General features: G+C 69.9%; 109 protein-coding genes and 1 pseudogene (2 of these 110 running past the window's edge). 56 read left to right on the top strand and 54 right to left on the bottom strand.

Annotated features, from left to right (window positions below; genetic code table 11):
- A protein-coding gene (locus EV193_RS14685; protein WP_130344661.1) for an acetolactate synthase large subunit crosses the window boundary here: on the bottom strand, positions 1–615 show its 5' portion. 1260 nt of this gene lie to the left of the window's left edge; 615 of the gene's 1875 nt are visible here — the first part of the coding sequence; it begins with the start codon at positions 613–615; its stop codon lies beyond the left edge, outside the window.
- A gap of 283 nt (positions 616–898) precedes the next feature.
- Here EV193_RS14685 and EV193_RS14680 point away from each other — a divergent pair, with 283 nt between their 5' ends.
- Complete coding sequence (locus EV193_RS14680; protein WP_165401353.1) at positions 899–1339, top strand: PH domain-containing protein; 441 nt, start codon at positions 899–901, stop codon at positions 1337–1339.
- Positions 1340–1416: 77 nt separating this feature from the next.
- Positions 1417–3264, top strand: coding sequence for a dihydroxy-acid dehydratase (ilvD, locus tag EV193_RS14675; protein ID WP_130344659.1), 1848 nt, complete (start codon positions 1417–1419; stop codon positions 3262–3264).
- Positions 3265–3363: 99 nt separating this feature from the next.
- On the opposite strand, the gene EV193_RS14670 is transcribed toward ilvD, so the two are convergent.
- Both EV193_RS14670 and EV193_RS14665 read right to left on the bottom strand, forming a co-directional pair.
- Positions 3364–4104 (bottom strand): DoxX family protein, encoded by a 741-nt coding sequence (locus EV193_RS14670; protein ID WP_165401352.1) that lies wholly within the window; start codon positions 4102–4104, stop codon positions 3364–3366.
- A gap of 61 nt (positions 4105–4165) precedes the next feature.
- Positions 4166–5074 (bottom strand): 2-hydroxyacid dehydrogenase, encoded by a 909-nt coding sequence (locus tag EV193_RS14665; protein ID WP_130344657.1) that lies wholly within the window; start codon positions 5072–5074, stop codon positions 4166–4168.
- A gap of 24 nt (positions 5075–5098) precedes the next feature.
- Here EV193_RS14665 and EV193_RS14660 point away from each other — a divergent pair, with 24 nt between their 5' ends.
- The 3 genes from EV193_RS14660 (at position 5099) to EV193_RS14650 (ending at position 10638) form a co-directional block, all read left to right on the top strand.
- A complete protein-coding gene (locus EV193_RS14660; RefSeq protein ID WP_130344656.1) occupies positions 5099–6034 on the top strand; it encodes an alpha/beta fold hydrolase in 936 nt (311 codons plus the stop codon).
- Between the two features lie 10 nt (positions 6035–6044).
- Positions 6045–7223, top strand: coding sequence for a PQQ-dependent sugar dehydrogenase (locus EV193_RS14655; RefSeq protein ID WP_165401351.1), 1179 nt, complete (start codon positions 6045–6047; stop codon positions 7221–7223).
- Between the two features lie 304 nt (positions 7224–7527).
- Complete coding sequence (locus EV193_RS14650; RefSeq protein WP_130344655.1) at positions 7528–10638, top strand: S8 family serine peptidase; 3111 nt, start codon at positions 7528–7530, stop codon at positions 10636–10638.
- 60 nt (positions 10639–10698) lie between these two features.
- On the opposite strand, the gene gatB is transcribed toward EV193_RS14650, so the two are convergent.
- The 4 genes from gatB to gatC are packed head-to-tail and all read right to left on the bottom strand — an operon-like array spanning position 10699 to position 14228.
- The gene (gatB, locus tag EV193_RS14645; RefSeq protein ID WP_130344931.1) at positions 10699–12183 is read right to left on the bottom strand and encodes an Asp-tRNA(Asn)/Glu-tRNA(Gln) amidotransferase subunit GatB; all 1485 of its coding nucleotides are present in this window, start codon (positions 12181–12183) and stop codon (positions 10699–10701) included.
- A 32-nt stretch (positions 12184–12215) separates the two neighbouring features.
- A complete protein-coding gene (locus tag EV193_RS14640) occupies positions 12216–12428 on the bottom strand; it encodes a hypothetical protein (protein ID WP_242613392.1) in 213 nt (70 codons plus the stop codon).
- A gap of 1 nt (position 12429) precedes the next feature.
- Positions 12430–13932, bottom strand: a complete 1503-nt coding sequence (gatA, locus tag EV193_RS14635; RefSeq protein ID WP_130344654.1) for an Asp-tRNA(Asn)/Glu-tRNA(Gln) amidotransferase subunit GatA — start codon at positions 13930–13932, stop codon at positions 12430–12432.
- Complete coding sequence (gene gatC / locus EV193_RS14630; protein WP_130344653.1) at positions 13929–14228, bottom strand: Asp-tRNA(Asn)/Glu-tRNA(Gln) amidotransferase subunit GatC; 300 nt, start codon at positions 14226–14228, stop codon at positions 13929–13931. The genes gatA and gatC overlap by 4 nt, the downstream gene beginning before the upstream one ends.
- Positions 14229–14461: 233 nt before the next feature.
- Between gatC and EV193_RS14625 the strand changes: the two genes are divergently transcribed.
- The gene (locus EV193_RS14625) at positions 14462–15115 is read left to right on the top strand and encodes an ACT domain-containing protein (protein WP_130344652.1); all 654 of its coding nucleotides are present in this window, start codon (positions 14462–14464) and stop codon (positions 15113–15115) included.
- Between the two features lie 177 nt (positions 15116–15292).
- On the opposite strand, the gene EV193_RS14620 is transcribed toward EV193_RS14625, so the two are convergent.
- The 5 genes from EV193_RS14620 to EV193_RS14600 form a co-directional block, all read right to left on the bottom strand.
- Complete coding sequence (locus tag EV193_RS14620; protein ID WP_130344651.1) at positions 15293–16432, bottom strand: HNH endonuclease signature motif containing protein; 1140 nt, start codon at positions 16430–16432, stop codon at positions 15293–15295.
- A 268-nt stretch (positions 16433–16700) separates the two neighbouring features.
- Positions 16701–17204: a GNAT family N-acetyltransferase gene (locus EV193_RS14615; protein WP_130344650.1), complete on the bottom strand. Its 504-nt coding sequence runs from the start codon at positions 17202–17204 to the stop codon at positions 16701–16703.
- Positions 17197–19314 (bottom strand): NAD-dependent DNA ligase LigA, encoded by a 2118-nt coding sequence (ligA, locus tag EV193_RS14610; protein ID WP_130344649.1) that lies wholly within the window; start codon positions 19312–19314, stop codon positions 17197–17199. Before ligA ends, EV193_RS14615 begins: the two co-directional genes overlap by 8 nt.
- Before the next feature lie 32 nt (positions 19315–19346).
- A complete protein-coding gene (locus EV193_RS14605) occupies positions 19347–20033 on the bottom strand; it encodes a nitroreductase family protein (RefSeq protein WP_130344648.1) in 687 nt (228 codons plus the stop codon).
- Between the two features lie 50 nt (positions 20034–20083).
- Positions 20084–20731: a hypothetical protein gene (locus EV193_RS14600; RefSeq protein WP_242613390.1), complete on the bottom strand. Its 648-nt coding sequence runs from the start codon at positions 20729–20731 to the stop codon at positions 20084–20086.
- A gap of 42 nt (positions 20732–20773) precedes the next feature.
- On the opposite strand from EV193_RS14600, the gene EV193_RS14595 reads away from it, so the two are divergent.
- Entirely contained in the window at positions 20774–21787 is a 1014-nt protein-coding gene (locus EV193_RS14595; RefSeq protein WP_130344647.1) for a DUF6461 domain-containing protein, read from the top strand.
- On the opposite strand, the gene EV193_RS14590 is transcribed toward EV193_RS14595, so the two are convergent.
- The 3 genes from EV193_RS14590 to EV193_RS14580 form a co-directional block, all read right to left on the bottom strand.
- Positions 21738–22727 carry a uroporphyrinogen decarboxylase/cobalamine-independent methonine synthase family protein gene (locus EV193_RS14590; RefSeq protein ID WP_130344928.1) on the bottom strand — a complete coding sequence of 330 codons (990 nt, stop codon included), beginning with the start codon at positions 22725–22727 and terminating at the stop codon, positions 21738–21740. The two genes, EV193_RS14595 and EV193_RS14590, sit on opposite strands and share 50 nt — an antisense overlap.
- Positions 22728–22785: 58 nt before the next feature.
- Positions 22786–23178: a hypothetical protein gene (locus tag EV193_RS14585; RefSeq protein WP_130344646.1), complete on the bottom strand. Its 393-nt coding sequence runs from the start codon at positions 23176–23178 to the stop codon at positions 22786–22788.
- A gap of 104 nt (positions 23179–23282) precedes the next feature.
- A complete protein-coding gene (locus EV193_RS14580; RefSeq protein WP_242613387.1) occupies positions 23283–24587 on the bottom strand; it encodes a hypothetical protein in 1305 nt (434 codons plus the stop codon).
- Positions 24588–24629: 42 nt separating this feature from the next.
- On the opposite strand from EV193_RS14580, the gene EV193_RS14575 reads away from it, so the two are divergent.
- Positions 24630–25541: a serine/threonine dehydratase gene (locus EV193_RS14575; protein ID WP_130344644.1), complete on the top strand. Its 912-nt coding sequence runs from the start codon at positions 24630–24632 to the stop codon at positions 25539–25541.
- A gap of 171 nt (positions 25542–25712) precedes the next feature.
- The gene (locus tag EV193_RS14570) at positions 25713–28505 is read left to right on the top strand and encodes a S8 family serine peptidase (protein ID WP_130344643.1); all 2793 of its coding nucleotides are present in this window, start codon (positions 25713–25715) and stop codon (positions 28503–28505) included.
- 17 nt (positions 28506–28522) lie between these two features.
- Here the strand turns inward: EV193_RS14570 and EV193_RS14565 are convergent, their stop codons facing one another.
- Positions 28523–29452, bottom strand: coding sequence for a LysR family transcriptional regulator (locus EV193_RS14565; RefSeq protein ID WP_130344642.1), 930 nt, complete (start codon positions 29450–29452; stop codon positions 28523–28525).
- Between the two features lie 37 nt (positions 29453–29489).
- Between EV193_RS14565 and EV193_RS14560 the strand changes: the two genes are divergently transcribed.
- From EV193_RS14560 to EV193_RS14545, 4 genes are read left to right on the top strand one after another with little or no spacing between them, the layout of a single operon-like run.
- Positions 29490–30455, top strand: coding sequence for an EamA family transporter (locus tag EV193_RS14560; protein ID WP_207222642.1), 966 nt, complete (start codon positions 29490–29492; stop codon positions 30453–30455).
- Positions 30456–30489: 34 nt separating this feature from the next.
- On the top strand, positions 30490–31428 hold the full coding sequence (locus tag EV193_RS14555) for a hypothetical protein (RefSeq protein WP_130344641.1): 939 nt from the start codon (positions 30490–30492) through the stop codon (positions 31426–31428).
- A complete protein-coding gene (locus tag EV193_RS14550) occupies positions 31383–32336 on the top strand; it encodes a quinone oxidoreductase family protein (protein ID WP_130344640.1) in 954 nt (317 codons plus the stop codon). Before EV193_RS14555 ends, EV193_RS14550 begins: the two co-directional genes overlap by 46 nt.
- A 33-nt stretch (positions 32337–32369) precedes the next feature.
- On the top strand, positions 32370–32780 hold the full coding sequence (locus EV193_RS14545; RefSeq protein WP_130344639.1) for an MmcQ/YjbR family DNA-binding protein: 411 nt from the start codon (positions 32370–32372) through the stop codon (positions 32778–32780).
- Here EV193_RS14545 and EV193_RS14540 read toward each other — a convergent pair.
- Positions 32777–33604, bottom strand: coding sequence for a class I SAM-dependent methyltransferase (locus EV193_RS14540; RefSeq protein ID WP_165401350.1), 828 nt, complete (start codon positions 33602–33604; stop codon positions 32777–32779). The genes EV193_RS14545 and EV193_RS14540 overlap by 4 nt on opposite strands.
- A gap of 72 nt (positions 33605–33676) precedes the next feature.
- Between EV193_RS14540 and EV193_RS14535 the strand changes: the two genes are divergently transcribed.
- The gene (locus tag EV193_RS14535) at positions 33677–36667 is read left to right on the top strand and encodes an AfsR/SARP family transcriptional regulator (protein WP_130344637.1); all 2991 of its coding nucleotides are present in this window, start codon (positions 33677–33679) and stop codon (positions 36665–36667) included.
- A gap of 3 nt (positions 36668–36670) precedes the next feature.
- Here EV193_RS14535 and EV193_RS14530 read toward each other — a convergent pair whose 3' ends face one another.
- Positions 36671–37729 (bottom strand): LacI family DNA-binding transcriptional regulator, encoded by a 1059-nt coding sequence (locus EV193_RS14530; protein ID WP_130344636.1) that lies wholly within the window; start codon positions 37727–37729, stop codon positions 36671–36673.
- Between the two features lie 84 nt (positions 37730–37813).
- On the opposite strand from EV193_RS14530, the gene EV193_RS14525 reads away from it, so the two are divergent.
- The gene (locus EV193_RS14525) at positions 37814–39022 is read left to right on the top strand and encodes an MFS transporter (protein ID WP_207222641.1); all 1209 of its coding nucleotides are present in this window, start codon (positions 37814–37816) and stop codon (positions 39020–39022) included.
- Between the two features lie 61 nt (positions 39023–39083).
- Here the strand turns inward: EV193_RS14525 and EV193_RS14520 are convergent, their stop codons facing one another.
- Positions 39084–41423, bottom strand: a complete 2340-nt coding sequence (locus tag EV193_RS14520; protein WP_130344635.1) for a GH92 family glycosyl hydrolase — start codon at positions 41421–41423, stop codon at positions 39084–39086.
- 82 nt (positions 41424–41505) lie between these two features.
- Entirely contained in the window at positions 41506–42087 is a 582-nt protein-coding gene (locus tag EV193_RS14515; RefSeq protein WP_130344634.1) for a thymidine kinase, read from the bottom strand.
- A 56-nt stretch (positions 42088–42143) separates the two neighbouring features.
- On the opposite strand from EV193_RS14515, the gene EV193_RS14510 reads away from it, so the two are divergent.
- Entirely contained in the window at positions 42144–42908 is a 765-nt protein-coding gene (locus EV193_RS14510; RefSeq protein WP_130344633.1) for a DUF2510 domain-containing protein, read from the top strand.
- A 3-nt stretch (positions 42909–42911) separates the two neighbouring features.
- Here the strand turns inward: EV193_RS14510 and mnmA are convergent, their stop codons facing one another.
- Together mnmA and EV193_RS14500 are read right to left on the bottom strand one after the other, a co-directional pair.
- The gene (gene mnmA, locus EV193_RS14505) at positions 42912–44003 is read right to left on the bottom strand and encodes a tRNA 2-thiouridine(34) synthase MnmA (protein ID WP_130344632.1); all 1092 of its coding nucleotides are present in this window, start codon (positions 44001–44003) and stop codon (positions 42912–42914) included.
- Complete coding sequence (locus EV193_RS14500) at positions 44000–45229, bottom strand: cysteine desulfurase family protein (RefSeq protein WP_130344631.1); 1230 nt, start codon at positions 45227–45229, stop codon at positions 44000–44002. The genes mnmA and EV193_RS14500 overlap by 4 nt, the downstream gene beginning before the upstream one ends.
- Positions 45230–45321: 92 nt before the next feature.
- Between EV193_RS14500 and EV193_RS14495 the strand changes: the two genes are divergently transcribed.
- Positions 45322–45783, top strand: a complete 462-nt coding sequence (locus EV193_RS14495) for a hypothetical protein (RefSeq protein WP_130344630.1) — start codon at positions 45322–45324, stop codon at positions 45781–45783.
- A 34-nt stretch (positions 45784–45817) separates the two neighbouring features.
- Here EV193_RS14495 and EV193_RS14490 read toward each other — a convergent pair whose 3' ends face one another.
- Both EV193_RS14490 and EV193_RS14485 read right to left on the bottom strand, forming a co-directional pair.
- Positions 45818–46774, bottom strand: a complete 957-nt coding sequence (locus EV193_RS14490) for a lysophospholipid acyltransferase family protein (RefSeq protein ID WP_242613385.1) — start codon at positions 46772–46774, stop codon at positions 45818–45820.
- The gene (locus tag EV193_RS14485; RefSeq protein WP_130344629.1) at positions 46771–47550 is read right to left on the bottom strand and encodes a GNAT family N-acetyltransferase; all 780 of its coding nucleotides are present in this window, start codon (positions 47548–47550) and stop codon (positions 46771–46773) included. Before EV193_RS14485 ends, EV193_RS14490 begins: the two co-directional genes overlap by 4 nt.
- 223 nt (positions 47551–47773) lie before the next feature.
- On the opposite strand from EV193_RS14485, the gene EV193_RS14480 reads away from it, so the two are divergent.
- The 3 genes from EV193_RS14480 to EV193_RS14470 all read left to right on the top strand — a co-directional run bounded on the left by EV193_RS14480 (position 47774) and on the right by EV193_RS14470 (position 50835).
- Positions 47774–48178, top strand: a complete 405-nt coding sequence (locus tag EV193_RS14480) for a hypothetical protein (protein WP_130344628.1) — start codon at positions 47774–47776, stop codon at positions 48176–48178.
- Positions 48179–48214: 36 nt separating this feature from the next.
- The gene (locus tag EV193_RS14475) at positions 48215–50455 is read left to right on the top strand and encodes a (Fe-S)-binding protein (protein ID WP_130344627.1); all 2241 of its coding nucleotides are present in this window, start codon (positions 48215–48217) and stop codon (positions 50453–50455) included.
- Between the two features lie 179 nt (positions 50456–50634).
- Entirely contained in the window at positions 50635–50835 is a 201-nt protein-coding gene (locus EV193_RS14470; protein WP_130344626.1) for a hypothetical protein, read from the top strand.
- Between the two features lie 10 nt (positions 50836–50845).
- Here EV193_RS14470 and EV193_RS14465 read toward each other — a convergent pair whose 3' ends face one another.
- Positions 50846–51805 carry an electron transfer flavoprotein subunit alpha/FixB family protein gene (locus EV193_RS14465; protein ID WP_130344625.1) on the bottom strand — a complete coding sequence of 320 codons (960 nt, stop codon included), beginning with the start codon at positions 51803–51805 and terminating at the stop codon, positions 50846–50848.
- Positions 51806–51831: 26 nt separating this feature from the next.
- On the bottom strand, positions 51832–52617 hold the full coding sequence (locus tag EV193_RS14460; RefSeq protein WP_130344624.1) for an electron transfer flavoprotein subunit beta/FixA family protein: 786 nt from the start codon (positions 52615–52617) through the stop codon (positions 51832–51834).
- 229 nt (positions 52618–52846) lie between these two features.
- Between EV193_RS14460 and EV193_RS14455 the strand changes: the two genes are divergently transcribed.
- The 5 genes from EV193_RS14455 (at position 52847) to EV193_RS14435 (ending at position 57985) form a co-directional block, all read left to right on the top strand.
- Positions 52847–53689: a DegV family protein gene (locus EV193_RS14455; RefSeq protein ID WP_130344623.1), complete on the top strand. Its 843-nt coding sequence runs from the start codon at positions 52847–52849 to the stop codon at positions 53687–53689.
- A 189-nt stretch (positions 53690–53878) separates the two neighbouring features.
- Positions 53879–54631 (top strand): class I SAM-dependent methyltransferase, encoded by a 753-nt coding sequence (locus tag EV193_RS14450; protein WP_242613383.1) that lies wholly within the window; start codon positions 53879–53881, stop codon positions 54629–54631.
- Entirely contained in the window at positions 54628–56175 is a 1548-nt protein-coding gene (locus EV193_RS14445; protein WP_130344621.1) for a 1,4-alpha-glucan branching protein domain-containing protein, read from the top strand. The genes EV193_RS14450 and EV193_RS14445 overlap by 4 nt, the downstream gene beginning before the upstream one ends.
- The gene (locus tag EV193_RS14440) at positions 56175–57428 is read left to right on the top strand and encodes a glycosyltransferase family 4 protein (RefSeq protein WP_130344924.1); all 1254 of its coding nucleotides are present in this window, start codon (positions 56175–56177) and stop codon (positions 57426–57428) included. Before EV193_RS14445 ends, EV193_RS14440 begins: the two co-directional genes overlap by 1 nt.
- Before the next feature lie 56 nt (positions 57429–57484).
- The gene (locus EV193_RS14435; protein ID WP_130344620.1) at positions 57485–57985 is read left to right on the top strand and encodes an OsmC family protein; all 501 of its coding nucleotides are present in this window, start codon (positions 57485–57487) and stop codon (positions 57983–57985) included.
- On the opposite strand, the gene EV193_RS14430 is transcribed toward EV193_RS14435, so the two are convergent.
- Complete coding sequence (locus EV193_RS14430; RefSeq protein ID WP_130344619.1) at positions 57969–58814, bottom strand: helix-turn-helix transcriptional regulator; 846 nt, start codon at positions 58812–58814, stop codon at positions 57969–57971. The two genes, EV193_RS14435 and EV193_RS14430, sit on opposite strands and share 17 nt — an antisense overlap.
- 57 nt (positions 58815–58871) lie before the next feature.
- Here EV193_RS14430 and EV193_RS14425 point away from each other — a divergent pair, with 57 nt between their 5' ends.
- Complete coding sequence (locus EV193_RS14425) at positions 58872–59750, top strand: alpha/beta fold hydrolase (protein WP_130344618.1); 879 nt, start codon at positions 58872–58874, stop codon at positions 59748–59750.
- Between the two features lie 74 nt (positions 59751–59824).
- Positions 59825–60301 carry an SRPBCC family protein gene (locus tag EV193_RS14420; protein ID WP_130344617.1) on the top strand — a complete coding sequence of 159 codons (477 nt, stop codon included), beginning with the start codon at positions 59825–59827 and terminating at the stop codon, positions 60299–60301.
- Between the two features lie 3 nt (positions 60302–60304).
- Here EV193_RS14420 and EV193_RS14415 read toward each other — a convergent pair whose 3' ends face one another.
- Entirely contained in the window at positions 60305–61078 is a 774-nt protein-coding gene (locus EV193_RS14415) for an acyltransferase (protein WP_130344616.1), read from the bottom strand.
- Here EV193_RS14415 and EV193_RS14410 point away from each other — a divergent pair.
- Together EV193_RS14410 and EV193_RS14405 are read left to right on the top strand one after the other, a co-directional pair.
- Positions 61077–62078: a nucleoside hydrolase gene (locus EV193_RS14410; RefSeq protein WP_242613382.1), complete on the top strand. Its 1002-nt coding sequence runs from the start codon at positions 61077–61079 to the stop codon at positions 62076–62078. The genes EV193_RS14415 and EV193_RS14410 overlap by 2 nt on opposite strands.
- Before the next feature lie 284 nt (positions 62079–62362).
- A pseudogene (locus EV193_RS14405) lies at positions 62363–62662 on the top strand (SAM-dependent methyltransferase); the annotation flags it as partial.
- 25 nt (positions 62663–62687) lie between these two features.
- Here EV193_RS14405 and EV193_RS14400 read toward each other — a convergent pair.
- The 4 genes from EV193_RS14400 to EV193_RS14385 are packed head-to-tail and all read right to left on the bottom strand — an operon-like array spanning position 62688 to position 65681.
- Entirely contained in the window at positions 62688–63110 is a 423-nt protein-coding gene (locus EV193_RS14400) for a hypothetical protein (protein ID WP_130344615.1), read from the bottom strand.
- Positions 63107–64084 (bottom strand): class I SAM-dependent methyltransferase, encoded by a 978-nt coding sequence (locus tag EV193_RS14395; protein WP_130344614.1) that lies wholly within the window; start codon positions 64082–64084, stop codon positions 63107–63109. The genes EV193_RS14400 and EV193_RS14395 overlap by 4 nt, the downstream gene beginning before the upstream one ends.
- Positions 64074–64853: an enoyl-CoA hydratase/isomerase family protein gene (locus EV193_RS14390; protein ID WP_130344613.1), complete on the bottom strand. Its 780-nt coding sequence runs from the start codon at positions 64851–64853 to the stop codon at positions 64074–64076. The genes EV193_RS14395 and EV193_RS14390 overlap by 11 nt, the downstream gene beginning before the upstream one ends.
- Before the next feature lie 60 nt (positions 64854–64913).
- Positions 64914–65681: an ABC transporter ATP-binding protein gene (locus tag EV193_RS14385; protein WP_130344922.1), complete on the bottom strand. Its 768-nt coding sequence runs from the start codon at positions 65679–65681 to the stop codon at positions 64914–64916.
- 141 nt (positions 65682–65822) lie between these two features.
- Between EV193_RS14385 and EV193_RS14380 the strand changes: the two genes are divergently transcribed.
- From EV193_RS14380 to EV193_RS14355, 6 genes are all read left to right on the top strand, one after another.
- Positions 65823–66269, top strand: a complete 447-nt coding sequence (locus EV193_RS14380; protein ID WP_130344612.1) for a WXG100 family type VII secretion target — start codon at positions 65823–65825, stop codon at positions 66267–66269.
- 5 nt (positions 66270–66274) lie between these two features.
- Complete coding sequence (locus EV193_RS14375; protein WP_130344611.1) at positions 66275–67582, top strand: hypothetical protein; 1308 nt, start codon at positions 66275–66277, stop codon at positions 67580–67582.
- Positions 67583–67584: 2 nt separating this feature from the next.
- A complete protein-coding gene (locus tag EV193_RS14370; protein ID WP_130344610.1) occupies positions 67585–68211 on the top strand; it encodes a hypothetical protein in 627 nt (208 codons plus the stop codon).
- Between the two features lie 157 nt (positions 68212–68368).
- Positions 68369–70474: a glycogen debranching protein GlgX gene (glgX, locus tag EV193_RS14365; protein WP_130344609.1), complete on the top strand. Its 2106-nt coding sequence runs from the start codon at positions 68369–68371 to the stop codon at positions 70472–70474.
- A 240-nt stretch (positions 70475–70714) separates the two neighbouring features.
- Complete coding sequence (locus EV193_RS14360) at positions 70715–71254, top strand: cysteine dioxygenase (RefSeq protein ID WP_130344608.1); 540 nt, start codon at positions 70715–70717, stop codon at positions 71252–71254.
- Positions 71251–71646 carry a rhodanese-like domain-containing protein gene (locus EV193_RS14355; protein ID WP_130344607.1) on the top strand — a complete coding sequence of 132 codons (396 nt, stop codon included), beginning with the start codon at positions 71251–71253 and terminating at the stop codon, positions 71644–71646. Before EV193_RS14360 ends, EV193_RS14355 begins: the two co-directional genes overlap by 4 nt.
- A 2-nt stretch (positions 71647–71648) precedes the next feature.
- Here the strand turns inward: EV193_RS14355 and ykgO are convergent, their stop codons facing one another.
- A complete protein-coding gene (gene ykgO, locus EV193_RS14350; RefSeq protein ID WP_130344606.1) occupies positions 71649–71771 on the bottom strand; it encodes a type B 50S ribosomal protein L36 in 123 nt (40 codons plus the stop codon).
- A 68-nt stretch (positions 71772–71839) separates the two neighbouring features.
- Here ykgO and EV193_RS14345 point away from each other — a divergent pair, with 68 nt between their 5' ends.
- Positions 71840–72271 carry a PPOX class F420-dependent oxidoreductase gene (locus EV193_RS14345; protein ID WP_130344605.1) on the top strand — a complete coding sequence of 144 codons (432 nt, stop codon included), beginning with the start codon at positions 71840–71842 and terminating at the stop codon, positions 72269–72271.
- Positions 72272–72273: 2 nt separating this feature from the next.
- Here the strand turns inward: EV193_RS14345 and EV193_RS14340 are convergent, their stop codons facing one another.
- Genes EV193_RS14340 through EV193_RS14330 form a run of 3 tightly spaced genes read right to left on the bottom strand, consistent with a single transcriptional unit; the run spans position 72274 to position 73216 of the window.
- Entirely contained in the window at positions 72274–72669 is a 396-nt protein-coding gene (locus tag EV193_RS14340) for a hypothetical protein (protein ID WP_130344604.1), read from the bottom strand.
- A gap of 20 nt (positions 72670–72689) precedes the next feature.
- The gene (locus EV193_RS14335; RefSeq protein WP_207222639.1) at positions 72690–72935 is read right to left on the bottom strand and encodes a DUF397 domain-containing protein; all 246 of its coding nucleotides are present in this window, start codon (positions 72933–72935) and stop codon (positions 72690–72692) included.
- Positions 72929–73216, bottom strand: coding sequence for a hypothetical protein (locus EV193_RS14330; protein ID WP_130344603.1), 288 nt, complete (start codon positions 73214–73216; stop codon positions 72929–72931). The genes EV193_RS14335 and EV193_RS14330 overlap by 7 nt, the downstream gene beginning before the upstream one ends.
- 125 nt (positions 73217–73341) lie before the next feature.
- Between EV193_RS14330 and EV193_RS14325 the strand changes: the two genes are divergently transcribed.
- Positions 73342–74373: a hypothetical protein gene (locus EV193_RS14325; RefSeq protein ID WP_130344602.1), complete on the top strand. Its 1032-nt coding sequence runs from the start codon at positions 73342–73344 to the stop codon at positions 74371–74373.
- Between the two features lie 65 nt (positions 74374–74438).
- Here EV193_RS14325 and EV193_RS14320 read toward each other — a convergent pair whose 3' ends face one another.
- Complete coding sequence (locus EV193_RS14320; RefSeq protein WP_130344601.1) at positions 74439–75200, bottom strand: 1-aminocyclopropane-1-carboxylate deaminase/D-cysteine desulfhydrase; 762 nt, start codon at positions 75198–75200, stop codon at positions 74439–74441.
- A 54-nt stretch (positions 75201–75254) separates the two neighbouring features.
- Positions 75255–77795, bottom strand: a complete 2541-nt coding sequence (gene glgP / locus EV193_RS14315; protein ID WP_130344600.1) for an alpha-glucan family phosphorylase — start codon at positions 77793–77795, stop codon at positions 75255–75257.
- A 52-nt stretch (positions 77796–77847) separates the two neighbouring features.
- Here glgP and EV193_RS14310 point away from each other — a divergent pair, with 52 nt between their 5' ends.
- Positions 77848–79800 (top strand): maltotransferase domain-containing protein, encoded by a 1953-nt coding sequence (locus tag EV193_RS14310; RefSeq protein ID WP_130344920.1) that lies wholly within the window; start codon positions 77848–77850, stop codon positions 79798–79800.
- A 99-nt stretch (positions 79801–79899) separates the two neighbouring features.
- Here EV193_RS14310 and EV193_RS14305 read toward each other — a convergent pair whose 3' ends face one another.
- A complete protein-coding gene (locus EV193_RS14305) occupies positions 79900–80862 on the bottom strand; it encodes a hypothetical protein (protein ID WP_130344599.1) in 963 nt (320 codons plus the stop codon).
- A gap of 64 nt (positions 80863–80926) precedes the next feature.
- Here EV193_RS14305 and glgB point away from each other — a divergent pair, with 64 nt between their 5' ends.
- The 3 genes from glgB (at position 80927) to EV193_RS14290 (ending at position 86277) form a co-directional block, all read left to right on the top strand.
- A complete protein-coding gene (gene glgB / locus EV193_RS14300; protein ID WP_207222638.1) occupies positions 80927–83092 on the top strand; it encodes a 1,4-alpha-glucan branching protein GlgB in 2166 nt (721 codons plus the stop codon).
- 28 nt (positions 83093–83120) lie between these two features.
- Positions 83121–84485, top strand: coding sequence for a neutral zinc metallopeptidase (locus EV193_RS14295; RefSeq protein ID WP_130344598.1), 1365 nt, complete (start codon positions 83121–83123; stop codon positions 84483–84485).
- Between the two features lie 340 nt (positions 84486–84825).
- Positions 84826–86277 (top strand): neutral zinc metallopeptidase, encoded by a 1452-nt coding sequence (locus tag EV193_RS14290; RefSeq protein WP_242613380.1) that lies wholly within the window; start codon positions 84826–84828, stop codon positions 86275–86277.
- A gap of 119 nt (positions 86278–86396) precedes the next feature.
- Here the strand turns inward: EV193_RS14290 and EV193_RS14285 are convergent, their stop codons facing one another.
- Positions 86397–87398: a tetratricopeptide repeat protein gene (locus EV193_RS14285; protein WP_242613378.1), complete on the bottom strand. Its 1002-nt coding sequence runs from the start codon at positions 87396–87398 to the stop codon at positions 86397–86399.
- Between the two features lie 81 nt (positions 87399–87479).
- On the opposite strand from EV193_RS14285, the gene EV193_RS14280 reads away from it, so the two are divergent.
- Positions 87480–87983 (top strand): MarR family winged helix-turn-helix transcriptional regulator, encoded by a 504-nt coding sequence (locus tag EV193_RS14280; RefSeq protein WP_130344596.1) that lies wholly within the window; start codon positions 87480–87482, stop codon positions 87981–87983.
- On the opposite strand, the gene EV193_RS14275 is transcribed toward EV193_RS14280, so the two are convergent.
- From EV193_RS14275 to EV193_RS14265, 3 genes are read right to left on the bottom strand one after another with little or no spacing between them, the layout of a single operon-like run.
- Positions 87973–88284: a DUF3817 domain-containing protein gene (locus tag EV193_RS14275; protein ID WP_130344595.1), complete on the bottom strand. Its 312-nt coding sequence runs from the start codon at positions 88282–88284 to the stop codon at positions 87973–87975. The two genes, EV193_RS14280 and EV193_RS14275, sit on opposite strands and share 11 nt — an antisense overlap.
- Positions 88285–88326: 42 nt before the next feature.
- Complete coding sequence (locus EV193_RS14270; protein WP_130344594.1) at positions 88327–89379, bottom strand: ABC transporter permease; 1053 nt, start codon at positions 89377–89379, stop codon at positions 88327–88329.
- Positions 89376–90284, bottom strand: a complete 909-nt coding sequence (locus tag EV193_RS14265; protein WP_130344593.1) for an ABC transporter ATP-binding protein — start codon at positions 90282–90284, stop codon at positions 89376–89378. Before EV193_RS14265 ends, EV193_RS14270 begins: the two co-directional genes overlap by 4 nt.
- A gap of 44 nt (positions 90285–90328) precedes the next feature.
- Here EV193_RS14265 and EV193_RS14260 point away from each other — a divergent pair, with 44 nt between their 5' ends.
- Both EV193_RS14260 and EV193_RS34450 read left to right on the top strand, forming a co-directional pair.
- Positions 90329–90934: a GNAT family N-acetyltransferase gene (locus tag EV193_RS14260; RefSeq protein WP_130344592.1), complete on the top strand. Its 606-nt coding sequence runs from the start codon at positions 90329–90331 to the stop codon at positions 90932–90934.
- Positions 90935–91041: 107 nt separating this feature from the next.
- Complete coding sequence (locus tag EV193_RS34450; protein WP_278044181.1) at positions 91042–91167, top strand: hypothetical protein; 126 nt, start codon at positions 91042–91044, stop codon at positions 91165–91167.
- 76 nt (positions 91168–91243) lie between these two features.
- Here the strand turns inward: EV193_RS34450 and EV193_RS14255 are convergent, their stop codons facing one another.
- On the bottom strand, positions 91244–91990 hold the full coding sequence (locus tag EV193_RS14255) for an aminoglycoside phosphotransferase family protein (RefSeq protein WP_207222661.1): 747 nt from the start codon (positions 91988–91990) through the stop codon (positions 91244–91246).
- Between the two features lie 41 nt (positions 91991–92031).
- Positions 92032–95343, bottom strand: a complete 3312-nt coding sequence (locus EV193_RS14250; protein WP_130344590.1) for a GH92 family glycosyl hydrolase — start codon at positions 95341–95343, stop codon at positions 92032–92034.
- A gap of 306 nt (positions 95344–95649) precedes the next feature.
- Here EV193_RS14250 and EV193_RS14245 point away from each other — a divergent pair, with 306 nt between their 5' ends.
- From EV193_RS14245 to EV193_RS14225, 5 genes are all read left to right on the top strand, one after another.
- Positions 95650–96627, top strand: coding sequence for a LacI family DNA-binding transcriptional regulator (locus EV193_RS14245; protein ID WP_130344589.1), 978 nt, complete (start codon positions 95650–95652; stop codon positions 96625–96627).
- Positions 96624–97400, top strand: coding sequence for an ATP-binding cassette domain-containing protein (locus tag EV193_RS14240; protein WP_130344588.1), 777 nt, complete (start codon positions 96624–96626; stop codon positions 97398–97400). The genes EV193_RS14245 and EV193_RS14240 overlap by 4 nt, the downstream gene beginning before the upstream one ends.
- A 17-nt stretch (positions 97401–97417) precedes the next feature.
- Positions 97418–98443: an ABC transporter permease gene (locus tag EV193_RS14235; RefSeq protein ID WP_242613422.1), complete on the top strand. Its 1026-nt coding sequence runs from the start codon at positions 97418–97420 to the stop codon at positions 98441–98443.
- 35 nt (positions 98444–98478) lie between these two features.
- Positions 98479–99471 carry an ABC transporter substrate-binding protein gene (locus tag EV193_RS14230; protein ID WP_130344586.1) on the top strand — a complete coding sequence of 331 codons (993 nt, stop codon included), beginning with the start codon at positions 98479–98481 and terminating at the stop codon, positions 99469–99471.
- Positions 99472–99567: 96 nt separating this feature from the next.
- A complete protein-coding gene (locus tag EV193_RS14225; protein ID WP_130344585.1) occupies positions 99568–100539 on the top strand; it encodes a zinc-binding dehydrogenase in 972 nt (323 codons plus the stop codon).
- Between the two features lie 5 nt (positions 100540–100544).
- On the opposite strand, the gene EV193_RS14220 is transcribed toward EV193_RS14225, so the two are convergent.
- The 5 genes from EV193_RS14220 to EV193_RS14200 are packed head-to-tail and all read right to left on the bottom strand — an operon-like array spanning position 100545 to position 104998.
- Positions 100545–101198: a SecDF P1 head subdomain-containing protein gene (locus EV193_RS14220; RefSeq protein ID WP_130344584.1), complete on the bottom strand. Its 654-nt coding sequence runs from the start codon at positions 101196–101198 to the stop codon at positions 100545–100547.
- Positions 101168–101914 carry a succinate dehydrogenase/fumarate reductase iron-sulfur subunit gene (locus tag EV193_RS14215; protein ID WP_130344917.1) on the bottom strand — a complete coding sequence of 249 codons (747 nt, stop codon included), beginning with the start codon at positions 101912–101914 and terminating at the stop codon, positions 101168–101170. The genes EV193_RS14220 and EV193_RS14215 overlap by 31 nt, the downstream gene beginning before the upstream one ends.
- Before the next feature lie 2 nt (positions 101915–101916).
- Positions 101917–103818: a fumarate reductase/succinate dehydrogenase flavoprotein subunit gene (locus EV193_RS14210; RefSeq protein ID WP_130344583.1), complete on the bottom strand. Its 1902-nt coding sequence runs from the start codon at positions 103816–103818 to the stop codon at positions 101917–101919.
- A gap of 40 nt (positions 103819–103858) precedes the next feature.
- Positions 103859–104653 (bottom strand): hypothetical protein, encoded by a 795-nt coding sequence (locus EV193_RS14205; protein WP_130344582.1) that lies wholly within the window; start codon positions 104651–104653, stop codon positions 103859–103861.
- Between the two features lie 54 nt (positions 104654–104707).
- Positions 104708–104998, bottom strand: coding sequence for a hypothetical protein (locus EV193_RS14200; RefSeq protein ID WP_130344581.1), 291 nt, complete (start codon positions 104996–104998; stop codon positions 104708–104710).
- A gap of 253 nt (positions 104999–105251) precedes the next feature.
- Here EV193_RS14200 and EV193_RS14195 point away from each other — a divergent pair, with 253 nt between their 5' ends.
- Both EV193_RS14195 and EV193_RS14190 read left to right on the top strand, forming a co-directional pair.
- The gene (locus EV193_RS14195; protein ID WP_242613376.1) at positions 105252–105917 is read left to right on the top strand and encodes a GNAT family N-acetyltransferase; all 666 of its coding nucleotides are present in this window, start codon (positions 105252–105254) and stop codon (positions 105915–105917) included.
- Positions 105918–105982: 65 nt separating this feature from the next.
- Entirely contained in the window at positions 105983–106528 is a 546-nt protein-coding gene (locus tag EV193_RS14190) for a barstar family protein (RefSeq protein ID WP_130344580.1), read from the top strand.
- Between the two features lie 4 nt (positions 106529–106532).
- Here EV193_RS14190 and EV193_RS14185 read toward each other — a convergent pair whose 3' ends face one another.
- Together EV193_RS14185 and recA are read right to left on the bottom strand one after the other, a co-directional pair.
- Positions 106533–107009 (bottom strand): regulatory protein RecX, encoded by a 477-nt coding sequence (locus EV193_RS14185; protein ID WP_242613421.1) that lies wholly within the window; start codon positions 107007–107009, stop codon positions 106533–106535.
- A 132-nt stretch (positions 107010–107141) separates the two neighbouring features.
- The gene (recA, locus tag EV193_RS14180) at positions 107142–108182 is read right to left on the bottom strand and encodes a recombinase RecA (protein WP_130344578.1); all 1041 of its coding nucleotides are present in this window, start codon (positions 108180–108182) and stop codon (positions 107142–107144) included.
- A gap of 99 nt (positions 108183–108281) precedes the next feature.
- On the opposite strand from recA, the gene EV193_RS14175 reads away from it, so the two are divergent.
- On the top strand, positions 108282–108614 hold the full coding sequence (locus EV193_RS14175; protein ID WP_130344577.1) for a hypothetical protein: 333 nt from the start codon (positions 108282–108284) through the stop codon (positions 108612–108614).
- 31 nt (positions 108615–108645) lie between these two features.
- On the opposite strand, the gene EV193_RS14170 is transcribed toward EV193_RS14175, so the two are convergent.
- Positions 108646–108840 carry a DUF3046 domain-containing protein gene (locus EV193_RS14170; RefSeq protein ID WP_130344576.1) on the bottom strand — a complete coding sequence of 65 codons (195 nt, stop codon included), beginning with the start codon at positions 108838–108840 and terminating at the stop codon, positions 108646–108648.
- Between the two features lie 367 nt (positions 108841–109207).
- Between EV193_RS14170 and EV193_RS14165 the strand changes: the two genes are divergently transcribed.
- Positions 109208–109969: an SGNH/GDSL hydrolase family protein gene (locus EV193_RS14165; RefSeq protein WP_130344575.1), complete on the top strand. Its 762-nt coding sequence runs from the start codon at positions 109208–109210 to the stop codon at positions 109967–109969.
- 41 nt (positions 109970–110010) lie between these two features.
- Positions 110011–110520 (top strand): hypothetical protein, encoded by a 510-nt coding sequence (locus EV193_RS14160; RefSeq protein WP_130344574.1) that lies wholly within the window; start codon positions 110011–110013, stop codon positions 110518–110520.
- 69 nt (positions 110521–110589) lie between these two features.
- Here the strand turns inward: EV193_RS14160 and EV193_RS14155 are convergent, their stop codons facing one another.
- Positions 110590–112554, bottom strand: coding sequence for an Hsp70 family protein (locus tag EV193_RS14155; RefSeq protein ID WP_130344573.1), 1965 nt, complete (start codon positions 112552–112554; stop codon positions 110590–110592).
- A 137-nt stretch (positions 112555–112691) separates the two neighbouring features.
- Here EV193_RS14155 and EV193_RS14150 point away from each other — a divergent pair, with 137 nt between their 5' ends.
- Positions 112692–113132 carry a hypothetical protein gene (locus EV193_RS14150; RefSeq protein WP_130344572.1) on the top strand — a complete coding sequence of 147 codons (441 nt, stop codon included), beginning with the start codon at positions 112692–112694 and terminating at the stop codon, positions 113130–113132.
- Between the two features lie 40 nt (positions 113133–113172).
- Positions 113173–113817 carry the beginning of an ATP-dependent helicase gene (locus EV193_RS14145; protein WP_130344571.1) on the top strand. It continues 3936 nt past the right edge of the window, so 645 of the gene's 4581 nt are visible here — the first part of the coding sequence; its start codon is at positions 113173–113175; the stop codon falls past the right edge of the window.

Raw genomic sequence — 113817 nt, 5'->3', positions numbered from 1 at the left:
GTGCTCCTGCAGCACGTCCTTCGGGATGTCCACGAGCACCGGCCCGGGGCGGCCCGTGCTCGCGATGTGGAACGCCTCGGCGATCGTGCGCGGGATGTCGACGGGGTCGGTGACCAGGAAGTTGTGCTTGGTGATCGGCAGCGTGATGCCGCAGATGTCCGCCTCCTGGAACGCGTCGGTTCCGATCAGCGCGCGGGACTGCTGGCCGGTGATCGCGACCAGCGGCACGGAGTCCATGTTCGCGTCGGCCAGCGGCGTGACCAGGTTCGTGGCACCCGGACCGGAGGTGGCCATGCACACGCCGACCTTGCCGGTGGCCTGCGCGTATCCGGTGGCCGCGTGGCCGGCGCCCTGCTCGTGCCGGACCAGCACGTGCCGCACCTTGGTCGAGTCGAGCAGCGGGTCGTAGGCCGGGAGGATCGTGCCGCCGGGGATGCCGAACACGACCTCGGCGCCGACCGCCTCGAGCGAGCGGACGAGCGACTGCGCGCCGGTGACCCGTACCGGCGCGCCGGTCGGTGGTGCCGGCTTGGGTCGCGGTGGTGGGGACGGGGTCGCGCTCGCGGGTTTTCCGGCCCCGTCTTCGGGGGCGGATCGCGATGTCGCGCTGGTCATCGGCCCTGTCATTCGGCTCTGCCTCGCAGGTCGGTGGTCTCGACACGAAAAAACCCCCGCCGGCCGCTTAAGCCGTACGAGGGTCGCGCGTTCGACGCAGCTCGGAATTCCTCAGCGTCGAACGCGCTGGGGAAGTACGAGAATCGTCTGCTGCCGCACGCGAACGACGCTAGTGCGGACGGAGCAGTGGAGTCAACTCTGCGGGATAGTGATCCCGGATACTGGACACGCTCGGGTGACCCGGTGACCGGCGGCCACAACGATAAGGGCACCATTGCGTGCCGTGCCAGACGACGTGTCGAACCAGGTCGAGACCCCGCAACGACTGGTGTTCCGTATCCCGCCGACCGCGCTTCTCGGTGTGTTCCTGCTCGCCCTCGGCTGCCTGCCGGTGGCGTTCGTCGGTGTGCCGGGACTGCAGGCGATCTTCCTCGTGCCGCTCGCGGCCGGCTGGTGGGTGGTGCGCACGCGCACCGTCGCCGACCGGGACAAGCTGGTCGTGCGCACGGTGTTCGGCCGGCGGTCGCTGTCCTGGAACACGGTCGTCGGACTGCGGATCACCAAGGGCACGCGAGTGGACGCGGTCGTCGGCGACAAGGACAGCGCCGGTATTCGGCTGCCGTCGGTGCGCCCTCGGCACCTGCCCGCGTTGGCGCTGATCAGCGGCGGCCGGGTGCCCGACCCGACCGAGGAGCCCGAGCGGGCCGACGACGCCGAGGAGTAACCTCGAAGGCACCGCTCCCGTACGGGGCGCCTCACCCAGGCGCCGGACAATCGCAGACTTTCGCATCTGGAGCAGCTGTGCCTCCCCTTCGCTCCCGCACCACCACCCACGGCCGCAATGCCGCCGGCGCTCGCGCGCTGTGGCGGGCCACCGGCATGACCGACAGTGACTTCGGCAAGCCGATCGTGGCGATCGCCAACTCCTACACCCAGTTCGTGCCGGGGCACGTGCACCTGCGCGACCTCGGCGACGTGGTGGCCGACGCGATTCGCGAAGCCGGCGGTGTGCCGCGCGAGTTCCACACCATGGCGCTGGACGACGGGATCGCCATGGGGCACGGCGGGATGCTGTACTCGCTGCCGTCCCGGGAGATCATCTCCGACACCGTCGAGTACATGGTGAACGGGCACGCGGCCGACGCGCTGGTGTGCATCTCCAACTGCGACAAGATCACCCCGGGCATGCTGAACGCCGCCATGCGGCTGAACATCCCGACCGTGTTCGTCTCCGGCGGGCCGATGGAAGCCGGCAAGGCCGTCGTGGTGGACGGCGTCGCGCACGCGCCGACCGACCTGATCACCGCGATCTCCGCGTCCGCATCGTCCACTGTGGACGATCAGGGGCTGACCGAGGTGGAGCGCTCGGCCTGCCCGACGTGCGGCTCGTGCTCCGGGATGTTCACCGCGAACTCGATGAACTGTCTCACTGAGGCACTCGGGCTTTCCTTGCCGGGCAACGGTTCCACGCTCGCCACGCACACCGCGCGGCGTGCGCTGTTCGAGCGCGCCGGCACCACGGTCGTGGAGCTGGCCCGCCGGTGGTACGCCGAGGACGACGAGTCGGCCCTCCCCCGCCAGATCGCCAACCGCACGGCGTTCGAGAACGCGATGGCGCTCGACGTGGCGATGGGCGGCTCCACCAACACCGTGCTGCACGTGCTGGCCGCGGCGCTGGAGGGCGAGATCGACTTCACGCTCGCCGACATCGACGCGATCAGCCGCAAGGTGCCGTGCCTGTCGAAGGTGTCGCCGAACTCGGACTACCACATGGAGGACGTGCACCGGGCCGGCGGAATCCCCGCGATCCTCGGCGAGCTGGACCGGGGCGGCCTGCTCAACCGTGACGTGCACTCGGTGCACAGCCCGACGCTGTCCGAATGGCTGACCGAGTGGGACATCCGGAGCGGATCGCCGTCGGAGGATGCGGTGGAGCTGTACCACGCCGCGCCCGGCGGAGTGCGCACCACGAAGGCGTTCTCCACGTCGAACCGCTGGCTGGACCTGGACACCGACGCGGCCGGCGGCTGCATCCGGGACGTCGAGCACGCCTACACCGCCGACGGCGGGCTGGCCGTGCTGCACGGCAACCTGGCCGAGGACGGCGCGGTGATCAAGTCCGCCGGTATCGAGGAGGAGCTGTTCCGCTTCCAGGGGCCGGCGCGCGTGGTGGAGAGTCAGGAGCAGGCCGTGTCGGCCATCCTGAACAAGGAGATCCAGCCGGGCGACGTGCTCGTGGTGCGCTACGAGGGGCCGGCAGGCGGGCCGGGCATGCAGGAGATGCTGCACCCGACCGCGTTCCTCAAGGGCGCCGGCCTCGGCAAGCAGTGCGCGCTGATCACCGACGGGCGGTTCTCCGGCGGCACGTCCGGCCTGTCGATCGGGCACATCTCGCCGGAGGCGGCCTCCTTCGGCACGATCGGCCTGGTCCACGACGGTGACCAGATCCTGATCGACGTGCACGAGCGGAAGCTGGAACTGTTGGTGGACAAGGACGTTCTGGCCGAACGGCGAGCCAAGATGGAGTCCAGCGAGCGCCCGTGGCGTCCGGTCGACCGGCAGCGCCCGGTGTCCGCCGCCCTGCACGCCTACGCCCGGCTGACCACCTCGGCCGCCACCGGCGCGGCGCGCAACGCCTACCAGGACTGAGCCGCCCCAGGGGGTTTGTAGGTCTTCAAGACCCACAAACCCCCGGTCGGAGTGTCCGCAACGACGGCAAACCAGTTGTCGGGCGGGGACTGGTGGAGTTCAGCTCTTCATCACGAAGCGCACGAGCAGTGCCGCGCCGACGCCGACCACCAGGCACAGGAAGCCGAACGGAATCGGCTTGCGGTACCACGGCAGCGGACGGTCGATCGAGATCCGCCCCGGCCCGGTGAACATCAGCGCCACCGCCGCGCCGGCCAGCACGAAGTTCAGCTCCCAGCCAGCGGTGACCGCGCCCGTGGCGGAGATCTGGCCGAAGAAGCCCAGGCTCCAGTGGTCGGCGATGGCGTTGATCATCACGCCGACGATTCCGGCCGCCGCCAGCGGTGTCAGCAAACCGAGTATCAGCAGCGCGCCGGCACTGAGCTCGGTCAGGCTGAGCACCCAGGCGAGCAGCTCGGGCTGCTTGTACCCGGACGCCTGCAGCGACTGTGACATCATCTCGGGGCTGAGCTTGATGCCGCTGATCGGGAACAGCCCGAACACCTTCTGCAGGCCGTGGGCCAGGAAGGCGCCACCAAGGACCAGCCGCAGCACGAGCAGGCCCAGATCGGCGCCGCTGTGCCACCGCGGCTTCCCCAGCTCCTGCTCGACCTCGTCCTCGATCGGCGAGGAGCTGGTCAACAGGTCGGTCGATTCGCTGGAGTAGCCGCTGTCGTCGAACTCGCTGGGGTCGATCCTGCTGGTCGGCTGCGAGCCCGAATAGTCTTCGCCGCTCCGTGGGAACGGCCCGTCATCTCTGTAACCGCCCGAGGAGGCAGGGCGATAATCCTCGTTGCTCACGGCTGAGCAGGCTATTGCACCGCGCAAGTGCGTGCGCGACAACTCGATAACGGTTGGTTGGTCAATAGTCACCTGTGACCAGGTTTCGCAAGATCTCCCCAGCCACCAATCGCCGCAGGTTCGCCGCCACGATCCCGTACGCGCGGTCCCGCTGACCACGCACGCTGCCCGCGACGTGCGGGGTGAGCAGCAGGCCAGGCGCGGTCCACAGCGGATGACCGTCCGGCAGCGGCTCGGGATCGGTGACGTCGAGCGCGGCGCGCAGCCGTCCGGCCTCGAGTTCGGCGAGCAATGCGTCGGTGTGCACGACCGGGCCGCGTGCCGCGTTCACCAACACCGCGCCATCCCGCATGCTGGACAGGAACGCGGCGTCCACCATGCCGCGCGTCCCGTCGGTGAGCGGCACCATCAGCACCACGGCGTCGTGCTCTCCGAGCAGTGCCGGCAGCTCGTCCACGCCGTGTACGCCGTCCCGCGCCGTGCTGCCCACCAGGGTCGCCTCGGCGTCGAACGCCTCCAGCTTGCGCCGCATCCGCCGGCCGAGATCGCCGGCGCCGATCACCAGGATCCGCTTGCCCTGCAAGGTGTCCGTCTGGTGGTGGCGCCACACGCCGGCGCGGTGATCGTGGTCGAACTCGCGCAGCTCGCGGTAGATCGACAGCAGCACGGCCATCGCCCACTCCGAGGTGCTGCCGCCGTGCGCGCCCCGGCTGACGGCCAGGTCGACACCGTCCGACACTCGGCCGATCCACCGCTCGGCGCCGGCGGTGAGCGTGTGCACCAGCCGCAGTTTCGGCAGCGCGGCCGCCCTGTCAAGCAGCGCGTCGGGATAGCCGAGGAACGGCGGGACGAGCACCTCGGCGTCGTCGGGCAACTCCCGCTCGGAGTCGTAGCGGACGGCGCGCACCCCGGGCACCACGCCGAGTGCCGCCACGCCGTGGTCATCGGGCACCAGAACCGTGATCGTCACACCTGACACGGTACTTTCCCCGCGATGCGCGAACATGGCTTACCGTCCGCCGACGGCACCCGGATCGTCGCGTGGGACAGCGAGACTCCGGGGCCGCCGGTACTGCTCTGTCCTGGTCTCGGCACGATCCCCGAGGCGTGGCCGTCGCTGCTGCTGCCGAGCGCCGGTGTGCGGGTCCGCAGCTGGTACCACCGTGGCACCTTCACCTCCGATCGTCCCGCCGACCGCGACCGGATCCGGCTGGACGACCACGTCGACGACGCGCTGGCCGTGCTGGACGCCGCCGGGGTGCGGCGGTGCGTGGTGATCGGCTGGTCGATGGGCGTGATGGTGGCGACTCGCCTGGCCCGCCGGTTCCCCGACCGTGTCTCCGGGCTGCTGCTGGCCGCCGGCACACCGGGCGACCTGTTCGGCGGGATCGGCGGTGTGCTCGGCCTGCCGATCGGGCTGCGGCGCGCGCTGGCCGTCGGCGCGGCACACACGGTGCGCGGCGCCGGGCCGGTCCTGGACGCGGTGCTGCACCGGGTTCCGGTCAACGCGATCACCATGAACCTGTTGCGGCACAGCGGTTTCATGCTGCCCGGAGCCGATCCGGACGCGGTGGCGGCCGCGGTCACCCGGTTCCTGAAACACGACTGGCGGTGGTACGTCACGCTGGCGCTCGCGTTGCGCGACGTGCCGGCCGGCGATCTGTCCGGCATCGACTGCCCGATCACCGTTCTGGCCGGTCGCTACGACCTGCTCACCGACCCGTCCTCGGCCGCGCGTGCCGCCGAGGGGGTGCCGAACGCGCGCACGCGGGTGGTGCCGACGAGCCACTTCCTGCCGCTCGAGGCGCCCGAGGTGGTGGTCGAGGAGCTGGACCTGTTGCTGGACCGGGTGGACGAGCGGGCACGCCGGCCGGAGCCGCTGGACGCGTTGATCCCGCCACTCACCCGAGGTTCACGGGCGCTGACCTAGCCTGGCTGGCATGTCGGTTCGTCGGAGTGTGGCTGTGGGCTGCGCGATGTTGGCCGCCGGTGCGGTCGCGCTGGCCGGCTGCGCGGAGTTCACCGAGCAGCCGAGCGCCGACAAGTGGACCTCGCAGCCGAAGCTGACGCCGCTGGCCGGCCCGCGTCCCGAGCTGCCCGGCGAGCAGAAGCCCGGCGGGAGCCAGCGGCCGACGAGCACCACCGCGCCACGCCCGCCGGAGGGGTGCACCGACTACAACCCGCTGGTCATCGCGACCTGCCTGGACACGGTGTCCGCGATCGCCGCCCTGCCCGGCGACGGCTCGAACCCGATGGGCCTGGTCGGCGAGCGGCGCACCGGCCGGATTCTGCGGGTCCAGCGTGGCGTGCCGCCGGTGGTGGTGGCCACGGTCCCAGTGGACCGGTCCGGCGACGGCGGACTGACCGGGCTCGCGCTGTCCCCGACCTACGCCGAGGACCAGTTGATCTTCGCCTACGTCACCACGGCGAGCGACAACCGTCTGGTGCGCATCGCGCCGAAGGACACGCCCAAGCCGGTGCTCACCGGGATCCCGAAGGGGCCGGTGAACAACCGGGGCGCGCTGGCGCTGGATCACCGCGGCGCGCTGCTGCTGGCCACCGGCGACGCGGGCAACCCGGCCGCGGCGGCGGACCCGAACTCGTTGGCGGGCAAGGTGTTGCGCCTCGACGGCGCCGGGCGCCCTGCACGCGGCAACCCGAACCCAAGCTCGCCGGTGATCACGTCCGGGCTGCGGGCGCCGGGCGGGGTGTGCGCCTCGATGGAGGGCGCGCGCACGTGGGTCACCGACCGTGGCGCGGACCGCGACCTGCTGTACCGGATCGAGGCCGGCCGGCCACTGACCGGCCCGGCGTGGACGTGGCCAGACCGGCCGGGTGTCGCGGGGTGCGCCTCGACACCGGCGTCGATCGCCGTGGCCACCTCGATCGCGGGCGATCTGCAGACGCTGCCGCTGGCCGCGGACGGGACGCTGCGCGGCAAGCCCGAGATCAGCATGAAACCGCCGGAGGGCTTCGGCCGGCTCGGCGGCATGGACCTGATCGCCGATCAGGTCGCCATGGTGGGCACGGTCAACAAGGACGGCGGCACGCCCGTCTCCAGTGACGACCGCGCGTTCCTGCTGGTCATCCAGGGCGGCGGCGGCTCAGGCCCCGACTGACTTCTCCTGAATGTGTGGCCGGTCGACCGAGTGCGGGTCGGCCGGATGGCCGAGGTCGCCTGACTCACATCGCCTCCATGATCACAACGCCACGGGCTCGGCAGGCGTCTATAGGTTGAGCCTTGTCCACACGCGGTCGGGAGGCCATGTGCGACCAATCAATCGAAAACGATCACTACTCGCGGGGGCGGTGTGCGCGGCCGTCGTCGCGACCGTCACCGTGCCGATCCTCGGGAGCGGCGCGGCGGCGGAACCAGCGGGACCGGCGCCCGTCGCCGGGGGTGTGCCACGGTCGGTGACCCTGATGACCGGCGACCAGGTGTTACTGACCGGCAAGGCGGCCACCGTCCGCCCGGCCAAGGGGCGCGAGAAGATCCAGTTCACCAGGCAGACCGATCCGCGCGGTGACGTGCACGTCGTGCCCGAGGACGCGCGCCGCCTGCTCACCACCGGCAAGTTGGACCGACGGCTGTTCAACGTGTCGCGGCTGGCCGACACCGGCTACGACGACGCGGCCCGCCGCGAACTCCCCTTGATCGTGAGCCGTCAGGCCGGCGCCGCACGCGCGACCGTGGCGGGCGCCCGTCAGACCGTGGATCTCCCCCGCCTCGACGCGTCCGCGGTGCTCGCCGAGCGGAACACCACGTTCTGGAACAGCGCGCGCACGCCGTCCGGCACGCTCGCGTCCGGCATCGACAAGATCTGGCTCGACGGTCCGGTGCGGGCCACCCTCGATCACAGCGTGCCGCAGATCGGCGCGCCGGAGGCGTGGAAGGCCGGGCACACCGGTAAGGGCGCCGCGGTCGCGGTGTTGGACACCGGGCTGGACGCCACCCATCCGGATCTCGCCGGAGCGGTCACCGAGGCCAAGGACTTCACCGGAAGCGAATCCGGCACCGACGACAAGTTCGGCCACGGCACGCACGTCGCGTCGACCGTCACCGGCAGCGGCGCGGCCGAGGGCGGCAAGCGGGTCGGCGTCGCACCGGACGCGAACCTGGTGGTCGGCAAGGTGTTGAACGACGGCGGCAGCGGCGCCGAGTCGTGGATCATCGCCGGCATGGAGTGGGCCGCCGCCAAGGCCAAGGTGGTCAACATGAGCCTCGGCAGCTCGTTCCCGAGCGACGGCACCGACCCGATGTCCACGGCGCTCAACCGGATCACCGAGCAGACCGGAGCGCTGTTCGTCGTCTCGGCCGGCAACTCCGGCCCGTCCGAGGAGTCGCTCGGCAGCCCGGGCGTGGCCGATCGCGCGCTCACCGTCGGCGCGATCGATCGCACGGACGGGTTGGCCGACTTCTCCAGCCGCGGCCCGCGGATCGGCGACAACGCGATCAAGCCGGACATCACCGCGCCCGGCGTGGACATCGTCGCGGCGAAGGCGAAGGACGCCGAGATCGGTGACCCGGTCGGCGACAAGTACCTGAAGCTGTCCGGCACGTCGATGGCGGCACCGCACGTGGCGGGCGCGGCGGCGATCGTGGCCGCGCAGCACCCGGACTGGAAGGTCGACCAGATCAAGTCGGCGCTCATGGCGTCGGCGAAACCGAACCCCGCGTTGTCGGTGTTCCAGCAGGGCGCCGGCCGGGTGGACGTCGCGGCGGCGGTGAACGCACAGGTGCTCGCCTCCCCCGCCAGTGTCTCCGCCGGAGTCGCGCGGTGGCCGCACCACGACGACAAGCCAATCACCAGCACGGTGACCTACAGCAACTCCGGCACCGCGCCGGTCACCGTCGAGTTGACCGTGGATGCCAAGGGGCCGAACGGAAAACCCGCACCGGCCGGCATGTTCACGGTGCCGAAGTCGGTGACCGTGCCGGCCGGCGGCAGCACCCCGATCACCGTCACGACGTCCACAGTGGACGGTCCGGACGGTGTCTACAGTGGACAGATCGTCGCGAACGGCGTAGCGGCGCGGATCAGCACGCCGATCGCGGTGACCAAGGAGGTCGAGAGCTACGACGTGAAGGTGAGCGTCCTCGACCACGACGGCAAGCCCACTCCCGAGTACAGCGTCCGGTTCGTGGCCGACGAGCGTCCCAAGGCGTACTTCCCGCACCACGATTCCGGCACCGTGGTGGCGCGGCTGCCCAAGGGGAAATACTGGCTGGACGGGTACGTCTCGACGATCAGGAGCCCTGAGGACTACAGCAACACCACCGTCGCCGAGCCGGAGATCGCCGTGAACGGCGACACCGAGTTGCATTTCGACGCCCGGGACGGCAAGAAGATCGACATCGCGGTCGAGCGGCCCACGGCACGCCTCGGCGATGCCCAGGTCGGGCTCGACCGCACGACGTCATGGGGCGACACCGGCTCGTTCACCCACATGAAGGACTTCGAGAAGTATCTGATCAGGCCGTCGAAAACCGTGGCACCCCAACGGTTCGAGTTCAGCGCGTTGGGCCGGCTCGCGGAGCCGGACGGCAACGGAGGGTTCGCGAACAGCCCGTACCTGTACAACGTGCGGTTCAACGACACCAAGGGCATTCCCACCGAGCTGACCCGCCGGTTCGCCGACCGCGATCTGGTCCCGGTCCGGTCGGAGCACGCCGCGACGGCACCCGGCAAGTTCGGCATGCGCGACGGCATGGTGACCAAGCCGCTGCCGTTCACGCTGGACGAGCTGTACACGCCCGATCAGCCGATGCCCGGCTTGTTCTACCAGCTCGACACGCCCGACGGGAGGCAGACGGCGATGCTGCAGACGGCCTCACCGCGCGCGTTCGGCGCGGGCCGACCCGCGGTGGAGCAGTGGAACCAGGCGGTGTTCGGGCCGTCGTTCGCGCCGATCAAGGGTTCGCCGGTGGTGTACGCCGGCCGCGAGAGCGACAGGATCTGGACCGCGCTCAGCCTGACCGCCGACCAGGATCCGAACCGGGCCGGACGGTCCGCCGGCACCGGCCGCAGCCAGCTCTACCTCAACGACACGCTGATCGGCGAGTCGGACCAGCCGGACCGCGGCCGGTTCACGGTGAAGCCGGAGGAGGGCGCCTATCGGCTGCACAGCGAGCTGACTCGGGACGCGGCGGTCGCCGGTCTATCGACCAAGATCACAGCTGACTGGCGGTTCCGGTCGTCCCATGTGGACGGTGAGAAATCGTTGCCGCTGCTGGGAGTCCGGTTCGCGCCCGCGATGGACCAGAACAATACGGCGCCGATTGGCAAGTTCGAGGTGCCGGTGTACGTCCAGCGCAACGGCGGGCTGAACAAGGTCGAGACGCCCAGTGTGCGGGTGTCCTACGACGACGGCGTGACCTGGCTCCCGGTGCAACTGCGGCAGGACGGCGACCGCTGGATCGCGGCGCTCGACCACCCCGCCGGCGCGAAGGCTGTGTCGTTGACGGCGAGTACGAAGGACGCCGAAGGGAACACCGTGGAGCAAGCCATCATCCGCGCCTACGCACTGCGCTGACCTGACACGCGAGTCCCACCCTCAGGACGCTGAGTCGCACGCCGGGGGTGGGACTCGCGATCAGACAGTGCAGCGTTCGATCACGAGTTCCCGTACGCGCTTGGCGTCAGCCTGGCCCTTGGTGGCCTTCATGACGTCACCGACGATCTTGCCGGCCGCCGCCACCTTGCCGCCGCGGATCTTCTCGGCGATGTCCGGGTTGGCCGCGAGCGCCTCGTCCACGGCCGCGGTCAGCGCGCCGTCATCAGAGACCACAGCCAGGCCGCGCTTGTCCACGACCTCGTCCGGCTCACCCTCGCCGGCCAGCACGCCGTCCACCACCGAGCGGGCCAGCTTGTTGGTCAGCTTTCCTTCCGCCACAAGGGAGATCACCCGTGCGACCTGGGCCGGGGTGATCGGCAGCTCGGCCAGCTCCACCTCGCGGTTGTTGGCCTGCTGGGTCAGGTACGACACCCACCACGAGCGTGCCTCGGCCGACGACGCGCCAGCGTCCACAGTGGACGCCACCAGCTCCACGGCCCCAGCGTTCACCAGATCCCGGAACTCCGCGTCCGACAGGCTCCAGTCGGCCTGGATGCGCTTGCGCCGCTCCCACGGCATCTCCGGCAGCGTGCCGCGCAGCTTCTCGACCCACTCGCGGGACGGCGCGATCGGCACCAGGTCCGGCTCCGGGAAGTACCGGTAGTCCTCCGAGGTCTCCTTGCGCCGCCCGGCCGACGTGCTGCCGTCCGCCTCCTGGAAGTGCCTGGTCTCCTGCACGATCTCGCCGCCGCCGGCCAGTACGGCGCCCTGACGAGTCATCTCGTAGCGCACCGCACGCTCGACGCTGCGCAGTGAGTTGACGTTCTTGGTCTCCGTGCGGGTACCGAACTCCTTGCGCCCCAACGGTTTCAGCGACACGTTCGCGTCACACCGCAGTGAACCCTGGTCCATCCGGACGTCGGAGACACCCAACGCGCGCAGCAGGTCCCGCAACGCGGTCACGTACGCGCGCGCCACCTCGGGTGCCCGCGCGCCGGTGCCCTCGATCGTCTTGGTGACGATTTCGATCAGCGGAACGCCGGCGCGGTTGTAGTCGAGCAGCGAGTGCTCGGCGCCGTGGATCCGACCGGTCGCGCCGCCCACGTGCAGCGACTTGCCGGTGTCCTCCTCCATGTGCGCGCGCTCGATGCCGACCCGCACGATCTCGCCGTCGTCCAACTCCAGGTCGAGGTACCCGTCGAACGCGATCGGCTCGTCGTACTGCGAGGTCTGGAAGTTCTTCGGCATGTCCGGGTAGAAGTAGTTCTTCCGCGCGAACCGGCACCACTCGGCGATCTCGCAGTTCAGCGCGAGGCCGATCCGCATCGCCGACTCCACCGCGACGGCGTTGAGCACCGGCAGCGACCCCGGAAGGCCGAGACACGTCGGGCACACCTGCGTGTTGGGCTCGCCGCCGAACTCGTTGCGGCAGCCGCAGAACATCTTCGTGTTGGTGTTCAGCTCGACGTGCACCTCGAGCCCGAGCACCGGGTCGAACCGGGACAGGACCTCGTCGTAGGCCATGAGTTCTACTGTGGACAGTGACGTTGACTGGGTCACTTGTGGTCCCCGCCCTTCCGCAGCGTGCGAACCGCGATCAGCGCACCGGTGATGGCGACCGCGACGCTAGCCACCGCGTTGGCCAGGACCAGCTTGTCGTTGTCCTGTTTGGCTTTCTTGATACCGGCCACGGCGTTCGACGCCGCCAGGACCGACCGCGCGGCGCCGAACGCGCCACGCATCTTCTTGTCAGACTTGTCAGCCCCCATGTCAGGCCACCTCCAGCTCACCGACGCGGTCGATCACCAAACCGTCCTGCGACGCCTCGAAGGCCGCCGCCACCCGGTACATGCGCTGATCCTGCAGCGCGGGGGCCATTACCTGCAGGCCCACCGGCAGACCGTCCTCATCGGACAGTCCACTCGGGACGCTCAGCGCGGGCGTGCCGGACAGGTTGGCCGGGATCGTGCACAGATCCGCCAGGTACATCGCCATCGGGTCGTCCACCCGCTCGCCGATCTTGAATGCGGTGGTCGGCGTCGTCGGCGACACCAGCACGTCGACCTTGCCGAACGCGGCGTCGAAGTCCCGCGTGATCAGCGTGCGGACCTTCTGCGCCTGGCCGTAGAACGCGTCGTAGTACCCGGCGGACAACGCGTACGTGCCGAGCATGATCCGGCGCTTCACCTCGGCGCCGAACCCGGCCTCACGGGTGGCGGCCATGACCTCCTCGGCACTGCGCGTGCCGTCGTCGTCGACCCGCAGGCCGTAGCGCATGGCGTCGAAGCGGGCCAGGTTGGAGGAGCACTCACTCGGGTTGATCAGGTAGTACGCGGGCAGTGCGTAGGTGAAGTTCGGGCAGGAGACCTCGACGATCGCAGCGCCCATGCCGCGCAGTGTCTCGACGGCCGCCTCGAAGGAGCGCAGCACGCCTGGCTGATACCCGTCGCCGGAGAACTCGGTCACCACGCCGATCTTCACACCGGTCAGGTCACCGGAGGCACCCTCACGTGCGGCGGCCACCACCGGCGGCACCGGCGCGTCGATCGAGGTGGAGTCGAGCGGGTCGTGCCCGCCGATCACCTCGTGCAGCAGCGCCGCGTCGAGCACGGTCCGCGCGCACGGTCCGGCCTGGTCCAGCGAGGAGGAGAACGCCACGAGCCCGTAGCGGGACACGCCGCCGTAGGTGGGCTTCACGCCGACCGTGCCGGTGACCGCGCCCGGCTGGCGGATCGAGCCACCGGTGTCGGTGCCGATCGCCAGTGGCGCTTCGAACGCGGCGAGCGCGGTCGAACTGCCGCCACCCGAGCCGCCCGGAATGCGGTCGGTGTCCCACGGGTTGCGGGACGGGCCGTACGCCGAGTTCTCCGTGGAGGAGCCCATGGCGAACTCGTCCATGTTGGTCTTGCCGAGGATGACCACGCCGGCCGCGCGCAACCGGGCCGTCACGGTGGCGTCGTAGGGCGGTACCCAGCCCTCGAGCATCTTCGATCCACAGGTGGTCGGCACGCCCTTGGTGGTGAGAACGTCCTTGAGCGCCAACGGAACCCCGGCGAGCGGGGACGCGGGCGGCTGCCCGGAGGCGATGCCGTCGTCGACCGCGCGGGCGGCGCCGAGCGCGCCCTCGGTGTCGATGTGCAGAAACGCGTGCACCGCGCTGTCGACCTGGTTGATCCGGTCGAGGTGTGACTGGGTCACCTCGACGGCGGAGGTCTCCTTGGTGCGGATCTTCTCCGCGAGTTCGGCCGCCGTGAGGCGAGTCAGGTCTGTCACTGTTCCTCCCCCAGGATCCGCGGCACCCGGAACCGCCCGTCCTCGGCGGCCGGCGCGCCGGCGAGCGCCTCGGCCTGGGTGAGGCCCTGGCGCACCTCGTCGGCGCGGAAGACGTTGGTGAGCGGGACGGAGTGCGAGGTCGGTGGAATGTCGTCGGCGGCGACCTCGCCGACCCGTGCCACGGAGGACAGGATCGTGTCGAGTTGGCCGGCGAACGTGTCCAGCTCGTCGTCGGTCACCGCGAGCCTGGCCAACTTGGCCAGATGTGCGACCTCGTCGCGGGAGATGTTGGGCACTCGGGAACCCCTCAGGGTGTCTGCTGTGTGGACCCGCCGAGTCTATGGCGGCGGGTGAGCGCTGGCCGAGCGGGTTGTTCACGGCGTGGCGGACCGTGTAGACCGGTGACGTCCCGCAACGCGGACTGCACGGGAGGGCTCGGCGCGCTTCTGGGACAATCGGCGGTCGGCGCCGGCACGACGGCGCGAACGAGAACGCGCGTGAACGACAGGAACCGCTGGAGGCGTTGGCTTTGTCCTTCCTGATCAGGGTGCAGCTCCCGGACACCCCAGGCACCCTGGGCGCGATCGCATCCGCGCTCGGCGCGATCGGGGCGGACATCCTGAGCGTGGACGTGGTGGAGCGCGGTTCCGGGCTGGCGATCGACGACCTGGTGGTCGAGTTGCCGACCGGTCGGCTGCCGGATTCGCTGATCACGGCGGCGGAATCGATCGAGGGCGTCGAGGTGGACGCCGTGCGGCCGTACGCGGGTGTGCTCGACACGCACCGCGAGCTGGAGCTCGTGGAGCAGGTGGCGGCCGCGCCCAACGAGGGAATGTCGATCTTCGCCGAGGGCGTGCCGAAGATCATTCGTGCCGGGTGGGCGGTGATCGTGGTGACGGACTCCAGCGGGACGACGTGCCTGGCGTCCAGTACGGCGGCGCCGGAGATCACGACGATCGAGCTGCCGTGGATGCCGTTGTCCCGGGCGACGATCTTGGACGGCGAGGAATCGTGGGTGCCGGAGACCTGGCAGGAGCTGGGGACGGAGCTGGCGGCTACTCCTCTGGGCAAGCCGGATCGGGTGCTGTTGGTGGGGCGGCCGGGTGGGCCGATGTTCCGTGCGGCGGAAGTCGCGCGGTTGGCGCATCTGGCGGGGATCGTCGCTGTGGTGCTGCCTGACTGAGCTTGCTTGGGCTTGGACGAGGGCTGGCTTGTCTGCGTTGTCTCGTGTTCTGGGTGGTGGGGTGCTGCCGCGCCGGTCGCCGGTTGTGGTTGGTCGTTGTGGGGGTGTTCCGGCGACCGGCTTGCCACCGGGAAGCGGGGCACGCCTGTTGCGTGGGTGGCTGGGTTGGATGGGTGGTCATTGTCGCCGCCGAGGATTTGGCGCGTGGTTGTCGGGTTCGATGGTGATGGTGGTGCCGGTGGGGGTTTGCCACAGGAACATGCCGGGTTTGGGTTGGAGGAGTGTCCAGCCTTGTTGTTGTTTGAGTCGGTGGTGGTGCCGGCAGAGTGGCCCGAGGTTTTCGGGCACGGTGTCGCCGTGTTGGTGGAAGGGGGTGGTGTGGTCGAGGTCGCAGCGTTCGGCTTTGCGGTGGCATCCGGGGAAGCGGCAGGTTTTGTCGCGTGATCGGACGTGTTCGACCAGGTCTGGTGGTGGCCGGTAGCAGCGGGCTTTGCGGTTCAAGGGTTTGTTGTTTTTGGTGGGTGTGGTCGGGACTTTGTGGATCACGGTGGCGTGGGTGAGTAGGTCGGTGGCGGCGTCTGGGGTGAGCGGTCCGTGGCCGTCCAGTTCGACGACTGATGGCTCGTCTGTTGAGCCGGTCAGGGTGAGTACCACCTGGACGTGTTCGAAATCGGTGCCGCACAAGGCGTCTTGGAACACGTCGGCTTGCCGCTGGGGCTCGGTGCGCTGGTCGCCCTCGGTTGTGGCGTTGCGGGCCAACTCCATGATTCGGCGGTAGCAGGCTTCGGCTGCTGCGGCGGTGGTGTAGCAGGAGATGGTGGCCATGCCGTCTTCTTCGGCGACCACCCACACCTTCCGCCCCTGGGCGCGTTCGCGGTGGCGGCGTTGTGCCCCGTCGGGGTCGATCACGGCCACGTGCTTCCGTAGATGGCCTCGCAGTGTGGACACCACCACCTCGGGTGCTTTCTCCAGTACTTGGGTTTCGACCACCCCGGCGTGCTCGACAGATAGTTTTGCCGTCACATCGTTGATGGCGGCGGCTTTGATCCGGTCGATGGCACCGCGTTCCAGGGCTGCCAATGTCCCGGGCAGGCGTGTCACAATCGACATCGCATCATCGATCCGGTTTTGCGCGGTGCGGGTGGACCACCGCATGTGTGCGGCAACTTCATCGGTGGTGAATTCTTCAAGATGGGTGCCGCCCCGCAATTGCCGAATCTCGGTGAGGATGCGCATCTGCTCCGCCTCGGCACGTGCCTTCACCCGCTCGGTGTCAGCGAGCGCGTCGAGCAGCCGCGCCATCGTCGTGTCGAACATGTGTTCGAGTCTATCGGATCGCGACCCCGGAAAGCGTCACCCGACCAGGTGAAACCCGCTGGTCGATCACCGGTTCCAGAGGCGGCGCGGTACGGGCAAAAGGCAGGCGGAGCCTGCCCGTAGCGCCAGCCTTTTAGGGCCGATCGAGGCTCACAAGTCCAGGGCGAGCGAAGCGAGTCGCGAAGCGACGCCGAAGGCGCCCTTGACTTGTGAGAATCGGCCCGCACAATACCGCGCCGCCGATCACCCCAAGCCCCAAGAACGCAGATCACCCCAAGCCCAAAACAAAGGCCAACAATTCCACACCCCCACGCGGAGACCAATCCCGATCAGCCACCCGCCGAAACCCAAGCCGCTCATAAATCCGATGCGCCCGCCGCTGCTCCGGCAAACTACTCAAAACCACCCCAGACGCCCCCAACTCCCGCGCCCGCCCAATCACCGCCCGCGTCAACAACTCCCCCACGCCCCGCCCGCGCGCCCCCACCCCCACAGCCAGAACCCGAAACTCCGCCTCCCCCGCCTCAGCCAACTGCGCATACCGCGACCCCGCCATAGCGAACGTGACAGTCCCCAGCAGCACCCCGTCACCATCCACCGCCACCAACAGATCAGCCTCCCGCCACCGCGCCGAAGCATCCGCCAAAACCGCCGCATACGGATCCGAACGCCCACCGTCCAAATACCCATCGGCTTCGAACGCGGCGACCGACAACTCCCCCACCGCCGCTAACTCCTCCTCGGCAGCCAGCCTCACGACCACGTCACTCATCGTCCGACGCCAGCTCAGCCACCTTGACCGCCTCGTCCGGCCCCGATTCCAACAGCACCCGAAACCCGTCCTCGTCCAACACAGGCACCTTCAACTGCAACGCTTTCTCGTACTTCGACCCCGGCGAATCCCCCACCACCACAAACGCGGTCTTCTTCGAAACCGACCCCGCCGCCTTCCCCCCACGCGCCAGAATCGCCTCCTTCGCCTCATCACGAGAGAACGTCGGCAAAGTCCCAGTCACCACAATGGACAGCCCATCCAAATGACGCGGAATCGAAGTATCCCGCTCCTCCTCCAAACGAACCCCAGCCGCACGCCACTTCTCCACGATCTCGCGGTGCCACTCCTCCCCCCACCACTCACGCACCGCCGTCACGATCGTCGGCCCGACACCCTCCGCCTGCGCCAACCGATCCTCATCCGCCGAGAAGATCACGTCCAACGAGCCGAATTCCAACGCCAGCGCCCGCGCCGCCGTCGGCCCGACGTGCCGAATGGACAGCGCCACCAGAATCCTCCACAGTGGACGCTCCTTCACGGTGTCCAAATTGGACAGCAACCGCTGCCCGTTCGCGGACAACTCCCCCGCCTTGGTGCGAAACAGATCCACCCGCGTGAGCTTCTCGGCGTCGAGATCGAACAGGTCGCCCTCGTTGTCGTAGACCTCGGAGTCGACCAGCGCCACAGCACCTTCGTAGCCGAGCACCTCGATATCCAGCGCACTCCGGCCGCCGACGTAGGTGAGCCGCTCGATCCGCTGCCCTCGGCAGTACCGGGCGTTCGGGCAGCGGATGTCGACGTCGCCCTCTTTCTGTTGGCGCAGTTCGGTTCCGCACGACGGGCACTCGGTCGGCATGACGAACTCGCGCTCGTCACCCGTGCGCGCGTCGGCCACCGGACCGAGCACCTCGGGGATCACGTCGCCGGCCTTGCGGATCACCACGCGATCACCGATCAGCACGCCCTTGCGGCGCACCTCGTCGGCGTTGTGCAGCGTCGCCATGGCCACCGTCGAGCCGGCCACCTTCACCGGCTCCATCACCGCGAAGGGTGTCACCCGACCGGTGCGGCCGACGTTCACCTGGATGTCCAGCAGCGTGGTGGTGGCCTCCTCGGGCGCGTACTTGTACGCGATCGCCCACCTCGGCGCGCGCGAGGTGCTGCCGAGCCGGCGCTGCAGCGGCACCTCGTCCACCTTGATCACCACGCCGTCGATCTCGTGCGCGGCGTCGTGCCGGTGCTTGCCCCAGTACTCGATGTGCTCGGCCACCTCGTCCCGAGTGGACAGCACGCGAGTGTGCTCGGAGACCGGCAATCCCCACGCGCGCAACGCCTCGTAGGACTCCGACTGCCGCTTCGGCTCGAACCCGTCGCGCTTGCCGAGCCCGTGGCAGATCATCCGCAGCGGGCGGCTCGCGGTCACCTTGGGATCCTTCTGCCGCAGCGATCCGGCCGCGGTGTTGCGCGGGTTCGCGTACGGCGGCTTGCCGGCCGCGACGATCTTCTCGTTCAGCACGGCGAAGTCCTCGACGGTGAAGAACACCTCGCCGCGGATCTCCACCAGCGCCGGCACCGGGTACTCGTCGGTCCCCTTGAGACGGTCCGGCACGTCGTCCATGGTGCGCACGTTGAGCGTGACGTCCTCGCCGGTGCGCCCGTCACCGCGGGTCAGCGCACGGGTGAGCCGCCCGTTCTCGTACAGCAGGTTGATCGCCAGCCCGTCGATCTTCAGCTCGCACAGGTAGTGCACGTCCGCGCCGAGCTCCCGCTCCAGCCGGTCGAACCAGGCGCCGAGCTCGTCGGAGTTGAACGTGTTGTCCAGGCTGAGCATCCGCTCGAGGTGGTCGACCGCGGTGAACTCGGTGGAGAACGTGCCGCCGACCTGCTGGCTCGGCGAGTCCGCGGTCAGCAGCGCCGGGTGGTCCGCCTCGATCGACTCCAACTCGCGCAGCGCCTCGTCGAACTGCGCGTCGGACACCGTCGGCGAGTCGAGCACGTAGTAGCGGAACTGGTGGCCGCGGATCTCCTCGGCGAGCGCCTCGTGCCGCTCGCGCACCTCGGTCGGCACGTCCTCCGCCCCGGCGGGCTGTTCGTCTGCACTGGTCACAGGGGCACTGTAGTCAGCGCGGCCGACATTGGTCAGACACGCACCATGACCTGATCAAGCGATTTGCGGGTCAGGTTCGGCACCTCCGCGTCGGCGGCGGGATAGCCGACCGGGATGACCGCGAAGGCCTTCTCGTTGCGTGGCCGGCCGAGCACCTCGGCCAGGAACCTCATCGGGCTCGGGGTGTGGGTGAGCGCGGCGAGGCCGGACAGGTGCAGCGCGGTCAGCAGCATGCCGACGGCGATGCCGACCGACTCATCGACGTAGTAGTGCTTGCGCTTCTCGCCGTCCGGGCCGAGGTAGTAGCGCTGGCAGAACACCACGATCAGGTACGGCGCGTCGGTCAGGTGCGGCTTGTGCTCGTCGGTCCCCAGCGGGCGCAGGGCGTCCAACCACTCCTCACCGAGCCGGCCAGCGTAGGACTTGCGTTCCTCCTCCTCGGTGGCGGCGCGGATCCGTTGGCGCACAACAGGATCCTCCACGAGGACGAACGTCCACGGCTGCTGGTGCGCACCGGACGGCGCGGTGGACGCGACCTTGATCGCGTTCAGCACCAGGTGTTCATCCACCGAATCGGGCGCGAAGGCGCGCACGGTACGCCGCTCGTCCATGCGGTGCGCCAACTCCGTGGAGATCCGCGCCGATTCCGTCGCGCCCAACCTCGGCGGGTGGTAGGCGACCGGGGTGTACGGGCTGCCGTGCAGAGAAGTCCAGGTCACACAGCCCGGTATAGCACTCCGGCGGCGAGCGCCACAGCGTCCGAACGGAGTCAGCTTTCGGCCAGGGCGCGCACCATGTCGCGCAGCTCGACCAGGGAGATGGTCTCGGCCGGCTCGGCCTGCGCGGTCTCCACCCGGCGCAACCGCTCACCGGCGAGCCGCTCGCCGAGCGCCGCGTCCAGCGGGAGGAACGTCATCGCGTCGCGCGAGGCGTCGTCCAGTTCGGACATCGCCGGGTGGTACACGGCGACGTCCACCACGCCCGCCTCGTCGTCCACCTGCGCGACCACGCGGATGTCGGCCAGCGAGATGCGGTGCGCGCCGAGGTTGACCGTGACCTCGGACGGGTCGGGCACCGGCGGTACCGAGTCGTGGAACTCCCAGATCGCGTCGTCCGGCGGCGCGGCGGCCTTCCACGCGTCGGTGTACGGGCGCACGGCCGGGTCCTCCTGCGCGCTGATCACCAGCCCGTAGATGGACCGCTGGCCGCGTTCGAGCGCGAAGTGCAGTCGCGGGTGGACGATCGCGATCAACTCGCACAACTGGTGCTCGACCCGGCCGGGCTCGTTGTCCCCCAGCGCGGCGCTGATCTCGGGCAGCAGCTCGTGCCAGCCCTGCCAGAACCGCTCGGCGGCGACGTCGGGCCGCTCCAGCCGCACGGTCTCGGGCTTGTCCTTGCGCCGCCACGGAAATCGCATAACCCCCATGGTGACGCATCCACCTGCGCTAGCGTCCACACGGTGACCGAAGAGATCATTGCCCACTACCAGGATCTGCTCGGCGAAGACGAGTCGCTGAGTGAGGCGCTGTGCGTGACCGTCGTGGAGAGCGCGTCAGCCGAGGACGTGCTACGTCGAATGGGCGCCGATGTCGGCACGTTCGACCGGCGCGACGCCGAGGAGACGTTCGACCTGGCCGGGTCATATCAGGACCTGCGCCAGACCGCGATGGCCGGCGAAATCGACGGCAAGGTGCTCGTCGTCGAACCCAACGGTTTCCAGTGCACCCGCCCGGAGGTGCAGCGCGCGCTGACCGAGGACGGCGGCTCCAGCCTGACGGTGTTCTGGAACGTCAACGCGGTGGCCGAGATCGTGCTCGCCCGCGACGGGCGGATGGTGTGGTCGTTCGATCCGCTGTTCTACCCGGACGACGTGCGCGGTCCTGACACCGACGGGGCGCATCGAGCCGCCGACGGGCTGCCGCTCGGCGAGAACGGCCTCTACGGCGCCCGTCTTGCCTTGCTGGAGAAGGAAACCGGCATCCGGCTGACCGTCGAGTGGCTCACCACACCGCAGCTCAGCGCGGTGATCGACGAGCTACCGGAGGACGTCGTGCTCGCCGACTACGCCGACCATCCCGCGCTGACCGACCCCGAGATCGCCGCGCTGATCGCGGACCCGACCGCCGCCGATCCGCGCCTACTCGCCGTGATCGCCGTCGAACACGCCGCACGGGCGACCGGCCTCGACGACCCTGCCGCCGTGGAGATCCTGCGTCGACTCCGAGCGGGAGAACCCGTGGCGCCGCAAGCGATCGAGGCCGTCCAGTCTCAAGTGGACAGTGCCAGCGGGCGCCTGCGGGACGCACGCCGGTCCATCGTGGCCGCGGCGACCGGCGACGGCTCGGCGATCACCCTCGCGGGGTGGGCGATCGACCACCAGACCCACTTCGGCGACTGGCTCGTGGTCAACACGATGAGCCGGATCACCAGGAATCGGGCGGCTCGACGAAGGCGCGGCCGAGATCGCGGGTGAGGGTGAGCGCGCGGTGGGCCCAGTCCGGAGTCGCTCCGGCCAGCCCGCACGCCGGCGTCGGCACGGCGCGCTCGGCCAGAAACGAACGCGGAAACCCAAGCCGGTCAACGAGTTCGAGTGCCGGCTTGGCCAGGTCCGCGAGGCTCACCGGCCGGCCGGGATCGGTCGATGGGACGAGCCCGAGGAACAGCACCGTGCCGGCGTCCCAGGTCTCCCCCAGCTCGTCGAACAACGCGGCCGGCGCGCCGGCGAGCAGCGTGGCGTCCAGTGACACACCGTCCACACCGGACTCTCGCAGCAGGGTCACCGGCGGCCGGCGCGCGCAGCAGTGCGCCACCACGGCGGCCGCACCCGCACGGCGCGCCGTGTTCACCATGCGCTCCAGCAGGTCCCGCGCCTCCGGCTCGGCGACCGCGGGCACCGTGCCGTAGCCCGAGGGTGTCGACAGCGCGCCGGCGAGCACGGTCGGCAACGACGGCTCGTCGAACTGCACGACGACCTTCGCACCGGACCGGCGCTGCACCTCGGCGATGTGCGTCGCCAGCCCCTCGGACAGCGACTCGGCGAACTCGCGGAGTGCTCCGGCGTCGGTCAGCACCCGGTGCCCGCGCGGCAACTCGATGCCCGAGGTGAGCGTCCACGGGCCCGCGACCTGCACCTTCACCACGTCCGGCCGCAACCCGCCACGCTCGAGCGCCTCTTCGAAGGCGTCCAGGTCGCGCCGCATCAGGTCCACGATCGTGCGGTGCTCCCGGCCAGGGTGCGCGGCCACCCGGTACCCGGACGGCACGACCTGCACCGCGAGGTCCACGAGCAGGCCGGCCGTCCGGCCGATCATGTCCGCGCCGAGCCCGCGCGCCGGCAACTCCGGCAGGTGCGGCAGCTCGGGCAGCTCACCGGCGACCACGGCGGACGCCTCGGCCGGGTCGACTCCCGGCATGGAGCCGACCGCGGTCGAGGTGCCGGCGGTCCAGGGTGGGGTGATCACCCGCGCAAGACTAGGCCCGCCGCAGCGCGTACCACTGCAGGCCCGCGATCCCGGCCACGCCGGCCGCCACGGCGAGCACCGCGATCGCTCCGAGCGTGGTCAGGTCGAACATGCCGGCCGCCACCATGATCACGCTGTCCAGGGCGTACACCAGGTTCACGACCACCACCGCGCCCGCCGCGCGCCGGTTGATCACCGGCTGGCTCGACACGGCGAACACGGCGCCGCCGAACAACACGTAGAACACGCCCAGTCCGATCAGGAATCCGAACGGAATACCCAGGTCGGAATCGACCAGGCCCGCGATCACCATCAGCGCGACTCCGCTCGCGGGTGTCGCGACACCGTCGATACGCAACGCGAGTCGCAGCAGATCGGTACCGGTAGCCGTTTTCGTCGTCATTTCTCCTCCTCCGTCGACAGGAACACCGGTGACGGTAGGAAGATCGGCACTGCCAGCGACAGCACGAACGCTGCCAACTACTGCCAGCTTGGCGTTGTCGCAGGTCAGCTCGCTCGAAGCAGAGTGGCCCGAAGATCGGCCGCGACCAGTTTGGCGCCCGCGTTCTGCCAGTTGTGCAACGTGCGCTCGGGTACCTGGTCCACGAACCAGGCGAGTGCCTTCCGCGAAACGGGATCCACGTCGGCGCGTTTCGTGCGCACGCTGTACGGGCGAATTCCCACGACGTAGTAGAAATGCAGCGCGTTGTAGTAGCGCCATTCCTCACTGGTGCCGAAATCACCGTCGGACGGTTTCAGCCGGGTGACACTCTCGCGCAGCAACGCCTTCAATTCCGTGGCACGGGCGATCGGCGCGTCGGCCACCCCGCGCGCCACCAGCCGCTCGCCGATCGCGGGCAGCCCGGCCAGCGGACTCGACACCAGCTTGCCGAGATCGCCGTAGTTGCTCAGCGCGCGGCGCACCAGGCGGGCGAACTCCTCCTCGTCGAGCCCGGCCACCCGCGCGTCCTCGTCGCGCCGCGGCAGACCATCGGCCACCCGCCGCAGCTCCGAGCGCGCCTCGGTCAACGCGGGCCGGAACACCACGCGGTCGGCCGCCGTCTGCAGCGGGCGGGCCAGCACCTGGATCGCGATGGCCGCCGCGAGGGTGCCGTACAGCAGCGCGACCAGCGCCGGCCGCGACTCGGTCAGCAGCAGCGCGAGGCCGACCTGCCCGCCGAACAGCACCGCGGTCGCCGCGCACACCACGAACGAGCGCGCCATGTCCGCGCGCAGCGCCTCGCCCTCGTCGAACGCGTCGAACACGGCCACCGTCACGCCGAGCAGCACCAGGTCGGCGCCGATCATCCCCAGCAGCAGAGCGTCCGGCAGCACGTCCAGCCCGAGTACCAGCGACACCGCGCCCAGTCCGAACAGCAGCGTCGCCACCACGATCAACCGGCCGGCAGCCCGCGGCCGCAGCGCCGCCCGGTGCAGCACGAGCAGGCCGAGTGCGGCGGCCAACGGCGCGAGCACCACCGCCACGAGCAACCCGGCCGTCACCCCGCCGCCGAACCCGAGCACGGCGGCCGACGCCACCGCGTACGCCGGGAGCACGCCGCGCAGCCACCACCGGTCATGCTCACCGGGCAGCAGTCGCACTACGACACCCGTCCACGCCACGCCCGGCACGGCGAGCAACACCAGCCCGACCCGGTCGGCGAACGCGCCGTCCAGCAGTTCACGCGCGGCCACCGCCACGGCGTAACCGAGCAGCCCGACACCCGCCCGGCACAGCACCGGCTTGGCCGGACCGCGGGCGAGCAGGTACAGCCCGAGCCACCAGGCCAGCGCGAACACCACGACGGACACCGAAACCACCCCACACCCGAGTCTTTGTGCATCATTGATGACATGACCACCCCCGCGCCAACTCCGGCCGCCGCCGACGTCGCGGCCGCCGCCGAGCGCATCTCCGGCCACGTCCGCCGCACGCCGATCCTGCGCACCGAGATCGACGGCCGGCCGCTGGTCCTGAAACTGGAGCAGCTCCAGCGCACCGGCTCGTTCAAACTCCGCGGCGCCACCAACAAACTGCTCGCCGGCGAGCGGCCCGAGCGGGTGGTCACCGCGTCCGGCGGCAACCACGGGCTGGCCGTCGCGACCGCGGCGTCCACGCTCGGCGTGCCGGTGACCGTGCACGCGCCGAGCTTCGTGCCGGAGCTCAAGACGCGCAGGATGGTCGAGGCGGGCGCGCGCGTCGTGCGGCACGACGACTCGGGCGCGGCGTTCACCACGGCGGCTCAGGAGGGCACCGAGCCGGGCAACCTCTACCTGCACCCGTACGACGACCCGCACGTGATCGCCGGCCAGGGCACGGTCACGGCGGAGATCATCGAGGACGCGCCGGACGTCGACTCGATCGTCGTCGCGGTGGGCGGCGGTGGGCTGATCGCGGGTGCCGCGGTCGCGGCCGGCGGGCGGGCGATCATCGCGGTGGAGCCGAAGGGGTGCCCGTGCCTGCACGACGCGCTCGAGGCCGGCCACCCTGTCGAGTCCACTGTGGACTCGGTGGCGGCGTCCGGGCTGGGCGCCAACCGGGTCGGCGACCTTCCGCTGGCGATCCTCACCGCGACCGGCGTGGAGTCGATCCTGGTGGCGGACAAGGAGATCGTGGCCGCCAGGGATCGGCTCTGGGAGGAGCTGCGGCTCGCCGTGGAGCCGGCAGCTGCGGTCGGGTTCGCCGCGTGGCTGGCCGACCGGGTGCCCGGTGAGCTGCCCGCGCTGATCATCTGCGGTGCGAACACGGAGTGGCTGCCCAGCTAGTCTCAGAACTCTGGTTTCTCGTCGTCGATGACCTTGTCGCTAGCACTGTGGTGAGTGGTAACCACTCTGCGGGTACTTCACCCGAACGGACGCTGATCCGCCAACAAGTCCCACATACGTTGGCGTCCAGAGGTCGTGAGTCGGGGCACGCATGGCATCTGGAGGAACCCGTTGCGTCTCCGAAGACCCGTTGTCGCCGTCGCGGCTGCCCTGCTCACCGCTGTCGGGCTGGCGTCGCCGGCCACGGCAGCACCATCGGCACCGCCACTTTCCCCTCAGGACAACGCGTTTCGGCAGATCGAAGCGCTGCAGAAGATCAAGGCCAGCGCCAAGGAAGAGTCCAAAGTAGACAGCCGGATCACGGTCGAGCGCGCCCGCCAGGAACGGTCCGCCGCGCTCCCCCGGCTCGCCCCCGCCGCCTTGGTCTCCCCCGCCAGCACGGTGACCGTGGACATCCGAACCACCTCCGTGTCACCGGACCTGATCGCCCAGCTCACCCGCTCCGGCGCCGGCGTGCGCGCGGTGTCGCACCGCTACGACTCGGTGCGCGCCGAGGTGCCGCTGACCGCCGTCACCGCGCTCGCCGCCCGCCCCGACGTGAAGGCCGTCGAGGTCGCCGGCGAGGCGATCACCGCGCGCGCCAACCCCCGGCAGCGCAAGCCGGAATCCAAGCAGGACAAGGCGAATCGCATCGCGGAGAACACGCGGCGGGCGCTGACCGATCGCGCCGCCCCGATCATCAGCGAGGGCGATCGCGCGCACAACGCCGACACCGCGCGCCAGCAGTTCGGCGTGACCGGGGTCGGGGTGAAGATCTGCGCGCTGTCCGACGGCGTGGACTCGCTGTCCACCTCGCAGGCCGCGGGCGAACTCGGCCCGGTCGACGTGCTGCCCGGCCAGGCCGGCGACGGTGACGAGGGCACCGCGATGCTGGAGATCATCCACGACGTCGCGCCCGGCGCCGACCTCGGCTACGCCACCGCGTTCACCAGCGACGCGAGCTTCGCCGACAACATCAGGGCGCTGCGCTTCCAGGCCGGCTGCGACGTGATCGTGGACGACGTCCTGTACTTCAAGGAGTCGCCGTTCCAGGACTGGATCATCGCGCAGGCGGTGAACGACGTGACCACGGCCGGCGCGCTGTACTTCTCCTCGGCCGGCAACGAGGGCAACACCGTCGACGGGACCGCGGGCCACTGGGAGGGCGACTACGTCAACTCCGGCCAGGTGATCGGCAAGTGGGCGGGCCACGCGCACGACTTCGACCCCGGACCGGGCACGCAGATCTTCCAGCCGCTGTCCGCCGAGTCGCGCGGCGTGCCGGTGACCCTGCACTGGTCGGACCCGATCGGTGCGTCCGGCAACGACTACGACCTGTACCTGCTGAACGCGGCGGGCGACGTGATCGCGGCGAGCCAGGACTACCAGGACGGCACCCAGGATCCGTACGAGCGGCTGAACACGCCGACCGCCCTGATGCCCGGCCTGCGGCTGGCCGTCGTGAAGTTCGCCGGCGCCGACCGGTACGTGTCGCTGTCCGCGCTGCGCGGGCGGTTCACCGACTCGACCGACGGGCTCAAGGCGTTCAGCACACCGGGCGTGACGCTCGGGCATTCCGCCGCCCGCAAGGCGTTCAGCGTCGCGGCGGCGCCGGCGAACCTGCCGCTGCCGTTCGACCTGGAGCCGGGTGATCCGCCGAACCCGCGCGGCCCGTTCCCGGGTGCCTACGACGCGGCAAGCTCGCTCGAGCGGTTCACCTCCGACGGGCCACGACGGGTTTTCTACGAGGCCGACGGCACGCCGATCACGCCGGGCGACGTGGGCTCCACCGGCGGCGAGGTGCGGCAGAAGCCGGACATCACCGCGGCCGACGGCGTGCGCACCAGCGTGCAGGACTTCGATCCGTTCTTCGGCACGTCGGCGTCCGCGCCGCACGCCGCGGCGATCGCCGGGCTGGTGCTGTCCGGCAACCCGGGGCTGCCCGACTCGGAGGTGCGCGAGGCGTTGATCAACACCGCGATCGACCTCGGCGCGCCGGGTGTCGACAACCGGGCCGGCGCGGGGATGATCATGGTCGACCGGGTGCTCGCCTACACCGGCGCCAGCCCGCAACCTCGTGCCAGGGCGGCGAATCCGACGATCCGCGCCAACGACGGCGGGGCGTATCTCGACCCGGGTGACACGGCGACGATCACGCTGCCGGTGACCAACTCGGGCGACGCGCCGGCCGTGTCCACCAGCGTCGTGCTCACCTCGCCGACGCCGGGCGTGACGATCGCGCCGAGGTCGAAGTCCTACGGCACGGTGGATCGCGGGCAGACCGTGGTGAACACGTTCCAGCTCACGATTCCGGCGTCGCATCCGGTCGGACTGCCGGTGCGGATCGACACGAGGGTCACCTTCGCCGGCGCGCTGTCACCCACAACGGTGACCTTCACCGCCGAGGTGGGGCAATCCTCGCCGGTGGTGAACCACTTCGCCTACGCCGGCGCGCCGGTCGCCATTCCGGACGACAGCCCGCTCGGCGCGACCGTGCCGATCACCGTGTCCGGTGTGGGGCGCGCGTCGAAGCTGGCGTTCTCCGTGGACGGCCAGACCTGTTCCGCCACAGCGGGTTCCACCACCGTCGGCATCGACCACACGTGGGTCGCGGACATGGTCGGCACGCTCACCTCGCCGTCCGGGGCCAGCGCGGTGGTGTTCGCCGGAGGCGGAGGCGGCGGCAACAACATGTGCCAGGTGGTGTTCGACGACACGGCGGCGCGGGCGTTCGCGTCCGCGTTCTCCGCCGAGGCGCCGTTCACCGGAACCTGGCGGCCGGACCAAGCGCTCGACCGCCTGCGGGCCGACGCGGTGGACGGCACGTGGACCTTCACGGTAATCGACACAGTGGCCGACGACACCGGCACCGTGCGCGCGGTTTCCTTGCACGCCAACGGATATGTGACACCGACAGGACCATGACCGGGGGTGCCCGGGGCTCACCCGACCCTGCTGCGGGTCGAGCCCCGGGCACGGCGTTTCCACTGCCGGCGCAGCTCTTCGGCGAACGCGCGCAGTGCCGGCCGGCGACCGCTCTCCTCGCGCCACACCGCGAAGATCCGCCGCGACATCGTGGGGCGCACGGGCACCAGCAGCACGTCGGCCGGCACCGAGTCGCCGGCAAGGCGCGGGATCAGCGCGATGCCGAGGCCGGCCGACACGAGCGCGAGCTGGGTCGGGAACTCGGCGGCGTAGTGCGCGATGTCCGGCTCGTGGCCCTTGGCGCGAAACGTCGAGGTGAGCCAGTCCAGGCAGATCGTGCCGGGCGTGGAGATGATCCACCGCTCCTCGATCAGCTCGTCGAACGACAGCCAGCCGCGGCCGGCCAGCCGGTGATCGTCGCGCAGCGCCACGTCCGCCGGATCGGTGCCGATCTCCATTGTGGACAGTCGCTCCGGGACGGTGATCGGCACGTTGGCCCAGTCCTGGGTGACCACCACGTCGAGGTCTCCGCGCGACACCGCGGCGATCGCCTGGTAGGGCTCGATCTCGCGCATCGTGATCCGCAGGCCGGGGTGCCGCTCAGTCAAATCGACGAGCACCTCCGGCAACAGGCCGCGCGCCGCCGTGGCGAACGCGCCGACGGCGAGCCGGCCCACCACCTGACCGCGCCGCTCGTCCAGGTCGGCCTCGGCCGCCTCCACCGCGGCGAGGATCGTCTCGGCGTGCTTGGCCAGCAGCAGCCCCTCCTCGGTGAGCCGGGAGCCACGGCCGTGCCGCTCGATCAGCGTGCACTTGGCCTCCCGCTCCAGCTTGGACACCTGCTGGGACACCGCGGACGGCGTGAGGTGCAACACGTCGGCCGCCGCGGCCAGGGTGCCCTGGTCGGCGACCGCACGCAGCACACGCAGCCTGGTCAGGTCGAACATGTAGCGATGCTAACTCAACGAGGCGACCATAATTAACTTGTGCTTCACGCTGGTCGGAGACGACCGTGAGGGCGTGCCACACCGGATGACCACCGCGCACCTGTTCCTCGCCGTCGCGCTGGCCGCGGCGTGGGGCTTCAACTTCGTCGTGATCACCGCCGGACTCGACCACTTCCCACCGCTGTTGTTCAACGCGCTGCGGTTCTTCGTCGCCGCGGTCCCGGCGATCTTCTTCCTGCGCCACCCCGGCGTGCCGTGGCGCTGGGTGGCCCTGGTCGCGCTCACCCTCGGCGTGCTCAAGTTCAGCCTGCTGTTCTTCGGGATGGCGGAGGGCATGCCGCCGGGCCTGTCCTCGCTGGTGTTGCAGTCGCAGGCGCTGTTCACCGCGATCCTGGCCACCACCCTGCTCGGGGAACGCCTTGGCGGCAGGCAGAAACTCGGCCTGCTGGTCGCGTTCGTCGGAGTCGGGCTGATCGCGCTGGACCTCGGCGCGACCGCCCCGCTGACCGCGTTCGCGCTCGCCATCGGCGCCGCCGCGATGTGGGGCGTGAGCAACGTGATCATCCGCAAGGCCGCGCCGCCGGACAACCTGCGGTTCATGGTGTGGGTCGGCGCGCTGGCCGTGCTCCCGCTGACCACGCTGTCGCTGATCGTGGACGGGCCGCGGGCCGACTGGGAGGCGCTGCGCACGGTGCCGTGGTCGGCCGTCGCCGCGGTGCTCTACGTCGGGCTGGTCGCCACCGTGCTCGGATTCGGCACCTGGGGCTACCTCATTCGCACCTACTCGGCGTCGACGGTCGCGCCGTTCTCCCTGCTGGTGCCGGTGTTCGGGATGGGCTCGGCGTGGCTGTTCGTGGACGAGTCGGTCAGCCTGCCGCGAATCCTCGCCGGCCTGCTGATCGTCGGCGGCGTCCTGGTCGGGGTGATCGGCGTGCGGCGGCCCGAGCGGATCACCGGCACGCCTACGCAGGGCGACGTAGGCGAACCCACGCCCGTGCGCTGATGCGCGCATGCCGCCCGCACACGACCATGTACCCATGGCCACTGTGCGCGCGATCGGAACCAGGCTGGCGACCTCGTGGACCGAGGGCCGGCGGGTCGAGCGGATCGCCTACCTCGTCGGCGCGGTGCTGTTCGTCAGCGGCTTGTTCCACGTCGTGGTCCTGTACGCCGACGGCGGATCGTGGGAGGGCCCGCTGTCATGGCGCAAGGCCGTCACGTTCGGCCTGTCGTTCGGACTCACCCTGGCGACCGTCGCGTGGGTGACCTCGTTTGTCCACATGGGACGAAGGACGCGCGCCATCGGGCTCGGCGGGTTCACCGCCGCGTGCGTGCTCGAAGTGGGCCTGGTGTCCATGCAGACCTGGCGCGGAGTGGCGTCGCACTTCAACCGCGAGACGGCGTTCGACAGCACGATCTCCACCGTGCTCGCCGCCGGCGGCGCGGTCATCATCATCACGATCGGCATCCTCACGGTGGCCATGTTCCGAAGCGCGGAAGCGTTGCCCCGCATGCGTTTGGCCATTCGAGTCAGCATGCTCGCCTTTGTCGGCGCGTTGGGAATCGGCGCCGCGATGATCGCCAAGGGCGTGATCATCTCCCGGTCCGGTGACCCGACGGCGGCCTATTCGGCGGCGGGTTCGCTCAAGCCGGCGCACGCGGTGCTGATGCACGCGATTCTCGTACTGCCCGCGCTGGACTGGCTGCTGTCGTTCACGACGTGGACACGTGCCGCCCGCGATCGGGTGCTGTGGCTGGGCATCGGCTCCTACGGCGTGCTCGCCGCGATCATCACCGTCGAGTCGTTCACCGACACGCATCCGCTGGACGCGCCGCTGCTCGCCGAGATCGCCACGGTCGCCGCGGTGCTGGCGCTGGTGGTCGCCGGCGTCGCCGCGCTCCGCGGTGTACTCACCAGTAGGGTCGAGGAATGCGAGCCATCCAGATCACCGAGTTCGGCGGCCCCGACGTCCTGAGGCTTGCCGACGTGCCCGCGCCCGAGGCGAAGGCGGGCGAGCTGCTGATCGACGTGTCGCGGGCCGGCGTCAACTACGCGGACACGCACAACGCGGAGAACACCTACCTCGCGCCGGCGTCGCTGCCGCTGATCCCGGGCAACGAGGTGGTCGGCCGTGCCGCCGACGGCCGCCGGATGGTCGCGCAGGTCACCACCGGCGGGTACGCCGAGCAGGCGGTGGCGCCCGAGTTCACCGCGTTCGAGGTGCCGGACGAGTTGGACGACACCACGGCGCTGGCGATCGTGGTCCAGGGCCTGACCGCCTGGCTGCTGCTGCGCACCAGCGCGCACCTGGAGCAGGGCGAGTCGGTGGTGGTGCACGCGGCGGCCGGCGGGGTCGGGACGCTCGCCGTGCAGTTGGCCAAATCGTTCGGCGCGGGGCGGGTGATCGCGACGGCGAGCAGTCAGGCCAAGCGCGATCTGGCGCTGGAGCTGGGCGCGGACGTGGCGATCGATCCGGCGTCCGAGGACCTCACGGCGGCGATCATCGAAGCCAACGAGGGCCGGCGGGTGGACGTCGTACTGGAGATGACCGGTGGTCCGGTGACCGACGCCAGCCTGGTCGCGCTCGCGCCGCTGGGCCGGCTGGTGTTCTACGGCATGGCGAGCCGGGTGCCGCCGAAGCCGGTCGCGATGCCCAATCTGCTGTCGCACTCGACCACGGTCAGCGGGCTGTGGCTGCCGCACGCGTACGCCCGGCCGGGCCTGGTGCCGCGCGCGATGCAGGAGCTGTTCTCCTTGGCGCGTGAGGGAAAGCTGCGCGCGATCGCCGGCGGCGACTACCCGCTGTCCGAGGCGCGGCGGGCACACGAGGACATCCGTTCCCGCCGTACGACCGGCAAACTGGTGCTCGACCCGAAGACATAGGACTGTCGGTCCGCGCGGGTAGCGTTCCCCGCCGTGACCGATCGCGCCGACGTGCCGCCCGACGTACTCAGCAGGCTGAGCCGGGTGTGTCTCGCGCTGCCCGAGGCGTACCAGGAGCCGGCCTGGGTGGGCGTGCGCTGGCGGATTCGCAAGAAGACCTTCGCGCACGTGGCCACGATCGATCCCGAGCGGCAGCGCGCCTACGCCAGGGCGGCCGGCACCGCCGAGTCGATCTGCTCGCTGACGTTCCGCTCCACCGGCGACGAGTTGCACGCGCTGAGCAACGCGGGCCACCCGTTCTTCAAGCCGGACTGGAGCCCGGAGGTGATCGGCATGATCATCGACGACGGCGTCGACTGGGACGAGGTCGCCGAGCTGCTGACCGACAGCTACTGCGTGCGGGCGCCCAAGAAGCTGGCCGCACTGGTGCACGGGCCGGTCTAGCGGCGCCGCCGTGCCTTCCGCGGCTTGCGGCCCCAGGTGCAGACGAACTGGTAGAACCAGGCGCGGAAGCGCGGCTCGAGCATCAGCGTGCGGTATCGCGCCAGCTCGTCCTCGGTGATCCCGCCGCTGATCAGCCGCTCGTGGAGTTGCAGAACGTAGTTGCGATGCAGCAGGCATCCGGTGGTGCCGCCCGCGACGGTCCGCGAGTACTCCTGCCCGCTGATGTCGGTGAGACCGGCGTCGGCCATGTGCTGATCGACCTCGTGTGCCCAGGTCATCGAGACACCCACCTCGCGGGCCAGAAAGGTGTGGGCGACGTGCTGCACCCGGTCGAACACCCGCTCGTCGGCCGGGGTCGGTGCGCTGAGCACCCGCCGGGGGCGATCACTGAAGTCGCCGATCACCAGCCATCCGCCGGGAGCGAGCGCGTCGACGAGGGTCCTGAGGATCTCCACGCGGCGCGGCAGGTGCATGAGCAGGAGCCGGGCGTGGATGAGGTCGAACGGCCCGGCGACCGGCAAGCCGTCGTTGATGTCGTGCCGGTGCACGTCCACGCCGGGCTCCGCGGTGACGTAGTCGACGTCCAGGTCGACGCTGACCACCGTGCCGGTCGGGCCGGTTCGCTCGGCGAGCCAGCGGGTGATCGAGCCGCCGCCGGCTCCCAGCTCCAGGCACCGCTGGCCGGCTTCGATTCCGATCTCGTCGAGGTAGGCCGTGGTCCGGGCGTCCAGCAGCTCCTCCAGATAGCTCACCTGCTTGCGTCCGAGGTGGGACGCGGTGTCCAGGTGGTACTCGTGCTTCGCGGCGCGGCTCTCGACGGTCATGCGCGCCATCCTGCGTCGACCCGCTTACACGGCACTTACGTCCGGCTAAGCTGATCAGAACCGGTGGGGAGGATGACGGTCGTGCGGTTCGAGGTGCTGGGGCCGCTGCGAGTGCACCGCGACGGCGACGCGGTCACCGTCTCCGGAACGCTGCGCCGGAACCTGCTGGCCGTGCTCCTCGCCCGCGCGAACGAGCCGGTGGCGGCGAGCACGCTCCTGGACACCCTGTGGGGGCGCCAGGACGGCCAAGACGCGGCCGGCCTGCGGCGGCTCCAGGTGCAGGTGCACCGGTTGCGCGGCACGCTCGACGATCCCGAGCGGCTCTCCTTCGGCCCGAGCGGCTACTGCCTGCGGGTGCGGGCCGGCGAGCTGGACGCCGATCAGTTCGGTGCGCTGCTCGACGAGGCGAGCGCGGCCGACCCGCGGCGGTGCGTCGAGCTGACTCGCGAGGCGCTGGACCTGTGGCGTGGCAGTCCCTATCAGGGCTTCGACGTTCCCGATCTGCTCGGCGAGATCCAGCGGCTGTCCGAACGCCGGCTGGTCGCGGTGGAACAGCTGCACGCCGCGGAGCTTCGGCTCGGCCGGCACGCCGAGGTGACCGGTGAACTGACCGACCTGGTGCGCCAGCATCCGCTTCGGGAGCGGCTGCACGGCCTGCTGATGACGGCGCTGTACCTGAGCGGCCGGCAGGCGGACGCGCTGGCCGCCTACCGCGGCGCGCGCGACGTGCTGGCCGAGGATCTCGGCCTCGATCCCGGCCCCGAACTGCGGGCTCTGGAAGGGCAGATCCTGCGCGGCGAGCGAATCGAGGTCACCGCACCGGCGCACGCCGTCCCGGCCCAGCTCCCGCGCGACGCCGCCGGATTCGTCGGCCGGACGGCGGAACTGGCGCGACTCGACCGGCTGCTGACCGAGGCGACGGCACCGGTCGCGGCGATCACGGGCACCGGCGGCGCGGGGAAGACGGCGCTCGCGGTGCGGTGGGCGCACCGGAACAGGGACCGGTTCCACGACGGTCAACTGTATGTCGATCTTCGCGGATACGGCCCCGACCAACCGCTGTCGGCCGACGAGACGCTCACCGCACTGCTGCGCGCTCTCGGTCTGGACGGCGCCGCGATCCCGCAGGAGCCGACCGAGCGCGCGGCGCGCTTCCGCACCGCGGTCGACCGGAAGAATCTGCTGATCCTGCTGGACAACGCCCACTCGACCGCGCAGATCCGGCCGCTGCTGCCGGGCACCGACACCTGCTTCGTGCTGGTCACCAGCCGCGACTCGCTCAGCGGACTGGTGGCGCGCGAGGGTGCGCACCGCGTCGCCCTCGGCCGCATGACCGCCGAGGAGGCACACGACCTGCTCGGGGAACTGCTCGGCGAGCGCTACCACGCCGAACCCGAGGCCGCCGCCGAGCTGATCGAACGCTGCGTCCGGCTGCCACTGGCCCTGCGCATCGCCGCCGAGCGGGTCCGCGAGCGAGCCGTGGCCGAACTCGTCACCGAACTCGCCGACGAGCGCGCCCGGCTCGACCTGCTCGACAGCGGCGACCCCGACACGTCGGTGCGGGCCGTGTTCGCCACCTCCTACCGCCGGCTCGAGCCCGAGGCCGCTCGCCTGTTCCGGCTGTTCGGGGTGCACCCCGGACACGACACCGACGTTCACTCCCTCACCGCGCTCACCGGCGGCGACAGCCCACGAACCACCCGGCGCCTGCTCGACACGCTGGTCCGAGCGCACCTCGTGGACGAGACCGCCGGCCAGCGGTACGTCCTGCACGATCTGCTCGCGACCTACGCCGCCGAGCTCACCGAGACCGTCGACACTCCGGCCGAGCGCGTCGGCGCACTCACCCGCCTGCTCGACTACTACCTGCACACCGCGTCGCGGGCGGTGCGGTTCCTCGCCCCGGACGACCTGGAGATCAACGAGCTGAACCTGCCCGACTCCCCGGTCGCCGCGGCGCCGAATCTGTCCGACTACGGCGCCGCGTTGAGCTGGCTCGACCGGGAGCGCGCCAACCTGATCCGCGTGGCGGAATCCGCCGCCGCGCGTGGCCTGCCGGCGTACACCACCAGCCTGTCCCGGGTGTTGTCCTGGTACCTCGACGTCGCCATGTACCTCGACGACGCCGAGCGACTGCACACCAGGGCACTCGACATCGCACGCGACCACGACGATCCGGTCGCCGAGGGGATCGCGCTGCGCGCGCTGGGCCTGGTGCACCTGTGTGCGCACCGGTTCGCCGACGCGGAGCGGAGCTTCGAGGAATCCCTTGCCCTGCACGAGAAAGCGGACGCGCGGGTCTTCCAGGCGACCACGCTGAACCACCTCGGCGCCCTGTGCGGCTTCGCCGGCCGGGTGGAGGACGGGATCCGGCACCTGCGACGGTCGGCCGACCTGTTCCACGAGTTCGGGCATCGGCTGATGGCCGAGCGACCGCTGACCACCCTGGCGCAGTTGTACCTTCGCCAGGGCCGGCCCGAGGACGCGCTCGGCTGCCTGCGCCACGCGTTCACCGTCGCCGAGGAACACGACTACCCGCCCGGCCAGTTCCAGACCTCGTACGCCCTCGCCGGGGTCTACCGGGACACCGGCCGGTACTCCGACGCGCTCGAGTGCGCACACCGGGCACTGCACATCGCGCGCCGCTCCCGATTCCCGAACCACGAGACGATCGCGCTGTACCGCATCGGCACGATCCACACGCGACTCGGCGAGTTCACCGAAGCACTGCGATTCCACGGTCAGGCGCTGGCGATCGCGCGGACCTCGTCGAGCACGCAACTCGAGGCCACCGTGCTGAACGGGACGGCCGAGACGCACGCCGCCGCCGGTGCGTCGGCCGAGGCGAGGCGCTGCCACCTGGACGCGATGACCGCCGCCGCCAACCGCGGCGCGAGGTACGAGCACGCGCGGGCACACGCCGGCCTCGGCGATCTCCACCAGCGGCACGGCGAGCACGACAAGGCCGTCGAGCACTGGCAACAGGCGCTCACCACCTACCGCGAACTCCGCGCGCCACGAGCCGAGGAGATCGCGGAGAAGCTCGCAGCGGTCTCCGGCTAAGCGCTAGCGCGGCGGCGCGGTGGTGCCGCCGACTCGCAGGTGCACCGGCAGCAGCACGTCCTCCGGGGTCCGGCCGGCCAGCAGGTCGGTCACCATCCGGCCGGCGATCCGCCCCTTCTCCACCATCGGCTGCACCGCCGTGGTCAGGGTGAGCGGGTCCAGCCACGGCGTGTCGATCCCGTCGAAGCCGGCCACACTGAGGTCCTCGGGCACCCGCAGGCCGAGTTCGTGCGCCGCCTGGATCACGCCGGCGGCGAGCAGGTCGCTGTGCGCGACGATCGCGGTGGGCGGCTCGTCGACGTCCAGTAGCGCCCGGCCGGCGGCCCGCCCCTCCTCCACCGTGCTGGCCGCCGCCTCCCAGGCGTGGACGGATGCGCCGATCGCCTCCTCGGTGCCGCGCAGCCGGTCGGCGAACACCACCGAGCCGGACAGATCCCGCCGCGCCCGATCGAGGAACCCACGCTGGCGACCCGGCCGCCACGGCAGCACGACGGCGGCGATTCGCTTGTGCCCCAAGGAAAGGATGTGCTCGGTCACCTCGCGGGAGGCGCCGATGTTGTCGATGTCCACCAGCGACACGCCGGGCATGCGCGGGCCTTCGATGCCGACCATCGGGATCTCCCGCACGCGCAGCGGCTCGACGAGCGGCTCCTCCTCCAGGTCGCAGGTGGCGAACACGGCGGCGTCCAGCGGCGCGGCGGCGAGCTGCTCGGTGCTCGGGCCGGCCCGCTCGTCGTTGCCGGTCAGCACGAGCAGCCCGGGGCCGACCGGGCCCAGCTCCTCGGCGAGCCCGTCGAGCAGCGCGATCGCCACCGGGTCGCGGAACGCGTGCCGCAGCCGCTCGGCGAACACCACGCCGATGATCCCGGTGCGGCCCTGGCGCAGTGACCGCGCCATCGGGTCGGGTCCGGCGTAACCGAGTTCGGCGGCCGCGTCGAGCACCCGCTGCCGTGTCCGCTCGGACACCGGGCCCGCGCCGGAGAACGCCAGCGACGCGGTGGACACCGACACGCCGGCCGAGGCCGCCACGTGGGTCAGCGTTGGGCGTGTGGTGCGGGCCATGGGGAACTTCCTTGACGCTCGCGGACGGTCCCGTGCACACTACACGAAACGTTTCGATCGAAACGATTCGACCGAGGGGACGCCGTGCTGCTCACGACAACCGTGCCGCCCGTGCTCCGTGCGCGGAACGCCGTGGCGATCGTGTTCGCCGCCAACGGGTTCGCGTTCGCGTCGTGGATCGCCCGCGTGCCGGAGTCGCGTGACGCGCTCGGCCTCACCCCGGGCGGGCTCGGCGCGCTGCTGCTCGCCATCTCGGTCGGCTCGCTGATCGCCCTGCCCGCCGCCGGCTCGCTGATCCACCGGTTCGGCGCGGCGACCGTGGTGACCGTGGGCTCGGTGGTGGACGCGGCGGGGCTCGCGGTCGCCGGGCTCGGCGCGGGCACGTCCGCGTCCGTGTGGCTCGCCGCCGTCGGCCTGTTCGCGCTCGGCTTCGGCTCGGGATCGTGGGACGTGGCGATGAACGTCGAGGGCGCGGCGGTCGAGCGGGACCTGGGGCGCACGGTCATGCCGCGGTTCCACGCCGCGTTCAGCCTCGGCACGGTCCTCGGTGCCGGCCTCGGTGCGGCCGCCGCGGCGGCCCGGCTGCCGGTCACCGTGCACCTACTGGCAGCGGCACTCCTGGTCGCCGTGGTCGCGGTGCGCGCCGCACGGGCGTTCCTCCCCGCGTCCGACGAGGAAGCCGTTGAGCCACAAGGGAAACAGTCGAGCACGATGCGCGCCTGGCTCGAGCCGAGGACGCTGGTCATCGGGGTCATGGTGCTCGCCATGGCGCTCACCGAGGGCACCGCGAACGACTGGCTCGCGGTCGCGCTGGTGGACGGCTACGACGTGCCGGAGTGGGTCGGCGCGGCCGGGTTCGCCGCGTTCGTCACGGCGATGACCACCGGCCGCATGATCGGCCCGGTGGCACTGGACCGCTACGGCCGCACCCGCGTGCTGTGGTCGACGATGGCGCTGGCCGGCGCGGGCGTGCTGATCGTGGTGTTCGGCACGTGGCCGCCGCTGGTCGTGGTCGGCATCCTGCTGTGGGGCCTCGGCGCGTCACTCGGGTTCCCGGTCGGCATGAGCGCCGCGGCCGACGACCCGGAGCACGCCGCCGCGCGGGTCAGCGTGGTGTCGACGATCGGGTACACCGCGTTCCTCGCCGGCCCGCCGCTGCTCGGGTTCCTCGGCGACCACATCGGCACCCTGCGCGCCCTGCTCGTGGTCGCCGTTCTGCTGATCCCGTCCGCGCTCGCGGTCACCGCCGCCCGAGCCCCGCAAACGCGCGAGTCCCGCGCTGGGACACGGTGAGTCCCGCGCTGTGCATCGTGCAGGGCGCGGGACTCACCGGTGCAGGGCGCGGGACTCGCGGCTACCGGGGAGGCGAGTTGATCGACGGCGGCTCGTCGCCCGGCGCGGTGCCCCACGCGGACGGCGTGCTGCCGACCACGTGGCGGAGGTGGCCGCCGCGCGCCATGGCCGACCAGTCCAGCCAGGTCCTGCGGACGTCACGGCCGTTGAACGACGCGCTCCGCACGTATCGGTTGGCGTCACTCACCTCCGGCGCGGTCACCCTCAGCGTGCCGCCCTGCCCGCCGTACCGTCCGATGTGGACGGTCGCGGAGGCGAACTGCGGTGAGGACAACACGAAGAAGTTCGCACCGCTCATCGTCGGGTACAGACCGAGCGAGGAGAACACGTACCACGCCGACATCGTGCCGAGGTCGTCGTTGCCGGTCATGCCGTCCGGCCCGGTGGTGAACAGCGTCATCGCGGCCCGCACCACCGTGGCGGCCTTCGCCGGGGCGCCCGCCCACATGTACACGTACGGCGCGTGCAGATCGGGCTCGTTGTTCGGGTTGTAGGTCGGCTTGCCGTAGTAGTCGTACGGATCGGTGATCCAGTCCTCGCGCGCGGTACCCGCCGGATCGGTCAGCAGCTTGTCGTAGACGAAGAACTGGTCCAGCCGCCGCTCGGCGGCCCGACGCCCGCCCATCAGGTCGACGAGCCCGGCCGTGTCCTGCGGCGCCAGCCACTGGTACTGGTACGCGCCGCCCTCGTGGAACTGCTTCCCCGCGTCGACCGGGTTGTACGGCGTGACCCAGTCGCCCTCGACGGTGCGCGGCCGGAACATGCCGATCGAGGCGTCCCACAGGTTGCGGTACCACTGGCCGCGTTCGGCGAACATCCTGGCGTCGTCGTGGAAGCCCAGCCCTTTGGCCATGATCGCCAGCGCCGCGTCGGCCGCCGCGTACTCCTGCGTCGCGGACGCGGGGTGCACGCAGTCGTTGTCGCCGCCCTTGTGCGCGCAGTCCTTACCGAGTTCGAGGCCGGACGGGACGTACCCGCGCTCGTTGTAGTACCCGACCCCTGACCGCCCGTTGTACGGCGAGCCGGCCGGCGGTGTGCTGGTCGCGTTGCGCCGCAACAGTTCGTAGGTCTCCCGCTCGTAACCGTGCAGCAGGCCCTTGGACCAGTTCTCCACCAGGAACGGCGTCACCGGGTCGCCGGTCATGATGTTGGTCTCGCTGCTCGCGAGCGCCCAGCGCGGTGCCCAGCCGCCGTCGCGTCCGCTTGCCAGGATCGACAGCGCGACGTCGCGCGCCACTCTCGGCTCGAGCATCTGCAGCAGCTGGTTCTGCGGCCGGTAGGTGTCCCACAGGGAGAAGTTCTGGTACGGCGTGTACCCGGAAGCCTGGTGCACCTTGCCGTCGAAGCCCACGTAGCGCCCGTCGACGTCACCGGCGAGGTTCGGGTGCAACACCGAGTGGTACAGCGCCGTGTAGAACGCGCTCTGCCGCTCGGCCGTGCCGCCGGAGATCTTGATCGCGTTCAGCTGCTCGCGCCACACGTCCCGCGCTTTCTGTGCGGTGGCGCCGAAATCGAAGTCGCCGGTCTCGGCGGCGAGGTTCTTCCGTGCGCCCTCGACACCGGTGTAGGACAGGCCGAGCTTGGCCACCACGTCCCGGTCGCCGGTGGCGTCGAAGGTGACCCAGGCGCCGTTGCCGCCGTTGCCCGCGGCATCGCGCATGCCCGGTGCCGGCACGTTTCCTCGCCACGCGCCGAACGAGGAGAACGGCCGGTCGAACGTCGCGCTGAAGTACACGGTGTGCTCGTCGAGTCCGGCGCAGAACCGGCCGGCGCGGATCCGTCCCTCGATGGTGCGGTCGCCGACGACGTGGATCTCCGAGTCGAGCACCGTCTGGTTGGACTTGCCGGTGTTGAACAGAACGTTGGCCGCCGCGGTCTCCGGGAAGGTGTGCCGCTGCCAGCTCGTGCGCGGCGTCGCGGTCACCTCGGCGTTCACGCCGTACCGCTGCAGGCCAACGCGGTAGTAGCCGGGTTCGGCGTCCTCGTCGTCGTGCGAATACTTGGACCTGTAACCCTCGATGTCAACGTTGTCAACCGCCCCGGTGGTCGGCATGACGGGGAGCTCTCCCATCACACCGCAGCCGACGCCGGACAGGTGAGTCTGACTGAAACCGTAGATCGTGTCCTGCAGGTAGTCGTACCCGCCCTGGCCGCCCGTGTCCGGGCTGACCTGCACCATTCCGAACGGAACGGCCGCTCCGGGGAACGTGTTGCCGAAGTTCTGCGTGCCCACGAACGGGTTCACGAGCGCGGGTGGATCCACTGGCGGCTGCGCGGACGCCACCGTCGGCAACCCGAAACACACCACGGCGGCGACGAACACGCTGACTGCTGCCCGCATGGCGACCTCCCCGGAGACAACGTTGTCAGTAACTTTCTAGCCGACCCGACGCTCCGGCGGAACCGTCAAACGCAGCAACGCCTCATCTGTGGGTGATCTTCTTGAACTCCGCACGGCTGACCGACACGTAGCGCTCGTTGCCGCCGACCTGGACCTGCGGACCCTCGCTCACCGGATCGCCGTGCTCGTCCACCCGCACCACCATGGTCGCCTTCTTGCCGGTGCGGCAGATCGTCTTGATCTCGGTGAGCGTGTCCGCCCAGGCGAGCAGGTACTGGCTGCCCTCGAACAGCTCGCCGCGGAAGTCCGTGCGCAGGCCGTAGGCGAGTACCGGGATTCCGAGCCGGTCGACGATCTCGGAGAGCTGCCACACCTGCGCCTTGGTCAGGAACTGCGCCTCGTCCACCAGCACGCAGTGCAGCGGGCCTTTCGACTCGATGTCCGCCTCGATCGTCGCGAACAGGTCGTCGCCGGTGTCGAACGGATGCCCAGCGGCCGAGATCCCGATCCGCGAGCCGATCACCCCGTCGCCGTCGCGGTCGTGCATCCGCGGCATGTACATCAGCGTGCGCATCCCGCGCTCGTGGTAGTTGTGCGCGCTCTGCAGCAAGGTCGTCGTCTTACCCGCGTTCATCGCGGAGTAGTAGAAGTACAACTTGGCCACGCGCACCCTCCCCGTTTTCCCGAACGGACATTATTACCGCCGTAGGATCGGCTGCCATGACGACACCTTCCGGGCCGCCACCTGGCTGGTACCCCGACCAGCAGGACCCTCGCGCCCTGCGCTGGTGGGACGGCGCCGTGTGGACCGAGCACACCGCCCACCAGAGCCAGCCGGCCCAGCAGCCCCGGCCGGTCCAGCCACGGCCGGGCGGGCCGGATCCGCTGCTGCTCGCACCGGTCATCGTGGTCCGCAAGGAGTACACCTCGTCGGGCGGCGTGTTCGGCAGCTTCCTGTGCGAGTTCACCGACGGCGACGGCAGGCCGCTCGGCACGCTGGGCAAGGTCGATCTCGACGACGAGGCGCAGCACGCCCGGATCTTCTCCGGCAGCTCTCGGGAGGGCCTCGGCCTGACCGAGCACTACCAGGTGCAGGACGCGCACGGCGGCCTCGCGCTGCACATCGCGCGCGCGATCCGCGCCAAGACGGCCGCCCGCCCGCTGTTCGAGATCAGCCTCGGCGACGGCACCCCGATCGGCCTCATCCAGTCCGAGAAGCTGTTCGGGCGGACCATCACCTACGGCTTCCGGACACCGGACGAGACGCGGGTCGGCGGGTTCACCAGCAAGTCGATGGTCGGCCCGTTCACCGTGACCGACCAGCAAGGCAACCAGCTCGCCGACTTCGCCCGCGACGGCGACCGGCTCAACACCACCGGATACGTGATGCGCAGGCCGCATCCGGTGCCGCCCCCGCTGGGGTGGCTCGTGGTGGCCAGCATGCTCTCCTACGACATCGCGCTGTTCGGCCACGCACGCCCGTGACCGTCACCGCCCGGTGGCGGTGATCAACGCGCTGCCGAGTACCACGTCTCCACCCGCGTCCGGCCGGTAGAGCACGACGGCCTGGCCGGGCGCGACACCGCGCAGCGGCTCGTCCAGCCGCACGGTCAGCTCACCGTCCACATGGGACGCCTGAGCCGGTGCGGTGGAGCCGTGCGCGCGCACCTGCGCCACACAATCCACAGTGGACTCCAGGGCGCGGCCGGACGGCCAGATCGGCCTGGTGCCGACGATCTCCCGCACGGCCAACGCGTCCCGGGAGCCGACCTTCACCGTGCCGCTCACCGGCTCCAGCGCCAGTACGTAGCGCGGCCGCCCGTCCGGCGCGGGCGCGTCGATACCCAGACCGTGCCGCTGGCCGACGGTGAACCCGTGCACACCGGCGTGCTCGCCGAGCACCGCGCCGGACTCCGCGTCCACCAGCTTGCCCGGCCGCTCCCCCAGGTTCCGCCCGAGGAACGCGCGGGTGTCGCCGTCCGGAATGAAGCAGATGTCGTGGCTGTCCGGCTTCTCCGCCACCGCGAGCCCGCGCGACGACGCCTCCGCGCGCACGTCGGCCTTCACCGAGGCGCCGAGCGGGAACATCGCGTGCCGCAACTGATCCGCGCGCAGCGACGCCAGCACGTAGGACTGGTCCTTGCCGATGTCGGCGCTCCGCCGCAGCTCCGGCTCACCGTCCACAAGGGACAGTCGGGCGTAGTGCCCGGTGGACACCGCGTCGAATCCGAGCGCGATCGCCTTGTCCAGCAGCGCGGCGAACTTGATCTTCTCGTTGCAGGTCAGGCACGGGTTCGGGGTCTGGCCGGCGGCGTAGGTCGCCACGAAGTTCTCGATCACGTCCTCGGTGAACCGCTCGGCGAAGTCCCAGACGTAGAACGGGATCCCGAGAATGTCGGCCACCCGGCGCGCGTCGTGCGCGTCCTCCACCGTGCAGCAGCCGCGCGCACCGGTGCGCAGCGTGCCCGGCTTGGCCGACAGCGCCAGGTGCACGCCGACCACGTCGTGCCCGGCGTCCACCGCGCGGGCGGCGGCCACCGCCGAGTCCACTCCCCCGCTCATCGCCGCGAGCACCCTCATCGCGGGGACACCTCCGCCGGAGCGGCCGACTTCCGCAGGCCGGCCAGGCCCGCACTGCGCGCCCGCTCCACGACCGGCGCGATCGCCGCGGCCAGCGCGGCGACGTCCTCGTCGGTTGACGTGTGCCCGAGTGTGAAGCGCAGCGCCGACCTGGCGGCCGATGCGCCGACGCCCATGGCCAGCAGCACGTGGCTCGGCTGCGCGACGCCGGCCGTGCACGCCGACCCGGTGGAGCATTCGATTCCCTTGGCGTCCAACAACATCAGCAGGCTGTCCCCCTCGCAACCGGGGAAGGTGAAGTGCGCGTTGCCGGGCAGCCGCGACGGCCCACTGTCCACAGTGGACTCGCCCGGGTCGCCGTTGAGCACCGCGTCCGGCACCTCGGCGCGCACCGCGGCGACCAGTTCGTCACGCAGGTCGGCCAGCTCGGCGGCCAGCCGCTCACGCTGTTCGACGGCGATCCGCGCCGCCGTGGCGAACGCGTGGATCGACGGCGTGTCAAGGGTTCCCGAGCGCACGTCGCGCTCCTGGCCGCCGCCGTGCAGGACCGGAACGCAGTCCACGTCCCGCCCGAGCAGCAGCGCGCCGACGCCGTACGGCCCGCCGATCTTGTGCCCGCTGATCGTCATCGCGCTGGCGCCAGAGGCCGCGAAGTCCACGTCCAGCACGCCGAGCGCCTGCACGGCGTCGGTGTGGAACGGGATCTCGAACTCGGCGCACGCCTTGGCCAGCTCGCGAATCGGATTGACCGTGCCCACCTCGTTGTTCGCCCACATCACGCTGACCAGCGCGACCCGGTCCGGGTCCTCGGCGATCGCGGCGCGCAGAGTGTCCTCGTGCACCCGGCCGAAGTCGTCCACCTCGAGCCAGGTCAGCTCGGCGCCGCTGTGCTCGGCCAGCCACTCGGCGGCGTCGGTGACCGCGTGGTGCTCCACCGAGGACACCAGCAGGCGCCTGCGCGCCGGCTCGGCGCGGGTGCGGGCCCAGTAGATGCCCTTCACGGCGAGGTTGTCGCTCTCCGTACCGCCGGCGGTGAAGACCACCTCGGACGGGCGCGCGCCAACCGCGGCGGCCAGTTCCTCGCGCGCCTCCTCCACGACCCGCCGCGCTCTGCGGCCGGACGTGTGCAGCGAGGACGGGTTGCCGCACGCGGTGAGTGCCGTCGTCATCGCCTCCACCGCCTCCGGCAGCATGGGCGTCGTCGCGGCATGGTCGAGATAGGTCATCGTGTCCCAGGGTAGCCCGCTACGCTCAGTCGCCCTCCCGGCAGCACGTCCCGGACCAGGTCGGTGATCACCCGCCGGTAGCCTCCAGGGCCATGGCGGAATCGAGGCTGGCCGACGTCGCACCCGAGCTGGCGGGCGCGCTCATCCGGGCCGACGACCGACGTCGCGCGGCAGCAGTGCACGCCGCGTGCGCGGAGGCGCTGCGGCAGGCCGACCTGCGCGACGCGCGCACCGACCGGGTCGTGGCCGCGCTCGCGGCGGATGAAACCGTTGGCGCACAGGAGGTTTCGCACCTCGTCGACGAGCTGGACGAAGCCGCCTGGGACCTCCAGGACGCCGTCGAGCAGGGCATCGCCGAGCAGAGCGCCTACCTGGCCGCGTTCGCGCGAGCCCGAGCGGCCTCCGCGTTGGCCTTCGCGGCCGACGCCGGCTCGGCACACGAGTCGGCGTGCGAGGCGGTGTACGAAGCCCTGCACGCGGTCACCGACACAGACCAGCTCCACGATGCCGTGGCGGCCGCCCTGGCGTCACCTGGTGAGCAGCAGGCCGAGTAACCACGACTGCCGCTGTGGTCGGAGCGCGAGATCCTCAGCTGGCCGCCAGCGAATCCGGGTCGATCGGGTCGCGTACTGGCTCCGGGTGCGGTGAGGCGACCGAGCGGCGGCGGCGCTGTGCCGGCAGTTGGACCCGTCCCAGCGCCGAGCCGATCGCCGCCTCGGCGAGTTCGGCCAGTTCACGCCGGTCGGCGGCGCGCCCCGGCGCGATGTCCTCCAGCACGTGCACCTCGAGCACCAGCCCACGCAGCCGGGCCACCCGGCGCACCGAGTCGATCAGCGTCTCGTCGCCGATGAACGCCGGCGCCGGCGTCTCCCGCCCGTTCTCCATGCGGAACCGCAGCGCGACCGGCCGCACCGGGACACCGCCGTCGATCGCCGCCTGGAACATCGCCGGCTTGAAGTGCCCGGACGCCAGCCCGCACCACGTGGTGCCCTCCGGCGTGACGTTCACCATCGAGCCGTTGCGCAGCACCGTCGCCAGCTCGTCCACCGCGGCCGGCAGTTGGCGCAGGCTGTCCCGCACCACCCACACCGTGCCGGCGACCGCGACCAGCCAGCCGAGTACCGGCCAGCTCCGCATGTCGCTCTTGGCCTGCGCGCGCATCGGCTGCACCGCGTTGATCGCGAAGATGTCCAGCCACGACACGTGGTTGTTCACCACCAGCGCCCCGCGCGCGCCACGCTCCTTGGGCACGACCACGAGCCGCTCGGCGCCGTACACCTCCATCCGCACGCCGAACGCGTGCAGGATCGACCGGAACGACCGGCGCACCACGGCCTCGCGCGCCCGTCCGGGCAGCACCAGGAACGACGGCGAGATGATCAGCGCGATGAGGACCAGCCCGGCGGCGGTGAACAGCCGGCCAAGCCGCTTGGCCATCGACACCTTCGGCTCGTCGCCGACCAGGCAGTGCGGACCGCACGGCGACACCGGGAAGTACGGATGCGCACCCGGCGCTTCCGAACTCCCGCTCACCTGGCTGGTCACTGGTCCCCCAGGAAGAACTTGATGTATCGCTGGTCGATGTCGGCGAGGTCGAGGAGCACGAACAGGTCGGCGACCCCGAAATCCGGGTCGTGCGCCGGCGGCCCGCACACCCGCGCCCCAAGTCGAAGATACCCCTTCAGCAGCGGCGGCAGCGCGGCTCGCTCCGGCGGCTGGACGCCGTCCTCGGGTTCCCAGGGGTTCAGCGGCCGCACCCGCAGCTCGTCCGGCGCGTAGTGCTTCTCGCGAACCTGGTTCCACACGCCGAGCGCGTAGGAGCCGCCGTCGGCCAGCGGCACCGAGGCGCAGCCGGCCAGACGCGTCTTGCCGGACAGCAGCATGTAGCGCGCGATTCCGGCCCAGACCAGGCTCACCACGGCGCCGGTGCGGTGGTCGGAGTGCACGCACGAGCGGCCGGTCTCCACCAGCGAGTCGCGCAGCGAGTCGATCGCGGTCAGGTCGAACTCGGTGTGCGAGTAGAGCTTGCCCGGCTCGACGCGGTCGGCGGGCAGCATCCGGTAGGTGCCGACGATGTCGCCGGTGTCGTCGTCGCGGACCACCAGGTGGTCGCACAGCTCGTCGAAGGCGTCCACGTCCAGGCCCTCGGCGTCGGAGTGCAGCGTGGCGCCCATCTCCTCGGCGAAGACCTGGTACCGGAGTCTCTGCGCGGCGACGACCTCATCGGCGGTCTGAGCGACGAACAGGGAGTATCGCGGCGCGTCCGCCGGCAGGTCTACGCCGTCCTGCGCGGTGGTGACGAGCAACTGGGATGGGCTCATGCCCCTTGGTGTACTGGGTTCGTTCGATGTCGACAAGGCACCAGAGTGACACGTCAGTGGAAGTTCGGTGAATACCCTGAGAGGTGTTTCGGGGAAAGATCACAGGATCGAGTGGATCTTCCGGAGGGCGACCCTTGCCTGGCGCCTCCGCTCTTGGTTAGGTCGTCCCATCCGCAGTGGCGCGCGTCACAGTCGACGGGCGAGCGGAGGAAGGTGGCGGCCCATGATGCCCGGTGGCCCGTGGACGGTCGGGCGTTGCTTCTACTGCGCGCTCCCGGTCCGGTTCGGCGGCGACGGCTCCCATCCGGGGCGCGGCGTCGTCGATCAGGTGGCCGGGGCTCACACCACTGACATGTTCGGGCTGCCCAACTTGCGCCTGCTGCACGAATTCTGCCGGGCCCAACTGGGCTCCCGGACGAACCGCCGCCGGTTCCTGGTGGGCCTGGCCATGCGGCGAGCGCGGCTCGGACGTGCCACCGAGCGGCACGAGGCGGGCCTGCCGATCCACCCGCATGATCGACTCGGCGTCGACCCGGTATTGCGGACCGGGGCATATCCGAAATACTGGCGGGTAACGAAGATGCGCTACGCCATGCGGGCCTGCAAGTACTACGCCGGTGCGCACTGACGGAGTGCATTGCTCCCACCGGAAGTGAGTCATCTCGTGGTCGTTCGACTGGTCCTCGGTCTGACCTTGACCGTCCTCGTCCTCGCGTTCGCAGCGAAACGCGGGTTCTGGTTGTACAAACTGATCAAATCCGGGCAACCGGCCGACCGGGGCGACAACATCGGCAAACGTGTCGCCGCGCAGTTCGTCGAGGTGTTCGGCCAGCGCAAGCTGCTCAAATGGTCGATCCCCGGCATCGCGCACCTGTTCACGTTCTGGGCGTTCGTGATCCTCGCGTCGGTCTATCTGGAGGCCTACGGCGCGCTGTTCGACCACGACTTCCACATCCCGCTGATCGGGCACTGGGGCCTACTCGGCTTCCTGCAGGACTTCATCGCCGTGATGGTGGTGATCTCGCTCGGCGCGTTCGCGGTGATCCGAATCAGGCAGGCGCCCGAGCGCAAGCAGCGCGCCTCCCGGTTCTACGGCTCGCACACCAGCGGCGCGTGGCTGATCCTGTTCATGATCTTCAACGTGGTGTGGACGATGTTCCTGTTCCGGGGCGCGTCCGCCGCGGTCGGCAACTTCCCGTACGAGTCGGGCGCGTGGGTCTCCATCGGCGTCGGCGAGCTGCTGGAGCCGCTCGGGCACGACCCGAACGAGGTGATCGAGACCGTCGGGCTGCTGCTGCACATCGGCGTCATGCTGAGCTTCCTGCTGATCGTGCTGCACTCCAAGCACCTGCACATCTTCGTCGCGCCGATCAACGTCTCGGCCAAGCGCCTGCCCGACGGGCTGGGGCCGCTGTTGCCCATGGAGTCGGGCGGCAAGCCGATCGACTTCGAGGATCCCGGCGAGGACGACGTGTTCGGCCGGGGCAAGATCGAGGACTTCACCTGGAAGGGCTTCCTGGACTTCTCCACCTGTACCGAGTGCGGCCGCTGCCAGTCGCAGTGCCCGGCGTGGAACACCGGCAAGCCGCTGTCCCCCAAGCTCGTGATCATGGACCTGCGCGACCACCTGTTCGCGAAGGCGCCGTACCTGATCGACGGCAAGGAGGCGCCCGAGGAGGGCTCGGTCGAGGTCAAGGGCCACGAGGGCAACGGGCACCATGTGCCCGAGTCCGGCTTCGGACGGGTGACCGGCTCCGGTCCCGAGCAGGCCGCGCGCCCGCTGGTCGGCACGCTGGAGGCCGGCGGCGTGATCGACCCCGACGTGCTGTGGTCGTGCACCAGTTGTGGCGCGTGCGTCGAGCAGTGCCCGGTGGACATCGAGCACGTCGACCACATCGTCGACATGCGGCGGTACCAGGTGATGATCGAGTCGGAGTTCCCCAGCGAGCTGGGCACCCTGTTCCGCAACCTGGAGAACAAGGGCAACCCGTGGGGGCAGAACAACTCCGAGCGGATGGACTGGGCCAAGGACCTCGACTTCGAGGTGCCGGTCTTCGACGGTGACCTGGCCGACGACGTGGAGTACCTGTACTGGATCGGCTGCGCCGGCGCGTTCGACGACAGTGCGCGCAAGACCGTGCAGGCCACCGCCGAGCTGCTGCACATCGCCGAGGTGAAGTACGTGGTGCTGGGCAAGGAGGAGACCTGCACGGGCGACTCGGCGCGGCGCGCGGGCAACGAGTTCCTGTTCCAGATGATGGCGCAGCAGACCGTGGAGATGCTCAACTCGGTGTTCGAGGGGCGCGAGCCGGTCAAGCGCAAGATCGTCACCACGTGTCCGCACTGCATGAACACGCTCGGCCGCGAGTACCCGCAGCTGGACGGCCACTACGAGGTCGTGCACCACACGCAGCTGCTGAACCGGCTGGTGCGGGACAAGAAGCTGGTCCCGATCACCCCGGTCGACGGCACCACCGTGAACGGCGCCGGCCCGGTCGGGAACAAGCCGGTGACCTACCACGACCCGTGCTACCTCGGCCGGCACAACAAGGTGTACGAGCCGCCGCGCGAACTCGTCGGCGCGACCGGTGCCACGCTCTCCGAGATGCCACGGCACGCCGACCGGTCGCTGTGCTGCGGTGCGGGCGGGGCGCGCATGTGGATGGAGGAGACCATCGGCAAGCGGGTCAACCTCGAGCGCGTCGACGAGGCGATCGACACGCTGTCCACCGACGGCGGCGAGATCATCACCGGCTGCCCGTTCTGCCGGGTGATGGTCAACGACGGCCTGACCCAGCGCAAGAGCGAGGACAAGGGCACCAACGTCACCTCGCGCGACGTCTCCCAGCTGCTGTTGGAGGCGGTGAAGCGGGGTCAGGACGTCACGCCGAGCGGCGGATCATGACGTAGGCGTCGAGGCCAACACAGAGCCGCGGGTCGCAGCCTCCTCGGGCGGGCTCGCGGCTCTGTGTCGGCGATACCTGGATTTCTTGCGATCCGATTCCACAACACACAAATCGCGGCGACAGCCGAGCGCATTGACACCGACTTGCCGCAAAGGTTGGACTTGGAGATTGTCGCTCGGTGAATCCAGCGCTGAACGCGAACATCCTCCAAGCACGCCTGCGCACGATGCGTGAGCTGTTGGATGATCTCGCCAAGTGTGGCAGTCCTTCGGCGGAAGATCTTGCGCCGCAACGTATTAATCAACACGCCGCGAAACATCCTGACGAATGCCTGAGGGGCGGCTTCCCGGAATGGGAGCCGCCCCTCAGGCGTAGCTGAAACTCTGAACTCAGCCCTTGCGCTTGGCCACTTCCTCGGTGAGCTGCGGCGCCACCTGGAACAGGTCGCCGACCACACCGAAGTCCGCGATCTCGAAGATCGGCGCCTCGGCGTCCTTGTTCACCGCGACGATCGTCTTCGAGGTCTGCATGCCGGCCCGGTGCTGGATCGCGCCGGAGATGCCCAGCGCGATGTACAGCTGCGGGGACACGGTCACGCCGGTCTGACCCACCTGGAACTGGTGCGGGTAGTAACCCGAGTCGACCGCCGCACGCGAGGCGCCGACCGCGGCACCCAGCGAGTCGGCCAGCTTCTCCACGACGTCGAAGCTCTCCGCGCTGCCGACGCCACGGCCACCGGAGACGACCACGGACGCCTCGGTGAGGGCCGGACGGTCGCCGCCGACCAGCGGCTCGCGGGCGGTGATCTTCGCCGACTTGGCCGGGTCGGTCGCCGGAAGCTCGACGGCCTGCTCGGTCGCCGCACCCTCGGCCTGCTCGGGCTCGACGCTGCCGGGGCGCACCGAGACGACCGGAATCCCCTTGGTGGCCTTGGACTTCACGATGACACCGCCACCGAAGATGGACTGGGTCACCGTCCCCTCGGCGTCGATGTCCACCGCGTCGACCAGGAGACCGGTGCCCAGCCGCGCGGCGAGCCGGCCGGACACCTCCTTGCCGTCCACGGTCGAGGACACCAGAACGGCGGCCGGCGACGCCTGCGCGACGATCGCGGCGAGCGCGTCGACCTTCGGGGTGACCAGGTAGCCGACCGCGTCGTCGGACTCGGCGACGTAGACCTTGGTCGCGCCGTACCCGGCGAGCGACTCGCGCACCTTGGCCGCCGTGCCGGGCGCGCCGACGACGACCGCTGCCGGCTCGCCGATCCGCCGTGCCGCGGTGAGCAGCTCGAAGGTGACCTTCTTGACCTCGCCGTCTACGTGATCGACGAGGACCAGGACCTCTGCCATGTGTCTTTCCTCCTCCGCTGCTTGTCTCAGATGAGCTTCTGCGCGACCAGGTACTCGGCGACCTTGCTGCCGCCGTCGCCCTCGTCGGTGACGCGCTGACCGGCCGTACGGGGCGGCTTCGGCGCGGCCTCGAGAACCGACGTCCACGCGTTGCCGAGGCCGACCTCGCCGGCGTCGATGCCGAGGTCGGCGACGGTCAGCGTCTCGACCGGCTTCTTCTTGGCCGCCATGATGCCCTTGAACGACGGGTACCGCGGCTCGTTGATCTTCTCGCCGACGCTCACCACTGCCGGCAGGCTCGCCTCGAGCCGGGTGATGCCCTCCTCGGACTCCCGCTCGACCTTCAGCGTCGTGCCGTCCAGCTCGACCTTCCGCGCGTGGGTCAGCTGCGGGACGCCGAGCAACTCGGCGAGGATCGCCGGGACGGCGCCGGCCTGACCGTCGGACGCCTCGTTACCGGCGATCACCAGGTCGTAACCTTCGACCTTGCCGACGGCCGCGGCCAGGACCTTGGCCGTCTGCAGCACGTCGGAACCGCGAAGCGCCTCGTCGGAGACGTGCACCGCCTTGTCCGCGCCCATGGAGAGGGCCTTGCGGATGGCGTCGGTGGCGCGGTCGGGGCCGACGGACACGACCGTCACCTCACCGCCCTGCGCCTCCTTGAGCAGCAGCGCCTCCTCGACGGCCCGCTCGTTGATCTCGTCGAGCACGGCGTCGGCGGAATCACGGTCCAGGGTGTGGTCGGACTCGGCCAGCTTTCGCTCCGAGTAGGTGTCGGGCACCTGTTTGACCAGGACAACTATGTTCGGCATGGGTCTTCTTCGACCTCCCAAGGACGAGCAAGGATCGGGCACGGCTCGGACCTACGCTGCCACGCCCGGTGGGCCAAGGCGAGGCGACCCCCGCGACCCGATGTTACTTCCGGGTAGCTTAGGTGCAAACGACAGCAAGCGGTCAACCGTCGTGACGGTTTTCACGCTGTGGGCCACATGGCGGGCCACGTTAGTCTCATGATCACCCGTTTGGGTTAGCCTCGCGCCCATGCATGGCCGCGTCGCAGTCGTCACCGATTCCACCGCCAGCCTGCCGCAGGACCTCGCCCAGCAATGGGGTGTCGGAGTCGTGCCCATCCAGATCAGGCTGGGCGACTGGTCCGACGCCGAGACCCGCGTGCCCAAGGAAGGCCTGCTCAACGCGCTGCGCAACGGCGCGGCGGTCACCACGTCCCCACCCGATCCGGGCGCGTTCTTCTGGGCGTACCAGGACGCCGCGGCGCACGGCGCGGACACGATCATCTCCGCGCACATCTCCGCCCGGCAGTCCGAGACCTTCGCGCACGCCAAGGAGGCGGCCGCACAGACCCAGATCCCCGTGCACGTGGTCGACTCGAAGACCTCCGGCATGAGCCTCGGCTACGCCGTACTCGCCGCCGCGCGGGTGGCCGGCGCCGGCGGGCACGTCGGCCGGGTGATGGAGACGCTCACCCGGCGGCTGGCCGGCAGCTCGGAAATGATCTACGTCGACACGCTGGAATACCTCCGCAGGGGCGGGCGGATCGGCGCGGCGGCCAAGTTCCTCGGCACCGCGCTGTCCATGAAGCCGCTGCTCACCATGAAGGAGGGCGAGGTCGCGCCGCTGGAACGGGTGCTCGGCACCGACCGCGCGGTGCGCAAACTGCTCGAACACGCGGTGCGCACCGCCGGCGACCGGCAGGTGGACCTGGCCGTCGAGCACTTCGGCGCACCCCGGCGCGCGCACGTCGTGCTCGAGGACCTCAAGGGCCGGGTGCCGAATCTCAGCGAGGTGACGGTCACCGAGGTGAGCGCCGCGCTCGCGATACACCTCGGGCCGGGTGCGCTGGGGGTGACGATCTCGCCCGCGTAGGGGCTGCCCTGTGAGCCTCGGTCGATGGGCTTCGTGATCGAGGTGGTTCCTGACAAGGCGGAGGGCAGGCCTCGTACCTGGGTCTGTACTTGGTCTGTCCGACAACGCAGTCAGGGGCCGCCTCGGCGCGAAGACCGCGACCATGGGCTTGCAGGGCAGCCCCTTACTACCGGTCGGTACGGTGCGAGCGTGACATCTCACGTGGACCCGCTGCCGTTGACCGGCGAGCGAACCGTGCCCGGAGTAGCCGAAGAAAATTACTGGTTCCGGCGGCACGAGGCGGCCTACGTCGAGCTGCTTCCCTACTGCGACGGCGCCATGGTGCTCGAGGCCGGCTGCGGCGAGGGCTACGGCGCCGACCTGCTCGCCACCCGCGCGTCCACCGTGATCGGATTGGACTACGACGCGCTGACCGTGGCGCACGTGGCCGCCGCGTACCCGAGAGTGCGCCCGCTGCGCGGGAACCTGGCCGGGCTGCCGATCCGATCGTCCACTGTGGACGTCGTGGCCAACCTCCAGGTGATCGAGCACCTCTGGGACCAGGAGGGGTTTCTCGCCGAGTGTCACCGCGTGCTGCGCCCCGGCGGCCGGCTGCTGATCACCACGCCGAACCGGATCACCTTCTCCCCCGGACGTGACACACCGCTGAATCCCTTCCACACCAGGGAGTTGTCACCGTCCGAAATGGACGATCTGCTGCGCGGAGCCGGATTCGCCGTCGAACTGCTCGCCGGACTGCGACACGGCCCGCGACTGTCCGAAGTGGACACTCAACTCGGCGGCTCGATCATCGACGCGCAGCTGGACGTGGCGGTGCACGGCGTCGAGTGGCCGGCGGAACTGCTGGCCGCCGTGACGTCGGTGACCGCGGCCGACTTCGAGATCACCACCGCGGACCTGGACGCGAGCCTGGACCTGGTCGCCGTCGCGGTGCGCCCATGAACGACGAGCCGATCGGCACGTTCTGCCTCGTGCTGCACAGCCATCTCCCCTGGCTGCCGCACCACGGAAGCTGGCCGGTCGGCGAGGAGTGGCTGTACCAGGCGTGGGCGCACTCCTACCTGCCGCTGGTGGACCTGCTGCACCGGCACGCCGAGGAGGGCCGACGCGACGTACTGACCCTCGGCGTGACGCCGGTGCTGGCCGCACAGCTCGACGACCCGTACTGCCTGCGCGCCATGCACGACTGGCTCGGCACCTGGCACCTGCGCGCCCAATTTGCCGGAACCCGTTGGCGCACAGGCGATCCACTGCTGTCCGACTTGGCCGCGTCGGAGTTCGCGGCATCGTCGGCAGCACTGTCGGAGTTCGAGTCGCGGTGGCGGCACGGCTTCTCCCCCGTGCTCCGGCCGCTGGTCGACGACGGCGTGATCGAACTGCTCGGCGGGCCGGCCGCGCACCCGTTCCAGCCGCTGCTCGACCCGCGGGTGCGTGCGTTCGCACTGCGCGCCGGGCTCACCGACACCGCGCTGCGGATCGGCTCGCGGCCGGAGGGCATCTGGGCGCCGGAGTGCGGCTACGCGCCCGGCATGGAGACCGGCTACGCGGCGGCGGGCGTGCGGCGGTTCCTGGTGGACGGGCCATCGCTGCACGGTGACACGCACGCGGCGCGCACGGTCGGCTCGTCGGACGTGGTGTGCTTCGGCCGCGATCTGGAGGTGACCTACCGGGTGTGGTCGCCGAAGGCCGGCTACCCGGGCGACCCGGCGTACCGGGACTTCCACACGTTCGACCATCCGTCAGGTCTGAAGCCGTCCCGGGTGACCGGGAAGGGCGTCGAGCCGCAGGACAAGAAGCCCTACGACCCGGCGCTGGCCGCGGACGCGGTGCGCCGGCACGCGGAGGACTTCGTGTCCACCGTTGTCGACCGGCTGCGCGCGCTGCGGGACCGGCACGGCAAGCCGTCGCTGGTGGTGTCCGCCTACGACACCGAGCTGTTCGGGCACTGGTGGCACGAGGGGCCGGCGTGGCTGGACGCCGTGCTGCGCGCGCTCCCGGAGGCCGGCGTGCGGGTGACCACGTTGCGGGGCGCACTGGAGGCGGGCCACCTCGGCGGGCCGGTCGAACTGCCGGCGTCCTCGTGGGGTTCCGGCAAGGACTGGCGGGTGTGGGACGGCGAGCAGGTGGCCGATCTGGTGCGGGACGGCGCCGCGGTCTCCGACGAGCTTCTGTCCACTGTGGACGCTGTCGATCCGTCCACTCGGGACGGTGTACTGGACGCGGCGGTCACCCAGGCGATGCTGGCGTTGTCCAGCGACTGGGCGTTCATGGTCACCAAGGACTCGGCGGCCGACTACGCGCACGGACGGGCGGCCGAGCACGGGCGCGCGTTCCGCGAGTTGGCCGCGCTGATCCGGTCGGGTGATACCGGTGGCGCGAAGGTGCTCGCCGGCCACCTTCGCGGCCGCGACCACCCGTTCGGGCATCTGGACGCCCGCGATCTCGCCAAGCGCGCCGACGACCGACGATGCGAGGATTCCTCCTGATGCGCGTGCTGATGTTGTCCTGGGAGTACCCGCCCGTCGTGGTCGGCGGGCTCGGCCGGCACGTGCACGCATTGTCCCAACACCTTGCCGCACAAGGACATGACGTGGTCGTGCTGTGCCGGCACGAGTCCGGCACCGACGCCTCGACGCACCCGACCGAGGACGCGCGCGACGGCCGGGTGCGGATCGTGCGGGTGGCCGAGGACCCGACGCACCTGGAGTTCGACCGCGATCTGGTGGCCTGGACGCTGGCCATGGGGCACGCGATGATCCGCGCCGGGCTGGACGTGCTGCGCGGCTGGCGGCCCGACGTGGTGCACGCGCACGACTGGCTCGTCACGCATCCGGCGATCACGCTGGCCGAGCACGTCGGCGTGCCGCTGGTCGCCACGATCCACGCCACCGAGGCCGGCCGGCACTCGGGGTGGCTGTCCCACCCGCTGAACCAGCAGGTGCACTCCGTGGAATGGTGGCTGGCCAACCGGGCGGACAAGATCGTCACCTGTTCGGTGGCGATGCGCACCGAGGCGGCCCATCTGTTCGAAGTGGACAGTGACGAGATCTCCGTGGTGCACAACGGAATCGAGCCGCGAAGCTGGCGGGTGCCGGCGTCCGTGGTCGCCGCGACCAGGGAGCGCTACGGCCCCGGCGGCGAGCCGCTGCTGCTGTACTTCGGGCGGCTGGAGTGGGAGAAGGGCGTCCAGGACCTGATCACCGCGCTGCCCAGGATCAGGCGCAGCCACCCGGGTACGCGGCTGGTGGTCGCCGGCAAGGGGCGGCAGGCCAAGACGCTGGTCGAGCAGGCGCGCAAGCACCGGGTGCGGCGGGCGATCGACTTCGTGGGGCACCTGTCCGACGTCGAGCTGGTCGCGGCACTCGCGGCGGCCGACGCCGTGGTGCTGCCGAGCCGGTACGAGCCGTTCGGGATCGTGGCACTCGAGGCGGCCGCGGCGGGCGCTCCGCTGGTGGCGTCCACGGCCGGCGGGCTCGGCGAGGTGGTGGTCCAGGGCGAGACCGGGCTGGCCTTCGCACCGGGCGATGTGGAGGCGCTCACCGAGGCGGTGCGCGACGTGCTGGACGATCCGGCGGCGGCACGAAAGCGGGCGCGCACCGCGAAGAAGCGGCTCGGCGTGGACTTCGACTGGGAGCGCATCGCCGAGGCCACCGCGGAGATCTACGCCGCCGCGCTCCTCCGTCCACATGGGACACTCGGCCGCCCCAAGATCGCCACCGGCAACGCCTTCCACCCGTAACCCCGCGAGTCCCGCGCCCTGCACCCGCGAGTTCCGCGCTCTGACAGGATCGTGGTGTGGCAGATCGAACAGACGGCGACAAGCCCCGCACGCACGACTACTCGCTGCTCGTCCGCTGGACCGGAAACCAGGGCTCGGGCACCTCGTCGTATCGCGCCTTCTCACGCGCCCACGAGGTCGGCGCGCCCGGCGTGACGACGATCCCCGGTTCGGCCGACCCGGCGTTCCGCGGTGACCCGGCGCGGTGGAATCCGGAGCAACTGTTCGTCGCGGCCCTCGCGCAGTGTCACATGCTCTGGTACCTCCACCTCGCCGCGACCTCCGGCCTGATCGTGACCGGCTACGAGGACGCGGCGATCGGAACGATGGTCGAGGCGCCCGACGGCGGCGGCGAGTTCTCGAGCGTCACTCTCCGGCCCACCGTGACGATCGCTCCCGGCGGCGACGAAGCGCTCGCCCACGAGTTGCACGAGCGGGCCAACGCGCTCTGCTTCATCGCCAGGTCGGTCAAGACACCCGTGCACCACGAGGTGACCATCGTCAGGACGCCGGCGTGAACGGCAGCCGGTCGACCGGCGCGTAGTCCGACGGCGTGCTGCCGGTCAGCTCCCGGAAATCGCGGTTGAGGTGCGCCTGGTCGGCATACCCGCACCGGTGCGCGATCTCCGACCAGGACGGCGCGTCCGGCATCGCGATCAGGGTCGCCGCCCGGTGCAGCCGCGCCACCCGCGCCACGGTCTTCGGCGCGAGACCGATCTGCTGCCGAAACCGCGTGCCCAGGTGCTGCCGGGTCCACCCGATCTCCTCGGCCAGCGCGTCGATCCGGGTCCGCCCGGCCGTTCCGGTCAGCCGCGCCCACGCCGCGTACACCGGCACGGCCAGCCGGGGCCCGTCGCGCACCCACGCGACGAGTTGCTCGTCCAGCAAGCGAAACCGCTCGGCCCAGCAGTCGGCGGCACCGAGCCGCTCGATCAACCGGTGCGCGCGGACACCGAGTACCTCGACAAGATCCACGTTCGTGTTCGCGAGTTCGGCCAGCGGCACACCGAGCACGGCGTGCGCACCGGCCGGCGTCAGCCCGACGGTGATGCCGCACGTCCGGCCGGGCGCCTCGATCAGCGTCATCGGCCGGTCGCGCAGGCCGGTGACCGCGTTGCGCGGGTGCGGCGATCCACCGTCGCGAACGCGTGCCGGCGCCTCGAGATCGATGGACAGCGTGATCGCGCCGACCTGCGCGATCCGCCACCGCATCGGCTCCAGATGCGTGTAGTCGTGCGCGGTGTAGGTGAGCACGTACCCGCCGAGCCGGGGATCGGGGGTGCCGGCGATCAACTCGCTGAGCCGCGCGACCTCCGCGTGCGGAACCACGATCGACCAGTCCGCCACGGCGCCCCCTTCCATTCGTTCAAGACCACAGTGCCGGAAATCCATAGCGTGCGTCGCATGCACGGAATCGGAGCGTTCAAGAGTCCCGAGGCGGCCGAGCGGTACTTCGCCGCCTACCGCGAGGCGATGGCCCTCGCGCCGCCGCCGGACAAGGAGATCGACGTGGACACCGCGTTCGGCACGACGCGGGTCTACCGGTTCGGCGACGACGGCCCGCCGATCGTCCTACTGCCGGGAATGGCCGCGACCTCCGCGGCGTGGGCGCCGTTCCTGCCGGCACTCGCCGAGCGGCACCAGGTGTACACCGTCGACACGATCGGCGAGCCGGGCCGCAGCGTGCAGACCGCGCCGCTCACCGGGCCGGCCGACCGCGCGCGCTGGCTCGACGAGGTGCTTGGCGAGCTGGAGCCGAGGCCGGTGCACCTGTTCGGCGGGTCGACCGGTGGGTACTACGCGATCTGCCAGGCGATCCACCTGCCCGACCGGGTGGCGTCGGTGAGCCTGCTCGATCCCACGACCGTCACCGCGCCGTTCCGGTCGAGCGTCCTGTGGTGGGCCGCGCTGGCGATGATCGTCAACCGGGACCGGATGTGGCGGCGGGTGCTGCGGGCGTTGACCGGGACGGACGCGCTGGACGGCCCGGACGTGCGGCTCGTGCTCGCCGGCATCCGGGAGTTCCGCGCGCGGATTCCCCCGCAGCGGCGCCCGACCGAGGACGAGTTGCGCTCGGTTCGCCTGCCCGTGCTGGCCGTGTTCGCCGGGCGCGGCACCGTGCACGACGCGACCGTGGCGACCGAGCGGGCGCGCCGGCTGCTGCCGCACGCGGAGGTGGAGCTGTGGCCGGATACGGGACACCACCTGGTGCCCGCCGATCGCGAGCGAATCATCGCGCGGGTGCTCGATTTCGTGCGGCGCACCGAGAACGCGCCGGCCTGAGGGCTGGCCGGAGTTCGCAAGCGACTGGCCGCGATCCGCTAGGCCGGGTCACCGGCATCTGGTGCAATGGTCACGTGCCGCCCTTGACCTCGATCGACGAATCGTTCTTCCACACCGCGCCGATCCGCATGGTCGACATCCTGGAGATCCCGCGCCCGGCGGAAGACGTGTGGGCCGAACTGGTCGAGGAGCACCCGCTGGGTTGGCTGCGGCTGATCAAGCGGATCGACTGGACCTCGCCTCGCCCCTTCGGCGTCGGCACGACCCGCACCGCCCGGACCACGGGCGGCCTGTACGTGATCAACGAGCGGTTCATCGTCTGGGAGGAGGGACGGCGCATGGCGTTCGGCGTCGAGACGGCGAACCTGCCCGTCTTCCGGAGCTTCGGCGAGGACTACATCGTGGAGCCGTTGTCGGCCGACCGCTGCCGGTTCACCTGGACGATCGCCGGCCGACCGCATCCACTGATCGCCCCCATCGCGGCGCCGCTCAGGAAACTCGGCGCCCGAAGCCTGTTCGGTGACGCGCGCCGGCACTTCGGCATCCGCTAGCGCTCAGTCGTTGACTGGCGTCTCGTGCTCGCGGAGGGTCTTGCGGAGCGCGTTGTTCGCCTTGCGCGCCATGTCGGCGACGGCGGCACGCTTGGCGGCGGCGGCCTCGTAGTCCGCACGGCGGTCGCGCACCACGCGCGCCGGGGTGCCGACGGCGATCGCGTAGTCCGGAATGTCCCCGCGCACCACGGCGTGCGCGCCCAGCACGCAGCCGCGCCCGACGCGCGTGCCCTTGAGCACCGACACCTTCGTGCCGACCCAGGTGTCCGGCCCGATCCGCACCGGAGCCTTCGCGATCCCCTGGTCCTTGATCGGCACGGTGATGTCGTCGGTCACGTGGTCGAAGTCGCAGATGTACACCCAGTCGGCGACCAGCGTGGCGGCGCCCAGCTCGATGTCCAGATAGCAGTTGACCACGTTCTGCCGCCCGAACACCGCCTTGTCACCGATGCGCAGCGAGCCCTCGTGACACCGGATCGCGTTGCCGTCACCGATGTGCACCCAGCGCCCGACCTCCAGCCGCCCGAATCCCGGCCGGCAGTGCAGCTCCACGTCCTTGCCGAGGAACACCATGCCGCGCAGGATCACGTGCGGGTTGGCGATCCGGAACTTCAGCAGCCGCCAGTAGCGCACCAGGTACCACGGCGTGTACGCGCGGTTGCGCAGCACCCAGCGCAGCGAGTCGCGGCTGAGGAAGCGCGCCTGTGCCGGGTCGTGCCGCGTCTTGCGCCACGAGCGCACCCGCTGCGCCACGGGCGACCCCCACATCGACGTCATGCCGGACAAGGTAATCGAGTGCGAGATGATCGGCGCCATGACCCCGACGCCGATGATCATCGACACCGACCCTGGCGTGGACGACGCGTTCGCCATCGCCCTCGCGGCGACCAGCCAGGACGTCGACCTGCTCGCCGTCACCACCGTGTTCGGCAACGTCGACCTGGAGCAGACCACGGCCAACGCGCTGCGCCTGCTCGCGGTGTGCGGCCGCGAGGACGTGCCGGTCGCGGTCGGGGCCGAGCGTCCGCTGGTGCACGCCCAGCGGCACCGGGACAGCACCGCGCACGGCGACGACGGGCTCTCCGGTTTCGCGCACACCCTGCCGGATCGGAGCACCGGCGTGGACCCGCGCACCGCCGTTCGGCTCATGGCCGACGTGCTGGAGGCGGCCGACGAGCCGGTCACCCTGGTGGCCATCGGCCCGCTGACCAATGTCGCGCTGCTGCTCGCCGCGCATCCCGAAGCGCGCGCCAAGATCGGCCGGATCGTGGTGATGGGCGGCGGCCTGGGGCGCGGCAACGTGACCGCGGCGGCGGAGTTCAACATCTGGGCCGACCCGGAGGCGGCGCACCGGGTGCTGGCCGGCGCGTCCGGCGATCTCACGCTCGTGCCGCTGGATCTCACCCACCGGTGCGCGGTGGACCAGGCGTGGCTCGGCGCGCTGCGCGACTCGGGGCCGCTCGGCCGCACGCTGGTCGGGCTGACGCCGGCCTACCAGGAGACCTACCGCCGTTCGCTCGGCTGGGACGGCATCGTGGTGCACGACGCGGTGGCCGTCGCCGAGGCGATCGCGCCGAACCTGTTGCGCACCAACGCTTTCCCGGTCGAGGTTGAGTGCTCGCTCGGTCCGGCGCGGGGCGCCACGGTGGTGGACGGACGCTCGGCGGCGGTACGTGAGTCCCACGGCGTGCTGGCCAAGGGCGTGCACGTCGCGGTGGACGCGGACGTCGACCAGGTCCGCGCGTTCCTCCTCGATCGACTGTCCACAGTGGACTAGTCCGGATCGCGAGGAAGGTCCTTCACCCAGTCTTCACCCCACATCGGTTGCGCGAAGTCGTTGCGGCACAAGTACTTCGCGCTACTCCGAATGGTCGGTGCCGTTCGGCATCGCTCGACTGGCGGATTGCCGCCGGTCGCGTCGGCACGCCACAGTCGTGGTCGGACCGCGCACGTCGTAGACCTTCGCCCGGCGCCCGATCGCGACCGCCGGAGACTTCCTCACCGCAACCGGAAGGGACCACCCATGTCGATCGACGCCTCGCAGGCTGCCGAGGAGGAGGCACCGGGTGCTACAACGACGTCACCGGCGGCCGGTCGCGTGCGGTCAGCCAGATCGACCAGCACTACATCTGCGACATCCACCCGCGCAGCCGGTACTTCAAAGCGTTGGCGGACAACGACTTCGTGCCGATCAGCGTGGTCGACCTGACCGCGGCCACGATCCCCTACTGGGAGTTGCGCAGCCGATCGGCGGTGGCCACCGGGATCGAGGACGCGTTCCTCACGGCGTACCGGGAGGGCAGTTTCCACTACCTGCTGATCGCCGCGGACAAGATCGGCACGCACAAGCTCGGCTCGTGACGGCGGCTGCCGGGCGTGCCGCGGATCAGCCTCGCCGCGCGGTGAACTCCGTGCTGGCCAGGTCGACCGCGATGGTCACCTCGGACGTGGACCGGAAGGTGGCGCTCTCACCGTCGAGCGTGATGTCGGTGAACGGGTTGCCCTCCGGCAGTTGCACCGCCCACACCAGCTCACGCTGAGCGTCCAGGCGGGCGAAGAACCCGTCCGAGCCGTGCGAACCGTCGCCGCAGCACAGGAATCCGCCCTCGGGCAGCGCGACCTCGTGCCAGATGTCGTACTCGGTCACCCAGTCCGGATCCGCGTCCACCTCGGCTTCCAAGTCCACCGGCTCCCCGACGGCGAGCCCGCCCGCCTCGATCCGCACCGACCAGGACTCGCCGTCCGCGCGGTACAGACCGGCGTCGATCGGCAGCTCGCCCGAGCGCCACAGCCGAACGATCGCGTTCACGCCGCCTTCTTTCCGGTGATCAGCACGTTGTAGAAAAGGTTGCGCGGCACGGCTTTCGACAGCACCCGTTCGTCCAACCAGGACAGTCGCTGCCACGCGCGGTAGGCGAACAGCTTCCACCGCAGGCCCAGTTTCTCCTGCGGGACGGCCGCCTCGAAGGTGCGCACCGGCCAGCCGAACAGCGCCGCGGACAGCTCCTCGGTCACCGCGCGCACGTCGGTGCCGCCGGCGTCGCGGGCGACCCGCTCGAGGTCGGACGGGTCGAACGTGTGCAGGTCCACGACCGCTTCCAGGGCCGCCGCACGGGACGACTCGTCCAGCTCCGACTGCGGCCGCCGCCACGAGCGCAGCGGGCCGAGCTTGGTCACGTTCGTGGTGAGCCACCAGGTGAGCTGGCCGAGCCGGCGCGCGTAGCTGTCGCCGATCTTGGTCGGCTCACCGGCGAACACGAACCGGCCACCCGGCTTGAGCACCCGCAGCACCTCGCGGAACGCGGCCGGCACGTCCGGGATGTGGTGCAGCACAGCGTGTCCGATGACCAGGTCGAACGTGTCGTCGTCGTACGGGATCCGCTCCGCGTCGGCGACTCGGCCGTCCACGTCGAGGCCGAGGTTCTCGGCGTTGCGCAGCGCCACCTGGACCATGCCGGGCGACAGGTCGGTCACCGAGCCCTGCTTGATCACGCCGCCCTGCATGAGGTTCAGCAGGAAGAACCCGGTGCCGCTGCCCAGTTCCATCGCCCTCGGGTACGGCCAGCTCTCCTCGCCGGCGACCGCGCGGAACCGGTCGGTGGCGTAGGTGATGCAGCGCTCGTCGTAGGAGATCGACCACTTCTCGTCGTAGGTGCCGGCCTCCCAGTCGTGGTACAGCACGTTGGCGAGCTTCGGGTCGCGCCAGGCCGCCTCGATCTGCTCGGCGGTGGCGTGCGGGTTCGGCGCCGGGTCCTGGGGCGCGCTGGTTTCCTTACCGGCCAACGAACTTCGCCTTCCCTGGGCCGTTCTCGACGAACGACTGCATGCCGATCTTCTGGTCCTCGGTGCCGAACAGCGCGGCGAAAACCTGGCTCTCCAGCCGCAGCCCGCTGGTCAGGTCGCCGTCCAGCCCGCCGTCGATGGCGATCTTGGCCGCGGCGAGCGCACGCGTGGGACCGTTGGCGAACTGGCCCGCCCACCGCTTGGCCGCCTCGTACACATCGTCCGCCGCGACCACCTCGTCGACCATGCCGATCGCCAGCGCCTCGGCGGCCTCGACGAACCGCCCGGTGTAGATGATGTCCTTGGCCTTGCTCGGGCCGACCAGCCTGGTCAGCCGCTGGGTACCACCGGCACCCGGGATGATGCCGAGCAGGATCTCCGGCTGCCCGACCTTCGCGTTGTCGCCGGCGATCCGGCGGTCGCAGCACAGCGCCAGCTCGAACCCGCCGCCCAGCGCGTACCCGGTGACGGCGGCGACCGTCGGCTTCGGGATCTCCGCGACGGCGGTGAACGACGCGGACAGCGGACCGGCGCGCTCGGCCATGTCCGAGTAGGACAGGTCGGACATCTCCTTGATGTCCACGCCCGCGGCGAACACCTTCTGCCCGCCGTAGACGATCACCGCGCGCACGTCGGACCGCTCGGTGGCCTCGGTGGCCGCGGCGACGAGCTCCGCCTGCACCTGGCGGTTGAGCGCGTTCATCGGCGGCCGGTCCAACCGGATGGTGCCGATCCCGCCGTCCACCTCGAGCCTGACGAACTCACCCACGCTGGCGCCTCCTCGCGCTCGTCACTACGTCGTTCCGCAGGCTACCGCCCGGTAGGCTCACTAGCCCTTGCGGCGGGCGAAGAACCGGTCGCCGGACCGCTCCAAGATCAGGTCCTGGCCGAACGTGGCGGACAGGTTCTCGCTGGTCAACACGTCGTCGAGCAGGCCGGACGCGACCACGGAGCCGTCCCGCAGCAGCAACAGGTGGGTGAACCCCGGCGGGATCTCCTCCACGTGGTGCGTGACCAGCACGGTGGCCGGCGCGTCCGGGTCCATGGCCAGCTCGGACAGCCGCGCCACCAGGTCCTCGCGCCCGCCGAGATCCAGGCCGGCGGCCGGCTCGTCGAGCAGCAGCAGCTCGGGGTCGGTCATCAGCGCGCGGGCGATCAGCGCGCGCTTGCGCTCCCCCTCGGACAGCGTGCCGAACGTGCGGTCGCCGAGATGCCCGATGCCGAGCGACTTCATCAGCTCGTCGGCGCGGCCGGTGTCGATCTCGTCGTAGCGCTCCCGCCAGCGCCCGACCACGGCGTAGCCGGCGCTCATCACCACGTCGCGCACGATCTCCTCGGCGGGCACCCGGGCCAGCAGCGCCGAGGAGCACAGGCCAATCCTGGTGCGCAGCTCGAACACGTCGACCCGGCCGAGCCGCTCGCCGAGCACGTGCGCCACGCCGGTCGTGGGGTGCAGCTCGGCGTTGGCCACGCGCAGCAGGGTCGTCTTGCCGGCACCGTTCCCGCCCAGCACCACCCACCGCTCGTCCAGCTCGACGTTCCAGGACACCGAGCTGATGAGGTTGGTGGCGCCGCGGCGGACGCCGACGCCGGTCATGGCCACCACGAGGTCGTCTTGAGCGTGCGGTGCCGTCACGGTTCCTATTCAACAGCACGGCTTTGCCTGCCCGTGCGGCGCGCTTGCCCCGTTGGGTACCGACCATGGCCGTGCCACCGCGATCGCCGGTCTACTCGACGCGTGGATGGATACTTCGTCAACCCGGAGAACCTGGTCGCCAGATCCGGCGAGTTGGAAGCGGTCGCCGGCGAGGTGCGTGGCGCCGCGGCGTCGATGGGCGCCTGGGGCGGCAACCTGGGGCCCGGCGATCTGAACGCGGCGGTCCAGGAGGTCTGCGACGACTGGCGCGACGGCCTGGACAAGATGTGCGACAAGATCGAGACGGTCTCGCACAACGCCAAGCGCGCGGCCAGCAACTACTCCTGCATCGAGGACCAGGCCGCGGACGCGATGCGTGAGTTCGCCGAGAAGCGCACCGCCGAGCAACAACTCGACGTGCTCCGCGGCGCGGCGGCACTGCAGCTTGCCCAGCGCTACGGCCCGGAGGAGAAGCTCGCCGAGCGGGTCGAGCAGCAGGAGACCCAGGGCCGGCACAACGAGGCCCGGCTCAAGAACATGAGGGACTGATCCAGATGTCCGACCGGAGCTTCCCCAACCTCGGCTTCGACCCGACACCCGGAGACCAGAGCGCGGTGTCCGAGGTGCTGTTCGAGATGGCCACCGCACAGAACATGATCATCGAGACGGGTGCGCGGCTGGAGAAGTCGCTCGACGTCGCCCGTGACTGGGAGGGCGACGCGGCCGACGACTTCGTCGCGCACGCCGACGACCTGCCGCTGGCGCTGGAGTCCGGCGCGAAGTCGGTCGCCGCGGTCACCAAGGGCCTGACCACCTGGGCGGTCAAGCTCAAGACCAACCAGGATCGCGCCGAGGAGCTGGAACGCGAGGCCAAGGCGATCAAGCAGGAGTTGAAGGCGGCCAACGAGGCGGTCACCGACGCGGCCGCCGCGATCCCGCGCAACGTCAACCATCCGCAGTACGACGCGCGGCACACCGCGTTCCTCGGCAAGGTGGACGCGGCCGACAAGCTCGACGACAGGCTCGCCAAGGTGATCGAGAAGGCCCGCAAGCTGCGGATCAAGCACCTGGACGAGGCGAACGCGACCGCGGAGGCGATCAAGGCCGACCGGGACAACCCATTCGAACCGGAGCACGACGACGCGCTGGTGCAGATCTTCGACGGCGCGGCCAAGGTGTCCGGCTTCGTGTCCAGCGCGGCCAGCGCGATCGCCGCGGGTTCACTGGTGATCCCGGTGGTCGGCGAGGTGGTCGCACCGGTCGCGCTGACCGTCGCGGCCGGCGCGGACGGGGTGAACACGATCGCCGGTCTCGGGCAGCTGATCAAGGATTCGCGGCACAAGCCGGAGCTGATCGACCTGGCGCTCGGCGCCGGTGTACCCGGTCCGGTGGGCGCGACCAAGGCGGCCCGCAAGGGCATCCAGGAGCTGGGCAAGGACGCGAAGAAGGCGGAGAAACTGCGCGCCGGCCTCAAGGGCGCGGCCACCGAGAAGGGCCTCGGCAAGGCGGCCAAGGACATCAGGGAGCTGTCCGAGGCGATCAAGGACGGCAACCTGGACAAGCTGAACAAGGAGCTCAAAGAAGGGCTGCGAGAGAAGGGCGACCTGCCCAAGCTCGGCGACAAGCTCGGCGACGACGCCAAGGAGGCCATCGGGCGGGTGCGCTCGGGCCACGAGGCGTTCGTGCACGGCGTCGACACCGTGGTCAAGGGCGCCGAGCTGTCCGGCGCGGAGCTCACGCCGGCGCAGAAGCGGGAGCTGGAGGCGCTGAAGGTGCTGACCAACCCCGGCTCCGCGCAGGCCGAGAGTTCGGCGATCTCCGCGGGTTCGGAGACCTACAAGGAGCACAAGGACAAGGACTGACCATGCGCATCGCGATGCCGGAGGCGGCTCGGCGGATCACGATCTCGGATCCGGAGCAGGCGATCAGGGAGTACGCGGAGATCGTGCGGGAGTTGCGCCACGGTGGCACGGACGCCGAACTGGAGGCCGTCGCCACCGACGCGGTGGAGACCGCGCTGGCCGAACACGCCGTGCTGATGGCCGTGGTGCTCCCGGCCGACGCGGCGCCCGCGCTGCTCACCGGCGTCGACATGGAGGGGCCCGCGAGCTTCGACGACAGCACCACCGACACGGTCACGGTGCTGCGCGAGTCGGTCGAGAACCTGGCCGGGCCGACCGTGCGGGAGACCGTGGTGCTGCACACCGGGCTCGGTCCGGCGGTGCTCGCCCAGCGCGTGCCCGGCGTCGAGCAGGTGCGCGCCCGCGAGCCGCTTTCCCTTCAACTGCAAGCATTTCTACCCGAGCCGGGCACCGGCAGGATGCTGCTGCTGACGCTGGCCTGCCCGTCGGCGCACGGCTGGTCCACACACCAGCGGCTGTTCGCCGAGATGGTCGCCTCCGCCCACGTACCCGGCACGGACCCCGAGCTGCCCCACCGCCCCGTTCCACCCGACGACGAGTCCTTCGAAACCCACACCTACGCGCTCTGACGGACTTTAGCGGGCTAAAGTACGCACGCACACTCCAGGCGCTGCGTCAACTCTCGTATCCACAGGCTGTTCACCTGCGGCGTTCACAGAGTGTGAGCGCCGCGCCCGGCGAAAACCCCGGACTTTAGCCCGCTAAAGTACGGGGCATCATGAGCGGGTGACCTCACCAGGGAAACCGTTTCCGCTGGGCGCGCACCCGGAGGCGGGCGGCGTGCGCTTCGCCGTGGCGTCGACGGTGGCCGAGGCGGTCGAGGTGTGCCTGGTCGACGAGCGCGACGGCGTGCGCACCGAGCGACGGGTGGAGCTGACCGAGCGCACGTTCGGCGTCTGGCACGGCGTGATCCCCGGTGTCACCTCCGGCCAGCGCTACGGCTTCCGGGTGCACGGTCCGTACCGCCCGGCCGACGGTCCGCGCTGCAACCCGGCGAAGCTGCTCGTGGACCCGTACGCCCGGCGCGTCTCCGGCACACTGTCCACAGTGGACACCATGCTGGACTACAAGGGCGACAACCCGTTCCAGGGCACATCGTCCGATGTGGACTCGCTGCCAGACGTGCCGCTGTCGGTGGTCACCGCACCGGGCGGCACCGGTACCGGGATCAAGCCGGACACGCCGTTCGAGGAGACGGTGATCTACGAGCTGCACGTGCGCGGGTTCACCATGCGTCACCCCGACGTGCCGCCCGAACAGCGCGGCACCTACCTCGGTCTGGCGCACCCTTCGGTGATCGACTATCTGGTGCGGCTCGGCGTGACCGCGGTCGAGCTGATGCCGGTGCACGCGATCGCCGACGAGCCGCCGCTGCTGCGTACCGGGCGGCGAAACTACTGGGGCTACTCAACTCTGGCGTTCCACGCGCCGCATCCCGGGTACGCGAGCGTGCCGGGCAACGAGGTCGAGGAGTTCCGCACGATGGTGGCCGCGCTGCACGCCGCCGGACTCGAAGTGATCATGGACGTGGTGTTCAACCACACCTGCGAGGGTGACGCGTTCGGGCCGTCGCTGTCGCTGCGCGGGCTGGACGCCGGCGCGTACTACCTGCTCGACGACGGGTCCACTGTGGACTGGACCGGCTGCGGCAACACGCTGGACCCGGCATCGCCCTCGGTGGTGCGGCTGGTCACCGACTCGCTGCGGTACTTCGCCGGCGAACTCGGCGTGGACGGGTTCCGGTTCGACCTGGCCACCGTGCTCGGCCGCACGCGCGACGGGTTCGACCCGGCGTCGCCGCTGCTCACCGCGATCACCACCGATCCGGTGCTTGCGTCGGCCAAGCTGATCGCCGAGCCGTGGGACGCGACGGCGGACGGCTACCGGCTCGGCGAGTTCGGTCCACAGTGGACGGAATGGAACGGCCGTTTCCGTGACACCGCACGGGATTTCTGGCGCGGCGCGACCGGAGTGCGCGATCTGGCCTACCGGCTGTCCGGTTCGGAGGATGTGTTCGCGCGCACCGCCCGCCGGCCGTGGGCGTCGATCAACTTCGTCACCGCGCACGACGGGTTCACCCTGCGCGATCTGGTGTCCTATGTGGACAAGCACAACGATGCGAACGGCGAGGACAACCGGGACGGCACCGACGACAACCGTGCGGACAACCTGGGTGTCGAGGGTGACACGTCCGACGAGGAGATCCGCGCGCGCCGGGCCACCCAGGCGCGGGCACTGCTGGCCACCGTGCTGCTGTCCACCGGCACGCCGATGCTGGTGGCCGGCGACGAGCGGTGGCGCACCCAGGGCGGCAACAACAACCCGTACTGTCTGGACGACGAGACCTCGTGGCTGGACTGGGAGTCCACAGTGGACTCCGAGGCGATGCTGTCCTTCGCGCGCAAGGTGATCGCGCTGCGGGCGCACTCACCGGCGCTGCGCCAGCCGGCCTTCTTCGACGGCCGCCCGACGCGGTCCGGCGAGCCGGACCTGGTGTGGTTCTCCCCCGCCGGCGAGCCGATGACCGACGCGGACTGGTTCGACGACGGCCGACGGTGTCTCAGTATGTGGATCGACGGGTCGGAGAGCCTGTCCCGCACCCGCGACGGTGAGCTGGTGTCCGACGATTCGTGGCTGATCGTGCTGCACGCCGGCACCGAGCCGATCGAGATCACCCTGCCGGAAGCCCGCTACGGCGAGGCGTTCCTGCCCGAGTTGGACACCGTCACGCCCGACGGAGTCCCAGCCGAGGTGGACCCGGTGCCACCGCGCGCCCGCGTGACACTGCCGCCTCGATCGCTGCGCGTGTACCGAGTGCGTACCACGACGTGAGACACGTGGCGGTGATCGCATAGATCGTGCCACCATCGCGCACGTGGTCCGGTCGCTGATCTTCTGGAGTGACCGCACGATCGATCTCCTGCTGGTGGCGTCGTGCGGCTGTACCACCGCGCGGCACGGACTCCCTCGCGCCTGATTCGGCGCGCTTGTCCCTCGGCGTATTCGACGCGCTTCGTGCGCGCCGCCGTGCCGCGTGTGCCCTCGCCGCCCTTTCACATCACGAGGAGCGAGATGACCACCGCGATCACCTACGACATCCACCACAAGCTGGACGTGCCACTGATCCACGGTTCGCTGCGGTCCGACTATCCGCGTCCACTGTGGACGCCCACCCAGTTGCGCGGCCTGACCTGGGCGGTGGCCACCGAACTGTCCGGCGCACTGTTGGACATCGTGCGGTTCTCCAGTCCCCGGCGCTGGTGGACCCGGCTGGCGCTGACCGACGAGGTCGAGCTGTGGCTGCTGTCGTGGCTGCCCGGCCAGGAGACCGCGCCGCACGATCACGGCGGTGCCAGCGGCGCGTTCGCCACGCTGTTCGGCGAGTTGACCGAGACCTACCGGTACCCGGGCGGGCCGATCCGGGTCCGCCCGCACCAGCAGGGCGACGTGCTCGGGTTCGGTGCGGGCCGGGCGCACCAGGTGAGCAACCTCGGCGCGACGCGGGCGGCCAGCGTGCACGCGTACTCGCCGCCGCTGCTGCCGACGCGGGAGTACGCGTCGCTGCGGGACGTGCCGGACGAGATCCCCTCGCTTCCGGTGGCGGCCCTGTGAGCGGCGTCGACGATCTGCTCGCCGGCGCGCGGGCCGAACTGGACCGGGTCGAGCCCGCCGAGTTGGACAACCGGCTGCGCGACGGCGCGCTGGTGATCGACATCCGGCCGGCGAGCAATCGCGAGGCGGAGGGCGAGATCCCGCATTCCGTTGTGGTGGAACGGATCCACCTGGAGTGGCGGCTGGACCCGTTCGGCGACCACAAGCTGCCGGGGCTCACCGACGAGGCCGATGTAGTCGTGGTGTGCAACGAGGGGTACGCGTCCAGCCTGGCCGCCCGCGACCTCAAGCGGCTGGGCCTATCCAGGGCGACCGACCTGGTCGGCGGGTTCCGGGCGTGGCGGGCCGCCGGGCTTCCGGTGCGCGAAGGAGGCACTCCACCGGTCCCGTGAACTCAGCCCTGGCGCGCCTTGTACCTCGGGTTCTTCTTGTTGATCACGTACACCCGCCCCTTCCGACGGACCACCTGCGCACCCGGCTTCTGCTTCAACGACCGCAACGAGTTCCGAACCTTCATAACGAACATGATAACCATGTTCGTCAACCGTCAGGAATAGCAGCCGCCGGCCGGACCTTGAGCTGAACATGACCACCACACGGTTCAACCCGCGAACGCTGCTGGCTGAGAGCCGGCTCGGCGTCCTCGCCACGATCAAGTCCGATGGCCGCCCACAGATGTCACCGGTCATGCCGTTCTACGACGAGCAGGCCGGCGTGATCCACGTATCGATGACCGAGGGCCGTGTCAAGACGGTCAACCTGCGCCGGGATCCGCGCGCCACGCTGGAGGTCACCAGCCCGGACGGCTGGGCGTGGGCGACCGCCGAGGGCACCGCGACGCTCACCGGTCCGGGCACCGACCCGCACGGACCCGAGGTGCAGGCGCTGGTCGACTACTACCGCGCGGCCGCGGGCGAGCACCCGGACTGGGAGGAGTACCGGTCGGTGATGGTGTCCGACCGCCGGGTACTCATGACGATGACCGTCGATCACGTGTACGGCCAGCAGGTCCGCTGATTTCAGGCGACACCGGCCGGACAGGGGACCGTGACACCGCCCTCAGCGGGCGAACAGCAGACAACTCGCAGGTCCGCGTACTTGTCGCCCACACAGTGCCGTCCCCATACGACGCTCTTCCCGCCGGCAAGCGTCTCAGCCGCGACTCGACAACGTTCGTCGAGGGACATCACCCAGTCCGGCGCCGGCCGCTTTGGTGGCGGCAGCCGTTCACACTCGCGACGAAGCCACGCGACGGCCTCGCCGGCGTCCGTCCAGGTTCCGCCGATGAACGACGCGGGCTTGAGCAACGTCGCGTTGATCGAGTACGGCAACTGCGGAAAACTCCCGAACTCCGGGTGTTCCGGCCGGCGCCGCCCATCCGAAACGAGCACGTCCGCCGCGGCACCGACCCACATATAGCCATGCCAGTGCACAGTCACCTCGACCCGCGATAGCTCGCGACGAACGCGTCCAACTCGGCGACACTGAACCGAAGAACACCCGCATCCCGGTTCTTACTGTCCCGAATCGCGAATCCGTCCGCATTCGGAATCGCCGCCATCTCGACGCACGACTCGGTATCGTTTCCGCTCTGATCCCCAGTGTTGCCGCCACACAGCCCGATCCAGGCGTCGTCGAGCAACTCCGCTTTGTATAGGTCCATCTGCAATTCCTTTACCATTCGTCCCGGCCTGCTTCGACGGAAAGACGCCGCACGAACAGATCGAGCGGGCCGTTAGGCTCGGTATGTTTCAAGCCGTCTCGCCCGACGTAGTACATCGAGGCGAAATCCGGGTAGATAAAGAGCTCGACCGCCGGCAAGGTTCTCGTTCCACGCCGACTCCCCCACAACACGAGCGTCGACTCCCGCAGTGGACGCGCCTCCCACACCCAGTTCTGCGCGGCGAGGGGAGCCAACTCCGGACATCTGCGGATCGCTTCCGCCTGGTCGATCTCGGCCATCCCGCTGCTCCTACGTCATTGCTTTCCGTAACAAGCTCAAGAAAACCGCAGGTAGAGCGGCGTGAACACCCCGGGGCGCAGTGATCTTGTGGCACACTTCTTCCCTGTCCAACTGGGAGGAACTCATGCCATCTGTCGCCAGAAGCCTCCGCCAGGAGCAACGAACGCTCTCGGCTGAGCTGCGTGCGCAGCACAACACGTGGGTTGAGATCGCCGAGTCGTTCCGCGACCGCTACCGCGTCAACATGCGCGCCGCGCTGCGGATGGCGCACGGGTGGAGCCAACGTGAAGCGGCCGATCGCTGGAACGACCGATGGCCGGCCGATCAGAAAACGTTCAAGAATTTCTCGTATTGGGAACTCTGGCCATCCCCGACCGGCCATGCGCCATCGCTCGGCGTCCTGATCAAACTCGCCGAGCTTTACGAATGCAGGGTGGCGGATCTGCTGTCTGACACGGCAAACTTTCAAACCATGGACCAAAAGCACCGAGACAACGGCGATCTGGATCAACTCACGGCCATGTCGTCAAGTGATGACAACGCGGCGGCTGTGGACTTCATAGAACGGCTCGAATCGGCTGATGTTCACGAAGTCGCACGGGTCGCGGGCCGGTGGGCCGAACACGTTCGCAGTGCGATGAGCCGCCGATCACTGCTACTCAAGCTCAGCGCCGGTCTTTCCCTCGCCGCAGCATCACCAGCGCTTGCTGACGAGGTTCCGAGCGATGACCCACCATCAACCAAGACGGAACGTGACTATGAGGGCATCTGGCGCAGCCAGTACGTATACACAAGCACAGGGCGCGGCAAGGATTTCGTCGGCGAGCACTACATTGTCATCCGACAGCAGGGAAACAAGTTGACCGGCGAAAGTGTACCGGCCGAAAATGGATCAGTCCTCACCCTCGATCTTGTTGTCTCCGGATCAGTCGCCACAGGTACATGGGCGGAACGCACATCACCATCGGGCTACTATCGCGGATCCGTCTACCATGGCGCTCTACAGCTTCTTGTCGACCCCATGGGCAAAGCCATGAATGGTAAATGGGTAGGCTTCGACCGCGAATTTAAGGTCAACACCAACGACTGGGATCTGCGGTGGATTGACGACGCGACGTCCAGGAACATCCAGCGCTCTTATCATAACAGGGCTTGAATTCAACATGGGTATCGATGACATCGTGATCTCGACACAGAATGTCCGGAAGACAGGCCGGACAACTACCGAACTGAGAGGTTTCGCCGCCAACCGGTTGAGGTTTCGCGATGATCGGCCCGGTAGAGCGACCCGGCGAGCTGGGCCGGCCCGGCTGCGCGAATTCCGCGAGACCGACGTCGGGCCCTCCATGGCCATCGGAGCCGACGACCATGTGCCGAGGGGCTGTCATTCGACTCACTAACGATCGAAACGCAGCAAGATCGACTCGCCGCCGCAGCCCCAGCCAACGTGCCGCCGGTCCCGCAGGCACACGTGATCACATCGAAGTCAACATCAATCTCTCGCACGAGCTCACGGCATCCGGGCACTGCCTGAACATTGCTGCCACCCTCGGGTATGAGATAGAATTCGCCGAACCGAGATTGAAGCCGTTCAAGGAGATCAGTATTGCGCTTATCTCGATAGCTCGTTCTGTCGAGGTACGTCAACGTCATACCTTTGTCGACCGCGTACTGCAGCGACTCGTTCAACGGTAGGTGTTCTTCGCCGCGAATTATGCCGACTGTCTTGAACCCGAAATGGTAGCCAGCCGCAGCTACCGCCCGAATATGGTTCGAGTAGGCACCGCCGAAGGTCAGGAGCTGAGTACTACCCATTCGTTGCGCATCCGACAGATTGTACTTCAGTTTCCTCCACTTGTTGCCTGGTAGATCGGGATGAATGAGGTCGTCGCGCTTCAGAAACAGCCGGACACCACGAACCGCCAACCGCTCGTCATCGAGCTCAGCGAGCGGTGATGGGAGTTGGAGCTCGAGCTCATCCACCTCGCCATCCTCCTCTGGTGTGGGCGGCTGACGATCCGTTGCGGCGTCAGGGAATCAGGCGAGCACGACGCGGCCGAGTTCGACCGGGCTGGCCAGCAGGTCGTGCTTGGGCAGCACCCGCGCGGTGACGCCGAGCGCGCCGGCGTGCGGCAAGGTCACAGCCGCCGAGTAGCGGCCGTCGCCGTCCGGGGACATCGACGCGGTCACCACGTCGTGCAGCTCGTCGGTGTCGCCGACCCGCCCGACCACGGCCTGCACCTCGACGTCCGACGGGTCCAAGCCGGCCAGGTCGACCGCGGCGCGCACCCGCACCTCGTCGCCGATCACCGGCGTCGCGCCGTCCTCCAGCACCAGCTCACACTGGGTGATCCGCACTCGCGACCACGAGCCGGACAGCCGCTGGCGGTAGGCCGCCAAGTCCTTCGCGGCGGCGTAGGAATCCTTGTGCGCCAAGGAAACCGACGCGCTGGCCGGCGCATAGCAGGACTCGACGTATTCCCGCACCATGCGTGAGGCTTGCACCTTCGGGCCGAGCGAGGCCAGCGTGTGCCGCACCATCGACAGCCACCGCACCGGCACACCGTCCGCGCCACGGTCATAGAACAGCGGTGCCACCTGCGAGCCGAGCAGGTCGTACAGCGCGGCCGCCTCAAGATCGTCGCGCCGCTCCGGATCGCCGACCCCGTCCGCCGTCGGAATGGCCCAGCCGTTGCTGCCGTCGTGCAGCTCGTCCCACCAGCCGTCGCGAATGGACAGGTTCAGCCCGCCGTTGAGCGCCGACTTCATGCCGGACGTGCCGCACGCCTCCAGCGGCCGCATCGGGTTGTTCAGCCACACGTCGCAGCCCCAGTACAGGTACCGCGCCATCGACATGTCGTAGTCGGGCAGGAACACGATCCGGTGCCGCACCTCGTGGTCGTCGGCGAAGTGCACGATCCGCTGGATCAGCGCCTTCCCGCCGTCGTCGGCCGGGTGCGACTTGCCGGCCACCACGAGCTGGGTCGGCCGGTCGGGATCGAGCAGCAAAGCCTTGAGCCGCACGGGATCCCGCAGCATCAGCGTCAGCCGCTTGTAGGTCGGGACCCGGCGCGCGAAGCCCACGGTGAGCACGTCCGGATCGAACACGGCGTCGGTCCAGGACAGCTCCAGCGCGGACGCGCCACGCTGCAACCACGCCGCGCGCACCCGCCGCCGCACCTCGTCCACCAGACGCGAGCGCAGCCGGCAACGCAGCTCCCACAGCAGCGCGTCGGTCACCGGCGCGACACCCCGCCCGCCGACCTCGCCGTCCGCGGCGGACTCGCCGAGCAGCGTGGTGATCTCCTGGGCCGCCCAGGTCGGACCGTGCACGCCGTTGGTGACCGACGTGATCGGCACCTCGTCGGTGTCGAACCCCGGCCACAGCCCACCGAACATCGACCGGCTGACCGAGCCGTGCAGCTTGGACACGCCGTTGGCGCGCTGAGCCAGCCGCAGGCCCATGTGCGCCATGTTGAACATGCCGACGTTGTCCTCGGCACCCACCGCGAGCACCCGCGCGGTGTCGATGCCGGGCAGCAGCGAGCCGTCGCCGAAGTAGTGCCGCACCAGGTCCACCGGGAACCGGTCGATGCCGGCCGGCACCGGGGTGTGCGTGGTGAACACGGTGCCGGCGCGCACGGCGGACAGCGCGGTGTCGAAGTCCAGCCCCTCGCCGGCGATCAGCTCGCGAACCCGTTCAAGGCCAAGGAATCCGGCGTGACCTTCGTTGGTGTGGAACACCTCGGGCGAGGGCGTGCCGGTGAGCTGGCAGTACGTGCGCACCGCGCGCACGCCGCCGATGCCGGCCAGGATCTCCTGGCAGATCCGGTGGTTCTGGTCGCCGCCGTAGAGCCGGTCGGTGACACCGCGCAGGTCCTCGTCGTTCTCCTCGACGTCGGAGTCGAGCAGCAGCAGCGGCACCCGGCCCACGCGCGCCTTCCAGATCCGGGCGCGCAGAACGCGGCCGCCGGGCATCGCGACGTGCACCAGCACCGGCACGCCGGACGGCTCGGCCAGCGGCTCCAGCGGCAGCCCGCTGGGGTCGATCACCGGGTAGTGCTCCACCTGCCAGCCGTCCAGCGACAGCGACTGCCGAAAGTAGCCAGACCGGTAGAGCAACCCGACACCGATCAGCGGCACGCCGAGGTCGGAGGCGGCCTTGAGGTGATCGCCGGCCAGCACGCCGAGCCCGCCGGAGTAGTTCGGCAGCGCCTCGGTCACGCCGAACTCCATGGAGAAGTAGGCGATCTGGCGCGGCAGCGCACCCCGCTCGTCCTGGCGGCGCTGGTACCAGCGCGGTTCGTCCAGGTAGCGGCGCAGGTCGTCGGCGATGGCCCGGGTGCGCGCCAGGAAGTCGGCGTCCGCGGCGAGCGCCTCCAGCCGGTCGGCCGGCACCTCGGCGAGCAGCCGCAGCGGATCACCGCTGACCCGCTCCCACACCTCGGGGTCGACCGCGGCGAACAGGTCCTGGGTCGGCGGGTGCCAGGTCCAGCGCAGGTTGGTCGCCAGCGTGGCCAACGCGTGCAGCGGCTCGGGAAGACCCGGCCGCACGGTGAATCGTCGGACTGCTCTCACGAGTAGCGACTGTATCGCCGTCAGCGATCCGACACGGCACACTGGGGACGTGGTGACCGGCCGGCTGGGTATCGACGACCTCTCCCCCGTGGTCAGCAATGGCCGCTACCCGGCGAAAGCCGTGGTCGGCGAGTACGTGCCGATCTCCGCGACGGTGTGGCGCGAGGGTCACGACGCGGTGGCCGCGACCGTGACCTGGCGCGGGCCGGACGGCGTGTCGCGCGAGACCCCGATGCGTCCGGATGGCGAGAACCGGTTCGCCGCGGTGATCACGCCGGACGCGGTCGGCGAGTGGACCTTCCGGGTGGACGCGTGGAGCGACCCCTGGTCGACCTGGCGGCACGCCGTCGAGGTGAAGCTGGCCGCCGCGCAGACCGCCGACGAGTTGGCCAACGACCTGGAGACCGGTGCGCGGCTGCTGGACCGCCAGCACGCCGGCGACGCGGCACTGCTCGCCGGGGCGGCGAAAGCGTTGCGCGACAAGGATTCCCCGCTGCCGCACCGGGTGACCGGCGCGCTGTCCGAGACGGTGGACCGGGTGATGCGCGCGCACCCGCTGCGCGAACTGGTCACCGAGGGGCCGGCCGGGCGGATCGACGTCGAACGGCCGCGCGCGCTGTGCGGGGCGTGGTACGAGATGTTCCCGCGATCCACCGGCGGCCTGGACGCCGACGGCAAGCCGGTGCACGGCACGTTCACCACCGCGGCCGCCGCACTGGACCGGATCGCCGGCATGGGGTTCGACGTGGTGTACCTGCCGCCGATCCACCCGATCGGCGCGGTGAACCGCAAGGGGCCCAACAACTCCGTGGTGTCCGAGCCGGGCGACGTCGGCTCGCCGTGGGCGATCGGTTCGGCCGACGGCGGGCACGACGCGGTACACCCCGATCTCGGCACGCTGGCCGACTTCGACGCGTTCGTGGCCCGCGCCGGCGAGCTGGGCCTGGAGGTGGCGCTGGATCTCGCGCTGCAGTGCGCGCCCGACCACCCGTGGGTGACCGCGCATCCGAAATGGTTCACCACCCGCCCGGACGGGACGATCGCGTACGCGGAGAATCCGCCGAAGAAATACCAGGACATCTATCCGCTCAACTTCGACGACGATCCGGACGGGTTGTACGCGGAAATACTCCGAGTAGTACTGCACTGGGCGGCGCACGGCGTGCGGATATTCCGGGTGGACAATCCGCACACGAAACCGCCGAACTTCTGGGAATGGTTGATCGCGACGGTTCGGGCGGAGTACCCGGACGTGGTGTTCCTCTCCGAGGCGTTCACCTCGCCGGCGCGGCTCTACGGGCTCGCGCGGCTCGGGTTCAGCCAGTCCTACACCTACTTCACGTGGCGCACCGGCAAGTTCGAGCTGACCGAGTTCGGCGTGGAGCTGGCCGCGCACGCGCACGAGGCGCGGCCGAACCTGTTCGTGAACACGCCGGACATCCTGCACGCGTCGCTGCAGAACGGCGGGCCGGCGATGTTCGCGATCCGTGCCGCACTGGCCGCGACAATGGCGCCGGCGTGGGGCGTGTATTCCGGATTCGAGCTGTTCGAGCACGTTCCGGTGTACGAAGGCAGCGAAGAATACCTCGATTCGGAGAAATACGAACTTCGGCCGCGCGACTTCGCCGGTGCGCTGACCGACGGGCGCTCACTCGAACCGTGGCTGACACATCTGAACGCGGTCCGGCGAAAGCATCCCGCGCTGCGACAGTTACGCACCCTGCGCTTCCACCATGTGGAGGGCGAAGCGCTGATCGCCTACTCCAAGACCGACCCGGACAGCGGCGACACCGTGGTCGTGGTGATCAATCTGGACCCGCACGACGCGCGCGAGGCGACGCTGTGGCTGGACCTGCCGGCGATCGGCTTCAACTGGCACGAACGGCTGACCGCCTACGACGAGGTGTCCGGCGAAACGTGGGACTGGGGTCAGGCCAACTACATCCGTCTGGAGCCGTGGCGAGCCGTCGCCCACATTGTGTCCCTCACCCGCCGAGATCACTGACCTGCGCCTTTGCCGTCAGCTGCGTACTTTAGCGGGCTAAAGTACGCGAAACATGAATGGAGCGATCGACAAGTTTCGGACACCAGCGCTTGTCGAAAGCTACTTGATCACCAGTGAGTCGGCCATGGCGCGGAAGGCCGGGAGCTGGTCCGGATGTTTCGCCGGGTCGAAGCCGCCGCTCATCAGGATGTAGCGCTTGCCGTCGAAGACGATCACGGCGTACATGGTGAGCCCCTTTTCCGCCGACTGGCCGGTGATCTCGAACGCCGACCGGCCGGCGACCGCCTTGGCGTTGATCGTCCCCACGGCCGGCGATCCGGGCATCTGGCCGAATCGCTGCTCGGCGAACTGCCTGCGTGACTCCTCCGGCAGCACGACGTCGCTGGCGGACCGGTGCACCACGAACCGCGGCACCCCCATCTCCTGCCGGCCGCCCAACGTGAAGCTCAACCCGGCGGAGTTGATCATCCGCGTGTAGCCGGGTGCCGGCCTGATGTCGTAACCCAGGTCGCCGGGCGCGGCCCGATCGCCCCACCGCGCGTCGCGCAGCACCGCGGACAGCTCCGCGATCGGCAGCGGATCGCCGTACTGCAACGTGCCGGTCATGATCACCATGGCGTCCGGCGCCGCGAACGCGACCGTCGTCTTGCCGAATGTCTGGTCGGAGATCCGCTGCACGCCGGTCGCGAGCACGGCCGGCATCCCGGCCACCGTGCCGCGATCCACCGAGTCGAACTCCAGCCCCTGCGGGTTCGGACGCCGGCGCAGCCCCGCCGCCATCTTCTCCATCGCCTGCTCCGGCGTCTTCCCGTGCAGCGCCGACTCGACCACGATCACGCCGCTGGACGTTCCCGCCCTGCACAGCCCGGGCATGCGCCCGTCCACCATGAACCCGGCCGGCACCCGCAGCGACACCCGCGTGCGCGGGATCGGCTGGGGCGCTCCCGGTGCGCTGACCGTCGGCTCGGGCGCCGGTGACGGGGCTCCCGCCGTCGACTGACTGCACCCGGCGAGCACTGCCGTGGCACACACCGCGGCCGCCGTCAGCGCGACAGATCTCATCGATCCTCCTCGACGCGGGAGCCCGCACCGTGCGGAACGTTGCGCCGGTGAGCAGGATGGAGGGGTGGACCTCGATCCGGAGCTACGCCAACTGCTCGACGGCGCGCACCACGACCCGCACTCACTGCTCGGCGTGCACACTAGCGGGCCGGATTCCGTTGTGGCACGAGCCTTACGACCCGGTGCCAAAGCCGTGACCCTGCTGGCCGGTGACACCCGCCGCACGCTAGACGAGATCACCGACGGATTGTTCGCCGGAGACCTCGACACGCCGCCCGGCGAATACCTGTTCGAGGTCGACTACGGCGGCGGCATCGAGCTGTTCGACGACCCGTACCGCTGGCTGCCCACGCTCGGCGAACTCGACCTGCACCTGATCGCCGAGGGCCGGCACGAGCGGCTGTGGGACGTGCTCGGCGCGCACCCCCGGGCCTACGACACGCCGTCCGGCAGCGTCGAGGGCACCTCGTTCGCCGTGTGGGCACCGGGCGCCACCGGGGTACGGGTGTGCGGCGACTTCGACGACTGGGACGGCACCGCGAACCCGATGCGCTCGCTCGGCTCGTCGGGCGTGTGGGAGCTGTTCGTGCCCGGCGTGACGGCCGGCTGCCGGTACAAGTTCCGCATGCGCGACAAGGACGGGCGCTGGCACGAGAAGGCCGATCCGCTGGCGTTCGCCACCGAGGTGCCGCCGCACACCGCGTCCGTGGTCACGATCTCGGACCACACGTGGCTCGACGAGGAGTGGATCACCCGCCGCGAGTCCACCGCGTGGCACAAGGCGCCGGTGAGCGTGTACGAGGTGCACCTCGGGTCGTGGCGGCAGGGGCTCGGCTACCGCGAGCTGGCCGATCAGCTCGCCTCCTACGTGGACGAGCTGGGATTCACGCACGTCGAACTGTTGCCGGTGGCCGAGCATCCGTTCGGCGGATCGTGGGGCTACCAGGTCACCTCGTACTACGCGCCGACCGCGCGCTTCGGCACCCCCGACGAATTCCGGTACTTCGTGGATGCCTTGCACGCCAAGGGAATCGGCGTGATCGTGGACTGGGTGCCGGCACACTTCCCGCGCGACGAGTGGGCGCTGGCCCGGTTCGACGGCACCCCGCTGTACGAGCACGGCGACCCGCGCCGGGGCGAGCATCCGGACTGGGGCACCTACGTATTCGACTTCGGCCGGCCCGAGGTGCGCAACTTCCTGGTGGCCAACGCGCTGTACTGGTTCGAGGAGTTCCACGTCGACGGCCTGCGAGTGGACGCCGTCGCCTCGATGCTCTACCTGGACTACTCCCGCCGCGACGGCGAATGGCTGCCGAACCCGCACGGCGGGCGGGAGAACCTGGACGCGGTGCGCTTCCTGTCCGAGCTGAACGCGACCGTGTACAAGCACCACCCCGGTGCGCTGATGATCGCCGAGGAGTCCACGTCCTGGCCGGGGGTCAGCCGCCCGACGCACCTCGGCGGCCTCGGCTTCGGCTTCAAGTGGAACATGGGCTGGATGAACGACACGCTGCACTATCTGGCCCACGACCCGGTGCACCGTGCCTACCACCACAACGAGCTGACCTTCTCGCTGATGTACGCATGGAGCGAGAACTTCCTGCTGCCGCTGTCGCACGACGAGGTGGTGCACGGCAAGGGCTCGCTGTGGACGCGCATGCCCGGCGACGACTGGCGCAAGGCCGCCGGCGTGCGCGCGCTGCTGGCCTACATGTGGGCGCACCCCGGCAAGCAGTTGCTGTTCATGGGCGGCGAACTCGGCCAGATCGAGGAGTGGTCGGAGTCCGACTCGCTGGCCTGGCACCTGGCCGACGATCCGCTGCACGGCGGCATCCGGGACCTGGTCGCGCTGCTGAACGCGGTGTACCGCACGCACTCGGCGCTGCACGCCGCGGACACCTCGCCGGAGGGGTTCTCCTGGATCGACGCCAACGATGCCACCGGCAACGTGGCCAGCTTCCTGCGGATCGACCCGGCGCTGCCGGACGGCGTGCTCGCCTGCGTGGCGAACTTCGCCGGAATACCGCACCACGACTACCGGATCGGGCTACCGCACGCCGGGCGATGGCGGGAGATCGTCAACACCGACGCCACCCGGTTCGGCGGATCGGGTGTCGACAACAGCGGATCGGTGGAGGCGATCGACGAGCCGTGGCACGGCCGCCCGGCCTCCGCGGTGCTGTCCCTTCCGCCACTCGGGGTCCTGTGGCTCGTGCCCGAAGGCCGGTGAAACGGGCACACTGGATATCGTGCGATCGATGATCAAACGCGCCGCGATGCTGCCAGCGCTTCTGGTGCTGGTCGCGACCGCTTGCACCGCAACGGTTTCCGGCACCGCGTCGGACGACGGCACGGTCGTCTCCGGCGGCGGCGTCGACGCGTCGTTCGTGCGCAACACCGACGGCGGCTCGATCGACCGGCTCGCCGCGACCGTGATCACCGACGTGCGGACGTTCTGGCAGCAGCAGTTCCCCGCCGTGTTCGGCAAGGAGTGGGCCGATCTGTCCGGCGGGTACTACTCGGTGGACACGGCCAACGCCGAGGCGCCCGCGCCGCCGTGCACGGACAGCCCGCAGGACGTCGAGGGCAACGCGTTCTACTGCCCCACCGCCGACGTGATCGCCTGGGACCGGGCGGCGCTGCTGCCCGTGCTGCGGGACAAGTACGGCGAGGCGTCGGTGATGCTGGTGCTGGCGCACGAGATGGGCCACGCGGTCCAGCGCCGGTCCGGGATCACCCCGCAGGCCGAGCGGGCCGACCCGGAGCGCTTCCCCACGATCCTGATCGAGGCGATGGCCGACTGCTACGCCGGCGCGTTCGTGCGCTGGGTGGCCGACGGGCACGCACAGCACCTGCACGCCGGCAAGGACCGGCTGGACCGCGCGCTCGCCTCCCTGGTCAGCTTCCGCGACCCGGTCGGCACCTCGCCGGGGGCGTCCGGCGCGCACGGCGACGCGTTCGACCGGGTGTCGGCCTTCTCCGACGGGTTCGAGCAGGGCGCGAAGACCTGCTCGGAGATGTCGGTGGACAACCGGCGGTTCACTCAGCGGTCGTTCGTCGACGCGCAGGACCGCAGCCAGCGCGGCAACATGCCGTTCGGCGACTTCCTGAACGCGATGGTGCCCAACGTGGCCGGCTACTTCACCGGTGCGCTGTCCGGGCGGCAGTGGCCGGCCGGGCAGCCGCCGCAGGTGCGCGCCGGCGGGCACCCCACGTGCCCGCGCGCCGATCAGGGGCCGGTGGCGCTGTGCCCGGACAACGCGACCGTCGAGTTGGACCAGATCAGCACGCAGCAACTGCACAACGAGGTCGGCGACTACGCGACCGGGACGGTGATCGCGGGCCGGTACGCGCTGGCGGTGCTCGCGGCGGCGGGCAGACCGCAGGAAGGGCCGGACGCGCAGCGCGCGCTGCTGTGCCTGACCGGCGCGTACACCGGCGCGCTGCTGACCGGTGTCGGCGAGTTCACACTGTCGCCGGGCGACCTGGACGAGTCGATCCAGGTCCTGCTCGCCTACGACTATCCGGGGCGCGACATCGCGGGAAACGCGATCAGCACGGGATACGACCGGCTCGCCGCGTTTCGGGTCGGCACGCTGCGCGGGCCTGGGTCGTGTTGGTGAGTCCTCGGTCGATGGGCTTCGTGATCGAGGGCTGTGTCCCTGCGGGACACCCGCACCCGAGCCATGACAAGGCGGAGGGCAGGCCTCGTACTGGACCGTACTTGGCCTGTCCGACAACGCAGTCAGGGGCCGCCTCGGCGCGGAGCCCGCGACCATGGGACTCGCCAACGCGGCCCGTGGTCCTGTGGCATCTGAGGCGTTCTCCGCACGGCGTGGTGGCGTGGCAAGTAGGGTTTGGCGCACTGGTTTGGTCGGGGTCTCTGCAGGGCCTTCGGGTCGGGATGGGTTGTCAATGCGGATGCCATATCGGGGTCGGGCCCTACGTCGAGCGCGACTGGCCGTGCCGGTCGCCGCGGCCGCGGTCGTGCTCGGTCAGCTCGTCTCCTGCACGGTCCCGGTCACCGGCACCGGCCGCGCGCCGTGGGACGTCGACCCCGGCAAGGTGGTCGGCAAGCCGATCACCAACGGGCCGAGCGGTCCGAGGAGCGCCTCGATCGACGCCGGCGGTCTGGTCGCCGAGAACGCGGACAACGGCGAGATCGATCAACTCGCGCTGGCGGCGCTGGCCGACGTCTACGAGTACTGGACCGTCGACATGCGGCGGAACTTCCAGCAGGAGTTCAGGCCGCTGCGAAAGCTGCTGTCCTACGACGCCAACGGCAAGAACGTGAAGATCTGCGGTTCGGCCACCCAGGGCAAGCCGAACGCGTTCTACTGCGACCCGGAGAACACGATCGCCTGGGACCGCGGCGAACTGCTGCCCGAGCTGCGGGACCAGTACGGGAAGATGGCCGTCGTCTCGGTGCTGGCGCACGAGATGGGCCACGCGATCCAGTACCAGCTCGGCAAGAAGAACAACATCGAGCGCAGCACGCCGTCGATCCTCAAGGAGCAGCAGGCGGATTGCTACACCGGCGCGTACATGCGTTGGGTGCTGGACGGTCAGTCCAAGCGGTTCCAGCTGTCCACCGGTGACGGTCTGAACCAGGTGCTGGCCACGATGTTCTCCATCCGCGACCCGCTCGGCGAGGACTTCACCCGCCGAGGCGCGCACGGCCTGGCGTTCGACCGGGTGTACGCGTTCCAGGCGGGGCTGTCCGAGGGCACGACGCGGTGCGCGCGGATGGACATGCGGGAGATCGCCGCGCGCGTGACGGAGAAGAAGTTCACCGAAGAGGACCTGAACAAGCCGAAGGACCAGCGCGGTAACGAGCCGATCGACGACAAGACGTTGCGGCTGCTCAAGATCAGCCTGGACGAGGCGTTCAAGCCGAACGGCGTGAAGTCGCCGGAGGTCAAGGACGGCGCGCAGTGCCAGGGCGCGAAGACCACGGCGCCGGCCGCGTACTGCGAGGCGGAGAACGTGGTGGCGATCGACAGGGCCAAGCTGTCCGAGATGGCCAAGCCGCTCAAGCGTGGTGCGCCGCCCGGCGAGTCGGGCAACGGATTCGGCGACTTCGCGGCGTTCGCCGAGGTCGCGTCGCGGTACACGCTGGCGGTGCAGAAGGGTGTCGGCAAGGCGCTCACCGGTACCGACGCCGGCCTGCGCACCGCGTGCCTGACCGGCGCGTGGGCGAAGGTGACGGAGAACGAGCACCCGGCCAATCCGGACAACGACCTGCGACTGTCACCGGGTGACCTGGACGAGGCGGTCGGCGAGCTGCTGCACGGCAACAGCCTGATCGGCGCCGACCGCGACGGCGCCGCCGTGCCGTCCGGGTTCGCCCGCGTCGAGGCGTTCCGGCTGGGCTACGAGCGCGGCTCCAAGGAGTGCGCCACCCAGTTCGGCTGAGCCGCGAGGCTCGACCGCCTCCCCGGCGAGCCCCGCGCTCGTGCGGGGTTCGCCGTCGTTGGAGACGCTCCCGGCCCGGGTTTGTGGGTCTTGAAGACCGGCAAACCCGGGAGCCCGGCTCAGAAGAGGGCGCTGGCGAGGTCGCGGCGGGCGGCGGCGACGTTCGGGTCGTCCGGTGGGAACAGCTCGAACAGCTCCACCAGGTGGGAGCGCACGCGGTCGCGCTCGTCACCGGCCGTGCGCCGGACGGTGGAGATCAGGCGCGCGAAGGCGGCGTCCGGGCGTTGCTGGGCGACCTCGACGTCGGCGGCGGCGAGCTGCGCGTCCACGTCGTCAGGGGTCGCGTCGGCCTTGCTGACGGCGGTCGGGTCGGCTGCCTCGGCCCGCGCGACGAACCGGACCTGCCCGAGTGCGGCCTTGGCCAGCTCGTTGGCCGGTTCGGCGGCGAGGATCTGCTCGTAGGCGGCTTCGGCGGCGGCGTAGTCACCGCGCTCGAAGGCGTCCTCGGCGGCGGTGAACCGCGGGTCCTCCGGCTCGGGCTCCGGGCCGCCGGTCGCGGCCTCGGCGGCCTTGATGCCGGGCAGCTTGTCCCGCAGCGCGTCCAGCAGGGACTTGATCCACTGCTTGATCTGGTCCTCGGGCATGGCGCCGGCGAACGCGTCGACGGGCTGGCCGCCGGCGACGGCGACCACCGTCGGGACGGACTGCGCGCCGAACACCTGGGCCACCCTGGGGCTGGCGTCGACGTCGATCTTGGCCAGAAGCCAGGTGCCGCCGGAAGCGGCGGCCAGACGCTCCAGCACGGGCGTGAGCTGCTGGGAGGGCTCGGCCCAGTCGGCGCGTAGGTCGACGATCACCGGGACCTGCAGGGAGCGCTCGACCACCTCGGCCTGGAAGGTCGCCTCGGTGACCTCGATGACGTTGGCGCTCGAGGGAGCCGGCGCTGGTGCGTCGCCGTCGCCACCCTGGGCGGGCTGCGGCGGGCGCGCGGGAGTGGTGCGCGCGGCGTCCGCTCTGGCTTTGAGCGCGGAGAGGTCCACCGCGCGGGACATGCCGGCGGCGAACGCTGCGTTCTTGCGTGGATCGGCTTTGCGTGGGTCAGGCCTCGTCACGCGTTCCATCCTGGCACGCCGGCCGGTTCGGGTGCCGTGCTGCCCCGCTGGTGGGCGGTGCGCCGGGTACCCACTGGTAACTTCAGCCCCATGACGTCACGCGTGTTGCCGTTCGATCCGATCGCCCGCGCGTCCCAGTTGTGGGACGAGCGAATCGGGCCGTCCGACACGATGGCGGCGGTCACCAGCATCATGCGGGTGCAGCAGATCGTTCAGTCGGCGGTGGACGGCGCGCTCAAGCCGCACGGCCTGACCTTCGCCCGGTTCGAGGCACTGGTGCTGTTGACGTTCTCCCGCAAGGGAAGCCTGCCGATGCGCGTCATGGGCGAACGGCTGCAACTGCACCCGACGAGCGTGACCAACATCGTGGACCGGCTCGAGGCGGACGGTCTGGTGCAGCGGATGCCACACCCGACCGATCGCCGCACGACGCTCGCGGAGATCACCGACGCCGGCCGTCAGCGGCAGGTCGAGGCGGCGCGCGCGGTGACCGACATCGACTTCGGGCTGCGCGGGCTCACCACTCGGCAGAAGTCGCAGCTGTTCGACCTGCTCGCGCGGGTGCGCAAGACCTCCGGCGACTTCACCGACTAGTGGCCGGCTCCTCCAGGCGACCGGTCCGGGCGGCCCAGCGCTCGAAGACCACGGTGGCCAGCGGCGGAATGCTGGCGCCCAGCGCGAGGATCGTGGTGCGTCGGTCCCACTTCAACAGCGGGCGCACGCCGAGGGTGGCGAGCACGTAGCCGACGAAGATCACGCCGTGGATCGGGCCGAAGACCTTCACGCCGAGATCGCCGCTGTCGGTGGCGTACTTGAAGTACATACCGATCAGCAGGCCGAGCCAGGACAGCGCTTCGGCGAGGGCGGCGACACGAAACCAGGTGGGCGTGACCATGGCTCCATTGTGGGCCCGTGATCACGGTCACCCGGTTTCGGGTCAGTCCTCCCAGGAGAAGACGCGCGACGCGATGAAGCCGACCACCACGGTGAAGCCCAACAACACGCCACACGGCAGCAGCAGGGCCTCGGCACCCTTTCCGCGCACCAGGAAGTTGAGCATCCCGTCGTTCATGTGCCGCAGCGGGAACACGTTCGACACCGCTTTCAACCACCCGGGCGCGTTGTCGATGGGAAAGAACGTTCCCGACAGGAACGCCATCGGCAACACCACGATATTCGCCGCGCCCACGGCCGCGTCCTCGGTTTTCGCGAACGCCCCGACCAGCATTCCTATCGCGAAGAACGCCACGGTGCCCAACAGGAACACCGGAATCGACAGGTACCACGTCCCGGACAGTTTCAGCCCGAATATCGGCAGCAACGCCAATCCGACGAAAATGACCGCCTGCACGACGGCGACGCCGATGGTCACCGCCACTCGGGCGCTCAACACCGTCGACGCGTTGATCGGGGCCAATCGAAGTCGCCTGAGCACCTGTTTCTTCCGCCAGGTGACCAGCGTCAACGCGGCACCGAATACTGCGGACGCCGCGACCGCCCAGGACAGAATTCCCGGCGTGATGTACTGAATTCCCTTGAGCGACTGGTCCTCCACATTCGTGGAGTCGACCGAGAATCGCGGCGCCTGCCCGGTCACCTGCACATTGACCTTGTCGACCACACCGCCGACCAATCCCTGCACCATCGCGGCGCGCGTCTGGTCGCTCTGCGCGTATCGCACGGTGACCTTGTCGCCGTTCTGCGCGACGAGCCCGGGTAGATCGCCGTCGCGCACCTTGGTCACGGCCGCGTCCATCGAGTCGAACCGCTCGAACTCCACGGTCCCGGTCTTCTCCAGCGCGGAGATCACCGGCCCGTCGCCCACCACGCCGAGCTTGATCTTGTCCGTGCCGGTGTCCTGGAAGATCAACCCGAACACGAGCAGGAACATCAGCGGGAAGAAGAACGTGAAGAACAGCGTCGCCTTGTCCCGCACGTAGCCCTTGACCGCCGCCGCGGCGAGGCTCTTGAACGCCGAAGGCCGGCTCATGCGCGGTACTCCCGTCCGGTGAGGTCGAGGAACACGTCCTCCAAGGTCGCGGTGCGCACCTGCAGCCCGTCCAGCCGCCCGCGCTCGGCCAGTGCGGCGAGCACCGGCGCCGGCTGCCGGGTGGAGATCGTCAGCGACACCTCGTCGGTGTGCACCTCTTCGACTCCGGCGAACTCGCGTGCCTCGGCCTCGGTGAGCGCGCCCTTCTCCAGGATCACGTGCGTGGCCGCGTCCAGGCCGCGCACCAGCGTCGCCGGCGGGTCCATGGCGAGGATCCGCCCGCGGTCCATGATCGCCACCCGGTCGCAGAGGATCTCCGCCTCGTCGAGGTAGTGCGTGGTGTACACGATCGTCTTGCCGCGTTCCTGGATCGCGCGCAGCACGTCCCAGAGGTTGCGCCGCGCCTGCGGGTCCAGTGCCGCGGTCGGCTCGTCGAGGAACACCACGTCCGGCTCGTGCACCAGCGCGCAGGCGATCGACAGCCGCTGCCGCTGACCGCCGGAGAGCTTGTCCTCGCGGGTTTCGGCCTTGTCCGTGAGCCCGACCAGCTCCAGCACCTCGCCGGCCCGCGCGGCGGTCACGCCGTACAGCGCGGCGAAGGTCTCCAACTGCTCGCGCGCGGTCAGCTTGTCGAAGAAGGCCGACGCCTGCAGTTGCACGCCGATTCTCGGCAGCAACTCCACGTCGCGCGGCCACGGCGAGCGGCCGAGCAGCGTGACCGATCCCGAGTCCGGCTCGCGCAGCCCCTCGATGATCTCCAGCGTGGTCGTCTTGCCCGCACCGTTCGGGCCGAGGATTCCGAAGAACTCCCCCTCTGCGACGGTGAACGACACGCCGTCCACGGCCTTGAGATCGCCGTAGCTCTTGCGAATGTCGTCCACCGCGATGGCGGCGGTCTCGCTCATGGCCGAGAACCTACACCGCTGATCACCGGCGGTATTGTCGCGACATGGACACCGCAGCCTTGACCTTTCGGGACGCCGGCGAGGCCGACATTCCTGAACTCGTACCGCTGATCGAGTCGGCGTACCGGGGCGAGGCGAGCCGCGCGGGCTGGACCACCGAGGCGGACTACATCGACGGCCAGCGCACCGATTCCGAGAGCGTCCGGTCGATCATCGACGCCGTGGGCTCACGGCTCGTGACGGTGGAACGGGCCGGCGAGCTGGTGGCCTGCTTCCTGTTGGAGCAGCGCGGCCCGCACGCGTACTTCGGGTTGTTCGCGGTCCGCCCGGAACTGCAGGGCTCGGGGTTGGGCAAGGTGATCCTCGCCGAGGCGGAGCGCATCGCCCACACCGAGTGGGGCTCGACGGAGATGCACATGACCGTGGTCAACGTGCGGGCCGAGCTGATCGCCTGGTACGAGCGGCGCGGGTACCGGGTCACCGACGAGCGCAAGCCCTTCCCGTACGGCGACGAGCGGTTCGGCGTCCCGCGCCGCGACGACCTCGAATTCGTGCTGCTGGCCAAATCGCTCGACGCGGAACAGTCCGATTCACTCAGCGGTCATTTCGCCGATTCCCCGCGTTCAATTTCGTCAGCCAAATGCGAATAAGCGGACGCTCGGTGACGATTGCCTTCACTCGTTTCGCGAATTGCCACCACTGCGGAACGCCGATTGGATGGAAGTGACCACAGTCACAACCGACAAGGGAGGCGACCATGGCGGACGACCCGAACGAGCCCCCAGCCGAGAACGACTCGGAGTCAACCGAGAGCACGTCGGAGGAGACCGAGAGCACCGCGGAGTCTGCCGAGCAGGACGAGCCCGAGCAGACCGAGGCCTGACAGGCCGCGCCCACCGTCATCGAAAGCACGGCCCGCTCCCCCGTTCGCCCGGGAGCGGGCCGTCGTTCGTGCGGTCTCACATCCGGGATCTCAGCACGTCGACCTCGCAGCCTGGCGAGGACGGGTCGAAGCCGTGCTCGATCAGCCAGCGGACTCCGAGCAGGCTGCGCAACGACCACCACACGCGGATCACGTCGAGGTCGACGTCGGCGCCGTAGCCGGCGAGGACGTCGCTGAGGCGCTCCTGGTGTCCGAGCGTCAAAGTGGCGAGGTCGAACAAAGCATCGCCCTGGGCGGCCTCGGACCAGTCGATCACGCCGGTGATCTCGTCATCGGCGACGAACACGTGGGCGACCTGTAGGTCGCCGTGCGTGAACACCGGTTTCCACGGCCGGAGCGCCATCTCGGCGATCCGGCGGTTGTGCGTGACCAGGTCGGCGGGAAGGACGCCACTCGTGACGAGCCACTCGCATTCGCCATCGAGGTGGGATGCGAGCTCGTCGGGGCTTCGACCGGGCCGTGGCGGCAGCGGCGCGTCGTGCAGCATCCGTACGGCGGCACCCGCCGCTGCCCACGCGGCGGACGACGCGATCGACGGCTCGCCGAGTCGGCCGAGCGCCGTCCCCGGAAGAGCGGCGAGCGCGAGCACGGGCGGCTTCCGCCACAGGATCTCCGGAGTCGGGACCGGCGCCGCGGCCATCGCCGCGACCTCGACGTCGGTGCGCGTCTGATCAGAGTCGATCTTCAGGAACACGTCACCGACGCGCAGGGTCGCGCACTCGTGGTGGGCGACGACGACCTCGACTTCCTCCACGCCGGCCATTATCGCGGGCATGATCACCGATGTCGCCCGGTTAACAGCACCTATCCGGCGGTGATCGCGAACACGTGCAGTCCGCCACCCTCCACTGTGGACGGAAGGGTCACGCCGGCGAGTTGCTTGCCGGCCTGCAGTGGCACCGGCGCGGTGGCGAACACGTGCGTAACGATCTCCTGCGGCTCCCCGCTCGTCGCGTTGCGGTACGGCGTACTCGCCGCGATCCGGTTGTCGAACGACGGCTGGTCCGATCCGCCGCCGAGCGTCCAGTCGGAGAACCCGATCGGCACCTCCTGCGTGCTGCCGTCGGTGTAGCGGATCACCAGCGTTCCGGTGGACTTGCCGTTGCTGGCCGAGCCGAGCAGCGCGAGCTTGGTCGCGGTCGCCGGCGTGCCGGGCAGGTCGACACGCTGGCCGGCCGCCACCGCGTTGTCCGGATCGCCGACCGGGATCGCCGGCCACAGGTGCGCGAGGCCGTCCACGGTCACCGTCTGCCCCGGCCGCACGCCGGCACCCGCCAGCGCGTCGGACGAGTAGCTCCACCCGACGTTGTCGAAGTTCGCGATCGCCGGGTTGTCGTCCGGCGAGATCCCGACGTTGTTGAACGCGGCGCGCAGGCTGCCCGGCTGTGCCACCAGCACCTGCAACACGCCGCCCTGCAACGGTTTCCCGTCCGCCGTGCTGAACGTGACCGGAATCCGGTAGGTGGTCTCCGCGGTGCCGGGCGCCACCTTCACGGTGACCGGAACGCTGGCCCGCTGACCCGGTGGCACGACCACCTCACCGCCGGCCGGCTCCACGGTGAACCCGGCGGGCGGCTGCGCACTCCACTTGATCGTGGCGCCCGAACCCGACAGGTCCTGCGCGCCGACGTTCGCGGTGTCCTGCCCGCCGGCCGGGATCACCAGCCGGCCTGGGTCGACGTACCCGCGTTGCCCGATCTCGCCGGCCCGGAACGACGGCGGCCGGTCCTCGGGTGCGCTCCCCCACACCGGATCGGGTGTGGCGGACATGCGGAACTCGACCGTGCCGCCGCGCTCCACGAACGACTCCGGCAGCCACGGTTTGGTCGACGCCGTGCCGTTCACGGTCAGCCCGGTCACGTACGGGACGGTGGCCGACGCGCCCGGCGCCTTGATCGTCATCCGCACGCCGTTCGGCCGGCTGATCGTGACCTCCTCGAACAGCGGGCTGTTCAGCATCAGCTCGGCCCGTCCGGGGAGGTAGGGGAACATGCCCATGGCCGCCCACACGTACCAGGACGACATCTGCCCGAGGTCGTCGTTGCCGACCAGACCCTTCTCGGTCGGGGTGAACAGCTCGTTGGTCACCCGCCGGGCGATCGACTGCGTCTTGTACGGCGCGCCGGCGTAGGAGTACAGCCACGGTGCCGGCATCGACGGCTCGTTGCCCATGAACGCGTACGGCCGCTGCGGACCGGCGTTCAGCTCGGTGAAGTAGTGGTCGAGCCGCTTGATCGTCTCGGTGTCGCCGCCCATCGCGTTGATCAGGCCGCGCGAGTTGAACGGCACCATCCAGTTGTACTGCGCGCCGTTGCCCTCGACCCAGCCCTCGCCGCTGGCCGGGTTGAACGGCTCGATGAACGACCCGTCCGCGTTGCGCGGGTGCAGGTACCCGCTGCCCGGGTTGTACAGGTTCTGCCAGAACTGCGCCCGCCGCATGAATTCGTCCACAGTGGACTGATCACCGAGCCGGCCGGCCAGGTCGGCGATCGCGAAGTCGGCGCTGTTGTACTCCAGCGTGGTGGCCGCGGGGCCCCACACGTCCTTGGTGCCCATCGGCACGTAGCCCTTGGCCAGGTACTCCTCGATGCCCGGCCGCTCCTGGTAGCCCTGGGTCGGTTCGGTGGCACCCTTGACCATCAGCCGCAGCGCCTTGGCCGCGTCGAAGTCCTTGGCACCGAAGGCATACGAGCTGGCCACCATCGCGTGGTACGGGTCGCCGACCATCACGCCGGTGTAGGAGTTGGCCACCGTCCAGCGGTCCCAGGACCCGCCCTGCTCGGCGAACGCGATCATCGATCTGGAGATGTCGGACGCCTCGCGCGGCGCGATCAGCGCGATCAGCTGCATCTCCGAGCGGTACACGTCCCAGCCGGACAGGTTCGAGTACACCGCGTGCCCTCGGCCGGCGTCGTGGACGCGTCCGTCGAACCCGATGTAGCGGCCGTCGGCGTCGGAGAACACGTTGGGCTGCAACAGGGAGTGGTACAGCGCGGTGTAGAACGTGGTGCGCTGCGCGTCGGTGCCGCCCTTGACCCGGATCCGGTTGAGCCGCGCGTTCCAGGCCGCACGGGCGTCCCTGGTGATCTCGTCGAAGGAGCTGCCCCGGTTCTCCGCGCGCAGGTTGCCCTTGGCGCCGTCCATCGACACGAACGACAGGCCCACCCGGACACCGACGTCGGGCCGGTCGAAGCTCACGAACGCGCCCGTGCCGGGGCCGGAAACCGTTGTGTCGTCCGGCTTTCCGGCACGCGTCGACCGTCCGGCGACCGCCTGGTCCTGCCGGGTCTTCGGCGCGTTGACCTTCTTCAAGTCCACGTCCGGCGGCGATCCGCCGCGCTCGGCGCTCTTGCCGTGGTCGACCGAGCCGTCCTTCCAGGTGCCGATGGACTCGAACGGCCGATCGAACTGGGCGTGGAAGTACACCCGGTAGCGGTGGTCCACACCGCAGAACCGGCCGCTGGTGACCCAACCGCTGATCGTGTCGCGGCCGATGACCGTCTCCGCGTCGTCCGCGCCCGCGATCGAGCCGGACGTGTTGACCAGCATGGTCTTCGGCTTGTCCGCGGGGAAGGCGAACCGGCCCATGCCGGTGCGCTGGGTGGCGGTCAGCTCGGTCTTCACGCCGGAGTCGAGGTCCACGCCGTAGTAGCCGGGCGTGATCTTCTCCTTGTCGTGGCTGAACGTGGAGACGTACCGGTTCGGGTCGGTGGCCGGTGAGGTGGTGACCGTGCCGGGGAACGGCATGATCGGAACGTCCTGGTAGGTCGAGCAGCCGGCGCCGGACAGGTGCGTGAGGCTGAAGCCCTTGATCCGGTTGTCGTCGTAGAAGTAGCCGCCGTGCTGGTGGGTCACCGTGTCCGGGCTCCACTGCACCATGCCGAACGGCACGTCGGCGCCAGGAAAGGTGTTGCCCGCCCCGCCGCCGGTGCCGTGGTCGGCCCCGCCCGGTTTGGTGCCGATGTACGGGTTGACCCATTTCGCCAGATCCTCGGCCGCCGCCTCCTGGGCGGACACGGCACCGGACACCGGGATCAGGGTCGCGGCGGCGAGCACCGCAGCGAACAACCCGCGCGTGGCCCGGCGAACACCTCTGGGAACGATCGAGTCGGTCATGGCTTCATTGCCTCCCACTGATCAGCGGCTGACCACACGATCGGATGACAACCTTGTCGGTGACGCCCGACCACACCGGTCACAATGCGGAGATTTGTTCCCGTGCGTCAAGACCGATCGTGCTCACTTGTGACACCTGTGAGTGAGGTTCATCCATACGTACCAGCGCAGAATCACGCGGTACGGACAGTGAGCGGAGTCCTCGTTCGGCTGATGAGTTGACACCGAACGGGTGCGCGTAGTGGAATCCCGGCCATCATGACAACGTTGTCGCCCTCCAGCTCGGGCAAACCACGCCGGGCCACCATGAGCGACGTCGCCCGCCTCGCCGGAGTGAGCATCAAGACCGTGTCACGCGTGGTGAACGACGAGCCCGCGGTCAGCGGGGAGACCGCCGGGCGGGTACGCGCGGCCATCGATCAGCTCGGCTTCCGCCCCAACGTGGGAGCATCCCACCTCCGGCGCGGTACCACCACCGGAACGATCGGGCTCGTCCTCGAGGACGTGGCAAACCCGTTCTACTCCGGGCTGACCCGCGCCGTCGAGGAGGTCGCCGGCACGTTCGGCCGCCGGGTGCTCACCTCCTCCTCCGACGAGGACGCCGCCCGCGAACGCGAGATGGCACTGGAGTTCTGCGCGCGCCGGGTGGACGGGCTGATCATCGTCCCCGCCGGCACCGAGCACGGATACCTGATGCCGGAGATCCGCTCCGGCACACCCGTGGTCTTCGTGGACCGCCCACCCGGCGACGTCGTGGTGGACACCGTGCTGGTGGACAACCTCGGCGGCACCAAGGCGGCGGTGACCCACCTCGCCGCGCACGGCCATCGCCGGATCGGGTTCGTCGGCGACGCGCCGGACATCTTCACCGCGGCCGAGCGGCTGCGCGGCTACCGCGAAGGATGCGTCGAGGCCGGCCTGACCTACGACGAGCGACTCGTGAAGATGGGCCCGCACGACGCGCCCAGCGTCGGCGACGCGGTCAGCCGACTGTTATCCGAGCAGGCCACCGCGCTGATCACCGGGAACAACAGGATCACCGTGCACGCGCTGCGCGCCCTCGCCGGCCGCGCCGACCGCCCGGCCCTCGTCGGTTTCGACGACTTCGAACTGGCCGACCTGCTCGTGCCACCGGTGTCCGTGGTGTCGCACGAGACGACCGCACTCGGCCAGGCCGCCGCCAAGCTGCTGTTCGCGCGCATGCACGGCGACGACGGCCCGCCACGACGAATCGTGCTGCCCGTTCGACTGGTACCCCGCGGATCAGGAGAGGTGACCCCGTGAGCGAGACGGCCAACGAGCCGCTGCTGGAAGCGTCCGAGCTGACCAAGAGCTACGGATCCGTCGAGGCGCTGCGCGGCGCGTCGTTCGAGGTGCGCGCCGGCGAGGTGGTCGCGCTGATCGGCGACAACGGCGCCGGCAAGTCGACACTGGTGAAGTGTCTGTCCGGAGTGGAGCAGCAGGACTCCGGCGAGATCTTCTTCGAGGGCGAGCGCGTGCGGATGGACACCCCCACTGCGGCGCGCAAGCTCGGCATCGAGACCGTGTACCAGGATCTCGCCGTCGCACCGGAGCTGGACCCGGCCGCGAACCTGTTCCTCGGCAGAGAGCTTCGGCTGCCCGGCTTCCTCGGCAGACTCGGCATGCTCGACAAACGGGCCATGCGCAAACGCGCGTCGCAGGAGTTCGCCAGACTCGGCGTGACCCTGCAGAGCATCGACGTGCCGATCGGGTCGCTGTCCGGCGGGCAGCGGCAGAGTGTCGCGGTGGCCCGTTCGGTCGTGTGGGCCAGCAAGGTCGTGTTCATGGACGAGCCGACCGCCGCGCTCGGTGTGGTGCAGCGCGAACGCGTGCTGAACGTGATCCGCAAGGTCCGCGACCAGGGCATGGCCGTCGTGCTGATCAGCCACAACATGCCCGAGGTGCTGGCGGTCGCCGACCGGGTCGAGGTGCTGCGGCTCGGCAAGCGGGTCGCCCGGTTCACCGCGGCGGACGCGACGCTCGAAGATCTCGTCGGCGCCATGACCGGCGCGCTCACCCAGGAGGATGCCGCGTGACGACCGATGAGTCCACAGTGGACACCAACGGCGTGCACACCATCGAGCGGCAGAGCCTGCGCACCCGACTGCTGACCGCGAACACGTTCTGGATCGGGCTGGTCCTGCTCGGCCTGGTGATCGTGTTCAGCGTGCTCGCGCCGGACGCGTTCCCCACCGTGTTCACCGCACAGACCCTGCTCATCGAGACGGCCGTGCTGCTCGTGCTCGCGGTCGGCATGACGTTCGTGATCATCACCGGCGGCATCGACCTGTCCGTCGGTTCGGTACTGATCTTCGCCGGCATGGTGTCGGCGAAGACCATGGAAGCCATGTCTCCCAACGGAAACGCGCTGAACGCCGGTTGGGACGTGATCCTCGTCGGGCTCGTCGTCGCTATCGCGGGCGGCACGGCGTGGGGCTTCCTCAACGGGTTCCTGATCGCGGTGGCCAAGATCCCGCCGCTGATCGTCACCCTCGGAACCCTCGGCGCGGCACTGGGCGCGGCCAGTCTGATCAACAACGGATCGGACATCCGCACCGTGCCCACCGAGTTGCGCAACACTCTCGGCTACGGCACCTCGTTCGGCGGAATCCCGAACCTGGTGCTCGTCGCCGTGGTGATCACCGCGGTCGCCGCGTGGCTGCTGCACACCACGCGATTCGGCCGGCACACCTACGCCGTCGGCTCCAACGCGGAGGCGGCACGCCGTTCCGGTATCGGCGTCACCCGACACCTGACCTTGGTGTACCTGCTCACCGGCCTGCTGGCCGGAGTCGCCGGGTTCATGTCGCTGGCCTACTACGGCTCGACCACGATCTCCGCGCACGCGACCGACAACCTCAATGCGATCGCCGCTGTCGTGATGGGCGGAACCAGCCTGTTCGGCGGCATCGGATCGGTGCTGGGCACGGTGATCGGGGTGTTCATCCCGGCGGTGTTGAAGAAGGGATTCAACATCGTCGGCGTGCAGGACTTCTGGCAGATGATCGCGGTCGGAGCGGTCTTGATCGCCGCCGTCTGGTTCGACCAGCAGCGCCGCCGCGCCCGCAACCGCTTGTGACACAACACCTATCCCCTTCCCCCTTGGAGTTCGTCATGACGAGTAAACGGATCAAACTGATCACGATGGGCGCGGCCGTCGTCGCCCTCGGCGCGCTGTCCGCGTGTGGCAGCGGACAGGTCGGGCAGACCGACTCGGGCAACTCGGGCACCGCGAGCAAGAACCTGACGCTGGTGCCCGGCGTGCAGAACGAGCCGTTCTACATCTCCATGCAGTGCGGCGCCGAGGCGGAGGCGCGCGCGGCCGGATACCAACTGCAGACCCAGGCGCCGCAGAAGTTCGAGGCCACGCTGCAGACGCCGATCGTCACCGCGCTGGGCGCCAACAAGCCGGGCGGGCTGCTCATCGCGCCCACCGACGACATCGCGATGGCCGCGCCGATCAGCCAGCTCAAGCAGATGGGCGTGAAGATCATCGAGGTGGACACGGCGCTGACCGACACCACGATCGCGCAGTCCACGATCACCTCCAACAACGACGAGGGCGGCCGGCTCGCCGCGCGCACGCTGGCCCAGCTCGCGGGCGGCAAGTCGGGTTCGGTGCTGGTGCTGGACACCAAGGCCGGCACGTCGACCACCGGCGCCCGCGCGAAGGGTTTCGTCGAGGAGCTGGCCAAGACGCCGAACCTGAAATCGATCGGCATCCAGTTCACCGACAACGAGCCGGAGCAGGCGGCGGCCAAGGTGACCGCGGCGCTGTCCGCGAACAAGGACCTGATCGGCGTCTTCGCCACCAACCTGAACACCGGTGAGGGTGCGTCGACCGGTCTGAAGAACTCCGGAAAGACCGGCAAGGTCAACCTGGTCGGCTTCGACGCCAGCCCGTCGGAGGTCAACGGCCTGCGCAGCGGTGACTTCCAGGCGCTGATCGCGCAGGACCCGGCGACCATCGGCAAGCAGGGCGTGCGGCAGGCGATCGCCGCGATCGAGGGCAAGCCGGTCACCCGCAACCTGGACGCGCCGCTGATCGCGATCACCAAGGCGGACATGGATTCCAAGGCGCAGTACTTCTACAAGAACCAGTGCTGATCCGACCGTGATCACCCTCTCAGTTGACCTCTAGCTAAGTCGAGGTTGAAGACTGGCCCCACGGGAACGTCGGGGCCAGTCGGAGGGTGATCAGGGATGCGTGCTGTGCGGGTGGACAGGTTCGGCGGGCCGGACACGTTGGTGACCAACGAGGTGCCGGATCCGGTCGCCGGGCCGGGGCAGGTCGTGGTCCAGGTGGCCGCCGCGGACGTGTTGTTCGTGGAGACACAGATCCGCGCCGGCGCGTGGGGCGACGTGTTCGGGATGGAACCGCCGTACCTGCCCGGCGGCGGGGTGGCCGGAACCGTGCGCGCGGTCGGCGAGGGCGTGTCCGACGACTGGATCGGGCGCGTGGTCGCCACGCCGACGGCGGACCGCGCGGGCGGGTACGCCGAGCTGGCACTGGCTCCGGCCGACGGGCTCGTCCCGGTTCCGGACGGGCTCGCCACGCACGACGCCGCGGCACTGGTGCACGACGGCCCGACCGCGCTGACATTGTTCGACGACACCGGAATGCGGCCCGGCGACCAGGTTCTGCTGACCGGCGCCGCCGGGGCCGCGGCCGTGCTGGTGGTGCAGCTCGCGCGCGCCGCCGGAGCCCGAGTCGTGGCCGCGGCCCGAGGCCGCCGCAAGCTGGAGCTACTCACCGAACTCGGTGCGGACGTCGTGGTCGACTACGCCGAGCCGGACTGGATCGAGCGGGTGCTTGTCGCCACCGGTGAGGGGCCGGACATCGTGCTCGACGGCGTCGGCGGTGCGATCGGCGCGGCCGCGTTCGAGATCACCGCGCGCGGCGGGCAGTTCTCCGCGCACGGCGCGCCGAGCGGCGGGTTCGCCCCGATCGACCCGGACGAGGCGCGGCGCCGGGAGATCCGGCTGCGCGGCATCGCCGAGTTGCAGGTCTCCCCCGAACGGCTCACCTCGCTGCTGACGCGGGCGCTCGCCGGTGCGGCGGCCGGGACGATCAAGCCGGTGATCGGGCAGACCTTTCCGCTGGAGAAGGCCGCGGACGCCCACTCCGCGATCGAGGCCCGCGAGGTCCTCGGGAAGACCCTGCTGCTGGTCTGAGGGGCTCAGTCGCCGTTGAGCGCGTCGGCGAGCCGCCGTGCCTCGTCCACGGTGAAGTTGCCCGTGATCTCGGTGTTGCCGCCGGTGATCGGGCTCTGGATCTGCGGGGCGGAGATCACCCTGGTGTCGACCACGACGGCGACCTGCTGCTGGACGTTCTTCGTGGTGAAGTCCGCCCACTTCGTCGCGCCGGAGCTGGTGAAGCTCAGCGCGACGATCCAGCCCGTGCCGTTGGGGTTCGCCTTGGCCTCGGCCCGGTCCACGTCCGGCTTGCTCAGCGCGGACGGGTCGAGCAGGTAGCGCACCTCGCCGTCGTGATCGCAGGTGACCAGTGGCAGCTTCGGATCGTCCTTGCCGCGCAACGGATCCTCGGCCTTGCAGTCCAATGTGGACATCGTTGCCCTGAGCACGTTCTGGTCGGTCGCCTGCCGGCCGGCGATCCCGGTACCGGCCGTGCCGGGCGGCGCCGGCGTGTTCGCCGGCGCCTCGGCGACGACCTTGCGGAACTCCAGCGTCACCGGCGAGACGACCGGGCCCGGCCGCGACGTCTCGGTCGGCGACGCGGACGGCCCCGCCTCACCGCCGGTCTTGCTGGTACAGCCGGCCAACACGACGGCCAGCAGGGCGATTACCGCCGGAAGAGCTTGTTTCCGAGCCACACCAAGGGATCGTACTTGCGGTCGGCGACCCGCTCCTTCATCGGGATCAGCGCGTTGTCGGTGATCTTGATGCCTTCCGGGCACACCTCGGTGCAGCACTTGGTGATGTTGCAGTACCCGAGGCCGTGCTCGTCCTGCGCGGCGTCGGTGCGCTCGCCCACGTCCAGCGGGTGCATCTCCAGCTCGGCGATGCGCATGAGGAACCTCGGTCCGGCGAAGCTCTTCTTGTTGTCCTCGTGGTCGCGCACCACGTGGCAGGTGTTCTGGCACAGGAAGCACTCGATGCACTTGCGGAACTCCTGCGACCGCTCCACGTCGACCTGCTGCATCCGGTACTCGCCCGGCTCCAGGTTCTCGTGCGGCGTGAACGACGGGATCTCGCGCGCCTTCTCGTAGTTGTACGACACGTCGGTCACCAGATCGCGGATCACCGGGAACGCGCGCAGCGGCGTGACGGTGACCGTCTCGCCCTCCTCGAACACCGACATCCGGGTCATGCACAGCAGCCTCGGCTTGCCGTTGATCTCCGCCGAGCACGAGCCGCACTTGCCGGCCTTGCAGTTCCAGCGCACCGCGAGATCAGGCGCCTGAGTGGCCTGCAGCCGGTGGATGATGTCCAGCACGACCTCGCCCTCGTTCACCTCGACGGTGAAGTCGCGCAGCTCGCCCTTCTCGTCGTCTCCGCGCCAGACCTTGAACTTCGCGTCGTATCCCATGCTCACGCCTCCCCGCCGGGGTGGCCGGCGAGCTCGTCTTCGGAGTAGTACTTGGCCAGCTCGGAGTACTCGAACAGCTCGAAAAGGTCCTGCCGCATGGGAATTTGCTCCTTGGCGACCACCGCCGCGTCCTCACCCTCGGCCCGGCACTCCAGCAACCTGTTGCGCCACAACGAATCCAGTTGCGGGTGATCGTCGCGGGTGTGCCCGCCGCGCGACTCGGTGCGCCGCAGCGCCGCCTTGGCGACACATTCGCTGACCAGCAGCATGTTGCGCAGGTCCAGTGCCAGGTGCCAGCCGGGGTTGAACTGCCGGTGGCCCTCGACGGTCACGTTGGGCACCCGTGCCTTGATCTCCTCGAGCTTGGCCAGCGCCTGCTCGATCTCCTCGGCCTTGCGGATGATCCCGACCAGGTCGTTCATCGACTGCTGCAGATCGGAGTGCAGGGTGTACGGATTCTCCGACGCGTCGGCGTCCTTCGGCTCGTCGAACGGCGCGACGGCGGCCTTCGCGGCACTGTCCACATCGGACTCGGGCACCGCCGGCCGGTCGGCCAGACCCTCCACATAGGACGCCGCGCCCAGACCGGCGCGCCGGCCGAACACGAGCAGGTCGGACAGCGAGTTGCCACCGAGCCGGTTCGATCCGTGCATTCCGCCAGAGCACTCGCCGGCCGCGAACAGCCCGGGAACGCTGGACTGCGCGGTGTCCGGGTCGACCTCGATGCCGCCCATCACGTAGTGGCAGGTCGGTCCGACCTCCATCGGCTCCGCGGTGATGTCGACGTCGGCCAGCTCCTTGAACTGGTGGTACATCGACGGCAGCCGGCGCTTGATCTCCTCGGCCGGCATGCGGCTGGCGATGTCCAGGAACACCCCGCCGTGCGGCGAGCCGCGGCCCGCCTTCACCTCCGCGTTGATCGCGCGGGCGACCTCGTCACGCGGCAGCAGGTCGGGCGTGCGCCGGTTGTTGTCCGGATCGGTGTACCAGCGGTCGGCCTCCTCCTCGGTCTCGGCGTACTGGCCCTTGAAGACCTCGGGGACGTAGTCGAACATGAACCGCTTGCCCTCGGAGTTCTTGAGCACTCCGCCGTCGCCGCGAACCCCTTCCGTGACAAGGATTCCCTTGACACTGGGCGGCCACACCATGCCGGTCGGGTGGAACTGCACGAACTCCATGTTGATCAGGCTCGCGCCCGCGCGCATGGCCAGCGCGTGCCCGTCTCCGGTGTACTCCCAGGAGTTCGAGGTGACCTTGAACGACTTGCCGATGCCGCCGGTGGCCAGCACCACGGCCGGTGTCTCGAACAGCACGAACCGCCCGGACTCGCGCCAGTAGCCGAACGCGCCGGCGATCCGGTCACCATCTTTGATCAGCTCGGTGATCGTGCACTCCGCGAAGACCTTGATCTTCGCCTCGTAGTCGCCGTGCTCCTTGAAGTCCTCCTGCTGCAGCGACACGATCTTCTGCTGCATCGTGCGGATCAGCTCCAGACCGGTGCGGTCACCGACGTGCGCCAACCTCGGGTAGGTGTGCCCGCCGAAGTTGCGCTGGCTGATCCGGCCGTCCGCGGTGCGGTCGAACAGCGCGCCATAGGTCTCCAACTCCCAGACGCGGTCCGGAGCCTCTCTGGCGTGTAGCTCGGCCATGCGCCAGTTGTTCAGGAACTTGCCGCCGCGCATGGTGTCGCGGAAGTGCACCTGCCAGTTGTCGTTGGAGTTGGCGTTGCCCATGGACGCGGCACAGCCGCCCTCCGCCATCACCGTGTGCGCCTTACCGAACAACGACTTGCACACCACGGCGACGGACAGGCCACGCTGCCGCGCCTCGATCACCGCGCGCAGTCCGGCACCGCCGGCGCCGATCACCACGACGTCGTAGGGGTGCCGCTCGACCGATGTCATGAGTTCCTCTCGATTCTTCGTACGGGTGCGTCTCGGCGGATCAGATGAACCGAAGGTCCGAGATCGCCCCGCTGGCCACCAGCCACACGTACAGGTCAGTGAGCATCAAGGTGCCCAAGGTGACCCACGCGAGCTGCATGTGCCTGGTGTTCAGTGCGGACACCTTGGTCCAGAACCAATACCGGACCGGGTGCTTGGAGAAGTGCTTGAGCCGCCCGCCGGCGATGTGCCGGCACGAGTGGCAGGACAACGTGTACGCCCAGAGCATGATCACGTTGCCGGTGAGGACGATGTTGCCCAGGCCGAAGCCGAAGCCGTCCGGCGAGTGGAAGGCCAGGATCGCGTCGTAGGTGTTGATGACCGACACGACCAGCGCGGCGTAGAAGAAGTACCGGTGCGCGTTCTGCACGATCAGCGGCAGCTTGGTCTCACCGGAGTAGCTCTTGTGCGGCTCGGCCACCGCGCAGGCCGGCGGCGACTGCCACACCGAGCGGTAGTACGCCTTGCGGTAGTAGTAGCAGGTCAGCCGGAAGCCGAGCAGGAACGGCAGCGCCACGAACCCGAGCGGGATCCAGCCGGGCAGCTCGCCGAACCAGGCGCCGAAGTGCGCCGAGCCCGGCGCGCACGAGTCGCTCAGGCAGGGCGAGTAGAACGGCGTCAGGTAGTGGTAGTCGTTGACCCAGTAGTGGTCGCCCATGAACGCGCGGAACGTCGCGTAGATCACGAAGGTGCCGAGCCCGAGCACCGTCAGCAGCGGCGGCAGCCACCAGCGATCGGTGCGAAGGGTGCGTGCGGAGATCCGCGCGCGGGTCGGCGCGTTGATGCCAGTGGTCATGTGTCCTCTGTTCGGGAACCTTCTGTTTCGGGCGCGGTGCGGCTCGTGGTGGAGTCAGCGCCCGTGCTTGTGGTGACCGCCGACGCCCTCGTCGTCGGCGTCGCGCCACAGATCCGGGTCGTACGGCGTGTCCGGCACGACGACGACCTCCTCCGCGGCCTGCGCTCGTGGCGCGGGCGTGGTCGGCTGGGCGCCGAGATCGTCCGCGTCGATGCCGAGCCGCTCGACGTCGTTGGCCAGCCGCTGGACGGCCGCCACGTCGCCGTAACGGGATCGCAGCGCGCCGACACACCTGCGGAGTTGTCCGATGGTCCGCTGCAGCTCCGTGATCTCGGTGGTCGACATGCGGCACCCTCCGTAACGCCAGTTCGCCGGGTAACGGCGCCGCGCCCTGTCCGGGGTGGTGGTGGTGGCCTCGGCGCCGCCGTCCCGCCGACTGTGCACAATCGGCGGTGCAGTGACAAGTACCACAAGGTGGCGTGCCGTGGGTCACCGCCCCATTACGTGGCGCAGGAGTCGATTGTGATCTCCCGCACAGGATATCGCGGGCACTTGGCTGGTGGCACCCGACGTCGTGCCCGCGTGCTTGGCTGAACTGGTGAGAGACGAGTCGCTGCCCGACCTGATTCGCCGGTGGCAGACGGGATGGGGGCCGTCGCGTGGGCTGCCGGTCGCCGAGGAGTCGCGCGGCGGGCTGCACGTGCTGATCGGCAAGCCGGACCGGCACCGGGAGACGTTCGTACTGGACGCGGACTCCGATCCCGACTCGCTTCGCCGGCTCGCCGAGGACGTCGCGGACGCGGCCGAGCCCGACTGGCTGACGGTTCCGACGACCGAGCCGGAGGCGGTGAAGCTGATTGCCAAGGACGCCGGGTTGGTGCCGCACGGTGCGACCGAGTACCTGATGTCGATCGACCTCGCGGACCACCCGAGGAGTGCGGCTCAGCCGCCGTACGCGGTGGCGACCGGTGTCGACGGGCAGGTGATCACCGCGCGGGTCACGCACCCGTCCGGTGGCGACGCGGCCGCGGCGGGCGTGATGGCCGTGAACGGGTGGGACGCGGTGGCCGACCGGATCGAGACCAGGGAGGAGCACCGGCGGCGCGGTCTCGGCAGCGTGGTGATGAGCGCGCTGGTCGCGGAGGCGGTCACCCTGGGCGCGGTGACCGGGCTGCTGGTGGCCAGCCAGGACGGTCAGCACCTGTACTCGAAGCTGGGCTGGATCCGGCACGCGGACATCCTGATCTTCACGGCACCGCGCTGACCTCGACACGATCAGGTTGTGCCGCAACAGTTCTCGACCACCCGCGCGCGGTAGGCTAGTCGGTCATGGCCTCCTTCGATCCCGACGCCGAACCCAGCCAGGCGATCGACTTCATGCTCATGCGGGAGTCGTTCGTCGTCATGTTCTGGGACCGCGAAGTGCTCGCGACGACGACGGCATGGCTGACCGACCACGGCTATCGGATCGTCACCGTGCACGCCGGGACCTGGCACACCGACGCGGACGCGCACCAGGACCTGGCCGCGGCACTGGACTTTCCCGACTACTACGGCCGCAATCTCGACGCGTTCAACGACTGCATGCGTGACGTCACCGCGGGCCGGTACGGCGCGGATCTCGGCATGACCGGATTCGTGCTCGTCCTGCGCGGCTACGACAGGTTCGTCGCTCGGGAGCCGGAGACCGCGCACGCACTGCTGGACATCTTCGCCGACAACGCCCGTGGCGGCGCGCTGATCGGCCATCGCATGATGTGCCTCGTCCAGAGCGACGACCCCCAGCTCGAGATGCCGCCGGTCGGCGCCACACCGGTCACGTGGAACCCGACGGAGTGGCTGAACTCCAGGCGCGGCAACGGCTCGGCGCTGTAGAACCTCACTCGATGAGTGTGTCGTCCAGCAGGGTGGTCTCCGGGTCGAGGTACGACAGCTCCTCGCGCACGATCCGGAACGAGAGCCCTTCGCTGTATCCCTTGCGCGCCAGCATGCCCACGAGCCGACGCACCTTCGTCTGCTCGTCGGCGGCACCCATCGCGCGGAGCTTCTTGCGCACCAATCCCCTGGCGCGCTCCTCCTCCGCGTCGGCGTCGACCATGTCGACCGCCTCGGCGGCCACGTCGTCGGTGACCCCCTTGCGCCTGAGCTCCGCCTTCAACGCGCGCCGCCCGAGGCCTTGGTACTCGTGCCGCGAGCGCACCCACGTCTCGGCGAACGACGCGTCGTCGATCAGCCCGGCGCGGTCGAACTTGCCGAGCGTCGACTCCGCGACATCGTCAGGAATTCCCTTGCTCCGCAACGCTTGTTCGAGCTCCAGCCGCGTCCGCGCGCGCACTGTGAGCAGCCGGTAGCAGATGTCTTTGGCCTGTTGCGCCGGGTCAGGCGGAGCGGCGGTCTGGCCCTTTTCCTGGGCTTTCTTGCCGGCTGGTCCGCCCGACCCGCGACGCGTACGTCCTGGTTCGGACACGACAACCACCACGAACCAGCGTCAGAAGTCCACCGGAGCCGGGGCGCTGTCGTCGGCGTCCAGCGTGGCGCCGATGCCGAGCTTGTCCTTGATCCGCTTCTCGATCTCCAGTGCGACGTCCGGGTTGTCGCGCAGGAACTTCCGCGCGTTCTCCTTGCCCTGGCCGAGCTGATCGCCCTCGTAGGTGTACCAGGCGCCGGACTTGCGCAGGATGCCCTGATCCACGCCCATGTCGATCAGCGAGCCCTCGCGGCTGACGCCCTGGCCGTACAGGATGTCGAACTCCGCCTGCTTGAACGGAGGCGCCACCTTGTTCTTGACCACCTTGACCCTGGTGCGGTTGCCGACGGGCTCGCCGCCGTCCTTGAGGGTCTCGATGCGCCGGACGTCCAGACGCACCGACGCGTAGAACTTCAGCGCCTTGCCGCCGGTCGTCGTCTCCGGGGAGCCGAACATGACGCCGATCTTCTCGCGCAGCTGGTTGATGAAGATCGCCGTGGTGCCGGAGTTGTTCAGCGCGCCGGCGATCTTGCGCAGCGCCTGGCTCATCAGCCGGGCCTGCAGGCCGACGTGGCTGTCGCCCATCTCGCCCTCGATCTCGGCGCGGGGCACGAGCGCGGCGACGGAGTCGACCACGAGGATGTCCAGCGCGCCGGAGCGGATCAGCATGTCCGCGATCTCCAGCGCCTGCTCGCCGGTGTCCGGCTGGGACACCAGCAACGCATCGGTGTCGACGCCGAGCGCCTTGGCGTACTCCGGGTCCAGTGCGTGCTCCGCGTCGATGAACGCGGCGATGCCTCCGGCCTTCTGCGCGTTGGCCACCGCGTGCAGGGCGACCGTGGTCTTACCGCTGCTCTCCGGGCCGTAGATCTCCACGACGCGGCCGCGCGGCAGGCCGCCGATGCCCAACGCGATGTCGAGCGCGATGGCGCCGGTGGGAATCACCTCGATCGGCGCGCGCCCCTCTTCGCCGAGACGCATCACCGAACCCTTGCCGAACTGCTTGTCGATCTGCGCGAGAGCGAGTTCGAGCGCCTTGTCCCTGTCGGGTGCTGGTGCCATCTTTTCGATCCACTTCGGTTGGCGGTTGACGTGTGTCGTCGTTGTCGTGGCCGACGCTACGGGCACGGGCCGACGTTTCCCGGAACCCGAGGGCGAGCTGTGGATAACCCGGCCCTTGTGGATAACCCTAGCGAACACCTGTTCGAGCACGCGCACGACACGCCGTGCTGGTTTATCGAGGGCAAGGTCGCCTGGTTCGGCTTCGCCGAACGGGGCTGTGGTCTTTTTGCTTTGGTGGTTGAGTGCCGAGTGTGGGTGGTTGGGTTTCGTGGGTGGTTCAGTCACGCCACCTCCACGACAGCGGGCTCGTTCCTCGCCCGCTGTCCTTCCGGCGTCGTCAGGGCGACCGCCCTCGACAATGAGGGCGACCTCAGCGGGCTTTCGATCGGTGCGGTCAACACACCCGGCTGCGTGAAGTTGGTAGATGGGTAGATGGGTAGGTGGGCCGGCTACGCGAGGTGTGTCAGCGGCGTTCCTGGGGGACCTGGAAGGCGTCGCACACCGCTCGCCAGATCTCCTTCGGCGGCAGGCCCGCGTCCAGAGCCTGGTCGACCGTGCGGCCGCCGAGGTCGCTGAACACGTGGTCGCGAGCCATCATGTCGGCGCGGACACGGCCGAACTCATCGGCGAGCAGCTGCCGGAAAACGGTGGTACGCATCGAGGCAACCCTAAGGCTTAGGCTGGTGGGCATGATGCTCGCCCAGGACTCGCTCGGATCGACGACATTGGCCATCGTCGCGGCCGCCGGCCTGATCGCGGCGATCGTGGTGGGCCTGATGGCCCTGCGCAACCGCAAGTGAGCACGCCCTCCCTGGCTGATACACCCGAGAGAACCGGGCCGTAGTCACCTCGATCCGATGTGGCTCGATGTCGTTTTCGCCCTAGTTCGCCGGCTCCACGCCGTCCTACCGTGCCGGTGACTGTTCATCACTTACTCCAGAACAGTTCGTGTGACTGGGGCGAGTTTCGCTGGATTCAAGGGGATTCGGCTATTTCATGCTGACCTAAATACCAGGGAGAATACTGTGAGAATCCGAAGAACCGGCTTGTTCGCCGCGTTGGCGACAGCCATTCTGATCAGCTCAGCCATTCCAGTGGCCGCACTCGAGCGGCCCGCCTCCCTCTGGGTCGGCCTGGAAGCGCAGGGAGGCCCCTTTCATCCCGGAATGTACGTGATCGGCGACAGCATCTCGAACAACGTTCCCTACATTCCGACCGGCACCGCGGCGGGGGCGCACGTGTGGGTGCGCTGGCAGGCGGGGTGGTCCACCTATCCGCATCGGCGGACTCCCTGGGGCGCCGCGAACAGGGACTCCTTCCGGGATGCCGCGCAAAGCCCCGCCTCGACGGTGTTCGTCCAACTCGGCACGAACGACGTCACCTGCATGCGAGCGGGAAACCCACTGTGCGCCTACTACCCGCCCACCCCGGCGGATCTGCGGCACGAGAAGAACCTGATCATCCTGGAGACGACCGCGGCCGCCACCACGCTCCTGAACGCCGGGAAATGCGTCATCTGGGCCGGCCCACGTGAAATCAACCGATCCGGATCCGCCGGGGTCGACGCCGCCGACATGAACGCCTGGCTGCGCGAACTGCAGCGACGACATCCCGGTCGATTCTTCTATGCCGACTACAACGCGTATTCATTCAGCAATGCCGATCTCCGGTACAGCCTCGACGAAGCCCCCGGCTCAGACCGAGTACACCCGGTGACCGCGGCCGGCCGGCAGGCGATCGCCAACTTCGCGGTATTCCTGTCCAGGCAGCTCTGCCGCATGCCGTGAAACGTATCCGATCGACGAATCACGAGAGAAAGGGAATGACAATGACTAATCGAATTCCGCGGGTCCTCGCCACCACCGGCGTGGCCCTCGCACTCGCCGCGGTGCCGGGCGTCGCCCAAGCCACACCGGCCCCCGCAGCCGGTACGACCCCGATCACGATCGCCGCCGCACCGTGCCCGAACCCGTTCTGGGGGCTCTTCTGCACCCGGCCATACCTGGCAACCCCGTTCGGGCCGGTTTCCCAAGCCACCCAGCTCTCCGGGGATGGCCGCGCACGCGCGGGGAAGTACAGCCCCATCACCGGCGAGTTCGCCCCGAGCACCGGCTGGTTGAGAATCATCCGGCAAGAGCTGTACGACCTCCAGGCAGCTCGAGCGACGGACGGCCAAATCGGGCGGGTCACCGGCTACGCACAACTGTCCAGCCCACTCGGCCCAGCGGTGTGGGCCACCCAGTTCCAATCCGGACGCGGCAGATGGGGTGTCTACAACTTCGCCACGAACCTGTTCTATCCCGAGGGCAATGGGGCCTGGTCCAGACTCACGAACTGAGGTATCTGCCCGTAGTCCACCGGCGCGGCGGGACCCGGCACGTCCGGCGATCCCGCCGCACCGCCGTGATCAGGTACCCGGAAGCACCGACTTCTCGAAGAAGTCGGCCAGCGCGGTCGGGTTCAGGTCACGCCGGCCGGAAGCCTGCTGCTTGGTCAGGAACCCGTAGATCGGGCGGTCCTTCACGGTGAACACGACCATGCCGAGCTGGGCGCTGATCGCCGCGCGGTAGCGCCCCTCCAAGCCGTTGCCCTTCCAGTCGGCGTCGATCCGCTCGGCGTCGCCGATCACCTTCTCGAACACGACCTCGCTCTGCGTCTCGCCGACCGGGGCGTGCTGGTACACCACCTGATAGCCGTCGGCCAGCGGGCAGACCAGCGTCGTGGTTCCGTCCGTGCGCAACCCGTTGATCTGCACCGACGGGTCCGGCTTGCACGACGTGTTGTCCGCGACACCGCCGGCGAGCTGGCGCAGGCAGCGGGTGAAGCCCTTGTCGTCCTTGTCGCCCTGCTGCTGGCAGTCCTCGGCGGTCGGAATGTCGTCGCCGCCCAGGAAGTAGATGCCGGCCGCCGTGCCCGCGCCGAGCACCAGCAGGACCACCGCGATCATCGCGATCAGCTTGCCGCGCGGCTTCTTCACCGGCTGCGGCGCGTGCTGGGTCAGATGGTTGGGCGGCGGCACGTGATGCGGGCCGGACTGGGCCGGACCAGGCCGGTGCGGCCCGGTGAGGTGCGGCTGCATGTGCTGGGTGTGCTGCGCGGGCTGGCCGTGCGGCGGCGGGCCCGGCTGGCGGACCACGTGCTGCGGCCCGCTGTCCGGGAAGGCCGGCACCCGCTGTGGGCCGCTCATCGGATACGCGCCGGACGGTGCTCCGTGCACGCCGTTCGGGTCGGGCAGCATCGACCGGGTCCGCTCCGGCTCGTCGCCGAGCCCGCCACCCAACTGCTGGGTGCGCATGCTGATGCCGTCCGCCGGCACGTGGTGCGCGCCCTGCGCGACCGCCGTCTCCGGCTGGTCCAGGCTCGTCGGCACCACCCGCAGCTGCTCCGCGATCAGCGTCGCCACCAGGGGAATCCGGCTCGACCCGCCGACCAGGTAGATGCCGGCCAGCCGGTCAGGCGACAGCCCGGTGGCGCGGATCGTGCGCCCCAGCAGCTCGATGCTGCGCAGCATGCTCGGCCGGATCAGCGCTTCCAGCTCGGCCCTGGTCACCAGCACGTCGGCGAACGGCTCCGGCATGGCGACCTCGGTCTGCGGGTGCCGCGACAGTGACTCCTTGGCCACCTTCACGTCCTCGCGCAACGCCCGCTGCGCGCGCCGGTCGCTGGACGACTCCGGCCGCAGCAGCCGCTGCCAGCCCGACGGATCGCGGTGCGACACCTGGCGGCCGACGTGCTCCAGCAGCGACTGGTCGACGTCGAGGCCGCCGAGGTCGGGCAGGCCGTCCTCGGCGAGCACGGTGAAGCCGTTCTGCGTCGCGCCGACCACCGCCACGTCGAACGTGCCGGCGCCGAGGTCGTACACGGCGAGCGCCTGTCCTGGTGCGAGCGCCTGCCCGGGGAACGACGCGAAGTGTGCCGCCGCGGCGACCGGCTCGGGCACCAGCACCATGTTCGGACCGAGGCCCGCGGCGCGCGCGGCGGTCAGCAACACGTTGCGGCGCACCGGCCCCCACTGCGCCGGGTGGGTCAGCCGCACCTCGTCCGGGGCACCGCCGCCGAGCTGGCGCGACGTCTCCTCGCGCACTCGGCGCAGCACCGCGGCGAGCGCGTCGCTGACCGGTACGACCGCGTCACCGAGCAGCAGTTGCCCCTCGTCGACGCGCCGTTTCGGGTTCGGCTCGAACCGCGCCGGGTCCAGCCGGGCACGGCGCTCGGCGTCCCGGCCGACCAGCAGCCGGCCGTCGTCACCGGCGAACACGGCGGAGGGCATCGTCGCGGACCCGTCGACCTCGACGACCCTCGGCGGACGCCCGTGCGCGGACAACACCGCGACGGTGTTGGAGGTGCCCAGGTCCACCGATAGGACGCGCACGAGTCTCCCCTCGCCATATTGCTCCACCCGAGACGGTCAAATGCTGCCATGCCGGCCCCTCGTCCGTGGGCCGGCCCACGAGATTGCCGCCTGAGAGCATCGACACGCGGGTGGTACTCCCGAGTACGATCTCCGCCATGTCAGCTGTGCTGCTCATCCGGTCCGCGCGCCTCCGAGCTGAGCAGGCGGTGGAACCGGAGAGAACTCCGAAGACGACCCCCAAGAAGACCGCGCCCAAGACGACGACCCGGTCGACCGCCAAGGCCAAGACCACGACGAGCAAGGCCACCACCGGCAAGACGACGGCGGCGAAGGCCAAGGCGGCCGCGCCGAAGGCCGCCGCCAGTGCCCCGGCCAGTACGCCCGGCTCGACCAACGGCCAGTCCACGGCGGCCAAGGACACCGCGGCCAAGGCGACGACGAACGCGCACGTCACGCCCGAGCCGGCCGCCACCACCCCGATCGCTCCGCCGAACGGCGCTCCCGCCAAGAAGCGCGCGATCCCGGTGCTGCTGGGCTTCATCGCGGTCGGCCTCTGGCGCAGGCGTCGCCGCCGCAAGAAGAACGGCGACAAGTAAGGACGAGTAAATCGTCGGTGGTCGGGGTCATGATGGTCGCGTGACCGATCCGACCGCCGACGACGTGCTGGCGCGCTTCTCCGCGCCGACGCGCGCCTGGTTCACCGGCGCCTTCGCCGAGCCGACCAAGGCGCAGCTCGGCGCGTGGCAGGCGGCGTCGGCCGGCGAACACGCGCTGGTCGTCGCGCCGACCGGGTCCGGAAAGACGCTGGCCGCGTTCCTCTGGGCGCTGGATCGCCTCGCCACCCAGGCGCCTCCTGACGAGCGCAAGCACCGCTGCCGGGTGCTGTACGTGTCACCGTTGAAGGCGCTCGCGGTGGACGTCCAGCGCAACCTGCGCGCGCCGCTGGCCGGTATCCGGCAGGCCGCGCACCGCTTGGACGCCGCCGTCCCGGACATCACCGTCGGCATGCGCACGGGTGACACGCCGGCCACCGAGCGCCGCGCGTTCAACCGCACGCCGCCGGACATCCTGGTCACCACGCCGGAGTCGCTGTTCCTCCTGCTCACCTCGAACGCGCGGGAGTCGCTGCGCGGCGTGGAGACGGTGATCGTGGACGAGGTGCACGCGGTCGCCGGCACCAAGCGCGGCGCGCACATGGCGCTGTCCCTCGAACGGCTGGACGCGCTGCTTCCCGTTGCGGCGCAACGGATCGGGCTGTCCGCGACGGTGCGCCCGACCGAC

This window comes from Herbihabitans rhizosphaerae, assembly GCF_004216555.1.
Taxonomy (GTDB): domain Bacteria; phylum Actinomycetota; class Actinomycetes; order Mycobacteriales; family Pseudonocardiaceae; genus Herbihabitans; species Herbihabitans rhizosphaerae.
Note: the sequence above shows the minus strand (reverse complement) of the source record. Positions and strands in the feature narration are given on the sequence as shown.

Bases quoted from the DNA above. Each gene is read 5' to 3' on its own strand.
- EV193_RS14660 (WP_130344656.1), top strand. From the start codon at position 5,099: ATGCGCGAACATGGCTTACCGTCCGCCGACGGCACCCGGATCGTCGCG.
- EV193_RS14655 (WP_165401351.1), top strand. From the start codon at position 6,045: ATGTCGGTTCGTCGGAGTGTGGCTGTGGGCTGCGCGATGTTGGCCGCC.
- EV193_RS14650 (WP_130344655.1), top strand. From the start codon at position 7,528: ATGACCGGCGACCAGGTGTTACTGACCGGCAAGGCGGCCACCGTCCGC.
- gatB (WP_130344931.1), bottom strand. From the start codon at position 12,183: ATGGCCTACGACGAGGTCCTGTCCCGGTTCGACCCGGTGCTCGGGCTC.
- EV193_RS14640 (WP_242613392.1), bottom strand. From the start codon at position 12,428: ATGGGGGCTGACAAGTCTGACAAGAAGATGCGTGGCGCGTTCGGCGCC.
- EV193_RS14620 (WP_130344651.1), bottom strand. From the start codon at position 16,432: ATGTTCGACACGACGATGGCGCGGCTGCTCGACGCGCTCGCTGACACC.
- EV193_RS14615 (WP_130344650.1), bottom strand. From the start codon at position 17,204: ATGAGTGACGTGGTCGTGAGGCTGGCTGCCGAGGAGGAGTTAGCGGCG.
- EV193_RS14600 (WP_242613390.1), bottom strand. From the start codon at position 20,731: ATGCGATTTCCGTGGCGGCGCAAGGACAAGCCCGAGACCGTGCGGCTG.
- EV193_RS14590 (WP_130344928.1), bottom strand. From the start codon at position 22,727: ATGCCGGGAGTCGACCCGGCCGAGGCGTCCGCCGTGGTCGCCGGTGAG.
- EV193_RS14585 (WP_130344646.1), bottom strand. From the start codon at position 23,178: ATGACGACGAAAACGGCTACCGGTACCGATCTGCTGCGACTCGCGTTG.
- EV193_RS14575 (WP_130344644.1), top strand. From the start codon at position 24,630: ATGACCACCCCCGCGCCAACTCCGGCCGCCGCCGACGTCGCGGCCGCC.
- EV193_RS14565 (WP_130344642.1), bottom strand. From the start codon at position 29,452: ATGTTCGACCTGACCAGGCTGCGTGTGCTGCGTGCGGTCGCCGACCAG.
- EV193_RS14555 (WP_130344641.1), top strand. From the start codon at position 30,490: ATGGCCACTGTGCGCGCGATCGGAACCAGGCTGGCGACCTCGTGGACC.
- EV193_RS14550 (WP_130344640.1), top strand. From the start codon at position 31,383: ATGCGAGCCATCCAGATCACCGAGTTCGGCGGCCCCGACGTCCTGAGG.
- EV193_RS14540 (WP_165401350.1), bottom strand. From the start codon at position 33,604: ATGACCGTCGAGAGCCGCGCCGCGAAGCACGAGTACCACCTGGACACC.
- EV193_RS14535 (WP_130344637.1), top strand. From the start codon at position 33,677: ATGACGGTCGTGCGGTTCGAGGTGCTGGGGCCGCTGCGAGTGCACCGC.
- EV193_RS14530 (WP_130344636.1), bottom strand. From the start codon at position 37,729: ATGGCCCGCACCACACGCCCAACGCTGACCCACGTGGCGGCCTCGGCC.
- EV193_RS14520 (WP_130344635.1), bottom strand. From the start codon at position 41,423: ATGCGGGCAGCAGTCAGCGTGTTCGTCGCCGCCGTGGTGTGTTTCGGG.
- EV193_RS14510 (WP_130344633.1), top strand. From the start codon at position 42,144: ATGACGACACCTTCCGGGCCGCCACCTGGCTGGTACCCCGACCAGCAG.
- mnmA (WP_130344632.1), bottom strand. From the start codon at position 44,003: ATGAGGGTGCTCGCGGCGATGAGCGGGGGAGTGGACTCGGCGGTGGCC.
- EV193_RS14500 (WP_130344631.1), bottom strand. From the start codon at position 45,229: ATGACCTATCTCGACCATGCCGCGACGACGCCCATGCTGCCGGAGGCG.
- EV193_RS14495 (WP_130344630.1), top strand. From the start codon at position 45,322: ATGGCGGAATCGAGGCTGGCCGACGTCGCACCCGAGCTGGCGGGCGCG.
- EV193_RS14485 (WP_130344629.1), bottom strand. From the start codon at position 47,550: ATGAGCCCATCCCAGTTGCTCGTCACCACCGCGCAGGACGGCGTAGAC.
- EV193_RS14480 (WP_130344628.1), top strand. From the start codon at position 47,774: ATGATGCCCGGTGGCCCGTGGACGGTCGGGCGTTGCTTCTACTGCGCG.
- EV193_RS14465 (WP_130344625.1), bottom strand. From the start codon at position 51,805: ATGGCAGAGGTCCTGGTCCTCGTCGATCACGTAGACGGCGAGGTCAAG.
- EV193_RS14460 (WP_130344624.1), bottom strand. From the start codon at position 52,617: ATGCCGAACATAGTTGTCCTGGTCAAACAGGTGCCCGACACCTACTCG.
- EV193_RS14455 (WP_130344623.1), top strand. From the start codon at position 52,847: ATGCATGGCCGCGTCGCAGTCGTCACCGATTCCACCGCCAGCCTGCCG.
- EV193_RS14445 (WP_130344621.1), top strand. From the start codon at position 54,628: ATGAACGACGAGCCGATCGGCACGTTCTGCCTCGTGCTGCACAGCCAT.
- EV193_RS14440 (WP_130344924.1), top strand. From the start codon at position 56,175: ATGCGCGTGCTGATGTTGTCCTGGGAGTACCCGCCCGTCGTGGTCGGC.
- EV193_RS14425 (WP_130344618.1), top strand. From the start codon at position 58,872: ATGCACGGAATCGGAGCGTTCAAGAGTCCCGAGGCGGCCGAGCGGTAC.
- EV193_RS14410 (WP_242613382.1), top strand. From the start codon at position 61,077: ATGCCGGACAAGGTAATCGAGTGCGAGATGATCGGCGCCATGACCCCG.
- EV193_RS14415 (WP_130344616.1), bottom strand. From the start codon at position 61,078: ATGACGTCGATGTGGGGGTCGCCCGTGGCGCAGCGGGTGCGCTCGTGG.
- EV193_RS14385 (WP_130344922.1), bottom strand. From the start codon at position 65,681: ATGACCGGCGTCGGCGTCCGCCGCGGCGCCACCAACCTCATCAGCTCG.
- EV193_RS14375 (WP_130344611.1), top strand. From the start codon at position 66,275: ATGTCCGACCGGAGCTTCCCCAACCTCGGCTTCGACCCGACACCCGGA.
- EV193_RS14370 (WP_130344610.1), top strand. From the start codon at position 67,585: ATGCGCATCGCGATGCCGGAGGCGGCTCGGCGGATCACGATCTCGGAT.
- EV193_RS14360 (WP_130344608.1), top strand. From the start codon at position 70,715: ATGACCACCGCGATCACCTACGACATCCACCACAAGCTGGACGTGCCA.
- ykgO (WP_130344606.1), bottom strand. From the start codon at position 71,771: ATGAAGGTTCGGAACTCGTTGCGGTCGTTGAAGCAGAAGCCGGGTGCG.
- EV193_RS14345 (WP_130344605.1), top strand. From the start codon at position 71,840: ATGACCACCACACGGTTCAACCCGCGAACGCTGCTGGCTGAGAGCCGG.
- EV193_RS14340 (WP_130344604.1), bottom strand. From the start codon at position 72,669: ATGTGGGTCGGTGCCGCGGCGGACGTGCTCGTTTCGGATGGGCGGCGC.
- EV193_RS14335 (WP_207222639.1), bottom strand. From the start codon at position 72,935: ATGGTAAAGGAATTGCAGATGGACCTATACAAAGCGGAGTTGCTCGAC.
- EV193_RS14330 (WP_130344603.1), bottom strand. From the start codon at position 73,216: ATGGCCGAGATCGACCAGGCGGAAGCGATCCGCAGATGTCCGGAGTTG.
- EV193_RS14325 (WP_130344602.1), top strand. From the start codon at position 73,342: ATGCCATCTGTCGCCAGAAGCCTCCGCCAGGAGCAACGAACGCTCTCG.
- EV193_RS14305 (WP_130344599.1), bottom strand. From the start codon at position 80,862: ATGAGATCTGTCGCGCTGACGGCGGCCGCGGTGTGTGCCACGGCAGTG.
- EV193_RS14295 (WP_130344598.1), top strand. From the start codon at position 83,121: ATGATCAAACGCGCCGCGATGCTGCCAGCGCTTCTGGTGCTGGTCGCG.
- EV193_RS14285 (WP_242613378.1), bottom strand. From the start codon at position 87,398: ATGGAACGCGTGACGAGGCCTGACCCACGCAAAGCCGATCCACGCAAG.
- EV193_RS14280 (WP_130344596.1), top strand. From the start codon at position 87,480: ATGACGTCACGCGTGTTGCCGTTCGATCCGATCGCCCGCGCGTCCCAG.
- EV193_RS14275 (WP_130344595.1), bottom strand. From the start codon at position 88,284: ATGGTCACGCCCACCTGGTTTCGTGTCGCCGCCCTCGCCGAAGCGCTG.
- EV193_RS14270 (WP_130344594.1), bottom strand. From the start codon at position 89,379: ATGAGCCGGCCTTCGGCGTTCAAGAGCCTCGCCGCGGCGGCGGTCAAG.
- EV193_RS14265 (WP_130344593.1), bottom strand. From the start codon at position 90,284: ATGAGCGAGACCGCCGCCATCGCGGTGGACGACATTCGCAAGAGCTAC.
- EV193_RS14260 (WP_130344592.1), top strand. From the start codon at position 90,329: ATGGACACCGCAGCCTTGACCTTTCGGGACGCCGGCGAGGCCGACATT.
- EV193_RS34450 (WP_278044181.1), top strand. From the start codon at position 91,042: ATGGCGGACGACCCGAACGAGCCCCCAGCCGAGAACGACTCGGAGTCA.
- EV193_RS14255 (WP_207222661.1), bottom strand. From the start codon at position 91,990: ATGGCCGGCGTGGAGGAAGTCGAGGTCGTCGTCGCCCACCACGAGTGC.
- EV193_RS14250 (WP_130344590.1), bottom strand. From the start codon at position 95,343: ATGACCGACTCGATCGTTCCCAGAGGTGTTCGCCGGGCCACGCGCGGG.
- EV193_RS14245 (WP_130344589.1), top strand. From the start codon at position 95,650: ATGAGCGACGTCGCCCGCCTCGCCGGAGTGAGCATCAAGACCGTGTCA.
- EV193_RS14230 (WP_130344586.1), top strand. From the start codon at position 98,479: ATGACGAGTAAACGGATCAAACTGATCACGATGGGCGCGGCCGTCGTC.
- EV193_RS14225 (WP_130344585.1), top strand. From the start codon at position 99,568: ATGCGTGCTGTGCGGGTGGACAGGTTCGGCGGGCCGGACACGTTGGTG.
- EV193_RS14215 (WP_130344917.1), bottom strand. From the start codon at position 101,914: ATGGGATACGACGCGAAGTTCAAGGTCTGGCGCGGAGACGACGAGAAG.
- EV193_RS14210 (WP_130344583.1), bottom strand. From the start codon at position 103,818: ATGACATCGGTCGAGCGGCACCCCTACGACGTCGTGGTGATCGGCGCC.
- EV193_RS14205 (WP_130344582.1), bottom strand. From the start codon at position 104,653: ATGACCACTGGCATCAACGCGCCGACCCGCGCGCGGATCTCCGCACGC.
- EV193_RS14200 (WP_130344581.1), bottom strand. From the start codon at position 104,998: ATGTCGACCACCGAGATCACGGAGCTGCAGCGGACCATCGGACAACTC.
- EV193_RS14190 (WP_130344580.1), top strand. From the start codon at position 105,983: ATGGCCTCCTTCGATCCCGACGCCGAACCCAGCCAGGCGATCGACTTC.
- recA (WP_130344578.1), bottom strand. From the start codon at position 108,182: ATGGCACCAGCACCCGACAGGGACAAGGCGCTCGAACTCGCTCTCGCG.
- EV193_RS14170 (WP_130344576.1), bottom strand. From the start codon at position 108,840: ATGCGTACCACCGTTTTCCGGCAGCTGCTCGCCGATGAGTTCGGCCGT.
- EV193_RS14160 (WP_130344574.1), top strand. From the start codon at position 110,011: ATGACTAATCGAATTCCGCGGGTCCTCGCCACCACCGGCGTGGCCCTC.
- EV193_RS14150 (WP_130344572.1), top strand. From the start codon at position 112,692: ATGTCAGCTGTGCTGCTCATCCGGTCCGCGCGCCTCCGAGCTGAGCAG.